This window comes from Chryseobacterium lathyri, from assembly GCF_030812195.1.
Taxonomy (GTDB): domain Bacteria; phylum Bacteroidota; class Bacteroidia; order Flavobacteriales; family Weeksellaceae; genus Chryseobacterium; species Chryseobacterium lathyri_A.
In genome coordinates this window covers 1,441,786-1,557,128 of record NZ_JAUSSF010000001.1, presented here as the reverse complement: position 1 = coordinate 1,557,128, position 115,343 = coordinate 1,441,786, and the positions used below count along the sequence as shown (strand labels likewise).

Sequence of the window (115,343 nt, the reverse complement as noted above, 5' to 3'; positions counted from 1 at the left end):
GAGGTTTTGATACCTATGAGGTTTTCGAATCATCAACGATGCATCCCGACCTTCAGAACAGATATTCTGAAATCCGGTCTTATACTGGCTTCAAAAAAGGTGACAAATCAGCAATTTTAAAGTTTACCATTGATCCTTATTTTGGATTTAATGGTATGATCAGAAATAATCAGGGAATTTATTATATCGATTCTTATACAAAAGATAATAAGGTTTATAAACTTTATGATAGGAAAAATGCTTCGTCTCCTGGTCAGTTTGAATGTCATTTTGATGGAGACAGCGAACAGAATGAATCGGCCTTAAATGTCCAGAAAACAGTTATTGATGCATTAAATAGAAAATACAGGCTGGCTATTACAACAACCACAGAATATACTGCTTATATTGCAGGGCAAGCCGGAGTAGGTTCAGGAACGGATGCTCAGAAAAAAGCGGCAGTTCTTGCGGCTGTTAATCTGGCTGTAACAAGATTAAATGAAGTTTTTGAAAAAGATATCTCAGTAAGGCTGCAGCTTATTCCAAATACAGATGCTTTATTCTTTATCAGTACAGATACTTTTAATACTCTGAACGCAAGCCAGATGCTAAGTGAAAATATCACAGTTACCAATAATATTATTGGTGCTGCTAACTACGATATTGGGCACCTGTTCTTTCAGGCCAATGCAGGAAATGATAATGGCTTAGCAGCTACTCCTTCAATTTGTGGAAACAGTAAAGCGGGTGGAGTTACAGGGTCTGCAGTTCCCGTAGGAGATCCTTTTGTAATAGATTATGTGGCCCATGAAATGGGGCATCAATTTGGTGCAAACCATACGCAAAATAATAATTGTAACAGAAATACACCTACATCAATAGAGCCGGGAAGTGCAAGCTCTATTATGGGATATGCCGGCATATGTCCTCCAAATGTACAAGCCCACAGTGATGCTTATTTCCATGCAGTAAGTATTGCAGAAATGTATACCAGGTTAACTTCTGGTTCTACTTCTAACTGCGGCGTTAAAACGCCAATTGCAAACGCAGAGCCAATTGTAAATGCTGGCACAGATAGAAGCATACCGAAAAGTACACCATTTATGCTGACAGCAGCTGCAACGGATGCGGATAATGATGCTCTTACGTATACCTGGGAACAAATTGATTTTGGGGCTGCAGCTATGCCACCCCAGCCGGTAAATGGAGTGGGGCCTCTTTTCAGATCTGTAGTGCCTACAGCATCACCTTCAAGATACTTTCCCAGACTGTCAACCATTGTTTCCGGCTATGACCCTGCAATTGTAACTCCTACAGACGTAAAAGCATGGGAGAAACTTGCTTCCAGAGGTAGAGATCTTAATTTTTCAGTTCTTGTAAGGGATAATAATTCTCTGGGAGGGCAGACAGGACGTGATGATGTGAAACTTACCGTTGTGGATACTGCGGGGCCTTTTGTGGTTACCTCACAAAACACAGCAGGGGTTGTTTGGAGTGAAGGTCAGTCCTATGCAATTACATGGGATGTTGCCAATACAACAGCTGCACCGGTTAGCACTTCTAATGTAACGATCCTGTTGTCAAAAGACGGAGGTCTTACTTTCCCAACTGTTTTGGTTGCAAATACCCCTAATAACGGTTCTTATAATTATACGGTTCCGGGTGGCCTTGGAACAATTTCTAATAATGCCAGAATAATGGTGAAAGCTGTGAATAATGTATTTTTAAATGTCAATTCGCAAAATTTTACAATTAATTCATCAGCGGTAGTAAATCCCGGAGGTGTTACCCCAGGAACAGCCCCTATAAGAATATACAAGGGTCTGATGATATATCCGGTACCTTCAAATGATGGTTATGTTTACATTAAAGCAGATTTTCCTAGACAGATTCCGCTGCGTCCTTACGTGATTACTTACGAATTATTTTCAATGGATGGAAAACTGATTGTTCCTAAAAAGACCAAATATATATTTGACGAACTTTTGGAACAGATTAACCTGAAACATTTGCCTACTGAATCCTATATGATTCATGTTACTGTAGATGGAGAAAAGATTGTTAAGAAATTAATGATGATACCTAAGTAAATCATTTAAATAGATTCTATAAAAAAACCGTTCAGATGAACGGTTTTTTGCTTTTTTATTCAATTTAGTCTTGTTGAAATTCACTGATGAAATGCAGTTTTACATTCGGGAATTTTTCCTGGGTCATATGGATAGTGAATGAAGAATCCGCTAAAAATACAAGCTGATTATATTTGTCTCTTGCAAGGAAACGTTGCTTTAACCTGGCAAACTCCTTAAATTCCTCAGACTTTTCATCTGCTTCCACCCAACATGCTTTATGCATAGAAAGAGGTTCATAAGTACATTTTGCCCCATATTCATGTTCCAGACGGTATTGGATAACCTCATACTGAAGTGCTCCCACTGTTCCAATGATCTTTCTGCCGTTCATTTCAAGAGTAAATAGCTGGGCAACCCCCTCATCCATCAGCTGATCAATACCTTTTGCCAATTGTTTAGCTTTAAGCGGATCATTGTTGTTGATATAACGGAAATGTTCCGGAGAGAAGCTTGGGACTCCTTTGAAGCTCAGTTTTTCACCTCCTGTCAATGTATCACCTATTCTGAAGCTTCCTGTATCATGAAGACCTACAATATCTCCGGGAAAGCTTTCATCCACAACCTCTTTTTTGTCTGCGAAGAATGCATTCGGGGAAGAGAATTTCATTTTTTTGCCTTCTCTTACCAACAGGTAATTCTCATTTCTTTTGAATGTTCCCGAAACAATTTTCACAAAGGCAAGCCTGTCTCTGTGTTTCGGATCCATATTCGCGTGGATCTTGAAAACAAACCCTGTAAAATTATTTTCTTCCGGCTTTACAAGACGTACATCACTTTCTTTCGGCTGGGGCATAGGAGCAATTTCAATAAATGCATCCAGTAATTCACGCACTCCAAAGTTATTCAAAGCTGAACCAAAGAAAACCGGCTGCAAATCACCGTTCATATAATCCTCCCGGCTAAATTCAGGATAGACAGACTGGACAAGCTCAAGCTCATCTCTCAGGTTTTGAGCTGCTTTTTCACCAATCACCTCATCTATTGAAGGATCATTGATATCATCAAACTTAACCGCTTCACCTACTCTCTGTTTCTTTTCTTCCAGGAACAGCTGAATATTATTTTCCCATATATTATAAATTCCCTGGAAATCACTTCCCATACCAATCGGAATAGATAAGGGAACCACTCTTAATCCTAATTTCTGCTCAACCTCATCCAAAAGATCAAATGCATCTTTACCCTCACGGTCAAGCTTATTAATGAAAACAAGCATTGGAATGTTTCTCATCCTACAGACTTTCACCAGTTTTTCAGTCTGTTCCTCAACCCCTTTTGCAACGTCAATTACGACGATCACAGAGTCTACAGCAGTTAAAGTTCTGTAAGTATCTTCTGCAAAATCTTTGTGACCCGGTGTATCCAGGATGTTGATTTTGTGATTTTTATATTCAAAAGCCAATACGGAAGTCGCTACAGAGATCCCTCTTTGCCTTTCGATTTCCATAAAGTCGGAGGTAGCTCCTTTTTTTATTTTGTTGGATTTTACCGCACCCGCTTCCTGGATAGCGCCCCCGAAAAGAAGTAATTTTTCCGTAAGGGTTGTTTTTCCTGCATCCGGGTGAGAAATGATTCCGAAAGTCTTTCTTTTTTGTATTTCTTTGATTAAGTCTGACATAGTGTATTTTGAAGTTGCAAAAATCGGTATTTTTTACGAGGTTTCAAATATTTTCGGGGAATAAATAGCTGATTGCCGTTTCTAATCTTTTTTGATATCTAATGCCCGATATTGAAATCTGATTTTTCTAATCCGGCGCCTAAGTATTTTCCTTTTTAGTTGTTTAAGGCTTTCAAAAAAATTATCTTTGTTTTTACAAACTTACAGAGAAAAGTATGGAGAATAGCAGGTATCCGAAGTTTACCTTTACATGGATCGGCGGTCTTATTTTAGTGGCAGGATTATTTACAGGAACAATGGCTGTTTCTTTTTTCGGCAGTTTCTGGAAAATTGCTTTTAAGGAAAACCTCGAACTGAAAGACTGGTTTATGATGGTAACCAATGCAGCAGGTTTTTTAACTGCTATTGCTTTTTTCGATTTTTTCATCGTCAGACCCTCAACCGGGAAAAAACTGAACTTCAATTTTTCTACCACGAATTTCTCTACCTATCTCCTGATATTTCCTATGATGATGGGAATGATGTTGATCTCAGAATTTATCACGTCTCTTATTCCTACCACAGGTCCGTTTTGGGGAAAATACTATGAGTTTTTCTCGCAGCTTATGGAGCAGCTCACCTTTGAGCCGGTTATTATGATTATCATGACGGTGATCATGGCTCCTATTTTTGAAGAAATTATTTTCAGAGGAATTATCCAGAAAGGACTTATCAATAAAGGGGTGAATCCACAGAGGGCTATTTTTTATGCATCCGTTATCTTTGGGCTGGTTCACGCAAATCCATGGCAGTTTGTAGGAGCAGTATTGCTGGGATGCGTATTGGGACTGGTCTATTATAAAACAAAATCCCTACTGCTGCCAATGCTGTTGCATGGATTCAATAACCTGTGCTCTTCATTGCTGGTTACTTATACCAAAAGTGAGAGCTTTGCAGATGCCTTCAAAATTTCCGAATGGGTTATACTGGCTGTTGGTATTGTGCTTTTTTCTCTGTTCTATTATCTTTTTACAAAAAAGTATAAAGTGCATTATGCTGAAATATAATAGTAAGCAGGGATAATAATCAGCCGAATGATATACGGACAAAAATGAATTGAGTAAAAATGAATATAAATATGGAATTATTGGTTGCCACGCACAACGAACACAAGAAAGAAGAGATCCAGCAGATCCTGGAAAATAGTTTTACAGTAAAAAGCCTTACCGATTATAATATTCATGAAGAAATTGTAGAAGATGGTGATTCCTTCAATGCCAATGCCCTGATCAAAGCGAAATATTGTTTTGAAAAAACAGGAATTCCCAGTTTAGGGGACGACAGCGGTCTTGCTGTTGAAGCTTTGGATGGCAGACCTGGAATTTTTTCCGCACGCTATGCAGGAGATCATGATTTTGCTAAAAATATCGAAAAGGTTTTAAGCGAGCTGGAAGGTCAGGAAAATAGAAAAGCTTACTTCATTACAGTTCTGTGCTACTATGACGAAAATGGAGCCCGTTATTTTGAAGGAAGAGTGCACGGAAATTTACTTACAGAAAATAAAGGACACAAAGGCTTTGGATATGATCCGGTTTTCGTTCCCGAAGGATATGACAGGACTTTTGCAGAAATGAATCCGGAAGATAAAAACAGGATAAGCCACCGTAAACAGGCATTGGATCTGTTTCTGGATTTCTTGAAAGTAAAAGAATAATTAATTCCATGCTAGTTCAGTATTTAAACTTATGTCTAAAAGATATGTTTAAATTTTCTGTCGTACATTTGTTACAATAAACTATTGATTTGAGTACTTATTTAACGATATTAGGCTTTAATTCAGCTATTCCAACCATTAATTCTTCACCCACGGCACAGCTGCTGGAAATGGAAGAAAGACATTTTCTGATCGATTGTGGAGAAGGAACCCAGGTACAGCTGAGAAAAGCAAAAGCGAGATTTTCAAAGATCAATCATATCTTTATATCGCATCTTCACGGTGATCACTGTTTCGGTCTTCCCGGTCTCATTGCCTCTTTCCGCTTGCTGGGAAGGGATACTCCTCTTCATGTTTACGGCCCGAAAGGAATCAAGAAAATGCTCGAAACCATCTTTACAATTACGGAAACACATCGTGGTTTTGATGTGGTTTACCACGAGCTTGATAAAGACTATTCCGAAAAGATCTATGAAGACAGCAGGGTAGAAGTATATACCATTCCTTTAGATCACAGAATATACTGCAACGGTTATCTTTTTAAAGAAAAGCCGAAAGACAGGCATCTGAATATGAAGGAAATTGCCAAATACAACGAAATAGAAACCTGTGATTACCATAATATAAAAGCAGGAAAAGATGTCGTACTCAGTGATGGTTATGTCCTCAAAAACGAAGTGCTGACCCTGGATCCGACACCTCCTGTTTCCTATGCTTTCTGCAGCGATACCCGGTATCTTGAAACAGTGCTTCCGATCATTAAGAATGTAACGGTTCTGTATCACGAATCCACTTTCCTTCATGACCTGAAAGAAATGGCAGACTATACCGGACATTCAACAGCTTTGGAAGCGGCAATGATTGCCCAAAAAGCAGAAGTGGGGAAACTGATTCTGGGACACTTTTCGAACAGATATGCAGACCTTACCGTATTTACTGATGAAGCCAGGAATGTTTTTCCCAATACCTTCCTTCCAAAGGCGCTGGAAAGCGTGAAAATTTAAAAACTGTATGCTTAATTTTGAAGAATTGAAAAGCTTTTTGAATGAAAAGGCAGACCAATACAACAGCCCTGATTTTATAGAAGATGATCCTATACAGATTCCGCACCGTTTCACTTTAAAACAGGATGTGGAAATCGCAGGCTTTTTAGCTGCAACTATTTCCTGGGGAAACCGGAAGTCAATCATCAGATCTGCAGATAAAATGCTTGATATCATGGGGAATTCTCCGTATGATTTTATATTGAATTATTCTGAAAAAGATTTGGAGATCCTTCAGGATAAAAGTATTCACAGAACTTTTAACGGTCAGGATTTTGCTTATTTCATCAGGCAGTTTAATAAAGTTTATAAAAAACATGAAAGCCTGGAACATTTATTCACGGTAAAAGATCAGGAAACTAATTTTCAGCATGCTATTGAAAGATTCAGAAACTGTTTTCTAGAGCCGGAAAAGCACAGGAGCCATAAACATATAAGTTCACCTTATAAAAACTCTTCTTCCAAAAGAATCATTATGTTTCTGCGATGGATGGTGCGTAAGGATAAGCGTGGCGTAGATTTTGGTATTTGGGAAGATATAGATCAGAAATACCTTTCAATTCCGTTAGATGTACATACTGGAAATATTTCTAGAAAACTAGGTTTGGTTTCCAGAATACAGAATGATTGGAAAACAGTGGAAGAACTGGATGTGGCCATTAGAAAATTTGATGAAACTGATCCTGCTAAGTATGATTTTGCACTATTTGGACTTGGAGTGACTAAAGAACTCTTATAATAAAGGAAAGGATGAAAAAAGAAAAAGAAAAAACAGAGATTTTAGAAAAAATTGCGAATGGCATTACGTGGTGGGTGGGCTCTATCCCGTCACTCATTGTTCATACTTTATTCTTCACCACCTCATTTCTTTTGCCGATGCTCAATATTGTTGAGTTTGATAAGATGCTTCTGATCCTTACAACGGTAGTTTCTCTGGAAGCAATTTATCTGGCTATTTTTATTCAGATGTCTGTCAATAAGAGCCACGAAAAGATTGAAGACATTCAGGAAGATATTGAAGAGATCAGCGAAGATATTGAAGACATCCAGGAAGATATAGAAGAAATCAGTGAAGACATTGAAGAGATCAGCGAGGATATCGAGGAAATTAATGAAGATATTGAAGATATTCAGGAAGATATTGAAGAGATCAACGAAGATGAAGATGATGAAGACCATAATGAAAGAGCAAAAAATGTCATTCTGAAAAGCAATGTCAATTCCAATAAAAATGAGATCAAAGCGCTAAAAGATATTATCAGCCAGCTTCAGACAGAGATAGAACAGTTGAAAAAGGAATGATAAATTTCTTTGAGAATAATTATCAAGAAAAAAGCAGACTATCCGTAAGGTTGATCTGCTTTTTTACGCTCATTCTTAAGTTTAACATTAAATCCTACTAATTTTGTGGAATATATAATTATAAAATAAATTTATTGTTAATATAGATGTTAAATTTATTGAATTGACTGAAGAAGGGTGGTTTTTATTGATATTTTTGCTACATTTGAACAAACAATAATAAAATGTTCAATTATAGACTGAATAATTACTTTTTAGTTACGATGTTTCTATTGGCTTCTGTTTCTGCATTTTCGCAAAAAACGAACAGAAAGCCGCAGCCTGAAAAGTTTAGCATGCAGAGTAAAAAAGCAGGTGCGTTTATAGATGTAAATGTGCCCACTTATGCACCTTCCGCGTTTACCATAGATCAGTTAGTGAAAAATGTACTGATTTCCGGAGGATCTGTTTGTGCGGCTCCCAATGTGAGCAATGTAACCATATCTCCAAATCAGCTGCCAACAGATACAGAAAGGGCGTGGGGATATTTTCATAAAGGAACTACTAATTTTCCTTTTACTGACGGAGTTGTGCTTGTTTCCGGTAAAGCAAGAAGAGCAGGAAATGGGCTGGAAGGATCCACATTAAGCGATATTGTTCCGGGAGCCGGTATGAATGATCCGGATCTGGTAGCAGCTATTAATCCGCCGGATGACCTTAAAGATGTTGTATCCTTGGAATTTGATTTCGTTCCGAACAGCAACCAGGTAAAATTTAATTACCTGTTTGCTTCAGAAGAATATACAAGCGGGTTTCCCTGCGGTGACTTTGCAGATGGTTTTGCGCTCCTTCTTAAAAAAGTGGGTGATCCTACCTATGAAAATTTAGCAGTTTTGCCCAACGGAGCAGGACCGGTAAGCGTGCTTAATATTGTGCCGCTTGGAGTAGGATGTGATGGAGAAACCATTAATGAGCAGTACTTTGGCGGATTGAATACCTCGAATATTGAAACGAATTTCATAGGAAGAACTATTCCTCTTACAGCAGTTGCTACGGTTGTTCCCGGACAAGCCTATCATTTTAAGATGGTTATGGCAGATGCCGTTGATAATAGTTATGATTCTGCCGTATTTCTTCAGGGAGGATCGTTTGATATCGGGATGACTATCGTGGATGGTAACGGAAACCCGTTGGGTGAAACCCTGAATATGTGTGATAATACACCGCAAACTTTAAAAGCACAGGTGACAACTGTACCGGGAATGACCTACAAATGGTACAAAAACGGTGTAGTAATTCCTAATGCAACCAGTGCTGTATATATAGCTACTTCACCGGGAGTATATGAAGTAAAAACTTTTGTGAATGGAACGGAATGTCAGAAAGCTAGCATTACGATTATAGGCGGAACGTCGCCAACGGCTCAAAATGCAACACTGAAACTCTGCGCTACTCCTACTCTGAGCACTTTTAATTTAGAAGATGCAAAACCACAGATAAGTACAACACAGGGGGCCGTATTTCGTTTTTATGCCAGCCAGGCAGATGCGCAGGCTCAAAATAATAATTTTATTACCAATCTCACAAACTACAATGGTACCGATGGACAGATTATATATGTAGTCGTTTCCAATGGTGCATTTTGTAGCAAAATTGTGACCCTGACGTTAAGAAGAGAAGAAACACCTATTGCCCAGATTACTGCTCCGAGAATGAGGATCTGCGAAGGAGAATCGCTGATATTAACAGCTGCAGGCGGTGTAACCTACGAATGGGGAGATACTTCTTCCACCGGAGGAGTAAGAACGGTAAGCCCGACCCAGACTACAACATATACTGTATATGCTATTGGTGCACAGGGATGTAAATCTTTACAACCCGCATCCATTACCATTGATGTAGTTCCGGCTATCGTTTCTACTCTGAAAGGAGGGCAAATCTGCGAAGGAGATATGATCCTTTTGGATGCCGGATCCGGCCCGGGTTATACCTATGAATGGAATACAGGGGAAACCACTCAGGGTATTACTGTATCAACTCCGGGCGAATATACCGTAATAATCAGTAACGGAGTTTGTTCCAAAGAATTTAAGACCCAGGTGATACGTGCTGTAGTTCCCGAAATAATAAAAGTTGAATATAGCGACAACGGAACAATGGTTCTTACAGCAAGTAATCCGAGTAACGGGGTATTGGAATATTCTGTGGATAACGGCTCTACTTGGCAGGCGTCCAATGTGTTTACCAATGTTCCTAAAAATAAAGTAATATCTATCCGTGTCAAAGTAAAGAATACCAGCTGTGTAGGATTCCTGGAATACTTTACATTTGTCATAAAAAATGTCATTACGCCAAACGGAGACAACGTGAACGATATCATTGATTTTAGCGGGGTAAGCAGCTACAAAGACTTTCAAGGTTTCGTTTTTGACCGTTACGGAAGAGAGGTGTTCAAAGCCGGAAAAACCAGACCATATTGGGATGGCTATTTCCAGGGAAAACGTCTGCCTACCGCATCTTATTGGTATCAGGTGACCTATCAGGATCCAGCCAGTAAACAAACTGCAGTGAAAACAGGATGGATTCTTCTTAAAAACTTAGAATAATCTTTTATATAATTTATAGAAAGGCTGGCATTTTTGTCAGCCTTTCTTATTATTTTCAAACAAAGCAAATTTATATTGCAGAATAAATAAACTTGTATTAGTGATAATGTAAATTGTGTTAAATTAAGTTTCAATCAAAAAAAATAGTATTTTTGTTTAAAATACTATAAAATGTTAAATAGGAGGATTGGAAATTTATTTTTGGCGTTATTTTTTGCATTCATCGGCAGTTTTGTTTTTGCTCAAAACACAGACAGAGCAGCGATACCTGCAAAAAAGGCTAATGCCACCTCTATGAAAGCAGGTGTTTTTATAGATGTAAATACACCCAATTATCCAGAGTCCGGGTACAGCATTACACAGCTTGTAAAAGATGTATTGATTTCTGGAGGGGCCTGTTCTACATCTAATGTAAGCAATGTCACGGTTTCTCCCAATTTATCAATAAATGATCCTGGCCGAAGCTGGGGATTTTTTAATAAGGGAACCACAGCTTTTCCTTTTGCAAAAGGAATTGTTCTTTCAACCGGTTACGCTGCAAAAGCAGGCAATACCTATCAGGGAGTTTTAAATGACGGTCTGAATACTTTTGGAGATACAGATCTGGCTACAGCTTTGGCAATTAATAATGGGGAACTGAGAGATGCTACCTATATAGAATTTGATTTTGTACCGGCTTCTACAGAGATTACATTCAGATACCTGTTTGCATCCAAAGAATATGCTCCCGGGTTCCAATTTGCATGTACCAAATCAGACGGATTTGCTTTATTATTAAAGAAAGCTACTGATCCTACTTACACCAATCTGGCAGTACTTCCCGGTGGCGCAGGTCCTGTGAGTGTAACTAATATCCACCCGACAATTCCCAATGGCTGTGCAGCTATTAATGCCTCTTATTTTGCAGGGATAAATAACCCAATTGTTGAAACTAATTTTGACGGACGTACCATCCCTTTGACCGCAAAAGCTACTGTAATTCCAGGCCAGACCTATCACTTCAAAATGGTTTTGGCAGACTTTAGTGACAGAAATTATGACTCAGCAGTATTTCTGGAAGCGGGATCATTTGATATTGGTGTGAAAATTCTGGATCCTGCCGGAGTGCAGCTTCCTGATACGATCTATATGTGCGATAATGCACCTCAGACATTTACCGCCTCTGTTCAGGTTCCTAACGTTACTTATCAGTGGTTTTTAAATAATATTCCTATTCCTGGACAAACCGGACCTAGTTATACTGCCACGCAACCGGGAGTATACAGTGTTCAGGTATTTATTCAGGGAAACACTTGCCCGGGAACAGGAACCATTACCGTAGTAGGAGGGACTTCCCCCACAGTACAGAATGCTACTCTAACAGCCTGTTACACTACGGGAAATGCAATCTTTAATTTACCTTCTGCAGAGGCTTCTATAAGTACAACGCCTGGAGCAGCATTTACATATTACTTAAACCAGGCAGATGCACTTGCCGGAAATGCAAATACCATTCCCGGTCCTACAACATACTCAAGTCCGGGAGGACAAACAGTATATGTTCGTGTTAAAAATGGCTTTTGTTTCAAAGTAGCTGAATTGCAGCTGGTAAAAGCGCCTCAGATGACTGCATCAATTTTGCCGCCAGCGGTATTAACCTGTGTCAGCTCGCAGACCACTTTGGACGCATCAGCTTCTGTTTATCCTGCAGGATCTACTTTTAACTGGACTACAACTGGAGGAAATATCGTTTCAGGGGGAAATACATTAACTCCAGTGATCAATGCTCCTGGAACTTATACTTTAACAATATCAAAAACTTATCAACCGGGACCTGTTACCTGTACTGCTGTTGCCAATGTTACAGTTACAGGAGACAGCGCTCCACCTGTTACAGGACTTACAGCAAGTAAAATACAAATATGTAGTGGTGAATCGGTCACTTTAACAGCATCAGGAGGTGCCACCTATAATTGGACGGGACTTCCCGGGACAGGTAATACTCAGACAGTATCACCTACAACTACTACTACGTATACAGTAACTGCTGTAGGAGCCAATGGATGTGTGTCGCAAAACCCAGCAACAATTACTATTGAAGTTTCTCAGCCAATCACAGTACAGGATGCTATATTGCATAAATGTTATGCTCCTGGACTTACCTATGACCTGACAACCGCTCAGAGCCAGATTACTTCTGCAGGAGCAGGTGTTACTTTTACTTATTATATCAATCAGGCGGATGCTCTTGCAGGAAATGCTAACTTTATTGCAGCGCCTACAACCTATTCGCCTCCGGGAAATCAGACTATATATGTATTGGTGAAAAACGGAGGATGTCATTATGTGGTTTCCCTTCAATTACTGAGAACAGCCGAAACAACACTTACGATAGCAGCACCGCAGGAAATAACCTGCACGACACCTCAGACTACATTAAATGCTTCGGCGTCTGTAGTACCGGCAGGATCTACCATTGCTTGGACAGCAGCGGGAGGCGGAAATATAGTATCAGGTGCTAGTACGCTTACTCCTGTAGTCAATGCAGGAGGAACTTATACACTTACAGTTACCAATGTATCCCAGCCGGGAAATTTAACCTGTACTTATACAGCAACGGTTACCGTTACACAAAATACATCATTGCCAACAGCTACTGTTGTTTCCTCTCAACCTAGAATATGTGTTGGAGAGTCAGTAACATTAACTGCTTCAGGAGGTACAACCTATAACTGGACAGGCCTTCCCGGAAACGGAAATACCCAGGTGGTTTCTCCAACTGTTACTACAGTATATGAAGTATTTGCAGTAGCAGCTAACGGATGTGTTTCTGCAACTCCGGCAACAGTTACTGTAATAGTTGGGCCGCCAACAGCAGGTATATCTGCATCCAAATCAAAGATATGTGTCGGAGAGTCCGTTACCCTTACGGCTACCGGAGGAATTACTTATAACTGGGTAGGCCTTCCTGGAAACGGAAATACTCAGGTGGTTTCGCCAACAGTTACTACAGAATACTCAGTGTATGCATTGGGAGGTAATGGCTGTAGCTCTGTACTGCCTGCAAAAGTAACCATCGAAGTGGTGCCGGCTATTGTATCTACATTAGAAGATGTATATGTGTGCGCCGGAGATACAGGGGTTCTAGATGCAGGCGCCGGTACTAACTATACTTATTTATGGAGTACAGGCGCAACTACGCAGACTATATCTACCAATGTTCCCGGAACGTATACTGTTACCATCAGTAATGGAGTATGTTCTAAAACTTTCACTGGAAAATTATTAAATCCGGATCTTCCTCAGTTTACGAATATAGTATATGATAATCATGTGCTTACCCTTACAGCAAGCAATCCTACCGGAGGCGAACTGGAATATTCAATAGATGGAGGTGTGGTATGGCAGTCATCCAATATATTTTATAATGTCCTGAATAATACAAACTATCATGTGATGGTAAGGGTAAAAGATGCAAATTGTAGTACTTCATTGGATTACTTCACATTTGTAATCAGTAATGCAATAACTCCTAATATGGATGGAGTAAATGACAAAATAGATTTCTCAGGGATCAGAGGATATAATAATTTTGCGGCATCAGTTTTTGACCGGTATGGTGCTGAACTTTTCCGGGCGACCAAAACCGATGCTGTCTGGACAGGTTCTCTGAAAGGAATGAATCTGCCTACAGGCACTTACTGGTATAAAGTACAGTGGGAAAATCCTGCCAGTAAAAAACTGGAGCAGCGCTCAGGCTGGATATTGCTAAAAAATAGAAACTAATAGATAAACCTTCCATATTTGGGAGGTTTGTTTTTTTTATATTAAAAATTTTATAAAAAATATAGGATATATTTAGAAATAAATTAAATTTGTTGAAACAAAAGTATTATGCGAAGAAATCTACTATTCCTTTTATTTTTCTTAGTCGTTTCGACATTTTTATTTTCACAAACAGGCGGGCCCCGAAAACCTCCTAAAGATAAGCCTACCGGATCGGTAACTCAAAAAGCAGGTAGTTTTATAGATGTGAATACTCCCGGATATGCAGAATCCAGCTATTCCGTTACACAGCTGGTAAAAGATGTCCTGATCTCTTCAGGAACAAACACTTGTGTAACACCCACTGTATCCAATGTGAAAATTACACCTAACCATGCTGTGACAGATGCTGACAGGTCTTGGGGATATTTCAATAAAGGAACTACCAATTTTCCTTTCAAAGACGGAATTGTACTTTCTACGGGAAAAGCCAGACGGGCAGGAAATGGACCTGAAGGAAACCTAAGTGATAATAATGGTGGTGGTACAGATTCAGATCTTGCACAGGCTATTGGATCTACCGGAACGCTGACTGATGGTGTTCTTTTGGAATTTGACTTTGTCCCTACAACATCACAGATTAAATTTAATTATATTTTGGCTTCTGAGGAGTACTCCGGCTCATTCCCATGCCAGTATGCAGATGCTTTTGCCATTTTGCTTCGACCGACATCAGGAGGCCCCTATCAGAATATGGCAGTGCTTCCGGGCGGTGCCGGTCCTGTAAGTATTACCAATATCCACCCATTAATTCCTGGCGGTGGAGGCTGTGCTGCAATTAATGAAATGTATTTTGGAGGATACAATACAGCCAATATTGAAACAAATTTTGAAGGAAGAACAATCCCTCTTACTGCAACTGCAACTGTAATCGCAGGACAGGAGTACCACTTTAAAATGGTTGTTGCCGATTATGCACCGGGAAGCTATGAGGACCATGGTTGGGATTCTGCTGTATTTCTGGAAGGAGGATCATTTAATATAGGGGTGGAGCTTCTGGATCCTAGCGGTGCTACATTGCCTTCCGAAATCAATGTATGCGACAATGTACCACAGGTGATTACAGCATCAGTAAGCGATCCTAATTTATTATACCAATGGTACCTGAACGGAGCTCCGGTAACTGGTGCCACTACAAATACAATTACGGCTGTACAGCCCGGAATATACACCATTGAAGTAAGTGTTCCCGGAAATCCTTGTCCGGGTAAAGCAACCATAGAAATTCACGGAGGAACCACTCCGCAGGCGCAGGATGCCACACTCTTACTGTGTTCCACACCGGATATTACCACTTTTGACCTCTCTAATGCTATGCCGTCAATAAGCCCGACACCGGGAGCGGTATTCAAATTCTATGTAAATCAGGCTGATGCTGTAGCTCAGAATGATAACTATATTCAGAATGTTTTAAATTATAACGGTACAGACGGGCAGATTCTTTATGTAGTAGTGTCAAACGGAGGTTTCTGCAGCAAGATGATAGAATTGACTTTGCAAAAGGAAACTACACCTAAGGCAGGTATAAAATCTTCCAGAATTAAAATATGTCCGGGAGAAACGGTAACTCTGACGGCTGAAGGGGGTGTAACATATCAGTGGGTTAATTTCCCGGGTACAGGTAATACACAAACCGTGACTTTGCATCAGACTACAACATTCTCTGTGTATGCAGTTGGAACAAAAGGATGCCGTTCTTTAAATCCTGCTACCATAAAAGTAGAGGTTACACCAGAGATCACTTCACCTTTGAAAGATGTGGAAATGTGTCTTGGTGACCGTATTACTTTAGATGCAGGGGCAGGACCTAATTATAAATATTTATGGAGTACAGGAGCTACAACGCAAACCATTACCGCAGACAGCTGGGGTATTTATACAGTAGAGGTGGATAACGGATTCTGTAAAAAGATTTTCACCGCGAAAGTAGGGGGAGCAGCTACTCCTTATGTGACAGCAGTGAACTATGAAAGTGCTAAAAAAACAGTGACGATTATTGCCGAGAATCCTATGATGAACAATACTCCAAGTACTTTAGAATACTCTATTGACAACGGAATTACTTGGCAGGAGTCTAATATTTTCACAAGCCTTTTAGACAATACGAATTATACCGTATTGGTGAGAAGGGTGGGAACCCATTGTGTAGGAACTTTTGATTTCTATACCCTGCAGATTAATAATATCATTACGCCTAATGATGATGGAGTAAATGATGTTCTGGACCTTAAAGCCCTGGTAGGATTCAAAAACTTCACAGGATCTGTTTTTGACAGATATGGTGTGGAAATGTTCAGGTTCTCTAAAGAAAAACCGGTATGGGATGGAACAGTGGGAGGAAAAAAACTTCCTACAGCAACTTACTGGTATAAATTTAATTTCGAATATCCTAAATCAAAAATTCAGATGAACTGGTCCGGATGGATCATGCTTAAGAATCGTGAGTAAGATATAGAATCATGCATAAAAAGCCTTTCAAATTCACTTGAAAGGCTTTTTATTTTTTTTGAATAGACTTATTGATTTTGTTTCCAGAGATTGGCAAAGCCGATAAAATCCAGAACGCTGAGCTCTTCCGCTCTTTTGTCTAAAAATTCGTGGGTTTTTAATGCTTCAGGAATAGTCAAAACTTTCAATGAGTTTGAAAGTTTTTTTCTTCTCTGATTAAATCCTGCTTTTACGATCTGCTTAAAAAGAACCTCATTTCCGGCCAGGCCCTCTTTCGGATTTCTGGTCAGTCTGATAACCCCTGACTTTACTTTCGGAGGCGGATTAAATACATTTTCATGAACGGTGAACAGGTAAGACACATCGTAATATGCCTGGATCAGAACAGAGAGAATACCGTAATCTTTAGTTCTGGGTACGGCGGCCGTTCTTTCTGCAACTTCTTTCTGGAACATTCCCACCATTTCAGGGATCTGTTGATAATAATCAACGATCTTAAAAAGGATCTGTGAAGAAATATTATAAGGAAAATTACCAATAATGGCAAGCTGCTCTCCATTAATAAACTGAAAGTCCTGTTTCAGGAAATCCCCTACAAAAGTACTTTCTGTGATCTTTGAATAATTCTTTTTCAGGTATTCAATAGATTCGGTATCTATCTCTGCCAGATAGATGGTCTGCTCTTTTTCAAGCAGATATTTGGTAAGGACGCCCATTCCGGGACCTACTTCCATGACATTTTTATAGTCTTCAAAACTAAGACCTTCCACGATTTTTCTCGCGATATTTTCATCTGTCAGAAAGTGCTGTCCAAGATGTTTTTTTGCTTTTACACTCAAAGTTTTTTATGATTTTATTAACAATGATTTTCTTTATTTCGTCCCAAATTTCGGAAGTTTTTTTCTAATTTAGCCAAAAATTTTAATATTAATGGCTAAATCTGTAGATGAGTTTAATAAGAAAAGGCTTCGGTCAAGCAATATTACAGTCGTAATAAGTATCGCATTAGTGTTATTTTTGTTAGGATTAATGGGGCTTATTTTAATCAATGCCCAAAAGTATTCTGACTATATCAAAGAGCAGCTGGTCGTGAATGCTTATTTTGATGAGAACTATGATGCGAAAGATTCTGTAAAGATTGCAAAACTGGAGGAAGAAACTTTTAAAAAAGTACAGACCTTAGCTCCTGTAAAAAAAGCAACCTATATCTCAAGGGACATGGCGGCTATAGAAGCCAAGAAAACAATGGGAATAGACAGCGACGCGCTTTTTGAAGAAAATATTTTCCCTTCATCTATCGAAGTGGCATTAAAACCTGAATATGTGGATCCTGCTAAAATTGACGGAGCCATCAAAATCATCAAAGCTGTTCCCGGTATTGTAGATGTTAAAAACGACAGTACTTTGATGGTGGATGTTTATAATAATCTCAGCAGAATTCTGAAGTGGATTTTGGGATTCTCCATTCTGTTTCTTGTCCTGGCAGTAGTGCTGATCAACAACTCGATCAGGCTTAAAATATTCTCCAAAAGATTTATCATTAAAACCATGCAGCTCGTTGGGGCAAAAAGAAGATTCATTCTTAAGCCGTTTATCATCGAAGCAATTATTTTAGGTGCTATCGGATCTGTAATCGGGCTTTTGGCACTGGGAGGAGTTTGGTATTATTTTACGAGCCAGATTGGTTCAGCTTTCGTACAGGATAACAACCAATACTTCTGGCTGATTGTATTAGTGCTTGGTGTAGGAATTTTTATTTCTGTTTTAAGTACCATTTTCGCTACATGGAGATTCTTAAAATCAAACGTTGACGACTTATATTACTCTTAATAATGAGCAAAAAAACAAATAAATTTGCCGCTTCAGAGTTTGGCAAGGAAACCGAAGTACCACAGGAAAATACCTTTTACTTCGGACAGCAGAACTTCAAGTGGATGCTGATAGGGCTGGCTTTTATCATAGTAGGCTTCCTGCTGATGATGGGGCCGGATGCTAATACGGTAGACGGTAAATTTGATCCTAATTCATGGAATGACGGTATTTTTTCCATCCGCAGGATCAGAATTGCACCACTGTTTATAGTGATAGGCTTTGGAATAGAAGTTTATGCTATTTTAAAAAGAAAATAAATCAATACATCCTTTATTTAGAGATTAAAAGGTTAAGGAATTTAGAAAGACTTTCTACATTTCAGAATCTTTTAATCTTTAAATTTTTTTATATACACAAAATATGGATTTAATTAAAGCAATCATTATTGCTATTATTGAAGGGCTTACAGAGTATCTTCCTATTTCTTCTACGGCACACATGGGATTTGCAGCGAGCATTTTGGGGCTGCAGGATGATGAATTTCTGAAAATGTTTCAGGTGTCCATTCAGTTCGGTGCTATTCTATCTGTTGTAGTGGCGTACTGGAAAAAGTTCTTTGATCTGAAAAATCTTCAGTTTTATTATAAGCTTGCTTTTGCAGTGGTTCCGGCCTTGGTTCTGGGGTATTTATTTGATGATAAAATTGAATCCGTCCTTGGAAACCAGATCGCCATTTCTTCAGTACTCGTATTGGGAGGTGTGGTTTTACTTTTCGCCGACAAATGGTTTAAGAATCCTACGATTGATGATGAAAAAGGAATTACCATAAGAAAAGCAATCACAATAGGCTTCTGGCAGTGTCTTGCCATGATGCCGGGAACCAGCCGCAGCGCAGCCTCTATCATTGGAGGAATGTCGCAGGGGCTTACCAGAAAAGCCGCTGCAGAATTTTCTTTCTTCCTGGCTGTTCCAACAATGCTGGCTGTAACGGTATATTCCGTCTTCCTTAAAACATGGGGAAAAGAAACCGGAAATCCTCAGAAAGGATATGAAATGATTATGTCATCTCAGGATCACATTATGATCTTTGTAGTAGGAAATATTGTTGCATTTATTGTTGCATTGATCGCTATTAAAGCATTCATCGGAGTACTCAATAAATATGGTTTCAAGCCTTGGGGCTGGTACCGTATCTTTGTGGGAATTGCTTTGTTGATCTATTTCTATTTCTTTAAATAAGCCTATGAAGATTAATATTTTAAAGATATTGGCTTTTTCCGGCCTCATTGTTTCCTGTACTCCGGCACATACGCTATTCGTGAAAAATAACACCGGAGAAAGGATAGAGTTTTTCGTTGAGCTCAAAGAAAAAAATCTTGCTGAAGATATACTGATCTGTAAAGAGCTTGTTCCGGACGAAAAACTGGATCACAAACCTTTTATGGAATATTCCAAAGAAGGAAAATGTTACCGTCAGAAAATTACATCTGTTAGCAAAACCAGTTATAAATTTAATTTACCTGAAAATTATACAGTGAACATTGCTCCGAATAATTCAGTATACCCTTTTCAGAATATTTACTATTTCATTGGCGATAAAAAATGCTTTGTCAATGTAGAAAACGGACCTGATTGCAAGCAGAAGGTCAATAAGCTGCCTAGTTTAGTAAGTATCACCGAAATTTTAGAATAATGACAGCTGAAGAACTGCAATCAGGATATGTATTTTTATTGGATAAACCTTTAGACTGGACCTCTTTCCAGGCTGTCAATAAAATGAAATATAAGCTCAAAAGAGAATTCAATCTTCCCAAGAAATTTAAAATAGGCCACGCCGGAACGCTTGACCCAAGAGCTACCGGACTTTTAATTGTCTGCTGCGGAAAATTCACAAAGAAAATTCCTGAGATCCAGGATGCTCCCAAAGAATATTGGACCGAGATCAAAATAGGGGTTCAGACCGAATCTTATGATACGGAAAAGCCTGAAATTCTTCATCAGGATATCATGCATATTACTGAAGAACAGATCAAGGAAGCTCTTGAAAAATTCGTTGGGGAAATAGAGCAGAAACCTCCTGTGTATTCAGCAATAAAAATTGACGGACAGAGAGCCTATAATCTAGCCAGAGCAGGAGAAGAAGTTGAAATGAAATCCAGGAAAACAACAATCTTCTATCTCAAGGATATTAAAATTGATCTTCCTTTAGTCAGTTTTACAGTGGGATGTTCCAAAGGAACCTACATTAGAAGCCTGGCTCATGATATTGGACAGGAGCTGGGAGTGGGAGCTTACCTTACACAGCTTAGACGTACAAAGATCGGTGAGTATACCATTGAAAATGCGACAACAGATTTCTTAGAGAACGAATACAGATTTGAAAATTTATAAGTAAAATCGTATTTTTACTGATACTGAAAGTAAAATTATACAGGGTACGGAGAAGATTAATGGAAAAAACACGCATCAATAAATATTTGTCAGAAGTGGGCTTTTGTTCAAGAAGAGCCGCAGATAAACTTTTGGAAGAAGGAAGGATCACAATTAATGGCAAGGTCCCGGAAATGGGGACGAAAGTTTCTGATGAAGATCTTGTGGAAGTAGATGGAAAACCAATCCGTGAACCTCAGGATAATCCCATTTACATCGCTTTTAATAAGCCTGTGGGCATTGTCTGTACTACAGATACCAAACGTGAGAAAAACAATATCATTGACTATATCAATCACCCGAAAAGGATTTTCCCGATCGGAAGGCTGGATAAGCCCAGTGAAGGCCTTATTCTTTTGACCAGCGATGGTGATATTGTAAACAAAATCCTCAGAGCAAGAAATAACCACGAAAAAGAATATATCGTGCGTGTAGACAGGCCCATTTCTCCTAAATTTCTTGAAAAAATGAGAAACGGAGTCCCGATTCTTGACACAGTCACTAAAAAGTGCGAAGTGGAAAAGATCGATGACATGACTTTCCGGATTATCCTTACCCAAGGTCTGAACAGGCAGATTAGGAGAATGTGCGAATTCCTCGGCTATGAAGTGAAAAAGCTCAAGCGTATCCGTATCATGAACATTAAACTGGATCTTCCGGTAGGAAAATGGCGTGATCTTACAGAAGAAGAATTTAATACACTCAACAACCTCCTTTCTGATTCTATCAAAACAATCGATTAAGATGATGTCATTAATCATAAAAAATTAAGCAGGAAGTACTTTCCTGCTTAATTTTTATCTCTTATTTTGTCGAACACATTAGAACTTCTATCCCTGAGTAATCTATCCGAAGAAAAGTAATAGAAAATACTTAAATGTTATTATTTAATAATATTCACTCATTAGTGTAATATTTTTAGTTTGTTAGTGAAAATATATTATATTTATAATAATAACTATTAAAACTAAAAACCATGAAATTAAAATTTAATCTACTTTATCTTATTATTTTAATAACATTTTCCAATTGTCAAAATGATAACCATAATTCGGATCTTCCGCACGATTCTTCTTTTTACATTGACTATAGAAGCTTGAAAGGATTACCAGATGGAATAGCTGTAATTGAACTTGATCCTGAAGCCCCAAATTTTGGACATATTAGCAGCAAACTTGAATTAGGCATTGGTGTCCTGCCTCATCATCTTTATTATAATCAGAGTGCCAATAAATTATTTACCACTGCTTTAGGCGGGAGTTATCTCTACCAGATAAAAACGGAAAAAGATAAAAATGGACAGCCAAAATTAGTTAATGCAACACCTATTGATACAGGTGAGAATACAGTAGGAGAAAATTTGTTTTTTACCAATGATGGAAGATATTTTATGACTTTTATGGGAGGGGAAGGAGGACCAAAAGATGGTAGTATAGGTGTTTTTAACGCAAATAACAACCAGCTTATCAAAACTATTAAAGCACCTATCCAAACTAATCCAAATCAATTTATTATGTATCCGCATGGTATTTCTGTTAATGAGGAAAAAGGATTAATGATGGTCACTTCAACCATTCACCCGGATCTTACTACTGGAATGGGAAATACCTGTACATTATTAGATCTGAATACCTATGAATTAAAAGAGACCTATCTGGTAGCAGACTCACAAACAGATATGTCCAGTCCTGTCGAGGTTCTGTTGCTACGTGGAAAATTTCCACAATATGCCCTTGCAACGACAATGCTGGGTGGTGATATTTGGATTGCTCCATACAATGCTGCCACCAAGAAGTATGATGCTTTTAGTAAAATATTTGACGGAAGTACACAAGGATTAGGCTGGACACTTGAAATGTACATCGATGATAACAGCAAGCTTTATGTAAGTTTTGCAGATCCCGGAAAAGTTTTGGTCTTTGATATAAGTAATCTTCCCCAGCTAAAGCTTTTAAAGACCCTTACTGCAGATAAAGGAGCACATCATATGGTTTTCTTTAAAACCAAAAAAGGAAAAGAAGTTGTAGCAGTACAAAATAACCTGTTGAATATTCCCAACTTAAATTCCGGCACCATTAGTGTCATTGAAATCGAGACAGGGAAAACATTAGGTACCGTCGATTTACGAACCAAATATGGAATACTACCTGAATCAATTGAAGGAACCAATGGTCCTGGCAGTTACATGCATCACTAAAACTTAAAATAATGGGTCAGATTAGAAACTATCCAAAACAGCAGGTATTGTCTTGGATAGTTTTTACGATATGGTTTCCGGTTATTTTAAATATAATTTCATTCTTTCTTCATATTCAGGCTTTAATTTTAAAAGCTTCAGAATCTTCTTATCATCCGTGTAGGTAGTCCGGTAGAATATGATCTTATCAGCAGAATATTTGAAGTAAGGATGATCTTTCAGCCATTCTTCAGGGGCTTCTGTTAAAGTATATTTAGGAACATTTGAAACATCGAGCGGAGCAATAGAAATTAATTTTTGAACCAAATTTTTATCAATATTATAGGTATCTAAAATTTGTTGTTTATTGACAAAACCTCTCAGTTTTTTTCTAAAGCCGATCATCGACCCGGCACTTTTTTCATCCAAACCAAATTCCAGCAACTGCTTGAATGTGATCATATTTAAATCAACTTTTGAAAAATCAGTTTCCTGTTTTTGGATAAGGTTTCTATTTGTATTGAGCTTAATATAAGGACTTAATTCCTGGAACTTTTCCGGAGAAATAACAAAGCATTTCTTTATATCTTCAAGAGATTTGAAGCTTCCTCTGAGATTTCTGTCACGGTAATTGATAATTGTATTCGCCTGTTTTTCAGAAAACCCTAAACCTTTCCATCCATCCAGATCTAAAGTATTGGGATCAAATGAATGATACTGAATATTGGATTTTATAGCGTACTGATTACCGGATTTTCTAAAACTATCAGGTGTTTTTACCGGCAGCAGTAAGTAAGGTTCAAGCTTGCTGTAATTTTCTGAAGAGATGATAAAACATTCTTTGAATTTTTCCTTGCTTACGAAACTTCCTCCCAGGTAATTCCTGTATTTTAAGATAGCTTCAGCCTGTTTTTCACTGAAACCCATATTCATCCATTCTGAAACGGAAAGTCCATCCGGATTGAATTTTTTAGAAACAGAAATTTCTTTCTTTGCATTAGTTTTAAACCTTTCGAAGCGATGATCTTTGCCGTTTTCAGGAAGCAGGATGAAAGATTCCAGTGCAGTGAATTTTTCCTCAGAAATTGCATAGCATTTTTTGAGCTGTTCTTTTGAAGTAAATTCACCTCCTACAATTTTTTTGTAATTCAGAATCATAGAGACCTGTTTTTCAGAAAACCCTAAATGCATCCATTGTTTTGCATCCAGATCATTAGGATCAAAATCGGCCAGGTTGAGAGCAGCAGAACTTTCCGTAATGAATTTTACCTCAGGAAAATCTTCTTTTTCCCGGCTGGTATATTTTTGAAAAGCCAGCAGGACGATCAGCAGCATTCCCATGAATGCCAGTTTCTGGTAATAGTTTTTTCTCATCATACAGTAAACTTATCAATAAAAACAAGCCGAAGCAATGATGAAAAGCAGAAACGATCGTTTTATCAAGTAAATTCAATACAATTACTTGATAAAATAATTGAAATTTATTGTATGCTAAAATAATTTTAAGGATACTTAAAATCAATAAGTTACATTGTTGTAAAAAGAAAGACAATGAAATGACAAAACAGGAACAGAAGCTACTCCAGAATAGAATTCTAAAAAAATAAAATTATTCAGAATCTCTGTCTGCCAGAGAAGCCTTCAGTTTCTGAAGCTCGGCTTTTATAAATTCAAGACGGTCAATGATGGTAACTGTTTCAGAAATTTTACTGTTGGTCGTCAGAGCAATCCTTGCTCCATCCAGCGTATAGCCCTTTTCCTTTACCAGATGGTAAATCATCTGCAGGTTCTTGATGTCTTCAGGAGTAAAGTACCGGTTGCCTTTCTTGTTCTTTTTAGGTTTGATAATAGGGAATTCCTGCTCCCAATAACGTATTAATGAAGTATTTACATCGAAAGCTTTTGCAACCTCTCCAATTGAATAATACAGTTTGTCAGGTAAATTTATTTTCATTGTTACGAATCCTAAAAGCCAAAGATAAAAATTTTTTAACCTCGGATGCAAATTATACAGCTTCTATTCATGTATTCCAAGTAATATCAAAAATTTCCGGATAAAGATTTAATAGAAACCTGTCTTTTTATGAAGCTTGTTTTTTCTCTCTTTTTACAGTACTTTTATACAATAACTACGCCTGCATATTATCAGTAATGAATTCTATCTCCGTTCTTCATATTGACCTTTTCCAATCCGGCAGAAATACTTCCCATTTTTATTTCAATACGATGAAAGAACATCTGGTGGTAGGGCACCGGCATATTGAAAAGCCGCACCGGCATGACTTCTATGCTGCTGTTCTTTTTACCCAGGGACAAGGAGTTCATGAGATCGATTTTCAGAAATACGATGTTTCTGGAGGGAGCCTTTTCTTTCTCTCTCCCGGACAGATCCACAGCTGGGAACTTTCAGACGATATTGACGGGTATATTTTCTTTTGTTCACAGGAGTTTTACGAAATGCATTATGTGAATCAGAAATTAAAAAACTTTCCTTTTTTCGGCTCCGTATCTTTTCCCAGAAAATTGCAACTGGATACTGATGAGTGGTTAAAAAACAAAACCTTATTTCAGGAACTGGGTAGAGAACATCAGTCTCAGAATGTTATGAAAGAAGGTTTCATTCTTTCATTAATGTCCCAGGTTTTTATTAATGCCACAAGGCTTTTTTCAAAAGAAATTGATATCCATGCTTCTTCTGCCAGTCTTTCTTATTTCAAACATTATCAGGATTTTGAAAACCTGGTGGAACAGCATTTTACTGCCCAGAAATCCATCTCCTATTATGCCTCTTTATTAGGGATTACCCCCAAGCACCTGAACAGAATTGCACAAACCGTTGTTCATAAAACGGCAACCGATGTCATTACAGAAAGAGTGGTGCTGGAAGCTAAGAGGATGCTGATGTACCTTGATGAAAGCCTTGTGGAAATCGCTTTCAGGCTTGGCTATGAAGAGTATTCCTACTTTGTAAGAGTATTCCGGAAAAGTTCCGGAATGACTCCTACTCAGTTTATGAGAAAATACAAGGTTTAAAATTTAAATTTAAAAGAACGGGGGGAGATGAAGACTGGGGCTGAAAGTTAATAATGTCCATAATATCAATTTCACATCGCCTATCTCCAGTCTGAAATCTGATTCTCCTACAACAAAAGCTTAAACGGTCCCTCAAACGTCGTTTCAAAAGAATCCAGCATTTCTCCTTTTTCATCAAAGACACCGATCACCATATTCTGCTTGGAAAACTTAATATCTTCTTCGGGGAACGTAATATTGATATTCCCTTTCAGGATCTCGTCTCCTTTCAGAATGATCTTTTCAGAACCAAAATAAGTGATTTCTGCATGGGCAGGAGTCATTACTTTAATGGTGAGGATTTTTTTCTCGTTGGATTTATTTAAAAGCGTATAAATAAAAGTATTCGTGATCTTACCGTCTTTAATAAAGAATGTGGAACCTGCCGGCTTGATGAATTTGGCTTCCATGGATCCGCGATCGTACATCAGGAACCCCAAAAACCCGATCAGTAAGGCTAGAAATACCGTAGTTGCTTTCATTCTTGATGTAAATTTGAAAGTTTCCTGGTTTTCAATTTCTGCTTCTGTAGCATAGCGGATCAGTCCTTTTGGAAGCCCTACCTTATCCATTACCTCATCACAGGCATCGATGCAGGCTGTACAGTTTACACATTCCAGTTGCTGCCCGTTTCTGATGTCAATACCTGTAGGACACACCACAACACACTGATGGCAGTCGATGCAGTCTCCTTTTCCTGTGGCTTTACGGTCTTCATTGTTCCTCCATTTCGAACGGTTTTCACCTCTTTTGAAATCATAGTAAACATTAATGGTCTGCTTGTCGATCAATACGCCCTGTAGCCTTCCGTACGGGCATACCAGAGTGCAAACCTGCTCGCGGAGCCATGCGAAGACAAAGTAAAATGTCATGGTGAAAAATATCATGACAAGGAATTTCATGGAATGGGCTTCAGGGCCTTCCTTCATAATCCGGAATACTTCTTCATAGCCTACAATGTACATAAACATGCAATGGGCAATAATTAACGATGCCAATGCAAAAACAGACCACTTCAGAACCCTTTTTCTGATCTTTTCAGCATTCCATTCCTGCCTGTCCAGTTTCATCTGCTTATTTCTGTCACCTTCTATCCAGTATTCTATTTTTCGGAACACCATTTCCATGAAAAGTGTCTGCGGGCATAGCCATCCACAGAATATTCGTCCGAAAACTACCGTAAAAAGCATGACGAAGATTACCGAGGTTACTGCTCCCAATGCCAGAATAAAGAAATCCTGTAGATAAAAAGGCTGCCCTATGATAAAAAATCTCCTGTCTATTACATTGATCAGAAGAAAAGGATTGCCGTTGATCTTTACAAATGGCAGCCCGAAAAATATAGCCAGCATGAGAAAACTTGCGTAGTTCCTGTAGTTGGTATACTTTCCTTTTGGTTTTCGTGGAAAGACCCATTTTCTTTTTCCTGTTTCATCCATGGTTCCCACCGAATTCCTAAACGTATCATTTTCAAATTCTAGAAATTTATCGCTGCTTGATTCTGCACTCATTGCGGTACTTTTGTTAAGTTAAAAAAGTATTATGGTGATATTTTAAGGGTGGATCAAGCTGTTTTTCAGTCAGTTTTAAAAGAAAAAAGGAGTGTTGATCTTACCTGTAGCAAAGGTCCGGATAAAACTGTTCTTCAACTAATACCATCTGCTTCAAAAATAGGACAATTGGGACATTTTCTATTTTAAACTTTATTATATCAAAGTGAGTGAATGTGTTCGAATCTTATGCCTGATATTGTAACTTGCAGTTTTTAAATCTATGAGGAATGAAAAAGATAGGTAGTATAAGTATAATTGGTTTGGTTTTCGCATTGATAAACTGTCAATCAGTAAATTATAACAAAATGTTTTATGAAGGTGTACAGCCTGAGAAGGTTTCGGATCAATTCAGTTTTACAGAAGGCCCGTCTTCGGATCAACATGGAAATGTTTATTTCACTGATCAGCCCAACGACAAGATCTACTATTGGGACTGGAAAACCAATAAGATCATAGAGTTTTTAGGAAAAACAGGCCGAGCAAACGGGACTCATTTCGATAAGGATGGAAACCTTATAACATGTTCAGATGATCAGGGTGAAATCTGGAAAATCTCAAAAGATAAAAAAGTAGAGGTGATCCTGAAAGGTTTTCAGGGAAAAAGACTGAACGGACCTAACGATGTCTGGAATGATTCATCTGGTGGAATGTATTTTACGGATCCTTTGTATGAAAGGGATTACTGGGTAGATTTTAAACAGGAAATTCCTCATAAAAGCCTTTATTACCGGACCAAAGACGGGCAAACTATTAAGCTGGAAACCTTTGTGCAGCCCAACGGGATTGTAGGAAGTGAAATGTTTAAAAAGCTTTATGTTTCAGATATTGATGCCGGGAAAACCTACGTTTATGACATTCTTGGTGAAGGAAAGCTATCTGAAAAAAAGCTGTTCTGCGAAATGGGCTCAGACGGGATGACACTGGATAAGCATGGAAACCTTTATTTAACCGGTAAAGGAGTTCATATTTTCAATCGTCACGGGAAGAAACTTTATCATATTCCTATTGAAGAAGACTGGACTTCCAATGTAACTTTTGGAGGTGAAAATAATGATATCTTGTTTATCACGGCTTCAAAATCTGTTTATACGCTGCCAATTAAAGTCAAGGGAGTGAAATAGTGTCATTGCAAGGAGCATGGTGACAAATCTCTAATCATATCTGTACGGTTTGTAGGAGTTTTAAAGAAAGAATCCATTTCTGTAACTCTTTTTTGAGATTGCTTCACCTACGGTTCGCAATGACAGTGTAAAAAAATAAGAGAAGCCCAAATCAGGCTTCTCTTACTATATTTCTTAAGGCTTTATAATAGCTGAATGGCTAATACGCAACCTCCATTTTTACTTTTTTACCTTTCAGTTTTTCGGTGCTTAGTTTTCTCAGGACAGCAGCCACTTTATTTCTGGAAACCGCGACATAAGAAGTGGTGTCTTTTACTTCAATGATGCCAATATCCTCTTTCTGCAGTTCTCCTTTTTTAATAAGATAGCCTACGATATCCACTTTATTCACTTTATCCTTTTTTCCGGCACTGATATAAATGGTCTGGAAAGGAGTTTTCTCCGGAACTTTATTAAAACCGTTTACACTCTCTTCCGGTGTATTGTTTTTAATGAACGGGAAATTCTCATCTTCGGTCATGATCAGGTAAGCAAAACCTTTGGCATTCATTCTTGCTGTACGGCCGTTTCTGTGAATAAAAGCATCTTCCTTCGGAGGAAGCTGGTAATGTACAATAGATTCCACTTCCGGAACATCAAGGCCACGGGAAGCCAGGTCTGTAGTGATTAAAATCCTTGCAGAATCATTCCGGAATTTCAAAAGGGCACGCTCTCTTTCATCCTGCTCCATACCGCCATGGAAAGTTTCCCTGTCGATTCCTTTTTCCCTTAAAAGCTCTGAAATACGGTCTACAGCTTCACGGTGATTACAGAAGATCAGTGTTCTTTTATTTCCTATTTTGCATATCAGATTAAAAAGAGTATCCAGTTTTTCTTCGGAAATGGTCATTACTTTTCGTAACTGGATATCCGGCTTTACTTCGTTTAACTTAAGAAAGTCAATGATCTTTTCATTTTTTAATCCTGTAAACTTCGGAATTTCATCCATTGCCGTTGCTGAGGTTAAAATTCTTTGTGAAAGGCCTTTCAGTGAACCTGAAATATATTCCATATCTTCATGAAAGCCCAGTTCCAAAGCTTTGTCAAATTCATCCAGAACTAAAGTCTTGATTGTTTTAGGATCAAAATTGTTATTCCTTAAATGATAAGCGATCCTTCCCGGAGTGCCGATGAGAACTGCCGGAGCTTCAATTAAATTATTGACCTCAATTTTTTTATCATGCCCGCCGTAGCACACAGAAACTTTAAAATCTGTTCCCATTGATTTAAAAACCTGCTCAATCTGCAATGCCAGTTCTCTTGCCGGAACTAAAATCAATGCCTGAATTCCTGAAACATCCTTTTTAAGGTTTCGTAGGACAGGAAACAAAAAAGCAAGTGTTTTCCCTGAACCTGTAGGAGACAGTAACACAACATCCGTATTGTTTTCAGTAGTTTTATATGTAGATTTCTGCATCTGATTCATGTCCTGAATCTGCAGTTTTTGATAAATTGATTCTAATTCCATTCTGCAAAGATAATGAATTTAGAGGGCAAGTTTGAGTGGGGGAGTTTTGAGTTTCGGGATACGAGTATGAGAGTGAAAAGAGTTTTTAAAGTTAACTGCAGTGAGAGTTTAAAGAAATGGCTCAATAGCTTTCTAAGTCTAAACTTAAGCCCAGTCTAAATATGATATCCAGCATCTTGGTTCTTGAATCTATCTGGGCAACCTGCGCAACATCTCTTTCCCCCTTAATAAAGTCACGGGATAAGTTTCTTCAGCATTAGCTATGGACTTCTCATAAAACTCTTTCGCCAGACTTTTATTTCCTTGGGTGAAATTAATAAAACCAGATATTTCGTACATGAAATTACGGAGTTTGAGATCCTTTTCTTCTTTGGCTGACAGATATTTTAAAAGTTTTTCAGCGGAAGTGAGCCGGGTATCTTTATACTGTCTGATGTCATATCCGTTAGGCTTGCTGAACCAATAATACCACATGGCCCCATTATTATGTTCATTCCAGGAATATTTAATGAGCTGCAAAGCCACCTCTAACAAAGCCGGATCCAGGTTTTTATTTTTCGGATCTGCTTTCTGGCTTTCTGCAATATAACGGTCGATTGTGGTTTCTATACCTTTATCCTGTATTTCCTGAAAAATGGATTCTTTAAGATACAAGGAATGGTTTTTGGAAAAGTTTTCGTAGGCAAATGAAGATGGAAAATGATCAGCAAGATTTTCTATGCGGTGCCCTTTTTTAAGTTCAGATTTTAAGTCAATTTTATATGCATTAGTGTAATCATGAAAAAGATAGACATAAATAATTCCTTTTTTGAGATCACAGATAGTAGAATACAAAGTGTTTAATTCTCCTTCCTGATGGGTTTTGTCTAAGATATTTTTTAAAAAATCTATGTTATTTTCCTTAGAGCCGGAAAGCATTTCGTTGGCAATGTCGGGTCTTCTGCATGAAAGTTTTCCATTGATCATATTACAGTTTGAGTTGACCTGAAAATCGCCGGTTTTTTCTATGATACCTGTGGGAGTGATCACGATAGAATTACCGTCCCTGTCTGCTAATAAAGCTTTAGCAGATATTGCATAATCATATTGCTTAAGGATGACCATAGCCTCCTTTACCGTTTTGCATTTTCCTAATATTTCCCACATCAGATCACCTTTATGGGGGTTCTTAGGGATCAGTTTACTCAGGTCATAATTCGCTGCCGCAAAATCATAAAACAGGCCGTACTCATTCATCGCGGCGGCGGCCTGCATATCCGGAGCTCCGAAGCTGACGGACCCATAGCGGTCTTTTGTGGCAGGAGTATACCAGATTCTTGTAAAAGGGGTCGTATCATCTTCATTAGCTGCAGCAAAGGTTTCTCCGCCTCTCGAACAGGAAAAAATAGTACATGCTTTTACAGTATTGATACTGTATGAAAGTAAAGCGATTAAAACTAAAAGAAATGTTTTTTGCATAGCTTGTTTATTGGTTAACGACTTTGAGGTATACAAAGCCCTTCTATTAAAACACTTCAGAAAATGAATGTATTACATTTGATTTAAATTCCTCCTGATTTCTAATAACAAAGAGAAAAGAAGACATTGTTAATGTTAAAAAATTTTGTATCTTTGCACCCACTTTTTGTGTGAAAGGTTTGAAAGGTAAATTATTAAAAATTAATTACTTCCGTATTTTTTAGATCCACATTTATTCAAACCATTAAAAAAGAAGGAATACAAATTTTATTAGAAAATGTCAAAAGAGACAAATTCAGCAGAGGTTTTATTAAACCAAAACGTAGCACCGGAACAATTTGATTGGGATTCATTCGAATCAGGTCTAGACGCAGATGCGAGAAAAGAAAAAAGCGATTTAGAAGAAATCTATAACGGATCTCTTAGCAGCTTGAATGATAACGACGTTATCACTGGTAAAGTTGTGAGATTAACGGATAAAGAAGCTATCGTTGATATCGATTTCAAATCTGAAGGTGTTATTTCTCTTAACGAATTCCGTTACAACCCAGGCCTTAAAGTAGGTGATGATGTTGAAGTAATGGTAGACAGAAGAGAAGACAAAACTGGACAGTTACAGTTATCTCACAGAAAAGCAAGAACGCTTAAAGCTTGGGATAGAGTAAACGAGCTTCACGAAACTGGAGAAATCGTTAACGGTTTTGTTAAGTCTAGAACTAAAGGAGGTATGATCGTTGACGTACACGGAATCGAAGCATTCTTACCAGGTTCTCAGATTGATGTTAAGCCAATCAAAGATTACGATCAGTTCGTAGGTAAAACTATGGAGTTCAAAGTTGTGAAAATCAACCCTGAGTTCAAAAACGTAGTTGTATCTCACAAAGCATTGATCGAAGCAGATATCGAAGGTCAGAAAAAAGAAATCATCGCTCAGCTTGAAAAAGGTCAGGTTCTTGAAGGTACTGTTAAGAATATTACTTCTTACGGTGTATTCATCGACTTAGGAGGTGTTGATGGATTGATCCACATTACAGACCTTTCTTGGTCTAGAGTGAACCACCCATCTGAAATCCTAGAAGACGGACAGACTGTAAAAGTTGTTATCCTTGATTTTGATGACGAGAAAACAAGAATCCAGTTAGGTATGAAGCAATTAGAAGCTCATCCTTGGGATGCTCTTTCTGCTGACATGAAAGTTGGTGATAAAGTAAAAGGAAAAGTAGTAGTTCTTGCTGACTATGGTGCATTCGTAGAAATTGCTCCAGGTGTAGAAGGATTAATCCACGTTTCTGAAATGTCTTGGTCTACTCACTTAAGATCTGCAGGAGACTTCGTGAAGGTAGGTGATGAAGTAGAAGCTGAAGTATTAACACTAGACAGAGAAGAAAGAAAAATTTCTCTTGGTATCAAGCAGTTATCTAAAGATCCATGGGAAAATATCGAAGCTAAGTATCCGGTAGGATCTCAGCATGTAGGAACTGTAAGAAACTTTACTAACTTTGGTGTATTCGTAGAGTTAGAAGAAGGTATCGACGGATTAATCTATATCTCTGATCTTTCTTGGACTAAGAAAATCAAGCACCCATCTGAATTCTGTGCAGTTGGTGATAAATTAAACGTTATCGTTCTTGAATTAGACATCCAGGCTAGAAGATTATCTTTAGGTCACAAGCAGTTAACTGAAAACCCTTGGGATAAATTCGAAACTAAATATGCTGAAGGTACTATCCACGCTGGTAAAGCTGTAGAAGTTCACGATAAAGGAGCTTCTGTACAGTTCGAAGATGTTGAAGTAGAAGCTTTCTGCCCGTCAAGATTATTAGAGAAAGAAGATGGATCTAAAATCAAGAAAGGTGAAGATGCTCAGTTCAAAGTAATCGAATTCAACAAGGAATTCAAAAGAGTAGTAGTTTCTCATACTGGAATCTTCAGAGACGAAGAGAAGAAAAATATGAAAGACTCTGCTTCTAGAAACGTATCTTCTTCTTCAAACAACGAAGAAAGATCAACTCTTGGAGATATCGATGCATTAGCAGAATTGAAAAGAAAAATGGAAGAAGGTAAATAATCCTTGAACCCCATTGATAATATGAAGCCGCTCATTTGAGCGGCTTTTTTGTTATAATTTAGATTTTTTTTCTCCCAATTTAATTTGAATCTCTGATAAGTGCAGCTTTTATAAGAAGGTTTACTATAGCTAATTGTGAAAATGATAAAAGCTTGTTGTTGATAAGTTTTTTTGATATAATATTTATTTTTTTTGAAATAGTTTGTAAAAAATATATTAATTGTGAATTATTTGTAAATTAGCGGCTTTATTAGTAAAAATGAAAAAAATAACTCTACCTCTTTTGTTTGCTGCATTCGCAGTGTTTCCTTCTACTTTATTTTCGCAAGATAACGAGAAGCTGGTTAAAGATTATATTTCTCAAAATAAGATCAGGGAATATAAAAAGAATGACCTTACCAATTTCATCATTGATAATATTGATCATTCAAAATCAATGAATGGAGAAGTTGTGAAATTCTTACAGACCTATCATGGCCTTCCGGTATACAATTCTGTGGGAACAGCTCTGGTTCAGAATAATAAGATTGTTTATTATACAGATAATTTTGTAAAGGATTATACTTCATCTGCATCAGTCAATGCTGTAATCAATAAGAATACAGCACTTCACAAAATTGCTGAAGAATTAAAGAATCCTGACATTGCCAATTTTACAATCCTTGAATATCTTGAGAAAAGTAATAAACGGGCAACATCAGCAAATCAGAGATTGGTTTATACAAATGACGAAAATGGTAACTTACGTCTGGCCTACGAGTATACTCTGGCAGAACCTAAATCTTCAAATTATTGGAACATTTTAGTGGATGCAAATGATGGAAAGATATTATTGAAAAATAATCTGACTTTATCATGTAATTTCCACCCTGAAACATTTGCATCTGATACAAATCATAACCATGCTGATCATTTTGAGAATATGCTTATCGGTCCTCAGAATAATATAGCACAAAACAACGCTCCTTTATTTGCTCCTGATAATGCATCATATAATGTATTTCCTATGCCGATAGAAGCACCTACTTTTGGGACGAGATCAGTCATCAGTAATCCCTGGATACTGAATGCCTCTCCTGAAGGATGGCATTCTGATGGAACTACACATTATACGGTTACAAGAGGAAATAATGTTTTTGCATATGAAGATGTTGCAGGAACTGCACTAACGATAGCTCCCGATTATTTACCGGGAACTCCGGCAGAAGGTGGGGCAACAAGAAATTTTAATTTCTCTTTTAATATTAATGATCTGCCCGTAAACAACAGGAATACTTCAATTACTAATTTATTTTATCTAAACAATAGAATTCATGATATTTTCTATCAGTTTGGATTTACAGAATCTGCAAGAAACTTTCAGCAGAATAATTTTGGAAAAGGAGGAGAAGATGATGACTCTGTGTATGCTGAAGCACAGGATGGAGGAGGTACAAACAATGCCAACTTCTCTTCACCTCAGGATGGGTATAACCCAAGAATGCAGATGTATCTTTGGTCACCTGTAGGAAGAGTATTTTTTTACAATGCACCGGGAGCAGCTGTTTCCCGTACACCAGGAGCGGGAACCGCACAGTTTGGTAATCCGCTTACTGTAAACGGAACAACTGGAAATGTTAAACTCTCACCGGTTTTGGACGGTTGTACAGCCTTACCAGCGGGATCACTAGCAGGAAATATAGGCTTGGTGGAAAGAGGAACATGTGCTTTTGCCATTAAGACAAAAAACCTTCAGGATGCCGGTGCCATTGCTGCTGTGATCTATAATAATCAGGCTAATGGTGCTACTTTGAGCAATATGTCAGGAACAGATGCAACGATTACTATTCCATCTGTACTTATTACTTATTCAGAAGGAGAATACATTAAAACTCAGCTTTCCGCAAATACAACGGTAAATGTTACATTAAAAGCGAACATGACACCGGATGGAAGTTTTGATAACGGAATTGTTACTCATGAATACGGTCATGGAATTTCCAACAGAATGACAGGTACAGGGTATGGATGCTTAAATTCAAATGTAAGTAAAGAGCAAATGGGAGAAGGCTGGTCGGATTTCTTTGCATTGATGCTGACAAACAAGGCTGGTGATAATGCAGGTGTGGCCAGAGGTATGGGAACCTATGTAGGTGGCCAGGCAATTACGGGTTCTGGAATCAGGCCTGCTAAATATTCACCGGATTTTGCGGTCAACAATTATACCTACGGAAGAACAAATGGTATGGAATATACGAACCAAAATGGCAATATCGTACCGGATGTACATTCTATTGGGTTTATCTGGGCAACGATGCTTTGGGATCTTCATTGGAAATATGTTGCAAAATATGGCTATTCTTCAGACGTACTGGCCAATACAACAAACGGAAGCTCAAGAGTCTTACAGCTCGTTACGAATGCGCTGAAACTCCAGGCGTGTAATCCTAGCTTCATTGAAGGTAGAGATGCTCTGTTAGCAGCAGAACAAGTAGCCACCCAGGGACAGGATAAATGTATGATCTGGCAGGTTTTTGCAAAAAGAGGTTTAGGTACCGGAGCATCAGCAGGGCTTAAGGCCAACATCAATGATCAGGTGGAAAGTTTTGCCCTGCCGGCTGAGTGTGCTGTGTTGGGTACCGATGAGGTAAAATCGGCAAAGGAAAACAAGATTTCTATCTATCCAAATCCTGCTAAAGACGAATTTTATATCAGTTTCCCAAGCAGTACTATTGGGAAAGTAAGTCTGGAAATTTATGATATGTCCGGAAAATTGGTGTCTTCAGAAGATAAAATTTCACCGGATGCCAAAAAGGCGGTTTCTACAAATAACTTAGCCAATGGAACTTATATGATAAAAGTTAAAGGTCTTGGTTTCGAAGCATCTTCTAAAGTAATCGTTAAGAAATAATTTATATTTTAGTTATAAGGATCGCCGCAAGCTCTGCTTGCGGCGATTTTATTTATCTATCATCCTGACGTTCCCGGTAATTTCCATTATTATATTGTAACTTTGCGGGCTGTTAAAAAAATTATGAAGAAGAAAAATATACTCAAGGGAGTTTTGTTTGTAGGTATTGGGGCTAGTATATACGGAATGCTGGCAACATTTGTTAAAATGGCTTATCATGATGGCTATACCACTTCAGAAGTCACTACTTCCCAGTTCTTGTTGGGTTTGATCGGGCTTTTGATCCTGAATTTTATACAAACCATCACATCAAAACAGAAGCTTTCATCGCCAAGTTCCAAAGAAGTGAAGATGCTGATGATTGCAGGAACATCTTTAGGATGTACAAGTTTATTCTATTATATTGCAGTTCAGTATATTAATGTTTCCATAGCAATTGTGCTGCTTATGCAGTCAGTCTGGTTCAGTGTTGTTGTGGAAAGTATCATAGCAAAGAAATTGCCCAATGCCAGAAAAGTAATTTCTGTAATCATTGTCCTGGCAGGTACTATACTGGCTACCAATCTGATTAATATGGATATTGAGCTCGACTGGCACGGGATCTTCTGGGGCTTAATGGCGGCTGCCTCTTATACAATGACCATGTTTACATCCAATACGCTGGCTACACATCTTCCTGTATTCAGGAAAAGCATCATTATGCTTTGCGGAGGGGCAGTCGTAGTGATTGCATTCCTGTTTTTGGCTCAGATCGGGCCTATGTATTTTGACGGATTAAAATCATTATACCTTAATTTCACGGAAAATACAGAACACATCCATTCATTTAATTATTCCATATTCTGGACATACGGATTTGTACTCGCTTTATTTGGCACCATTGTTCCGCCAATCTTATTCAACATTGGTTTTCCAAATGCAGGCCTTGGGCTGGGAAGCATTGTTTCGTCACTTGAGCTACCGGTTTCAGTAACTATGGCTTTCGTTCTACTGGGTGAAAAAGTCTTACTGATACAATGGGTGGGAATTACCCTTATCCTTTTTGCTATTGTACTGATGAACCTTCCTTCCAGAAATGAAGTAAAGTCTGTAGAGTTCTCTTAAAAATTAAATAAAAAAATAATAGTCAGAAACCGTTTCTTTTGAAGCGGTTTTTTTAATTTTAATACTTTAAATAAAGTTTCCTATGAAATATTTCAGAAAGGTAGCGGCGGTTATCATGTTGTCTGCAGTACCGGTTTTTATGTTTTCGCAGATAAAACCCTTAGATGCGATGCTGTCTGAGTATCAATATCCTTACGAGGTTCATTTTATAGATTTAAAGTCTCAGAATAATAATCTTAAAATGGCTTATATGGATGTACAGCCCAAGAAGCCTAATGGAAAAACGATCTTGCTTCTCCATGGAAAGAATTTTAACGGAGCTTATTGGGAAAAGACGGCTAAAGATCTTTCAGATAAAGGCTTCAGAGTGGTTATTCCGGACCAGATAGGATTCGGGAAATCTTCTAAGCCTCAAAGTTATCAGTTTTCTTTTTCACAGCTGGCCGAAAATACAAAAGCCATATTGGATAAACTGGAGATCGATAAAACAATAGTGCTGGGACACTCCATGGGAGGAATGGTTGCGGTAAGATTCACCCTGCTTTATCCTGAAAAGGTTCAGAAGCTGATTCTGGAAAATCCCATAGGTTTGGAAGATTATAAGACCTTCGCAGCTTACCAAACCATAGATCAGGCATACCAGTCCGAACTTAAAAATACGGCTGAAACTTATAAGGCTTATCAATTGAAATTCTATTACGATAATAAATGGAAGGATGAATACCAACCGTGGCTTGACCTGATAGCCGGCTGGACATTACACAAAGATTATCCGCAGGTAGCCTGGGATGCTGCTCTGACTTCTGATATGATTTACAATCAGCCCGTTTGTTATGAATTTAAAAATATCAAAACACCTACATTGCTTATTATCGGAACAAGGGATAGAACGGCAATAGGAAAAGACAGGGCGCCTAAAGATCTTCAGCCCAAAATGGGACAGTATCAGGAACTGGGTAAAAAGACACAACAGGAAATTGCTGGCTCAAAATTAGTGGAACTTGAAAATGTAGGACATCTTCCGCATATAGAAGTTTATCCTAAGTTTTTTAGTGCTTTATATGAGTTTATTAAGTGAGGTTGAAGTAAAGTGATTAATATTAAGTTGTGCTTTATTGATTATTAGGTAACTTATAACTGACATAGAAAGCTGTGGCGTTAAAAAATTCCCACTGTCTGGGTGCGGACGAAATATTGAACCGAAAAAACAATGCTAAAATCCGCACGAGTTTTGGGAATTTTAGGAGTAAGTTTTAATTTTTAGCGAAAGATTCCAGTCTTGAATTTTTGGTTCATTTTGTTTCAAGACAAAAGAACTAATTGAACAATAATTTAATTGTAAAAAGGCTTTTAAAGTAGCAAAATAAAAAGAGACTACCTGAATAGATAGTCTCTTTTTGTATGTATTGTTGTCTGAATTACTTTTTCTTGTAAGCAGCATCCTTGATTCTAGCTTTTTTACCTCTAAGGTCTCTGAAGTAATAAATTCTAGATCTTCTAACTCTACCTCTTCTATCAACTTCAATTTTCTGAAGTGCAGGCATGTTGATAGGGAATACTCTTTCTACACCTACATCACCACTCATTTTTCTGATTGTGAATGTTTTTGTAGCGCCAGTACCTCTTAATTGGATAACGGTACCTTTGAAGAACTGAGTTCTTGTCTTTTGTCCTTCTTTAATTTCGTAATACACAGTAATTGTGTCTCCTGCTTTGAATTCAGGGAAATCTTTTTTAGTAATGTACTGGTCTTGTACGTACTTTAATAAATCCATTATTAATAAAATAAAATGTTAAAGCTAAGCAACTTACACGTTCTTCGTCAGAGGTTGAATAACAGGTCGCAAAGATACAAAATACTTTTTGATTCTACCAAATAATTAATGTATTAAAAACTATAATTTTTTCACTCCCAATATGCCTTAAAATTAACAGTTCCTTTAAATTCCCAACAGGCACAGTTTATATAAGAAACCTACTTTTGCCCGAAATTAAAAAATCAGCTCATTATTTTTTTAATGAACTGGTTTACAAATCGAAATAAATCCATACAAAAGTAAACTATCTATGAAACATTATTTCTTCTTTTTCTGTTTTGCCGTCCAGATGGCATTCGGACAGACGCTGTTTCCTTATCTTCAGAATCCGGCACCGAATTCTATGATCGTCAACTGGAAAACGGCTTCCAATAACGAAACAACTGTGATCTACGGAACGTCACCCACCAGCCTGAATGTGACGGTTACCGGAACAACCAATATTTTTTCTGATACAGGCTATAACAACAACTATTATTATCACACGGCAAAGATCGCCGGACTGCAGCCCAATACCAAATACTATTATAAAATAAAGACCGGGACCACAGAATCTGCGGTTTATAATTTCAGAACGCTTCCTCTACCGGGACAGGCTGCTACTGCCGACGGGAAAATACGCTTCCTTATCATGGGGGACAATCAGATCAAGGCGGAACCGAGGTATGATACCCTTACCCTGAATGCCTTCAAAAAACTAAAACAGAAATTTGGGGCCAATTCCGACCCTTCTGACAATATTGCGCTTACGTTTATGGTGGGGGACCAGGTGGATGTAGGAACGCTGGATCATTATGAAAATGTACATTTTAAAAAGAATATTAAATTATCTCCCTATCTTCCTATTCAAACAACGGTAGGAAACCATGAGACTTACGGAACTCTTGGGATGAATTCTTATTATGCCCATTTCTACATCGACGAAATTAAATATAAAAATATTTCATCAGGAAACGAGAACTATTATGCACAACAGGCTGGAAACGTTCTGTTTGTAAGTTTAAGTTCTGAACATACAGGGACCGCACAGCAGACCTGGCTTTCCCAGATCCTGAATGAAGCAAACGGTGATCCTACGGTAGACTGGATCATTTCTTTAAGCCATAGGCCTTATCAAGCCGAGCAGTATGTAGGGGATATTTCTACATGGGTGAGAAATAATGCAGTGCCGTTGCTGACGACTTCCAGTAAATATTTAATGCACGTTGGAGCCCACCATCATTTATATCACAGAGGGCAGCTGAAAGATACCCCGAATTACCAGATTATTTCAGGAGGTACTGCGTGGGATCAGTATTGGGGAATGTCTAATGAGCAGGATTTTGATGATGTACAGAAAACACTGACAGACTGGACTTACCAGATCGTGGAAGTAGATGTAGTGACCGGAAAAGTAGATATAGAATGCTACTCAATTGGGGGTGTCTACAACAAGAAGCAAAACGAATTGGTAGATACTTTCCATAGATATAAAAATCAGCCGAAACCTTCAAAACCATCTATTACAAATACTTTTTCGACATCAGTTATGCTACCTTTGACTCTTAACGGAAGCGCTTTTGCATCATCTAATGGAGAATTACTGAATACCACACAGTTTCTAATCAGTAAAGCATCAAATTTCTCAGTGATTGAAAAAGAATTTTACCGTGATTATGAGAACTGGTTCGGAAAAGACGGCAACGGAACACCGGATAAAACGAAAAACTTAAATGCCGGACTTGATATTACAAAAGCAACCATTCCTGCCAACTCTATTTCAAACGGAATATATTATGTAAAAGTCCGTTACAGGGACAGAAACCTGGAATGGAGCGACTGGAGTGAGGTGAAACAGTTTGAGGTGACCGGAAGCGTGGTTTCCAACCCTACATTTACATTAGATAAAACCGAATATGCACAGAATGAGCCTATTACAGCTACTTATACTGGAGGGCCTGGAAACCAGCAGGACTGGGTGGGAATTTATAAGAAAGGACAAACTCCGGCAACAACGACTTCCCAGAGTTTTCTTTATACAAACGGACAGACGGCAGGCACAGCTGTTTTCCCTAATGGTCTTGCCAACAAAGGACAGTATTTCGCTGGCTTCTTTGCCAATGGAGGTTATACTGAAATCACTGGTAGGAAAAGCTTTTATGTAGGCCCGAAAGTACAGCTTCAGGCTACAGCGGATACCTATCCTGTAGGTGGAACGGTTGTTATTAATTACAGCAACGGACCGAATCTGGTGAAAGACTGGATCGGGATTTATAAGATGGGACAGACACCGGGAACGAATACGTCTATTAAATGGAGCTATGTATCAACCCCCGCCGGAACATTGAACTTTACAGGCCTTCCGAAAGGATATTATTATGCCCAGTATCTGCTTGAAGACGGGTATACGGGAATCGGAGATAAAGTATTCTTTAAAGTAGGGGATATTGTTACAGAATTATGGATCAACAAACCTGTTTATACATTAGGTGAAAATATTACAGCTTCATGGACGGATTCTCCGGGAATTATCAAAGACTGGCTGGGAATCTACCCTCAGAGTGTTCAGACTCCGGATGATAATTTTGTTTCTTATACTTACTTTGATGGAATTACCCAGGGAACAAAAACCATTCAGGGAACGGCACTTCCTACAACACCCGGGAATTACTATATGGTGATGTTTACAAATGACTCTTATACAGAAGTTTCAAACAGAAAACAATTCCAGGTGACCTCCGGAACACTGGGAACCGATGAAGTGAAAAGCACAGAGAAAAATGTAGTTATATATCCAAATCCAACGAAACCGGGTGAGCCTACATTCATCAAGAGTGATTATCCGATTGAGAAAATTGAGCTGTTATCGGCATCAGGACAGTTATTGTATGAATCCAAAAACATCAACAACCAACGTTTCTCTCTGGTGAATGAAAATCTTCCGAAAGGCGTATACTTCGTAAAAGTTCACACTAGAAAATTATTTACTTTAAAACTTGTAATACAGTAATATGTTAACAATATATTAGAAAGAAGCGGGAAATAACTTTCCCGCTTCTTTATGATACAAACTGAAACAGTAAAATAAAATGACAATGAGCATCTCTTTTACTTTTAATTAAGATCAATAAAAATAAAAACCGGCCATTTCAAACAGTCGGTTTTTTCATTAAAATTTGGAGAATATTTTTTAAAAATTATACAGAAGATCATCTTCCTGAATGGTTGTACTCAAAACGTTATAAATATTCTGATCTTCAACCTCTGCAAGGATTTTTGAGTCCTGGATAAGCTTTCCTTCAGGATTATAAACTTTTAATAGGATCCACTTTCCGCTGCGCTCCATTTCTTTTAATCCGGATTCTGTCTTATATTTAATTTTTCCACTCTGAAGTATCCCGTCTTTTACAGCAGCTTTATTGCCTGCTTTCCCCTTTACGTACTGTATGATCTGAGCAGTGAAGCCTTCCGTTTTTTCCAAAGGCTGTGCATAGGTGTAAACTAAACTGCCATTATCATCATAAACCGTGGCATCATATCCGTTCTGCTTTGCATTCAGTTTTTTCTCATATCTTATCTTTTCATCTTCCCTGAAAGACTTTGAAAGAACCAGAGCACCGTCTTTATACTGCTGTTCACTAAGTTCTTCATACAAAGTACCGCTGTAAGGTATATCATCTTTATAGGTTAAAATACCTTTCTGTCTTCCGTCCGGATGATAGTATCTGATTTCCTGTACCAGGTCATCCTTTAGCGTTTTTTCAGATGATAACTTTCCATTGTCATCAAAATATTTACTCAGAATAATAGAACCGTTTTTATAAACATCGATGGCAGAAAATCCTGTAAATTCATAATTGAACTGATAATCTTCACCGTCCTGAGGCTTGTAGTAATCAGATTCCTTATCGTAAGAATAGATTAGATTTCCTATTTTCTTACCGGTTTCATCATAGGTAATCTTATAGCCGTCTTTTTTATTTTTTTTCTCTTCCTGCAGGATCTTTCCGTTTTTGGAATATATAATGCCTTCTTTTACCGTTCCGTCACTTTTATATTTCTCAATTTTGGATACCCTCATGGGATTATAATAATATTCCACCAAGACATTGTCGTCAGAGCTGCCTCCTTTATTTATACCAATTTGTTTTCCTTTGTCACCGTAATACTTAGTTTCGTATTTTCCGTTACTGTCGACAGTTGTCTCATAGCGGATTCCTTTGATATCTTCATCATAAATAACAGTCTTAAAGTTGTCAGCGCTTTCATAGGTCGTAATGCTGTTATAGAAAAGTGCATTCTCAGGATCTTTATAGATATAGACTTTTCCTTTAAACGTGCCGTCTTCCTTATAAACCAGATCGTCCAAAGGTCTTCCCTTCTCATCAAATGTCTGGGATGGCCCTGTCTGCTTTCCACCCGAAAATGTTCCTGTATTTAATACTTTACCTTCCGGGGTGTACCAGGTCACTTTGCCCTCATAAACTTCGCTGCCTGGTGTGGCATCCGAAGCAAGACCTTCCATCTGAAGTTTTCCGTTTTTATAAAAATCTTTGATTAAAATAAGCTTTCCTTTATTCTCTGTTTCCCTGTAAAATTCCATTTTATCCTGAGTGGTTTTCTCCCAGTTTTCGTCAAAATAGATCTTCTCCTGCGCACCTACACTGATGCTGAGAATCAAAGCAAGAATGGCTGACGTAAATAATTTTTTCATGTTTTTTATTAAAGTTTAAATGATGTTTTGTGATTGAAATATAATAAGAATCGGAATGTTCATAATACTCGAAAATACGGAACAAGAAGTCCGCTTCAGAAAATTTTTATTTTAACGAATTTATTTTAGGGTATCTTTTAGTAGAATGAATGATATTCTATATTGTCAGTTTTACCATGTCAAATATAAATTAATTTACTGAAAAATAAAGAAAATTTAAAATATAATGCCTCCGTGAAATCACGGAAATTTTCCTTCCTTTGCTTTGAGTGTTCTTTGAAAACAAGATTAATTTCTGCCTTAGGATATATGATAAAATTTATTAAATTTAACGGACAGAAAATCTAGTATTTCATGATAGATAAAAGAGTAAAAAATGCAAAAGAAGCCATCAGCGGAATTGAGGATGGAATGACCTTGATGTTGGGCGGGTTTGGTCTGTGCGGGATCCCTGAAAACTCCATAAGTGCCTTGGTAGAGAGCGATGTAAAAGACTTAACCTGTATTTCAAACAATGCCGGTGTGGATGATTTCGGATTAGGACTGCTGCTGCACAAAAGACAGATTACCAAAATGGTCTCTTCTTATGTAGGAGAAAATGCAGAGTTCGAAAGACAGATGCTTTCAGGAGAATTGGAGGTTGAGCTTACACCTCAGGGAACTTTGGCAGAAAAATGCAGAGCGGCCCAGGCTGGAATTCCTGCTTTTTATACCCCTGCAGGTTACGGAACGGAGATTGCAGAAGGTAAAGAAGTCAAAGATTTTGACGGAAAGCCTCACATTCTGGAACACGCATACAAAGCAGACTATTCCATCGTAAAAGCCTGGAAAGGAGACCATGTCGGAAACCTTATCTTTAAAGGCTCTGCAAGGAATTTTAACCATCCTATGGCTGGGGCAGCAAAAATTACCATCGCAGAAGTAGAAGAGCTGGTAGAACCGGGAACATTAGATCCTAATGAGATCCATATTCCGGGGATTATGATCCAGAGAATCTTCCAGGGTGAAAAATTTGAAAAGAGAATAGAGCAGAGAACAGTCCGAACAAAGGAATAAGGCATCTTATTTTTTTGTGGTTACAATATTAATAAAACAAAAGCGCTGGAAATATTCTCAGCGCTTTGTTTATGTTATGCTTCCGGTGAAATGAGCATTTTTCTTTCCCCGATCTGCTGTCGCCACATAGCATAATACAATCCCTTTTCAGCAATTAAATTATCGTGAGATCCCATTTCAATTACCTGTCCGCGTTCCAGTACGTAGATTCGGTCTGCATGCATAATCGTGCTTAAACGGTGGGCGATAAGAACCGTAATTTGTTCCTTTTCTTTTGAAATGTCTTTTATGGTAGACGTAATTTCTTCTTCCGTAATACTGTCCAAAGCAGAAGTTGCTTCATCAAAGATCAATAAATGAGGTTTTCTTAAAAGCGCTCTTGCAATCGCAATTCTTTGTTTTTCTCCGCCGCTCAGCTTCAGTCCGCCTTCACCGATAACGGTTTCGATGCCCTTTTCTGCTCTTTCCAATAATGCTGTACAGCTCGATTTCTGCAAAGCAACCTCCAGCTCAGATTCTGTAGCGTTAGGATTTACAAAAAGAAGGTTTTCTTTAATGGTTCCTGCAAAAAGCTGCGTATCCTGAGTAACAAAACCAATCTGATTTCTCAGCTCATCAAAATCAAATTCTTTTCCATTGATGCTGTTGTAAAAAATATTTCCTTCCTGAGGTCTGTACAGTCCAACCAGCAATTTTACCAATGTACTTTTCCCTGAACCGCTCGGCCCCACAAAAGCAATGGTCTCTCCATTTTTAACATCAAAAGATATATTATTTAAAGCTTTATACTGAGCCGACTGATGTTTAAAAGAGACATGTTTAAATTCCAGCTCTTCAATAGCACCGATCTGTTTCGGATGGAGTGGCTTTTCTTCCACCTCTTTTTTCATTAAATTATCAAAATTGAAAAGAGAAGCCTCAGCCTCACGGTAAGAAATAATGATGTTCCCGATCTCCTGCATCGGTCCGAAAATAAAGAAACCATAAAACATGAGAGATAAATACTGTCCCGGAGTCACAATATTCTTAAAAATTAATAACAGAAGAGTCATGGTGATCAGCTGCTGAAGAAAATTGACCATTGTTCCCTGAATGAAGCTTAAAGAACGGATGCTTTTCACCTTTCTGAGCTCAAGTCCAAGAATCTTGTAGGTATTGTTATTTAAACGGATCACTTCCTGGTTCGTTAAGCCTAAACTTTTAACAATTTCTATATTTCTTAAGCTTTCTGTAGTACTTCCCGCTAAAGCAGTGGTTTCCGAAACAATATTCTTCTGAATGCTTTTAATTCTTTTACTCAGTAAATTAGTAATGAATGCAATCAGGAAAATTCCGCAAATGTAAACAGGCATGATCGACCAGTGCAAACGGATCGCATATACAGAAACGAAAATGATACTCACTAAAATTCCAAAGAAAATATTAATAAAGCTGGTGATGAACTTTACAGTATCTTCCCTTACTTTCGTTAAAATAGACAGGGTTTCACCACTTCTCTGATCCTCAAATTCCTGATAAGGCAGTGCCATTGAGTGCTTTAAACCGTCTGTAAAGATTTTTGCGCCAAACTTTTGAGTAATCACGCTTACTGCATAATCCTGAAAAGCTTTGGCAATTCTACTGACCATCGCTGTTCCGATGAGTAGCCCTAAAAAATAGAACACACCATGATAAATTCCGTCTCCGTATAAATATTGGTTCAGATTTCTGGGTAAAAGTTTTTCCTTATCAAAAAAATTGGGATGTGTTACCAGCTGATCCAGGATATTCCCTGTAATGGCCGGAGCAAATAAAGAAAAAACCTGATTAATGGTTGCCAATAGCAAAGAAAGGACAATCAACCACTGGTAAGGCTTGAGGTATCTTAAAAGTATTTTCATTTTAATAAATAATGTTGCAAAATTAGAGATATTATTTTGACTTATGATATTAATAATTTTGAATAACAAAGACCTTTTGTATTCAAGTGAAAAGAATTAAATTGCAGTCTAAGTTTTTATTATGCTTACAAAAGAACAAATTGCTAAAAGGATTTCAAAAGAACTGAAAGACCGTTATTATGTAAACCTGGGAATCGGAATCCCTACATTGGTGGCTAACTATGTTCCGAATGGTATTTCCGTAGAATTTCAGAGTGAAAACGGAGTTCTAGGAATGGGGCCTTTCCCCTTCGAAGGCGAAGAAGATGCTGATATCATCAATGCCGGAAAACAGACCATCACCATTCTTCCCGGAGGTTCATTTTTTGATTCAGCCTTTAGTTTTGGGATGATTCGGGGCCAGAAAGTAGATCTTACTATCCTCGGAGCGATGGAGGTTTCAGAAAACGGAGATATTGCCAACTGGAAAATCCCCGGAAAAATGGTAAAAGGAATGGGGGGAGCAATGGACCTTGTTGCTTCTGCAGAAAATATTATCGTTGCTATGATGCATGTGAACAAAGCAGGAGAAAGCAAAATCCTGAAAAAATGCAGTCTTCCGCTCACAGGCGTTAACTGTGTAAAAAGAGTAGTGACCGAACTGGCTGTACTGGACGTGACTCCAGCCGGATTCAAACTGGTGGAAAGGGCTCCGGGTGTTTCTGTGGAGCACATCGTAAAATCTACAGAAGCAGATCTGATCATTGAAGGTGAAATTCCTGAAATGCAATTCTAAATAAAACAAAAACCTTGTCAACAACAAGGTTTTTTTATTCATTTACCCGGCGATTTTTCTCACTTTAAATTTAAAGAATTGTAAATGTTCTCAAAAAATGTTTATGGAAATGCTACTCAATTGACATAGGAAAATGTAGTGTTAAAAAAATAAATCCTGTGAACGTTAAGAAAATTCTATTGTTTGAAGCGCGAGACAAATTTTGAACTGAAGAACAAATAATGATTCGCGCAAGTTTTAGAATTTTTAGAGATCAGGATTTATTTTTAGCGGAAGTTTCCAGGTCTTGAACTTTTGTTTCTTTTGTTTCAAGACAAAAGAAAGAATATAAATTATCAGAAGATTTTTTCTCTCGTAGATTTAGCAGATAGCGTAGATTTTTTGTTTTATGACAAAAGAAAAACTGCTTCAAATGAAACAGTTTTTATGCTTTAAAATTATCTTAGAATAAAATTCAACAACCAGATTATAAAACTAAGTTCTAACTTCTAGCCTCTAATTTCTAAATTATTTCCCATCCTGCGCCCCAAAAACTTTCTGTAAAATAGAAGTTGTTCTCATCGCCGGTGTATTTCTGATCCCGCTTTCTTTGTCTGCCACCATTTTAAATACTCCATTAATTGTTTCTGTCGTCACATATTCGTTAAGGTCAGTCGTTACAGATTGTCCTGTAAAAGTATTGTACTTTGAAATCAGGTTTTTCCATACCGTATCTGCGCCCACTTTACCCAGTGAAGCCTTTACCTTTGGCTGGAAAGCTGTGAATAACTGACTTTGGGTTTTGGTCTGTAAATAATTGGTTGCCGCATTATCACTGCTTAATAAAATATTTTTAGCATCCGTGATCGTCATTGATGTAATGGCTTTGGTGAAAATAGGAGCGGCTTCGGTTACCGCATCCTCAGCGGCCCTGTTTAATAATTTTACCCCTTCATCTGCAAGGCTTCCCATTCCCAGGGAGCGCAGCGTGGTATCAATCTTTCTTAATTTTTCAGGCATTAAAATCTTTACCGCTTCATTCTTTAAGAATCCGTCTGTTAAAGCTAGTTTTTTTACACCGTCAGTTACTCCAAGGCTTAATGCTTCTTTTAATCCTGAAGAAATCTGCGTTGAGGTTAAATTTCCCAGATTAACAGGAGAAGCTTGAGTTGTAGCAGTTGTTGTGGTATTAGTTGTAGCAGTGGTTGTAGAACTTTTAGGTTTTGAGGGATTATCAAGATCAACGCCTGTTTTGTTTTTAACGGTAGATTTAATGATATCTAAGAGCTGTGCCTGTGAAGAAACTGAAAATAATAAGGCAGCCGCGAATAAAATGTTTTTTCTCATTGTATCTTTTTTTGCAAATTTAGATGTTTTATTATTTAATAAGTTAAATAGCCAAAGAGTTTTGGAAAATAATTATATTAGCTAAAACCTTAATCATACCTAAATGCGACGTTTTCTTTTTATGTTTTCTGCTATTTTTTCCACAGTTTTTCATGCTCAAAAGAAGCCTGATTTGATCCCTTACCCTCAAAGTGTTATCATGCAGAAAGGTAAGTTTGTTATTCCTGAAACGCTGATACTGAATGACAAACTTCCAAAAGAAGAAACTGAGTATTTCAAAAAACGTCTTGGTTCCCAGGTTAAATTTCAAAACAGCAATAAAATAGAGGGAACTCATCTGGTATATGTTCCAATGCCACAGCCCAAAAATCCTGAAGGAAATAAAGAAAAATATCTTATTGACATTTCCCCAAAAGAGATTTTTATAACTGCTTATACAGATCAGGGCTATTTTCTGGCACTTCAGACCCTGATACAATTATTTGAAGAATATAAAGAATACAAAGCTATTCCTGCTATGGAAATCAATGACTATCCCAAATTTGCATGGAGGGGAATGCATCTGGATGTCTGCCGCCATTTCTTCAATGTTGATGAGGTAAAACAGTATATTGATTATTTAGCCATGTACAAGCTGAATACCTTCCACTGGCACCTTACAGACGATCAGGGCTGGAGAATTGAAATTAAAAAATATCCGAAACTGACAGACATCGGTTCAAAACGTAAAGAATCAATGGTTGGAGCTTATGTAGACAATACATTTGATGGAAAACCTTACGGACCTTATTTCTATACACAGGAGCAGATTAAAGAGGTCGTTAAATATGCCGAACAGAGACATATTACCGTAGTGCCGGAAATTGAAATGCCGGGCCACGCCCTAGCGGCCTTATCAGCATATCCGGAACTTGCCTGCACAAAAGGACCGTTTGAATCTGCAACAAAGTGGGGTGTTTTTGACGATGTTTTCTGTCCAAAAGAAGAAACGTTTATGTTCCTGGAAAATGTTCTTGACGAAGTCATTGCATTATTTCCGTCCAAGTACATTCACATCGGAGGTGATGAATGCCCGAAAACAAGATGGAAAGAATGTGCCCACTGCCAGGAATTGATAAAAAAGAACAACCTGAAAGACGAACATGGCCTGCAAAGCTATTTCATCCGCAGAATTGAAAAATATGTGAACAGCAAAGGCAGAAAGATTATCGGCTGGGATGAAATTCTCGAAGGAGGTTTAGCCCCAAACGCCGCTGTTATGAGCTGGACAGGTGTAAATGGTGGGATAGAAGCTGCAAAATCCGGCCATTTTGCAGTGATGACACCAGGTGCTTATTGCTATTTCGATCACTACCAGGGAGATCCGCAATCAGAGCCTAATGCTTTCGGAGGATTTACCCCTTTGGATAAAGTCTATTCCTATAATCCCATTCCTGCAGAGCTGAATACAGAGCAGGCTAAATATATTTTAGGTGTTCAGGCTAATTTATGGACAGAATATATTACCGATTTTAAGCAGGTGCAGTACATGATATTTCCAAGACTGATGGCTCTTTCCGAAGTGGGATGGGGAACAGCAGACCCTAAGAACTATAAAGAATTTGAAAACAGGGTGATCAGCCAGTTCAAAGTTCTCGACAAAATGAAGGTTAATTATGCAAAAAGTATTTACAATATCTCCGGAAAAGTGCTTCCTGCCAATAATGGTATTTCTTACGAACTTACAGTGTCACAAAATCCAAAAGGAATCCGGTATACTACAGACGGAACAGAACCCTCTATCAATTCACAGGTTTATCAGGCACCTATTGCCGTTTCAAAATCTCTAACCGTTAAATCTGCTTATTTTGAGGATGGAAAACTGAAAAGCGCAGTTTCTACACAGGAATTTATAATTTCTAAAACAACAGGAAAAAAAATTATACTGGAACAGCAGCCAAGCGAAAACTATTCTTTTGGCGGAGCTTTTACCCTCGTAGACGGCATTATCGGAAATACAAGACAGCTGGGAAAAACATGGCTGGGCTTCCAGGGAAAAGATGTCGTTGCAACCATCGATCTTGGCCAGAAAACTGCGTTTTCAGAAATTTATTTTAATACCCTGGACAATAAAGGAAGCTGGATCCATCTTGCAAAATCTGCACAGATCTTTGTTTCCGATGACGGTAAGAATTTTGAAATAATCAAAGAAATAGGAAAAGACGAAATCCAAAGCTCAAAAGGAAAAATAAAGCTCAAGGTTGGAAATCAGAGCTCAAGATATATCAAACTTAAAATAGAAAATGCTGGAATTATTCCTGCTGGAAATCCCGGAGCAGATTCAAAAGCGTGGCTGTTTGTTGATGAAATTGGAGCAAATTAGCCCAAAGCCCAGATCTATATGAAATAATATCCGATGCTGTTTTGATACATCAATGATAACATTGATCCTGAAAAAAAATAAAAGGCCATAGTGTATATTCTATGGTCTTTTTCCTTTTCTGCTAGCGGGAAAATTGCTAATTTGGAGGGCAAATATATCTGAACATGCAAAGTAGACGAAACTTCATTAAAAAAACGGCTGCTGCTTCCCTGGCACTTGCTGTAAATCCACTGGACCTGATTGCCGGGGAACTTCCTGATAATCCGAAAACTGCTGGTAAACCTATTGTTCTTTCCACCTGGGATTTTGGGCTGAAAGCCAATGAAGAAGCCTGGACCATTTTGGGAAAAGGCGGAAAAGCCCTGGATGCCGTGGAAAAAGGAGTTCGTCTGGTAGAACTGGATCCCAATGAAAGAAGTGTCGGCTATGGCGGACGTCCGGACAGGGATGGCAGAGTGACCCTTGACGCCTGTATTATGGATGAAAACTATAATATTGGTTCGGTAGCCTGTTTAGAGTATGTTAAAAACCCTATTTCCGTGGCCAGAGCCGTTATGGAAAAAACTCCGCATGTTATGCTGGTTGGAGATGGGGCGCTGCAGTTTGCATTGTCGCAAGGTTTTAAAAAAGAAAACCTTCTCACCCCCGATTCCGAAAAAGAATGGAAAGAATGGCTGAAAACCAGCGAATACAAACCAGTTGCCAATATTGAAAACCATGATACTATTGGGATGATCGCTCTTGATGCACAGGGAAATCTTTCCGGTGCCTGTACCACCAGTGGAATGGCTTTTAAAATGCATGGCAGGGTAGGAGATTCTCCCATCATTGGGGCCGGCTTATTTGTAGACAATGAAGTGGGGGCCGCTACGGCTACAGGCCATGGCGAAGAAGTGATCCGTACAGTCGGGACACATCTGGTAGTTGAGTTGATGCGGCAGGGAAGAAATCCTCAACAGGCCTGTAAAGAAGCCGTTGAAAGAATTGTGAAAATTGCTCAAAGAAGAAATAAAAACCTGAAAGATATCCAGGTTGGTTTTATTGCCTTAAATAAAAAAGGAGAATATGGTTCTTACTGCATTCAGGATGGATTTAATTTTGCGGTCTATGACCAGAGAGGAAACCGTTTGGAAAAGCCAGAATTTGCATTAAAATAAAAGCTTTATTAAAATTCAAAAAGACATATCAAGGCTTTAACCAAAATTTAAAATATTAATAGGAATATGAAAAACCTAATCATTGTATCTTTATTTTTAATGGCAGCGTGTAAAGAGGAAAAGAAGAAAGAGGCTGTTATAAGGCAGGAATCTCTTCCCAAAGAAATTGTACCAGCTGAAAATAAGCCCAATGAATCTGAAGAAGCAAAAGAATGGCTCGAAAAAAGCATCAAAAATTACTTTAAAGAAGACCTGAGAAGTTTGGATAAAGAAATGCAGGAAATAACCACCAAAGAATATTACGAATATAAAACAGATGCAATGAATGTTGATATGGATGTTGACGGAAGCCTTACCTTAAAAGAATTCCAGGACAAATGGAAAGGTAAATTTGATACAGATAAAGCTGGAATAAATTCAGGATTCCTTATTTCCGGACAGGATTGGATTAATATTGAAGTTAGAAATTGTGACTTAAAGTCTTCGTCAGAAAACAGTTATGTTTTTCATGCAGTTTTAGCAGATGATGGTTTCAAAGCTAAATATTCTCGTCAAATAAAAGTCATAAAGTCAAAAGATAGATTTCTGATAGCGGATGTTATCGAAGAAGAGTAAAATTTAAATAAACAAAATGTCAAAAATAGAAATAGCATGTTTCAATCCCGAATCGGCAATGACTGCATTTGAAAACAGAGCCGACAGAATAGAATTATGTGACGGATTGAATGAAGGAGGAACAACGCCTGATTTTGAAACAACAAAAGCGCTAAGAGAAAAAATAAATATACCGATTTTTGTGATGATCAGGCCCAGAGGTGGCGATTTTACTTATTCAGATGCTGAATTTGAACAGATGAAAAAAGACCTGACACAGTTGAAATCTCTAAAAGTAGATGGTTTTGTTTTTGGTATTTTAAATGAAAATGATGAGGTCAATGTAGAACAAAACAGAATATTGATTGAAATGGCAGATCCACTTCCCTGTACTTTTCACCGTGCTTTTGACAGAGCAAAAAACCTTGAAGGTTCCCTGGAAAAAGTTATTGACTGCGGCTTTAAAACCATCCTCACCTCAGGTCAGAAGCCAAATGTTTCTGAAGGTAAAGAAAACCTGAAAAAACTGGTTGAGCTTTCCAATGGAAGAATAGAAATTCTGGTTGGAGGCGGACTTCGTTCAACCAATATTGAAGAGATCAGGCAATTTACAAATGCCGCTTATTTCCATTCCTCAGCAATTACAGACGGCGGGGCTTTTGCCAACCCAGATGAGGTCCTGAGTTTGAAAAATAGTTAAATTTTAGAAGTGATATGAATAGCGTTGTCATTCTGAACGAAACAAAATGGAGTGGAAGAATCTTAATAATTAATAACAGATTCCTTTGTTCCTCGAATGACAAAGTGAGTATTTAAAGCTTAAATTTATAAATTTTTAAACCAGTTTCTTAATGAATAGATCAATCCTTTTTGCTTTCCTTTTTATTCAGAGTATGGTGAATGCCCAGATAACAGAACGAAGCCTGACTTCCGAAAAATGGGAGTTCAAAAATATGCAGGAGCAAAACTGGCTGCCTGCAAAAATTCCGGGTACTGTTCATCTTGATCTGATGGATAATAAGATCATTCCCGATCCTTTTAAAGATGATAATGAGAAGAAAGTACAGTGGATAGAAAATGAAGACTGGGAATATAAAACCAGTTTTAAAATATCATCAAAAGAGCTGGTAAATGATCTTGCTGATCTTATTTTTAACGGACTTGATACCTTCTCAGAAATTTATCTGAATGGAAAACTGCTGAAAAAAACAGACAATATGTTCAGGAAATGGGAAATTTCTGTAAAAGAATTTCTGAAAGAAGGAGATAACGAACTGAAAATTAAATTCAGGTCGGCTGTGAAGGAAGGAAAAGAACTGGCTGGGAAAGTTCCGTTTACCATGCCGGAGTCACCCAGGAGTTTTGTAAGGAAAGCTCAGTATCAGTTTGGATGGGATTGGGGCCCGAGACTGGTTACTGCCGGAATCTGGAAAGATGTAGAACTGCATTTCTGGAATCTTGCTCAATTAAAAAATATAAAAATTGAGCAAAAAAGCCTGACAAAACAACAAGCAGAACTTAATATTCAAACAGAAATTTTTGCAGATAAAGAAGGTGAATACTCTATTTTAATTAATAATCACTCAAATAAATTTCAATTAAAAAAAGGTGGAAATAAGATCCAGATTCCTCTTAAAATTAGCAATCCAAAACTTTGGCAGCCCAATGGATGGGGCGATCCTAATTTATATGACATAAAAATTTCTCTGCAAAAAGATTCAAAAATCCTTTCTGAAAAAACCGAAAGAATTGGGCTAAGAACCATTGATTTAATTCAGGAGAAAGATCCAGCCGGAAAATCTTTCTATTTTAAAGTCAATGGAAAACCGTTATATGCAAAAGGAACCAATTGGATTCCTTCCGACAGCTTTTCACCCAGAATAACCAAAGAAAAATACCGGAAGCTCATCAAAGACGCCAAAAATGCCAATATGAATATGATCCGTGTCTGGGGTGGCGGCATCTATGAAGATGATGAATTCTACAAAGCCTGTGACGAAAACGGTATTTTGGTTTGGCAGGATTTCATGTTTGCAGGAAGCTTTTATCCTGCTGATGAAGATTTTTTAAATAACGTAAAAGAAGAGGTAAAAGATCAGATCAGCAGGCTTCAGAATCATCCTTCTATTGCTTTGTGGTGTGGAAATAATGAAATTGATGAAGCTATTGTCAACTGGGGCTATCAGAAACAATTCAAATACTCAAAAAATGATTCCCTTCAGGTTTGGAAAGACTATAAAAAGTTGTTTCATGAAGTGATTCCTCATACAATGAAAGAAATTCTTACTCCGGATAAAAATATCTATTGGCCGAGCTCACCGTCTATTGGATGGGGACATCAGGAAAGCCTTACAGAAGGAGATTCCCATTATTGGGGTGTTTGGTGGGGTGAGCAGCCGTTTGAGATTTATAATGAGAAAGTAGGAAGATTCATGTCAGAATATGGTTTTCAGGGAATGCCAAGCCTGGAAACTATGAAATCTATGTTTGCCGGAACTCCGGATCTCAGCCTTCAGAATCCGGTTGTTAAAGCCCATGAAAAAAATACCAGAGGCTGGGATATCATCACTGAATATATGAAAAGGGACTATAAAACCCCTGCAGATTTTGTGAAGTATACTTATATTTCCCAACTGCTTCAGGCCCGTGGAATGAGAATTGCCGTAGAAGCCCACCGCCGGGCAAAACCCTATAATATGGGGACATTATATTGGCAGCTCAATGACTGCTGGCCGGTTGTTTCCTGGTCGTCCATTGATTATTCAGGAAACTGGAAAGCTTTGCATTACCAGATGAAGAAAAGCTTTGAGCAACAGGTTATTTTGGTTGACGAAAAAGAAGGTTTTTTAAGCTTTTATGCGGTTAATGACGGAATGGAACATTTCAATGATGTTAAATTAGAAATTAAGGCAATAAATTTTGATGGTAAAGTTTTAAAAGAAACAGTGGCAGATTCAAAAGGGAAAGTATTAGAGACTATTCTAAGATTTGAACCTCTTGAAATTAAAAAAATAATTCCTGAAACGGACAGAAATAAAACCTTTTTGCAGTTTACATTAAAAGATAATAATGGGAAAGCTATTGCTGTCAATCACTATTTCTTTTCCAAACCTAAAGATCTGCAGTTGACAAAACCTGCTATTAAGATTAAGAGAATCACAGCAGATGAGATCGGAATTTCTACAGATGTTCTGGCAAAAGATGTTTATCTGATAGGCGATACCCATTTCAGTGATAACTTCTTTGATCTCTTTCCCGGTACATTAAAAAAGATAAAACTTTCAAAACCTTTGGAAAATATCGAAGTGTTAAGCCTTTGGGATACTTTGCAGGATTAAGTATCAAAACACAACAAAACCTGTTTAATCAGCGAGGGCTTAAAAAATATTTTTTTGAGGTCATAACTAAAAAATCAACCGTAACTTTGTATTATATTTTTTAAATATGATGGTAAATTTTGTTCTGATTGCAGTGTGCATTATTACCGGAATGGTATTCAAAGCAACAAAATCTATCCATCCCGATGCTCACAAAGGCATTAATACCTGGATTCTGTGCCTTGCCCTGCCCGCAGTTTCTTTTAAATACCTGCCAAAAATTAAATGGACAACAGAAATGCTATTCCCCATTGTGGCTACCTTACTTGTTTCTGTTTTCTGTTTCTTCTTTATGATGTTTTACAGTAAAAGTAAGGGCTATTCAAGGCGGTCCAGAAGCACACTGGAACTGACAAGCGGTTACAGCAATACATCCTTTATCGGTTTCCCTCTCATTAGTGCATTTTATGGCGAAAGTCTTTTAAGTATTGCCATTATTTGTGACCAGACCATGTTTTTTGCCCTTTCCACATTAGGAATCATTGCGGCAGTGAAAGGAGGAAGCAGGTCCAGAAAGGTAAGTGCAAAATTTATTTTAAAGAGGCTGATTACCTTTCCGCCATTGATAGGGTGTGTTGCAGCATTGATATTATCTCAGTTTATTGATTTTACATTAGCAGAACCTTTTTTTGATAAACTTGCAGCAACCATAAGTCCATTAGCATTATTTTCAGTCGGACTTCAGCTGAAATTCAATGGATGGAAAAAACTTATCCCTCAGATGTCTGTTTCTATGCTCTATAAACTGATCTTGGCCCCGGCTATTGTTCTTGGTCTGGCCATGCTCTTCAATATAAAAGGAGATGTGGCAAAGATCACTGTATTTGAAGCTGCAATGCCTACTGTTGTTACCTCAAGTATTATTGCAGAACAGTTCAGGTTAAATACCAAGCTTACCAATCTTATTATTGGTTTCAGTATTATTGTTGGGTTTCTTACTTCGGCAGTTTGGTATCATGTCATAGAATTACTTTTCTAAAAATATTTTCTAATATAAGCTGAGAATGATCTCAGAGATTGAACAGATCAAAAATAACACAAACATCTGCCAGATCTGCTCATCTGCGAGAGTTAAAAGAGCAATCTATATAGAGATGCTTCTCCGTAATGACGTTGGCGTATCTCAACAAAAAATTGCAGTTCTCTAAAGAAAAATCTAATTTTACACTTTAAAAATTTCCCTTGCAGTACGCCCAAATCGTTTTACCACTTAATTTAAAAGGATCTTTCACCTACAAAGTTCCTGAAGAACTGATGTCTGTAATTCAGCAGGGAATGCGTGTGCTGGTACCGTTTGGAGGAAAGAAAATTTATACCGGGATCGTTTTTGAACTTCATGATAACGCACCGGAGAATTTTGTGGCGAAAGAAGTGATCAGTATTTTGGATGATAAACCCATCCTTCCCGAAGAGCAGATCAACTTCTGGAACTGGCTTTCAGCATATTATTTGTGCGGGCTTGGAGAGATTTACCGTTTTGCATTTCCATCTTCTTTGAAACTGGAAAGCGAAACCTATTTAAAATTAAAACCTAATATAACAGTTGATTTTGAAAATCTGGATGTGAATGAAATGTACCTTATCCAGGCATTGGAAGTACGCCAGCTCATCAACCTTACGGATATTGAAGCATTTATCCCTAAAAAAGATATCATCAAAACAATTAATTCCCTGATCGATCTGCAGTATATTGAAATTGATGAAAAAATTGCAGAAAAATATAAAGCTAAAGAAGTAGCCTATGTAAGGATCGATGATGCGGTTTTAAACAACCAGAATCTCACGGATATTCTTTTAAAACTGAATAAAGCTCCTAAGCAGAAAGATCTTTTTCTGGCTATTTTGGAAAAGCAAACCGAGCATCCGGAAGTTGCAATTAAAAAATCTGAACTTTTCGAAGATGGATATTTTGGAAGCTCCCATTTTAAGTCCCTTGCGGATAAGGGTCTTGTTGAAGAATATTACATGCAGAAAGACAGGCTCGAAAGTTATGAAGGTGAAATTGAAGAGCTTGAAGAACTTTCCGAACAGCAGAAGGAAGCCAAAACTGAAATTGATGAAGCCTTTAAGGAGGGGAAAAATGTATTGCTGCACGGTGTTACTTCCTCAGGAAAAACCCATATTTATTTAGAGAAAATTGAAGAATGCATTCAGGAAGGGAAAAATGTTCTGTTCCTGCTTCCCGAGATTTCTCTGACCAAGCAGATCACTCAGAGATTAGAAAAAAAATACGGAAGACAGCTCGGTTTCTATCATCAGAAATTAACGGATTTTGAACGGGTTGAAGTCTGGAGAAGAATCAAGCAGAACGATATTAAAATACTCATTGGAACACGTAATGCCCTGTTCCTGCCGTTTCAGGATCTTGGACTTATCATAGTAGATGAGGAGCATGATTCCGCATACAGGCCGAGAGAAGCTTCCCCTTATTTCAATGCAAAAGATGCTGCGCTGGTTTTAGGTAATTCTTATGGAGCCGGTGTAATTCTGGGTTCGGCAACACCTTCTGTAGAAAGCTATTATAACGCCAGAAAAGATAAAATAAAATATATTTTCCTGAATGAAAGATTCGGGAATGTGAACCTGCCGGAATATGAGCTCATCAACTTTAAGGAAGCCCAGGAATCTAAAAAAGTTTCCGGGAACTTTTCTTTACATTTAATTGATGAGATCAAGAAAACACTGGACGAAAAAAATCAGGCCATTGTGCTTCACAACCGTCGTGGTTATGCCAATGTGATTGAATGCGAAACCTGTGGCTATGTGAATTACTGCTCAAACTGTGATGTCGTAATGACCTACCATAAGGCAGCCAACGAAATGAAATGCCATTACTGCGGACAGAGAGCCTCAAAGCCGAGAACCTGCCCGAAATGCCATTCAGAAAACCTCAATGAAAGAGGAGTAGGAGTAGAACAGATTCATGAGGAAGTATCCAAAATGTTTCCTGACAATGAAGTAGACAGAATGGATGTGGATTCTATGCGTAAAAAGTTTGCATATGAAAAGCTGTACGAAAAAATAGAAGAAGGTGAAACAGATATTATTGTGGGAACCCAGATGATATCAAAAGGACTCGATTTTGATCATATTGAGCTTGTGGCTATTCCTAAAGCAGATTCCCTGCTGTATGTCCAGGATTTCAGGGCTGAGGAAAGAGCTTACCAACTGATCACCCAGGTTTCAGGAAGAGCCGGAAGAGTTTCGGGGAAAGGAAAAATTTTAATCCAGACCTATAATCCCGATCATTCTGTTTTCCAGTTGATCAAGATGAATAATCCGGCAAAGATCTATAAATATATCCTAACTGAACGCCAAAAATTCCACTATCCGCCGTTCACGAAACTGATTATGATCGAGCTGAAACACAGAAAAGAAGACAAAGTGAACAGAGCCTCTCAGTTTTTGGGATCTATTTTAAGAAAATACCTTCCCGAAGAATGTGTTTTGGGACCCGAAAGAGCACAGATTGCAAGGCTTAATAATTTATATCAGTTCCAAATTATGCTTAAACTTCCACGCGGGAAAAAGTATGATGAATTCAAAAAAATGGTTTTACTAAGTTTGAATGAATTTGATGAAATCACTGCTTATCAAAGTATTAAAAAAGATGTTTTTGTAGATTTTTAACAATTTTTAACAAACTTTACACTCTTTTATAGGATCCCTGTAACCCTTTTTATCACAATAATTTCTACTTTTGGTCGTTGATTAAGTGTTTGGCCCTTTAACCGGATGATTTAACTTATCATTTTTTAAAGTGTCAAACCATAGAACCAAAAAAAGATAGATGGTAAATTACAGAAAATATATTTCAGGCATGGCGGTATTGGCTTCTGGGTTTTTCCTTGCTCAATCTACCGTTTCTACAGTTCTTTACTCTCAGGCATACGATAATCAAAAGAATACTTTGAATCTTCCTTCTCCGGTTACCTCAATAGCCGAGAAAACGATTCTGTCGGCCAAAGAGCTTGTAGATATTAATGTAAACACAATGATGACGGATCCTGTGCTGAAAAATGCCAACTGGGGATTCGTAGTGTATGACCCTAAAACGAAGAAGGTAATTTCTTCATACAATGAAAATACTCCTTTAGTTCCGGCTTCTACTACAAAACTGCTTACCACGGAAACAGCATTGAGCCTTTTAGGCGAAAACTACCGTTGGATGACGCAGTTGGAATATTCGGGGATTATTGATGAAAATGGAGTTCTAAACGGAAATCTGTATCTTATAGGCAGCGGCGATCCTTCTTTAGGAACCAATAAAGCTGGTGCATGGTCTTACAGGGATATTATTTCAGACTTCATAGGCGGACTTTCCCGCGAAGGGATCAGAAAGGTAAACGGTGATATTATCATCCAGACAGCGCTTTTCAAAGGCAATATTACAAGGCTTCCGGAAAATGTTGTATGGCTTGAAAACAATAATTATTACTTACCTGTAGGAACTACCCGCGAGATTAATCCTGCTAACGAAAAGCTGATCATGAAAAAATCAGGATTGGTGTCTGACAAAAAGTATTTCTATATGTCTCCTTATGCGAATCAGATGGTATATGCAGATAAATATGAAGGAGATGGTATTTTAACGACAAAACTTCCCGATGCTCCGGCTTATCTTGCCAATACTTTCAGAACTACACTCGTAAAGAGCGGAATTGGCATTAGCGGAAAAGTAACCCCTAGAATGACGGATGCAGTTCCGGAAAGCAGAAAACTGGTTTCGGCCTATAAATCTCCTACATTAGGTGATATTGTATTCTATACGAACCAGCACAGCGATAACTCTCTGGCAGAAGCTTTACTGAAAACAGTAGGCTTCCAGAAAATGGGTGACCAGACCTCGGAGTCCGGGAGAATGGTAGTAACAAACCACCTGAAAGAGGAAAGTTTTGATATGATGGGACTGAATTACATGGATGGAAGCGGACTTTCAAGAAGCAATAATGTAACGCCGATTTCTCAGGTGAAGTTTTTAACATCTTTAATGGATGAGAAATATTACAAAACCTATTTCACTTCACTCCCGGTAGGCGGACAGTCCGGAACACTGAAAAGAATGTTCATCGGTACCGGAAACGGGCAGGTTTTTGCAAAAACAGGGACTTTGAATAAAGTAAAAACATTAGCCGGCTACCTGAAAACCAATTCTGGGAAAACGTTAGTGTTTTCTTTAATGGTAAACAATTATTCAGGATCTATAGATATGGTAAAGAAAAGAATGGAAAAGATTCTTGAGCCGGCTCTCGATCTTTAAGGATATTATTTTAATAATCTAAAAACCTTTTAATCAATGATTAGAAGGTTTTTTTTATCTTTGGTTAATATCTAATATTCTGAGTATGAGAAAATTTTATCTTCTAATTCTGGGGTTTCTGGTTTCCCAGCTGTTCTGTGGCCAGGATCAAAATATCGAAATGAAAGGGCTCATCGCAAAAGAAATGAATGCTTTTGCAAAGAAAATGACCGCCTACAATATTAATCCCAACACTTTAAATTATGACCTTCAGTATCAGAGAATGAATGTCACTTTAGATCCTGCAGTATACAATATTTCAGGTTCTGTGACCTCTCATTTCAAACCTAATCAGAATATGAGCAGTATTTATTTTGACCTGTCGGATATCCTGGTCGTTTCTCAGGTGCAGTATCATGGAAGCAATCTTGCTTTCCAACAGCTGCCGACAAAAGAAGTGAAAATAGATTTTCCGGCTTCAATTCCGGCAAATACCCTTGATTCGTTAACGATTCATTATTCCGGTGCTCCTTCTGCTACACAGAACGCTTTTACAACGACTACACAGGGCGGAACACCTATTGTCTGTACATTAAGTGAGCCTTATGGTGCGCAGGATTGGTTTCCAACAAAACAAAGCCTTAATGATAAGATCGAAAAATTTGATTTCAAAATTACCACACCTTCACAGTATAACGTTGCAGCCAATGGAAAACTGATGTCTGAAACAGTCCTTCCGGGAAGTCAGAAACTTACTTTCTGGCGAACAGCTTATCCCACATCGGCGTACCTGATTGCCCTTTCCATTACCAATTTCGTTAAACTGAATGACACCATGGGAAATCCGCCGTTTCCTTTCGTAAATTATGTTTATCCGTCTACCAATGCGAATCCGACAAGTATGTCTAATATTGAGTGGACAAAAACGATCATGAATACTTTCGAAACCTATTTCGGGCCTTATCCTTTCCGTAATGAAAAATACGGACATATGGAGTTTACCTATGGAGGAGGAATGGAACACCAGACCATGTCGTCCATGGGAAGCTGGAGCAAAGGGCTTATTGCCCACGAGCTTGCCCATCAGTGGTTTGGAGATAAGGTGACTTGTGGTGCCTGGAATGATATCTGGCTGAATGAAGGGTTTGCTACTTTTGGAGCTATTCTTGCGAATGAAAAACTATTGATGACCAATGCTGAGTTCAAGAACTTTCTGCTGGGTGAGATTAACAATATTACTTCTGCTCCCGGTGGTTCTACTTACGTTCCGGATTCCGGACTTTCCAGTGTAAGCAGAATATTCAGTAACAGGCTCAGTTATACAAAAGGAGCTTATATTTTAAGAATGATCAAATGGATCCTTGGTGATACAGCTTTTTACCAGGCGATAAGAGAATATCATGCAAGACCGGCTTTAGCTTATAATTATGTGAGAACTGCAGATTTTAATGCATCATTGCTACAGTCTACAGGAAAAGATTTTACAGGATTTTTTAATGACTGGTTGTATGGTGAAGGTTATCCGACCTATACGACAAAATGGAAACAGACCGGAAATCAGATTCTTTTTAAAGTTTCCCAAACCCAAAGCAGCCCTTCAGTAAGCTATTTTGAAATGCCGTTACCAATCAAAGTCAACGGAACCGGCGGACAGACTGCTTATTTTGTGCTGAATCATACTTCTGATAATCAGTATTTCCTTGAAACAATTTCTTTCCCTGTGGCCAGTGTTGAATTTAATTATGAATACCAGATTCTGGAGAAAAACTCTACGGTGGTTCAGGACAATACATTAAGTGTATCATCCGTAGAGAAAGAAGATTTTGCGCTCTATCCAAATCCTGCGAAAAATGAGCTGTATATAAAAGGAATTGATAAGGCTGTTGGGTATTCCATTCATTCTATGGATGGGAAACTGATCAGAAAAGATGTATATCAGCCAGGAAAAGCAGTTAGAATCTCAGAACTGGTTCCGGGATCCTATATTTTTACTATTAATGAAAAAAATATCAAGTTTTTAAAGCAATAGCATCATTCTTCTGTTACTGACGGAAATGAATCTGAGCTTACAGAAAATTTTTTAAATGTCCGATAAACCTTCAGCAATGAAGGTTTTATCTTTTATACTTGAAACAATTTAAAAGATTGGATAAAAGATATACAGAGGACGTTCAGCGGATAATATTATGTATATAAATTCCATTGTTACATATTTTAATGGTTAAATGATACTGAAGACTTTCAGATTAGAAAGGTTTTTTGTTTTCTGGACGCTGTTGCTGCTCTTTTTCGGGCAATTTTTACTTTGTATTGGAACCATTTTTCATTAAAGAGCTTTCGCATGATATTGTCAAAATTTCTTGTTATGACCATATTTTTGAACCCGCGCCATTTTTCCAGAAGACTGGACGGGAGGGCTCTTACAGAAACAGAATAGCCTTCAGTTTCATATTGTATATAATGCCACCAGCCGGAAGGAATATAGAGCGTCTCACCAGGTTCTAATACAGCTTCATAGCCGTCCAGGTAGAGCAGAGCCGGAAATTCTCTGTAGTCCGGATCTTTAATATTCGGTAAGCTGTGAAAGTTATAAGGCAGTTTGTACATGAGATCTGACTGCTCCCATGGAAAAAGCCATATCCTTTTGATCCCATGAAACTGGGTAATAAAAACATGGGACATATCTATGTCAATATGATTTCTGGTAACAGAACCTTCACCCCCGAAGAACATAAAAGGAAGCCATTTCAATATTTTCCCGTTTGTAACATCATTATAATGAATGTCATCCTTAAGTTCCGGCCTGATAGAAAGCAGATTAAATAAAAATAATCTGTGTTCTGTAGGGGCGCTGCTGATCAGATCAAGATATTCAGCAAATGTAGTCTGACCGATTGGGCTGCTTGCCACTTTATCCAGAGATTCCAGCTCGCTTCCATAAATATTGACTTTGTGGTCGCCGGCTATTTCCTTGAAGTATTCATAGCTCCATTTCCTGAAAGCAGGACTTTTAGGATCAATAAAATCCTCCATAATAACAGGGAAACGGGACTTCATGTGATTGTTTATAAAGCTGCCGGAACGTATTTTCTTTACTTTTTGTATTGGAGTCAATCTCATATTCCTCAATTTGTAGACAAATATAATTATTATCCTACTAAATTAGTAGACTAATTATGTTAAAACTGAAAATGAATCCTATTTTTAGAATTAAACTTATAAAAGCTGATATTTAACGCCTTTTTATTAAATTAGCACATCTAAAAAATTACTAAAAATGATCTCTGAAAAATATCTTCAGCATTTACAGAACGAGCTGCAAAACATTGAAAATGATGGTCTTTATAAAAGAGAAAGAATCATCACTTCACAGCAGAGTGCAGAAATTGAAGCCAACGGAAAGAAGCTTTTAAACTTCTGTGCGAATAACTACCTGGGTTTATCAAACAATCCGGAAGTAATGAAAGCTTCCCAGGACATGATAGAATCTCACGGTTATGGAATGTCTTCTGTACGTTTTATCTGCGGAACACAGGATATCCACAAACAGCTGGAGAAGAAAATTGCAGACTTCTTAGGGCTTGAAGATACTATTCTGTATGCAGCATGCTTTGATGCGAACGGTGGTGTTTTTGAACCATTGTTTACTGAAGAAGATGCTATTATTTCGGATGAACTGAACCATGCATCAATCATTGATGGGGTACGCCTTTGTAAATCGGCAAGATACCGTTATAAAAACAATAATATGGCTGATCTGGAAGCACAGTTGATCGCTGCTTCCGAAAAAGAGCACCGTTTTAAAATCATCGTTACAGACGGAGTTTTCTCTATGGACGGTATTGTAGCAGACCTGAAAGGAGTATGTGATCTTGCTGATAAATACAACGCATTGGTAATGGTTGATGATTCCCATGCTACAGGTTTCATCGGGAAAACCGGCCGCGGAACTCATGAAGCCAATGAAGTGATGGGAAGAGTAGACATTATTACTTCTACCCTGGGGAAAGCTTTGGGAGGAGCTCTTGGAGGATTTACTTCCGGTAAAAAAGAGATCATCGATATGCTGAGACAACGTTCACGTCCATATTTATTTTCGAATTCATTAGCGCCTGGTATTGTAGGAGCTGCACTGAAAGTTTTGGATATGATCTCTGAAGATACTTCACTTCGTGATCAGGTAATGGAAAACGCAGAATATTTCAGAAAAGAGATGGTTACCAAAGGATTTGATATTCCGGAAGGTGATGCTGCAATTGTCCCGGTTATGCTATACGATGCGCCTCTTGCCCAGAAAATGGCTGAAAAGCTGATGGACGAAGGCATCTACGTAATCGGTTTCTTCTATCCTGTGGTTCCGAAAGGAAAAGCAAGAATCAGGGTACAGCTTTCTGCTGCCCACACAAGAGCACATCTTGATAAAGCGATTGCTGCTTTTGAAAAAGTAGGAAAGGAGCTTGGTGTTATTTCTTAACTAAAAAATTCAGGATATAGATGCTTCGGCTTTGCTTAGCATGACAATGTTCATTATTACGTTTGATTTTAGATTAAAATTAAAACAGTTAGTATAAGCCATGTCATGCTGGGTGAAGCCGAGGCATTTTTATTAATATTTCTATCAAATATTTTTGTTATTAACATTATATTTGCCATTATTTTAAAAAATGCTTTATACCATAATCAAAGCACTGCATATTATCTTCATGGTAAGCTATTTTGCGGGAATTTTTTATCTCGTAAGAATTTTTGTTTACTATAAGGATACGGATGAGTTTGCTGAAGAGAAAAAGAAGATCCTGAGAGAACAGTACACATTCATGGCCAGAAGGCTGTGGAATATCATCACCGTTCCGGCAGGTATTATTATGGCAGTCTGTGGAATTGTCATGATCTTTCTGAATACCGGGCTGATGAAAATGCCTTGGTTTCATTTGAAACTGACCTTCCTGATCGGTCTTGCCGCTTATCATTACTGGTGCTGGAAAAAAGTACTGAAACTGAAAGAACTGAACGGAGAGACTATGGAAACCCCTAATATCAAGCTGAGACAGGCCAATGAAATTGCAACGTTCATTCTGTTCCTGGTGGTGTTTACAGTAATCCTGAAATCTTCAGTTATTGAGTACTGGTGGCAATTAATTGCAGGATTTTTCGTTCTTGTATTTCTGATCATGATGACCGTTAAACTCGTTAATAAGAATAAAAAAAACAAATAATTGTTTAAGCAGAATGTATGAATGAATACATTTTAGCTTTTACATTTTACAAAAAAACTATGATTGCAATTTTAAAGAAGGAACTTTGGAGTTACTTTGGAAACTGGAGCGCATGGGTGATCATCGCTGCATTCAGTCTCATAACCGCTCTTTTCCTGTTTTTCTTCGAGAATGATTCTAATATTTTTGACATCGGGATGGCCTCCCTGCAGAGCTATTTTGTACTGGTTCCATGGCTGCTGATGTTTATTATTCCTGCACTTTCTATGAAAACCTTTGCAGAAGAGCAGCAGACGGGAACGCTGAACTGGCTGTTTTCCCAGCCATTAAAAGTTTCAGACCTGGTCGCAGGAAAATTCCTTTCGGTGTGGATTGTTGGAGTTTTATGTCTTATTCCGTCACTGATTTATCTTTATACCGTATACGTTTTAGGGGTTCCGGCAGGAAATATTGACCTTGGAATGACTTTCGGAAGCTATATTGGATTAATCGTTTTAATTGCCGCTTTCTCTGGAGTCGGAATTCTTGCTTCTTCACTTTCTCAGAACCAGATCATGGCCTATCTCTTAGGAGTTTTTATGTGCTTTATCATGTATTTCGGAATAGAACAGCTTGCAAGCTATAAACTGTTGGGCGGTGCAGATTTCATCCTTCAGAATATAGGATTTTATCAGCATTTTCTTGGTTTTACCAGAGGCCTTATTGATCTTAAAGATGTGGCTTATTTTATTCTGATCATTGGTGCTACGTTATTATTGTCCAACCATTTTATCACTAAAAAGAAGTAGCATTATGAAGAAGTTCAATATTAAATCTCCGTTAGGAATTTTCTTAATTGCAGTGGTCCCTTTGGTTATCCTGCTTACGTATTCAGGAATCAGATTAGATTTAACCAAAGAAAAAAGATATACACTTTCAGATAATACGGTAAAGGTGCTGGAATCGGTGAAAAAGCCGCTTATGGTAGATGTTTATCTTGAGGGTGATTTTCCGGCAAGCTTTAAACAGCTTCAGAGCGAGACCAGATTTATGCTGGAAGAGTTCAGAAAGATCAATCCGAAGATCGATTTCAGATTTATTGATCCTATTAAAACAAAAATGTCCCAGGATACGCTGATGGCGATGGGAATGCAGCCTTCTGTCCTTCCGGATGTTAAAGACGGAAAGATTTCCCAGATTACCCTTTTTCCTTATGCTGTCATAAAATATGATAAAAGGGGAGTTTCTATTCCGCTGGTTGTACAGCAGGCTGGAATAGATGCTGATCAGCAGCTGACAAGATCTATAGAAGGTCTGGAATACAGCCTTGTTTCCAATATCAAGAATATTGCAGCCAATAAGAGAAAAAAGGTAGGAATTCTTGTGAATCATGACGAGCTAGGGCCTGAAGAGTTCCATGGCTTTATGCAGCTGGCACTGGAAAATTACGATGCAGGACCGGTTATACCCAAGAACCAGACAGAACTTACCCAGGAAGATCTTCCTTTGCTGAAACAGATGAGTGCCCTGGTCATTGCAAAACCGAGAAAAGCATTTACAGATAATGAAAAAGTGATCCTTGACCAGTTCATTATGAATGGAGGTAAAACGCTTTGGATGATCGATGCCGTAAATGCTGAAATGGATACGCTGCCAAGGTCTCAAAAGGTAATGCCTTTCCCAGTGGATATCAATATGACGGATTTCTTTTTCAATTACGGAATCAGGATCAATCCTGCGCTGGTGAAGGATGTAAAGAAATTTGCACTTCTGAAGCTGGTTACGGGCGAAGTAGGAGGGAACCCTCAGTATACAAGCCTGCCGTGGCCTTATTTTCCATTGGGAATTGCTGAGAACGATAATCCGATCACGAAAAATATCAATCCGGTAAAGTTTGAATTTCCAACTTCCATTGATACTTTGGGAGGAAGAAAAAATATTAAGACAAAAGTGCTTTTTGAATCTAGCGAAAGAACGCTACTGAAGCAGGTTCCCAACTATGTGGACCTGAAAGAAATTGCCAGTGTAGACAGTCTGGGTCAGATGGAAAAACCAAGCACCCCGAAAATCTTTGCCGTTGCACTGGAAGGGAAGTTTAATTCTGCTTATGCCTCAAGAATTGAAAGGAAAGGTTATCCCGGATTTAAAAGTCAGAGCCCTGAAAACAAAATGATCATCATCGCGGACGGAGACGTAGGAAGAAATAAAATGCACAAAGGCGAGCCGCTTCCGATGGGAATTGACCGTCTCACCAATCAAGAGTTTGGAAACGAACAGTTTCTTAGAAATGCGCTCGATTATCTTTTGGATGATAGTAATCTGATGGCTCTCCGAAATAGAAACATTGAAGAAAGGCTTCTGGACCGAAACCGTATCACGGAAGAAAAAACAAACTGGCAGTGGCTGAATTTATTACTGCCTTTGGTGGTGATTGGCCTGTTGGGAGGCCTGTTCTTTTGGCTGAGGAAGAGGAAGTTTGGGTAATATAAAAAAGAGAGACTGGGAGGTTTCTCTTTTTTATTATGAATCTTCTAATTAGTAGTGTTTATCCTTTCAAAACTGTGAGAATATGTTCCCACTTCAGCGGTTTCACATAGTCCAGAGCGGTTTTTCGATTATTAGATTTACATTTTTATCTGCTCCGGCCTCCAGATTACTTTAGATCCTGGCCATGTTTATTTTGAGTAAGCATGAAATATAAGAAACGTTTAATTTTTATTGAAATAGAATTCTCTTATTACTCTTGCTCTACAGTCTCAGGAAGCAGCCTGGCGGTCTTGTAGTAGCTTATATCAGTTGGAATTTTACTTTGTAGATCCTTAAAAGTGGAATATTCATAGTGTTCCCATTCCAGATCATTATCAGGGTTGGGTGTTTTATCGATAGCAAGTTCAAGTTTTCCGTCTTCTTGATAACTGAACTCTATAGCAGCATATTTTTCGCCATTTTCATCAGAAGTGTACCAGCATTTTGTTGTTCTTTCCGGGATAGGTTCCAGTGTTTCAGAGTTCAGGATCTGGGAACATATAAAATTTTCAGGATCATCATGATAAAAAACCGTTTTTGATATCAGAGGCTTTTCATCTACGGTTAATGAGTATATTTTGTTGGTGGCAATAATGAAGTCTCCGGCAGATTCCTTCTTTTCAATATCGAAAAGATCAGATTTCTCCTTCAGATAATTGATAATCTGCTCTTCATCCTCATCGTGGCTCATAAAATAATTAATATTGTATATTTCATCTTCAGCGAGAAACTCGATTTCTTTCAGTGCTTCGGAATCTTTTTCATAATAATATAAATGATAATCGTCCAGTTTCTCTGCTTTTGCTTTTGAAATCACTTCTCCAAAAATGTTTTTATATACTTTTTTCATGGTTAGTAGTTAATGTATGTTGTGTTATCAGTGTATTGATTTCTTTCCTTAGTGTAGATTTATGATACTTTTATGTTGATAATAAAGAATTTGATGCATTTTTTATACAGATTATAGTACTGCATTTTCAGGGCCATTTTTTATATTTTGTAATATTTCTATAATTACGGCAGAAATTCCTTATTTACATGTCAGGAAGGCACAAGGAAGCAGTCAGAATGACATTGCTTATTTTTAAGATTTTGGTAAGATATAAAATGTCCATACCATCTGAATTTTTTTTCAAAGCATGCGGACTGTCTTTGAGCTTAAAATTCTCATCTCTGTATTCTGTTTTCATGGATTAGTTTTTGTAAGTGCAAATATATTTAAAATCAAAGAATTACAGAATTATATCTGGGCTTTTATAATAAGAATTTTTTGTTAAGAAATTGCCGACGGCAGATTGGTTTCAGAAGCAAAAATTTATTAAGCTATAGCAAATATTCTTGTCCGTAAAATTTAAAACTATCCATGTGAGGATATTTAATATGGTTGTTCAGTCTGAGCTTAAACATCCTTTATAAAATCTTCATATTCATAGTAAAACCTCTCAAAACCATCCATTTTCTCCCGGAAAAATTCGAAAGTTTCCTGCCATGAATTTTTATTGAATATGGAAACATGATGTTTTTCAACCCAGATCCTGCTGATTACTTTTCCGTTATCAAGGGTAAAATGCTCTTCCTTTTGGAAATCGCCTATAAAATCTTTCAGAATGTCTTCCAAAGACCATATCTTTTCATAATAAGCATTCCGGAAGATCTCATCTTTCATTTCTATATCCAATGAGACTGCTGCTTTTTTATTGTCAGCATAAAATTTAAATGACAGATCCTTGATCTTGGTATCATACAGGATCCATTTTCTCGGAAAAGACTTTCCAAAAGCCGTCCAAAATTCTTTTTTTAGCTGCTGTGCTTCTTGTTTACTGAACATATGAGCAAACTTAAGAATTTAATAGGAAAAGGGCAAAGTATAGGGTAGGCAAAGAGATCAGGAAGAGTTAAAATCTTTACTCTTTTGTGATGTATTCTTTTTTCAGATCATTATTTCTCCATTTATCTAATTCAAACTATTTTCTTATTTTTGCTGTAATGCTTTCAAAAAAATCCCAATATGCTTTTAAAGCGCTTTCATACCTTGTAGAAAAAAGGAATGATGGCCCGGTCCTTATTTCCGAAATTGCGGAACATAAGAAGATTCCTTTGAAGTTTTTAGAAAATATTCTGCTGGAACTGAAAAAAGCAGATATCCTTGACAGTAAAAAAGGAAAAGGAGGAGGGTACTTTTTAAAAGGAAATCCTGAAAATGTAAAACTGGCAAGAATCATCCGTCTCGTAAACGGCCCTATTGCCATGTTGCCTTGTGTCAGCTTAAATTTCTATGAAAAATGTGAGGACTGCAATGAAGATCATTGCGGACTGCATGATGTGCTCATAGAAGTCCGTGATGCCTCTCTAAATATTCTTGAGAAAAAAACTTTGATGGATCTGGTTGACTAACCCGATCCTTTTTTTGAATAATTAGTCTACTTTTTTGGTAGGGTAATATTTTTATTTGATATTTGCAATACTCCAAATGAAACGGTAGACCTGGAGCTATAATGATATTGTAATATGATAATTTCAAGAAAAATCCAGATAAGACTCAATGTATTCTTTATCACGGCCGCGGTATTGCTGATTGCTGTTTTATCCATGTATGAAATGGGCTATCTGGATGAGCTGCTGAATATTCTTGCCAAAGACAATTATATTTTTTACTGGATGATGCTGGTTGGCGTTTTCGCAGAGATTGTAGCCGGATCCATGGGCATGGGCTATGGAGTGATCTGCACAACAACGCTTTTATTCCTGAATATTCCCCCTCATATTGTAAGCGCCAGTATTCATTCTGCTGAAAGCTTTACTACAGCTGCAGGAAGTTTAAGTCATATAAAACTTAAAAATGTAAGTAAGGGTCTGGTTAAAAAACTTGCTGTTCCTGCAGTTATAGGAGCTATTATTGGGGCGGTAAGTTTGACCTATTTAGGAGAATATTATGCCAAGATCACAAAAACGCTTATCGCTTTCTACACGCTTTATCTGGGAATTCAGATTCTGTCCAATGCTTTTAAAAATAAGCAGAACAAGGCAATGAAAAGAAAAACCAATCTTACAAGACTTGGCGTGATCGGAGGTTTTATAGACTCGTTTGCAGGAGGCGGCTGGGGGCCACTGGTTACCGGGACCCTTATTAAAAACGCTTTCACTCCCAGGTTTGCAGTCGGCAGTTCTACGGTTGCCAAATTTATCCTGACCATCACCGCTGCTGTGACCTTCTTTTTTACTCTTGGGATCCAGCATTGGAATATTATTCTTGGTCTTTTGATAGGAGGGATCATTACTGCTCCTTTTTCTGCCATGCTTACAGCAAAACTTCCTGTTAAAAAAATGTTCATTGTTATAGGAACCCTTGTAATTGTGATGAGTTTCATAACTATTTATAAATCAGTTTTCAAGTAAAATTTATGGGCTTTATAAAAAAATAAATGCATCGAAAACATTTTTAGCTTTGAAAATATTCTACTTTTACACCTTAAATAATAGAACATGAATTTGCATATAGTAGCACTTTTTAAGTTTAACGAAAACTATCTGATGGATGCTGTGGAACTGTTTCAGAACCTTGTAAAAGAGACCAGAAAAGAGGAAGGATGCCTTCAGTATGATCTTATTGAAGATAAAGACAACAAAGGAACTTTCTTTCTGATTGAGTTGTGGGAAAGTGTTGAGCACCATAACAGGCACAACGGGCAGGATCATCTTCTGGATTTCCGTAAAGATGCCTCAAAAATTATGGAAAGCTCTGCAGAAATTTATAAAGGGTTTAAAATTTATTGATTTAAGACATTTAAAAATTCAGAGATTTCAAAAAAGAATATAAAAGTCGGTTTCAGAATATTGAAACCGACTTTTGATTAGAAAAAATAGAAAGTATTAAAATTTTGAGTTTACTTTACAATAAGTTTTTTCGTTTCCGTACTGCCTCCAAAATTGATTTTTACTAAATAATTTCCTGCAGTAAGATGTGATAAGTTCAGGTCATGCTTGTAAAAGCCTGTCTGGTTGGTCAGTTCAGCAGTGTGTACTTTTTTCCCTGTTAGGTCATAAATCTCGACGCTTCCCTTGTTGTTGGCTTTTTCCTTTACATCAAAAAGTACAGTCACTTTTTTGTCCGCTGTTGTGGGGTTTGGATAGATCCCAAAAGATGCTTTTTTGCTCACTTCCGTTATTCCCAAAGTAGCCGTGATCTTTTTGTATTTAAAATACATATCTCCGGTAGAGGCACCTCCGTTGGTCGTGAAGTACATTCTGTAGTAGTCATTACCTTTTTTCACGTAATACACGACATTATTATAGACGTTTCCGATCCCTTTCCATGAATGGCCGATTGTAGTAATGTTGGAAGAGAAATTAGCATCAGCGGGTGTAGAGAATGTAGCTGTTTCCTGTGTCTCAGGCTGCACTTTTGCTACTTTTACACTAGGTCCCTGGATAGCTCCTGTAAGAGGATACATCATCATATTATTATAGAAAGTGTAATATTTCGTAAACATAAAGTCCCATGCACTTTTAGACGGTTCCATATTGGGAACTTTTGCTCCTGTAGTAAACGAGAAATAGTTGAAATAGGCGTCATCTGATCCGTTAGCAATGGTTCTTGTTTCAGTAGGGCCCCATGCTGTTCCGTTCCATTTGGAATATTTAAAGGTATAGCCGCCAAAAGCATCTTCAATGGCAAATTTCACATACGTATTGGAAGTGGTATATTTTAAAACAAAAATTGCTTTTCCTTCAATGTGATGAGTTAAAGAATTGTAAACACCCCAGCCTGTTGATGGAATATTAGGGTTGGGTGATGTAACAGGTCCCTGCTCGAAAGCCCCCTGGCTAATATCAGTTGTTTGGTCAGGGTTGTATAACGGCTCGCCCCAGCTGGCGATATTACTTATGTTAATATTGTCCCAGTCTGACAGGGTAGTGGATGCTGTATATACTTCAATATTCATAGCATCATTAACTCTTGATCCAAATGCAAAATTTGAGTTTCTGTAAAAAGCTACATCCCAGGTATTTGCTGGCTGGGAAACCATATTGCCGTCGGCCAGGTTAAAAAACACACGATTCTGGTAGGAGGGTCCCATCGTCATATTTGCCTGTGTATACCCTAATGCATCAGTTTGAGCCAGGACAGTCTGCTGAACAGAAAGAGCCAATACTGAAGCCAATAATAGTTTTGTTTTCATAACTGATTTTTAAATTCTTATTTAGAATGATTCCACAAAAGTATATAATTATTTTTAATCATTCTAAATAAAAACATGATTTATGTCGTGTTTCCTGATATTATTTTGAAATAAAACAAAAGAGCCGGCTGGAAATATTTCCGGCCGGCTTTAAAAAGGCATAATACTAGTCTAATAAACCTTATTTTTTGATAAATTTAGATTTTACTACCGAACCTTCAGCAGTTTCTACCAACATATAGTAAGTCCCTGTCTGAAGTCCGCTGATATCAAATTGGTGTCCTTTTAATTTTCCTTCTGCTGCTTTTTGTCCTGCAGCCGAATAAATTTGTACTTTTTTAGGTTCTTGCTTAAAGATGAATTCTAAAGCTGTATTATCTGAACTTACAGCAAAGCGAACTTCCTGTTTGGATTTTACGTGATCTGAAACAGCAAGTGTTGAAGACGAACCATAGATAACATCATCTATCTGTAGCGCAGCATGTTGTACAGACCCAATAAATTTAAAGGCAATATATTGATTGGCAGATGCAGGTACATTAATTGTCACTGTTTGCTCAGTCGCAGAATTTAATGCATACACCGGGCTGATTGAAGTAAAAGCTGCTGTACCTGCAGTAGTGGCTGCAGAGACTAAACCTATTTCCAAAGTTCCGGTTCCTGCCGAACCAGTGGTCATTGAATAAGTAAATTTCAGAGATTTCGTGCCATCGGGAGCGACAATATGAGGTGTGATAAGATAACCGGGAGTGTTTGGAGCCATGAGGGTATAAAACTGTGCATATTTATCTGTGGTTCCGTCGGCATAAATAAAAGGACCCGCTCCCGGAGGAACCACTTTTGACCATCCGTTCTGAGGCCAGGCCGCACCCGTACCTGTTGTAAATCCATCAAAATTTTCATTAAGCGTTGCTACTTGTGCATTCGCTGTAAAAGCCGTAAACATTAATGTTCCTAAAAGTAGTTTTAATTTCATAACGTTATTTTTATTTAGAATTGTTCTACAAAAATAAGTATTTATTTTTAACTATTCTAAATAAAGCATTATATTTGCCAAAATTTTTGCTTTATGAAGAAGAAAGTGCTTTCCGTTCTATCATTATCCATTGCCTTTTGGATAAATGCACAAGAAAAAGATTCTCTTAATAAAAATAAAATAGAGGAAGTTGTTATTACAGGGCAGTACACACAGCAGTCCATCAATAAATCAATATATAAAGTTGAAGTTATAGATGCCCAGCAGATAAAGAATATGGCAGCAACGAATGTTGCAGATGTTTTAAATCAAAGCCTTAATATCCAGATTACCCCGGACACCCGATCGGGAAACTCTACGGCCAATATGATGGGTCTTGATGGCAATTATGTAAAAGTACTGATAGATAATATCCCCGTAGTAGGTGATACAGGATTGGGAAGCAATATTGACCTTACCAAACTTTCATTGAATAATGTAGAAAGGATAGAGATTGTAAAGGGAAGCATGGGGGTAGAATACGGTAATGGAGCAGTGGCAGGAGTCATTAATATCATTACCAAAAAAAGCAATACAAAAAAAGTAAACGTAAGAGCTTCCCTGCAGGAAGAAACCGTAAGGGATAATTACGACCTGAAGAAAAAAGGAAACGGAAGGCATATTCAGAATCTTAATGTAGACTATAATATTGATAATAACTGGTTTGCCAACATTAGTTTTAATCACAACCAGTTTATGGGGTATGAAGGGGAGAGTAAGGGCTATAAATATTTTGAAAGGGACAATCAGAGAGGCTTTGAATGGAACCCGAAAGACCAGTACGATGCCTCTGCATTAATACGGTATTCAAAAAATAAAACTTCTTTCTACTACAAACTGTCTTATCTGTACGAAAAATTCAATTTCTACAATCCGGAGGTTAACAGGATTCCTCTGAACGATGGAATGGGTGGCGCACTTTATGAAAGTATAGACCGGGAATATAACACCAAACGATGGGGCCATCAGTTTAATATTCAGACCAATATTGGGAATATCCGGTATATGGGAGATTTTTCTTACCAGAACCAGGACAGAAAATACAAGGATTACAATTATGATATTCCAAACAGAACTGTCAGAATCAGCAGGGAAGACAGATCATATTATAAGACAGATGTGATCTATTCAAGAGGAATGTTCAGTAATTTTCTCAATAATAAAACGTTCGATTTTCAGCTTGGCTACGAATTGGATTATACGAATGGATATGCAGCCCTTATTGCCGGAGATTTCTTTGGTGAAGCGGTGAAGAGAAAAATCTTTACTTATTCCAACTTCCTTTCTGCAGAATGGAATATCTCAGACCGATTTTCAGTAAGACCAGGTGCAAGACTATCCGTAAGTGAAAATTTTGATAATCAATTTAATTACTCCCTTTCGGCAAGATATAAAACTTCTGAAAATTCCAATTTAAGAGCTGTAGCTGGTACTGCAAATCGTTTTCCTACCTATGATGAGCTTTATACCTATTTCGTCAATATCAATCATGATGTACAAGGGAATCCTGATCTGAACCCTGAAAAAGGTTTTTCAGCAGGCGCTTTCTGGGATCAGAACTTTATGGCAAATGACTGGAAAATTGGATACAGCATTAACGCATTATATTTGGATGTACGGGACAGAATAGAAATGGTACTTGTGAAAGATCCCTCTACCTACAAGTATATGAATATGGACAAGTACAGAAATATGCTGTTCTCTGCCAATGTAGACTTTAAAAAAGAGCAGCTGGCATTATCCTTAAGAGGTTCTGTAAGCGGAACTTCAGTTGCCCTGAACGGACTCTATCATACATCCCCTACAGACTATCAGTACCTTGTTCAGGCAGGAGCATCGGCTAATTATAAATTAAAAAATACCAAAACCGCTTTTGCTCTTTACTATAAATATACAGGTCCGGGAAGAAATTATGTGCTGGAAACTGAAGCAACCGGTTTCAGACTTGGAAAAACAGATGACTTTCATATGATGGACTTTATCGTAAGCCAGCCGTTCTGGAAAGATCACATGGAACTTTCTGTGGGAGTGAAAAATATATTTGATGTAACGACTATTAACACAACCGCTACTGCTGGGACTGCGCATACCGGAGCTGCAGACCGTCTTAATCTGTATTACGGAAGAAGCTATTTCGCGAGATTAATCTATCAATTCTAAACAAAAAGCTACCCTTATGAACTATTTAAAAATATTTGCACTTTTTTCAGCTATCGCTTTACATTCATGTGTTTCAGCTGATGAAGATCCCGTTCCGGCACCACCTATTACCGGATCTGTAGTAGAAGTAAAAGTAGGAGGCGCTACCGAACCGAACCAGGTTTGGATAGATTTAAGTGATTATGAAAAACCTTCTGTCAATAAAAGGACAGATTGGGATCTTGGTTTCTATACCGGAGATGGATTTCATGTAGTAATCAACAGTTCCCTTGCCATGACAGTAGCAAAAATCCCCAATAAAACGGATATCAAAGCGGTCACTGAAACAGATGTTGCAGCCCTTAAAGGAAGTATAATGGTTGGTACATTTGATCCTGCGAATATGCAGTATATTGATCATCCGAACGGTAATTTCCTTACCCAGACTTCAGGAATCGAGCCTATCAAAGAAAATGATGCGGAAAACCCTGTGTATCTGTTAAACCTTGGAAGAGATATTCCGTCTTCTGATAATATCGGGCCAGGTTCAGTTAGCTTATCAGGTACTGCCAGAGGCTGGAAGAAAATTCAGATTTTCAGAGCATTAAACGGATATAAAATACGTTACGCTGATGTAGGAAATACAACAAGTTATAGTGAATATTTCGTACCAAAAGATACAGACTACAATTTCACTTTTTTCAGTTTTAATGTTGGAGCACCGGTAAAAATTCAGCCGAAGAAAAAAAGTTGGGATCTTGGCTTTACAACGTTTACCAATGAAGTCTTCACAGCACCGGGAGTAAGTGCCGGAAGCTATTTCTTTGCGGATTTTGTGGTGACAAATACCCTTAACGGAGTAGGAGTATACCAGGTAACTGCGGCTGGAAACCTTGATCAGGCTTACAATTCATTCAAATTAGGAGATGTAGATCAGTCAAAATTTGTGTTTAGTGATCAGAGAGCTCTTGGTGATAAATGGAGAACCACTACGGGAACAACAGATAACCCGCAACCCCACGTATACGCAGACCGTTTTTTTGTTGTGAAAGATACTGAAGGCTTTTACTTTAAGCTAAGGTTCAATACCATGAAGAGTGAAGACGGACACCGCGGCACTACCAATTTCGAATTTGACCCTTTATAATAATCAAATAATAGTATATCATGAAAAAATTAATCCTTGCAGCTTCCATTCTGATGGCAGTATATTCATGCAAAAAAGCAGAAGGTGCTAAAAAAGAGAATACAACAGAAACCTCTTCCGAAGCTCCAAAAACCAATAACAAGATCGTTACGCTAAGCGGCGGAATTACAGAAATTGTAAGCGCACTGGGCCACGAGAAGGAAATTGTGGGAACAGATGTTACCAGTACATATCCTTCAACACTAAAAGCTACGGCAAAAGACCTTGGACACGTAAGATCCATGACGATCGAGCCGATTATGGCGGTAAGTCCAACGTTGATTTTAGGTTCAGAAAAAGATATCAACCCTGAATTGATGACGAAGATCAGGTCTTCAGGAATCCAGGCGGAGATTTTCAAGCAGGAATATACCGTAGAAGGGACTAAAAAGCTTATTGCTGACGTAGCTAAAGCAGTAGGAAATACAGATTATCAGAAATTAAATGATAAAATCGATGCTGATCTGAAGCAGATCCAGCCTATTGCTAAAAAACCAAAAGTATTGTTCATCTACGCAAGAGGAAACATGCTGATGGTTGCAGGTAAAAATACACCTATGGCCTCTCTGATCAGTCTTGCTGGCGGAGAAAATGCAGTGAACGATTTTGAAGATTTCAAACCATTAACACCGGAAGCTGTTGTAAAAGCTAACCCTGATATTTTATTCTTCTTTGAAACAGGACTTCAGGGTGCCGGTGGAAACGAAGGAGCTCTTAAAATGCCGGGCGTAGCACAAACCAACGCAGGTAAAAACAAAAAGATCATTGCAATGGACGGAGGATTGGTTTCAGGTTTCGGACCTAGACTGGGAGAAGCAGCAGTAGGATTAAACAAACTTCTAATTGAGAACACAAAGTAAATTATACTTTTATCTGACTATAGGTGCCGTACTGCTTGTTATTATAGCAGTACTGGCGCTTAATACAGGAGTTTATGAATTTGGGGGAACATCAGCCTTCAAAGTTTTATGGCAATATATAAAAGGCGATCCGGGCTTATCTTTAAGTGATAAATATGTGATTTGGGATGTAAGAGCATCCAGAATTATCATGGCCATTCTGATAGGAAGCATGCTTGCCGTTTCAGGGACAAGTTTGCAGGGTTTGTTCAAAAACCCTTTAGCGACAGGGGAAGCAATAGGATTAACTTCCGGAGCAACGTTACTGGCTGCCATTGCCATTGTTTTAGGAGGACATTTCAAACCATATCTTCCTGAAGTAGTCCAGTTTTCACTGGTGGGTATTTCAGCTTTTTTAGGGGCTTTATTGGCCATGATGCTTGTATACAGAATTTCTACAAGCGCCGGGAAAACCAATGTTGTCATGATGCTGTTAAGCGGTGTGGCCATCACATCTATCGGCTTTTCCATTACAGGATTCCTTATTTATATATCAAAAGATGAACAGTTAAGAGATCTTACGTTCTGGAATATGGGAAGTCTGGCCGCTGCTACCTGGACAAAGAATATTGTTCTGGCTGTAGTGATCGTTATTTCTTACTCAATTTTGCTTCCAAAAGGAAAAGCGCTGAATGCGATGATGTTAGGAGAAAGAGATGCACAGCATTTAGGAATAAACGTTGAAAAACTGAAAAAGCAGATTGTGATCATCACCTCATTAATGGTGGGAACCTGTGTGGCATTTTCAGGAACGATTGGTTTTGTAGGTCTTATCGTACCTTATATTTTAAGACTTTTATTTAAATCAAATTATGTTTTCATTTTACCATTGTCAGCGGTTTTGGGAAGTATTTTACTGTTGATAGCCGATACATTCAGCCGCAGTATTGTGGCACCATCAGAATTGCCGATCGGTATTTTGACCTCCCTGATCGGAGGGCCTATTTTTATCGCTATTTTAATTAAATTTAAAAAATCACTCTAATGATAAAAGCGCATCAGATCAATTACCTTCACAAGGATTTTCATATTCTTGAGGACGTTGATGTTTCTTTAGGTTATGGCGAATTTTTAGCGATTGTAGGACCCAACGGAGCCGGGAAGTCAAGCCTACTCAGTGTTTTGGCTAATGAAATAAAACAGGGAAAGCAGGAAATTTTATTTAAGGAAAAATCCATTTCAGACTGGGAATTGAAAATATTATCTCAGCATAAGTCCAAATTTTCACAGCATAATTCCAATGAGATCCCTCTGGATGTAAAAGATGTGGTCATGATGGGACGCTATCCGTATTTTGATTCGCAGCCCCATAAGGAAGATCTTGAAGCGACCAATAAAATGATGTACGAAACGGATGTTTATCACCTGAAGGACAGAGAATACAATACACTCTCCGGAGGAGAAAAACAGCGGGTCCATCTTTCAAGAGTAATGGCCCAGCTGGAAAATGAGATTGCCCACAAACTGGTATTTCTGGATGAGCCGCTGAATAATTTAGATATAAAACATCAGTACAAAGCTTTAGAGATTATTAAAAATTTCACCAAAAAAGCCAACAGCGCTATTGTTGTACTCCACGATCTGAATCTAGCCGCACAGTTTGCCGACAAAATTTTATTAATGAAATCAGGAAAGGTCTTCGCATACGGATCACCACAGGAAGTATTTACCGCCGAAACGATTAGCCAGGCGTACAATTTTCCGTGCACCATCTGCGGACACCCCATTACAAATAACCCAATGATCATTTTTGGATAACCATGGAAAAAGATGAATTAAAAATCCTTGCACAGAATCTTGCCAATCCACAGGGAGAAAAAGGCATAGAGATCGGTGAGATGATGAACGCTACCAACATCAGCATGACAATGGAAAGCATCAAGACGCTTTTAATAGAAGATGATGAGCATATCCTTGAAATAGGGCACGGCAATGCCGGACACCTTAAAAATATTTTAAGCAGAGCCCGGAATCTGAAATATACAGGAGTAGATATTTCTGAAACCATGTACAATGAAGCCAGAAAACTGAATAAAGGCTTTGAAAGCCAGGCAGATTTTGTACTGTATGAAGGAAAAAAACTTCCCTTTGAAGACAAAATTTTTGACAAGATATTCACAGTCAATACAGTATATTTCTGGGAAAATCCGGTTGACTTTCTCAATGAGATCTATAGAGTTTTAAAGAAGGACGGGACTTTCGTTCTTACGTTCGGACAGAAAAAATTCATGCAGACGCTGCCGTTTACAGAATACAATTTCACCATGTACAGCAACAGTGAAATGGAACAGCTTGTTTCCGGAAGCCACTTCAAAAGAATGAAGATTTCTGAAAAAGAAGAAGATATACAAAGTAAATCAGGAAACGAAACCATTCATAGAATTTATACAGTTTTAACCATAAAAAAATAAAATAATGAGCACATTAGTTAATGATTTAAAGGAAAAATGGGAAGCTCTGAGAGCAGAAAATCCACATATAAGAATAAGAAATGCTGCAGCTCAGCTGAACGTAAGCGAAGCTGAATTATTGGCAACAAGCATAGGGGAAGGAGTAACAGTCCTGAAACCTGAATTTCCTGCCATCCTTACCGAAGCAGAACAGTTAGGTAAAGTAATGGCTCTTACCCGTAATGACGAATGTGTGCACGAACGAAAAGGAATCTACCAGAACGGTGATTTCAGCAGCCCTCATGCACAGCTTTTTGTTGGAGAGGATATTGACCTTAGAATATTCCTTAACCATTGGAAATCTGCATTTGCAGTAGTGGAAGGAGACAAAAAAAGCCTTCAGTTCTTCGGAAAAGACGGTCTTGCCCTTCATAAAATCTATCTTACAAAAAATAGTGATGAAACAGCCTTTGATGCCATTGTAGAAAAATTCAGAGCAGAAGACCAAAGCCAGGCTTTCATTATTGAAGCCGTAGCTCCAAAAGCTCCTGAAAAGGCTGACTCTGAAATTGATGCTGAAGGATTCAAAAAGGCATGGACAGAATTGAAAGATACCCACGATTTCTTTATGATGACAAGAAAATTCGGGGTAAGCAGAACTCAGGCGCTAAGACTGGCTCCGGAAGGATTTGCTAAAAAAATAGATAATTCTAAAGTGGTGAATGTTCTGGAAGACGCTTCAGAAAAGAATATTCCTATCATGGTATTCGTTGGAAACAGAGGAATTATTCAGATCCATACAGGAAACGTGAAGAAAACACTTTGGCACCAGCAGTGGTTCAATGTAATGGACCCGGATTTCAACTTACACCTGGATGTTACGAAAATTGCAGAAGCATGGATCGTTAAGAAACCTACTGAAGATGGTGAAGTAACGGCTATTGAAGTATTCAACAAAGAAGGAGACTTCATCGTTCAGTTCTTCGGAAAAAGAAAGCCTGGAATTCCTGAACTGCAGGAATGGAAAGATCTTGTTGCAGAGTTAGAGAAATAATAATTAGATGATTTTGAACGGACCGTTTTGTTTTTTTAAATTCAAGGCGGTCTTTTTTATGAAACAGATTAAGCATGAAAAATTGTGATATTTGTGAAAAAACATTTGTATTAAAAAAATAGTAAAATGAAAAATATTTTCATCGCCATTTTGCTGGCCGGTTTCTGTTCTATTAGCGGACAGGATTTTAAAGCCTACCAGTTTTATGATAAGAAGGGAAAGGAAGTAAAAACAGAGAAGCTGATTAAAGAGCTGGCTGAATATGATGTTGTTTTCTTTGGAGAGAATCACAATAGTTCCATTAACCACTGGCTTCAGCTAAAAGTGACGGAAGGTTTATTCCAAAAGAAAAACGGACAGATTATTCTTGGGGCAGAAATGTTCGAAAGAGATAATCAGGCTCAGCTGAACAAGTATCTGAGTGGAATTTTTGATGCCAAAACATTAAAAGATTCCGCCAGATTATGGAACAATTATGCAACAGATTACAAACCGTTGGTCGATTTTGCCAAAACTAAAAAGCTGAGCTTTATAGCGACGAATATTCCAAGAAGATATGCTTCTCAAACGGCAAAAGAAGGGCTGGAGTCTCTGAATAAATTAAGCGAAAAAGAGAAAACATACATTGCCCAGCTTCCTATTAAAGTAACGCTGGATACCCCAGGTTATCAGGAAATGAAAGCAATGATGGGCGACCATGCCGAAGGAACTAAGGTCATGAACTTCATTTCGGCCCAGGCCACAAAAGATGCCACCATGGCTGAATCTATCCTGAAAAGCATGCAGGCCGGAAAAACTTTTATCCATTACAACGGAAACTACCACAGTAAGGAATTCGGAGGCATTTACTGGTATATCAAGCAGAAGAATCCTAATCTTAAAATGGCAGTGATCTCTGTTTTTGAATCCGAAGACCCGGAATTGAAAGTACCCTCGAAAGAGTATATCCCAACAGATTTCAATCTGATCATTCCGGCTGATATGACGAAAACGTTTTAACTTTCTTAACGGATTTATAGTGTAAAGAAAGGCTTTGACTCCACTCAGCCTGACAGTTAATACTGCTGTGGATACATTAGTGTTGTCAGGCCGAGCGGAGTCGAAGCTTTTAAATTTCCATATATAATGAATCCTTTTAAATTCAATAGGAACGGGCTTTAGCCCGGTCATTATAAAAATAGCCAAGCAGGGCTTCAGCCCAATTATATGTTGAAACACATTAGCTATCTTTGTATCACAAATAATAAAAAATGAAAAAAATACCTTTTCTGTTCATCTTCTTTATCGGCTTCATTAATGCTCAAAAACTGGCATCAAACGAAATTTCGCTTATTAATCAGGGAGATATTACTACAGCATTACCAATTTACCAGACTACAGATTCTCATCAGCATAAAACTTTATTAAACCTTTCAACAGAAATTGATCCGGTTGATGTCAATACAGCAACTTTGGTGAAAAGAATGAAAGAATCTCTTCTTTCAACAGACGGTGGAGTAGGAATTGCTGCACCTCAGGTCGGAATCAACAGAAAAGTGATCTGGGTACAGCGTTTCGATAAAGAAGGAAATCCTCTGGAATATTTCATCAACCCTGTGATTGTCTGGAGATCTGAATTACAGAATCTGGGTCCGGAAGGAGATTTATCCATTCCTGAATTCAGAGATCAGTTTTACAGAAGTAAAGTAATCCAGTTAGAGTATGTAGATCTGAAAGGGCAGAAATATTCAGAAATTGTTGAAGGTTTTACAGCTGTTATTTTCCAACATGAAATCGACCATCTTTTCGGAATCCTGATTTCGGATAAAAAAGAAAAGGAGAAAAATGATTCTTATCAAAAGGTGGATGCTTTTAAAAAGAGTGATTCAACGACGAGATAATGTTTAATAAAAGAATTGGTTTTCATTTCTTGTGTATTTACATTTCGGAAAATTAACACAACCCCAAAAAAATCCATGTTTACCATTTCTTTTAATAAGATTTCCACCACAGTTTGGGCATGAACCATTTTTGTAGATGTTAGCATTGGCTATTATTTTTTTATCTTGATTCCGGTTATTTGTTCTTGCCGTGAGAATTGTTGCGACAATTTCGTTCTTGGTTTGTTGGTTAATATAAGCTGAATCATATTTTTTAATTGTTTTGACCAATTTATTGGTATAAACAACATCCGTATATGTTTTGGTCTTAATGGTTGCTCTTTTTGTAAAAGCAACTATCGAATAATATCTCAGATATTTATAATTTTTCAGTACATGTTTTAAAGCATAGATATGACCCTGGTTCTGCAAAACAGGATTGTAAAACTTACGTCTGTATTTATAAATCACCTGAAACCAGTACCTGTCTTTCTCATAGCCTAAAATCCAGCCTTTATAGTTTTTGGTTTCAATAACGAATATCCCGTAATCTGAAACAATGATGTGATCTATTTGTGAGGTGGAACCTTTGATATTTAATTCAATATTATTCAGGACAGTATATTTCTCATTACTCAGCCTTTTCAGGGTTTCAGAAACTCTGCGCTCGCCGATATATCCCTTTATTTTTGGAGTATAATATTTAATGAGCAGGAATAGGATGCCTAGAAGAAAAATAATTAAAAAGCTAATGTCCATGCTGTTTGTATATATTTATCTTCTCCCATAAGAAGCTGATTTCCGAAATTGAAGACTTTACAGCTGTTATTTTCCATGAGATTGAGCATCTTTTCGGGAGCTTGATTTTAGATAAAAAAGAGAGGGAGAAAAATAATTCTTGCAAAAAAGTGAATGCTTTTAAAAAGAGTGATTCAGCAACGAGATAATCGGTCATTTTGTAATATCTTATCCTATATAATAAGCCACAAATTCTCTCAGTAACGAATATAGGTCTCTCAATTCAAAATATCGAGGACCTACACTGCTTACGTTTTTAAAACCTTGCTTCCTAAATAACATTTTAGTTCTTGTCAAGTGAAAATATTGAGAAACAACAATTAAACTTTGAAAATTTAAACTGTCTTTTAATTGAAGTGTGTTATTCACGGTTGCAAGGGTGTTGTTGCCAGAATTGTCGACGATTATGATGCTGTCAGGTACTTTGTTTTTAATTAAATACTCTTTCATTTTGTCTCCTTCGTAAAATCCTTCTTTTCCCAGTCCGCCACTGACCAATATTTTTTTTACGCGTCCATGACGATAAAGATTAAGTCCACATTCCATACGCTTTTCAAGCCTTTTTGAAAGTGTTCCATCTTCATTTACTGTATTGCCTAAAATGACAGCGATATCTGCATGCATATTTTTGTCTGTCAAACCGTCAATAGTTATATAAATCAAATGTCCACACAGCCATAAAAACAGAATGATAATAAATATTTTGAATTTTCGTTTACGGTTTTTCATAAAATGATTGCAGTAAATAAATAATTTTAGCTTGAAAACAATTTTTAATTCTAAGCCATTGAAGATAATTTATTAAACAAAAAAATCTGTCTCCAAAGAAACAGATTTTTTTATTAAAAAGGAATTAAACTTAGTTATTCGTAACCGAAAGTTTCACTTCCATATTATTTCTCGTCGCATTAGAATATGGACAAATCTGGTGCGCTTTTTCAGTTAATTCCTGTGCTTCTTCAACAGAAACCCCCGGAATATTTACATCCAGTTCTGCTGCTAAACCAAACCCTCCGTTTTCCAATTGCCCGATGCTGATCTTTGCTGTAACTGTCGTTTCACCGGTTTTTACTTTAGAAAGGCTGATCACCCTGTTAAGCGCACTGTCAAAACAAGCTGAATATCCGGCTGCAAAAAGCATTTCAGGATTAGCAAAGTCGTCATTACCGCCACCTAAGCTTTTAGGCATTCTTACATCCAGTTCCAAAACTCCGTTTTCACTTTTCACATGGCCGTTTCTTCCACCTTGTGCTGTAACTTTTGTTGTATATAATGTTTTCATTTATTTTTCTATTTTGCTTAATATTTTTAAGATCGTTTCTTTGAGATGAAGCAAATCTTCCGTCTCTATACCAATCTTGTTCTGTATCTTTCCGGGAATTTCGCAGGCTTTCTGTTGCAGCTGTCTTCCCGACTCCGTTAAAAAGACTTCAACCACTCTTTCATCCTCTTTTTTTCTCTTTCTGGAAATAATTCCCTTACGCTCAAGTCTTTTCAGAAGAGGCGTTAAAGTTCCGCTGTCCAGAAACAGCTTTTCACCGATATGGCTCACCCCAAGACCATCATTTTCCCATAATACCATCATCACGAGATACTGCGGATACGTAATATCGATCTCGTCGAGGAATGGCCGGTAGAGTCCTGTGATCTCCTTGGCAATAACATAAAGCGGAAAGCAGATCTGGTTTTCCAATTGTAATGATTTTGAATTTTCCATAAAGCTGAACTTGAAAGAGGTAATATATTACTTTTTTATGGTGAATTCCTCCATAGGAACTCTTACTTTTTTCATTGCAGACAGCCAGTCCTTTTCTTCATCCCTGTAGCCAAGGTATAAAAGGCTGACACTTTTTAGCCCCAATTCTTTTAATCCAAGAACTTCATCCACTATTTCATTGCTGAATCCTTCCGCAGGTGTGCTGTCGATCTTCAATTCTGCAGCCTGTGCCATAGCCAAGCCTAATGCAATATAAGTCTGACGGGCAGTGTGAGCAAAATGCTGTTCAGGAGTCTGAGCTCCATATATTTCTTTGATTTTATCGGTATAACTGCTGAAACGGCCTCTTGGAAGATCTCTTACATCGGTATGATGATCGTACACTTTATCTATTTTTTCGTCAGAATAACTGTCCCAGGCAGCAAATACTAAAACATGGGAGCTGTCTCTCATTACTTCGGGATTTAATGCTCCCATTACCATCTTTTCTTTTAATTCTTGGTTTTCTACCACAATAACACGGAATGGCTGAAGCCCTGATGAAGTGGGAGCGAGTCTGGCTGCTTCTAAAATGGTGTTAAGATCTTCCTGTGATACTTTTTTTGAAGGATCGTATGCTTTTACTGCATGTCTCCATTGTAAGTCTTCTATTAATGACATTTCTATTATTTTAAATTTATACTTTTTGTGTTTGTCATGCCTCAAAATATCGGCGATGAATTCTGATACAAAGGTATACTTAATTAAATTGTGCGCAATTTAATTTTGATAGATTTAATTGATGCTGATTGTAGAAAAAACAAATTAAAGCAACCAATCAATTTTAGTTTCTTTATTTTCAGCAAGAACCGGATTTTTTGTGAAGCTCTTTATTTGAAGCTTTGCAGTATAATTTTATAATAAAAAAACAATGTACAGATTTAAAGACAAAACAGCCCTGATCACAGGAGGAACTAATGGTATGGGATTCGCAACAGCACAGAAGTTCATCAATGAAGGGGGCAAGGTAATTATCACAGGCCGAAGTGAAGAAACGGTAAGTAAGGCATTAGAAAAACTGGATGGTAAAGCTTTCGGAATTGTTTCTGATGCAGGAAGTATGAAAGACCTTATGAATCTGCAGCATGAGGTGAGAAAATATACAAATACTATCGAAGTGCTCTTCGCGAATGCGGGTTACGGGAAATTTTTTCCTATCGAACATGTGAACGAAGATCATTTTGATGAGCTTTTCAACATGCTTGTTAAAGGCTCTTTCTTTACTGTGCAACAAATATTGCCTTTAATGGGAAAAGGAAGTTCTGTTATTTTCAATACTTCTGTGGCAACTGAGATTGCAATGCCTAATTTTTCAATTTATTCTGCTGCAAAATCAGCGGTGCAGTCTTTTATCAAAACTTTTGCTTTAGAACTTACAGAACGTGGAATTCGAGTTAATGGAATAAGTCCCGGACATATTAAAACCAATATATTTAATAACACAGGTTTGAACGCTGAGCAGATTGACAGTGCTGTTCATGATATTATTCCTACTATTCCTTTGAAAAGATTGGGAGAGCCGGAGGAAGTTGCCAATGCAGTATTGTTTTTAGCTTCTGAAGAGTCTTCTTACATCCACGGGGTAGAAATCAAAGTAGATGCCGGTATCTCTGTAATCAGGTAAATTAAAAATCCCCATCATGAGATGATGGGGACTTTTTGAAGAAATCGTCTGATTTTCTTTCATCAGTCAGTTTTAAGTACAGTATTTTTGACCACAAAGATTGTTATGTTAATGGATTTCATTGATCTGCCTAATAATATTAGTATTGTTTTCTATACCAATATTAAATGGTTTCCCATTTTTGTGGCTCAGTCTTGTCTTTTTCAGAAGAGCTTTATAGTCATCTGATTTTTTAGCCAGATAAAAAATCTGCGGGCTTATTCCTATGGATACACGGGTGAACTCTTCCGGTTTTTCCGGGTCTTCAGATACATTAGTAATAACGGAATTATTATACCAGGTCAGGTTCTGTGAACTTGAACTGCCGGAACAGGATGCGATCATAAACAGTATGAATAAGAGATAAGGCCAGATTTTCATAAAAAAATATTTAGTAAAAAGCTTCTGCCATTAAGTTATGAAAAATTCGGCAGAAGCTGTTTATGTTAATTAGAATCCACAGCTTGCAACGCTTGGAGCCGGTGATGGTGAGCATCCGGAATATGGTGAGAATATAGTCAGGACACAGTTGGTATTCACTAAATTATTGTCATACAGATAAGAATTGGTAGGGCTTCTGTAATATACATTTCCTGCTGTATTGGCATAGGAAGATACAGATGCAGATCCACAGCTGGTATTGATACATGCATTTCTCCATGCCGTATCTGTAACAGGTCCGCTAGGGAAAAGGGAAGGATCTATGATTCTTTTTTCTGTAACACCTGATGCATTTTTATAGCTTACAAGGATCGCAACATGGTAACTCCATGCTACACAACAAGTACCTGTAGAGGCTTTTAGGTTTCCATATACAAACTGTTTTTCACAGTCGTAGCCATTATTGATAAGAATTTGTCTCATTTTGTGTGCTCTTGCATAGCATCCGTCTACAGGATATCTGAATGTGATGCATGGTGAAGATGCTGTAGAAGTACCGCAAGCCTGGTTTTTGATCAGAGCAAACATACTGTTTAATGTAGCTACATTAGGAAGAACGCTTATTAACTTGTTGGTTTCACTTTTAACCTCTTTGGTATAGGCAGATTTAAAAAAGCGGATATCCTCTTCACTTCCTTTTTCTACTTTCGCAATTTCGTGCGTGTTAGGCTTGATAAAAACCTGGATCGGAGATTCGTTGTTTACCGCTTCTCTGATCAGGCTGATGTACTTTTCATTTTCTTTAGTTGGCGTTATCGTATAAAATTGGGCCGTAACAATGAATGATACTTTCAATGTTCCGTTATCATCTTCTATCCCTACCGGTACTGTTTTTCCAAGATCCGTCAGAGTTTTATTGCTGGTTTCGTTCTGACTCATCTGCTGTTCTGCACTGGAGTCTGTACAGGAATTAAATGACAAAGCTGTCACAAATACCATCATTGATAACAAAAAATTTCTCATAATTCTCATAATTTGGTGGTTAGTAATAAATATATTGCTCTAAGTTTTTGGTGTGTCATCTTTTAAGCTGAATCTATTAGAAAATAGTTCACTTTATTGTGATATTAAAAGTAAATAAAATTTAGATACCAGCAAATTAATTTGGGATTTTAAATTAAATTATTTTTATTCATATTGAATAAAACCTTTGTTTTAGGTAATTTATATGATCTTTCAATGACAATATATCAATATATTTCAGTAATCATAAAGCAAAAAAATCCCGCTCAACAGAGTGGCGGGAATATATTATTATCTTAAAATAATTATGGCTTGCTCTTCATAAGGCTGCTTTGCAAGACAATATCTCTGATAAGCGCTTCCTGATAATAATATAAATTACTGTCTTCGCTCATTTGATTTTCCATAACAATAATGCTTATATCGGAACCAGGAACATAGACATTCAGAGAAGCGAAACCATCACCTAAGCCTGTATGTCCTAAGTAGGGAATGCCTTTATACTTCACGATACGCATATTATAACCGTAACCGGATTTTTCTTTTCCAAATACATCGTGCTGTGACAATGTAGATGATGTCGTCATGAGTTTATAACTTTTAGAGCTCAGAATTTTCTTTTTATGAAGGAGTGAATTCCAGAGTGCCATATCTTCTGCTGTAGTAATCACACCGTCTGCAGGCATATTTTCATCAGTGATGAATGAATTTTCAACAGGAGTAAAATTATTGTCCTTATTTATGTGTCCCGAGACGAGATTTCTGCGGTTATCTTTTGAATAACAGAATGTGTTTTTCAGATGAAGTTCCTTGAACAGATCAGTAGCCGATTGAATATATGATTTACCTGAAGCCTTTTCAATGATCTTTCCTAAAAGGATATTCGACAAATTTCCATACTTAAATTCTGTACCGGGTTTAAACAGTAAAGGTTTCTCTGTGTCAATAATTCCGTGGGTATGATTCAAGAGTTGATGAACTGTTACAGAATCGGCCCAGGGCTGTGTAAGGGAAGGTAAATATTTTTTGATGGGAGCCTGTAGATCGATTTTTCCTTTTTCATATTGTTTTAATAATAATACAGAAGTGATCTGCTTGGTGTTGGACATGATCTCAAACTGGTCATCCATTTTCAACAGGATTTTTGTCCGGCTGTCCTTAAAACCATAAGCTTTTGAGTATTTCGTTTTTCCGTTTTGTGTGATGAGAACAACTCCGTTGAAAGGTCTGGGAGAAGTGGGAGATTGTATTAAACTGTCGATCCGGCTGGCATAATTTTCTTTGCTTTGTCCATAAGATGAGGATGCTGAAAAAAGCAATGCTACAGTGTAAAAGATTCCGATAACTGGTTTCATTGGGCTTAAAAGTTTAGAGTTGGGGTGATAGAATTATAGAAAACCAAAAATAAGTTTTAAAATAATACGGGATCAGAAAACTTGAAATTAAAACTTTTAGAATTTAGAACCATGATTCATCTGTAAATAAAGAAAACCGGCTGTAGAGCTACGGCCGGTCTTTATTTTCTGATAAAATTTTTATTATTTATGAACAAGTTCAGCTCCGAAAACATCCGCAAAATGCTTTCTGATATTTCCTTTGAGGTCTTCCATTTCTTCAGGAGAAAGTTCTCTTTCAAGCTCTCTTTTTACAGAAGTCACCTGTTTATCTTTGATACCGCATGGAATAATGTATTCAAAATAACGCATATCCGTATTCACATTCAAAGCGAAACCGTGAAGGGTAACCCATCGCGAGGCTTTTACACCCATTGCGCAGATCTTTCTGGCATAAGGTTTTCCCACATCCAGCCATACACCCGTTTCTCCCGGGGAACGTTCGCCTTTAATACCAAATTCACCAATGGCCCGGATGATCACTTCTTCCAGATTTCTCATATACAAATGGATATCCGTAAAGAAGTTTTCAAGATCCAAAATAGGGTAGCCAACGATCTGTCCGTATCCATGATAAGTAATATCTCCGCCACGGTTCACTTTCACGAAAGTAGCGTCTATTTCTTTCAGTTTGTCGATCCCTGCAAGCATATTTTCTTCATGACCGCTTTTCCCCAATGTATAAACGTGAGGATGCTCTACCAATAACAGGTGATTCGGAGTCATGATGTGCTGCTCAGCGGGTAAATCGCGGTTTTTAATCTTGGTATCAATAATATTTTTCATCAGGCTTTCCTGATAATCCCAGGCGGGCTGATATTCTTTTATACCCAGATCTTCAAATTCTACCGATTTATTTTGATTTGTATTCATACGTTGATGTCTGTTTTCTTTCAATGGCTATATGAAATTGTAATCTCACACCATTTTTGACATACAAATTTAGTGAATTTTACCCTTTTACAGCATGGATAAAATCTATGGCAGCATTCTTCCAGTCTTTATGGTTCAATAAAGTGTTAACGAAGGCAGTTCCTATAATTCCGCCGGCAGCCTTTTCTGTGACATTCCCGAAATCTTCCTTTGATTTAATTCCAAAACCTATCATCACCGGGTTTTTAATCGGAAGCGATGCCAGCCTTGACAGATAATTTTCATTTTTCAGAACAGCGTTATCATTTCCTGTGGTTGATGAGGAGCTTACCGCATACAGAAATCCGGAACTTAAAGAATCCAAATACAGAATTCTTTCATCGGAAGTTTCGGGAGTAACCAGAAACGTAAAATTAAGGTTGTATTTTTTTAAGATCTGCTGATAATTATTTTCAAATTCAATAGGGGGCAGGTCAGGAATGATCAGTCCTGAAACTCCGCTTTCAGCACATTCACGACAGAACTCTTCAAATCCAAAACTCAATACCGGATTGATATATCCCATCAGGATAATGGGAATATGAATGTCATTCTTTACTGTTCTCAGCTGCGAAAACAGTTTTTCAATGGTCATTCCGTTCTTTAATGCCAGTTCATGTGCCTGCTGGATCACCGGGCCGTCTGCTACAGGATCGGAATACGGCATCCCGATCTCCATCATATCAGCACCGGAATTTTGGATCAGTTTTATAATGTCAGCAGTATCTTCCAGTTGCGGAATTCCTGCTGTGAAATATATGTTTAGTTTTTTCATTTTTATAATAGATGTTAGATGTTAGATGTTAGAAATTAGAGATTAGAAGTTAGAAGGATACTATAATTGAAGTTGTCAAAGGACTAATTTCTAATCTCTAACTTCTCATTTCTCTTAAATAAGTTTCCATATCCTTATCTCCGCGTCCGCTCAGGCAGATTACAACAATATCATCTTCACCGAATTTCTTTTTGTCTAAGACAGCCAGCGCATGTGAGCTTTCCAGTGCAGGAATGATTCCTTCCAGTTTTGTCAGTTCAAAAGCGGACCTTAATGCTTCCTCATCATTGATGCTGAAGAATTCTGCCCGTTTTTCCTTAAACAGATGAGCATGGAAAGGCCCGATTCCCGGATAATCAAGCCCTGCAGAGATAGAGTGGGGCTCAATTACCTGTCCATCCTCAGTTTGCATCACAAGACTTTTGCTTCCATGAAGAACACCTAAAGTTCCCAAAAAAGTTGTGGCTGCAGATTTTCCAGAGTCTACGCCCAATCCACCAGCTTCTGCGGCAATGATCTTCACCTCTTTTTCTTCTACGAAATGATAAAAAGTTCCCGCTGCATTGCTTCCTCCGCCTACGCAGGCAATCACGTAGTCGGGATTTTCTCTTCCAATTTTCTCTTGCAGCTGTTCTCTGATCTCTTTTGAAATAATACTTTGAAATCTGGCGACCAGATCCGGAAAAGGATGAGGTCCTACCACGCTTCCGATCACGTAATGTGTTGTCACGGGATTATTGATCCAGTCTCTAAGAGCTTCATTTACTGCGTCTTTTAGGGTTTTTGAACCTGATGTTGCCGGAATCACTTCTGCGCCTAGCATTTTCATTCTTGCTACATTCGGAGCCTGTCGCTGGATGTCGATCTCGCCCATATAAACAATGCATTCCAGGCCAAGCAGTGCGCAGGCTGTAGCTGTGGCCACACCGTGCTGTCCGGCCCCTGTTTCTGCAATAATCCTTGTTTTTCCGAGACGTTTTGCCAATAGAACCTGCCCCAGAGCATTATTAATTTTATGCGCTCCGGTATGGTTGAGGTCTTCTCTTTTCAGATAAATCTGAGTATGATATTTCTGACTTAAATTCTTAGCAAAATAGAGTGGTGTAGCACGCCCGACATAATTTTTAAGCAGGTCCTGGTATTCATTCTGAAACTCTTCAGACTCTATGATCTTCAAATAGTTTTTTTGTAGTTCCTCTACATTCGGATAAAGCATTTCAGGGATGAAAGCACCTCCAAATTCGCCATAATATCCGTGTTCATCAGGGTTTTTATAATTCATTGTATTATTTTTAGTCATTAAATAAGCATTTTCTGAGTATCATCCTTAGCTTGATATTCCATCGATCAGCGTATTGATAAATTGTATGTTGTAATTCCTCTGCTGTCTGGTGATCAGTTTTTTATGATGAAGAAGTTCAATTTTACTGATCAGGTCTATCAAAGTGGCAGTATCTATTTTTGAATCATACATCGTAATGGCAATTTCCAGATTGTCAATTAAGAAATAAGGATCGGAATCTTCATAGAGCAGAAAAATTTTAGCATAAATCTTTCCCAGATCGTATTTAACATTTGTTTTTACATGGCTGTCTAAAAACTTGTCAGAAATAATCACCAGATAATAGCTATTCCATAAACCGATTCTTTCAAAGAAATACTGGATATCATCACCATCAAAAATCTTAATAATATCTATAAATTCCTGCAGCTGTTTATCAATGGCCCAGTTCTCTGCGTCGCTGTCATTCTGTGAAACAAAATTGTACAGAGCCTGAATTTTTTCATTCCCGAATTTGGGCGGGAATAAGGTTTTATAAAATGTTTTTTTTAGCAGATGGATGTTCATCATCTTGTGTATTTTTTGTTGTTCTTTTCAGAACGCTTTCGAAATGAATTTTTTTATTTTTTCCAGGTCTTTAATTCCCGGTTCCAGTTCAAACTTTGAATTAATATCTATGGCAAAAGGCTTCTTTTCCAAAAGGCTGATATTTTCAATGTTCTCCTCTGAAATTCCACCACTCAGAAAGTAGGGAAGTGGAATTTTCAGTGTATTCAAGATCGTCCAGTTGAATTGTTTTCCAGTTCCCCCGAATGCTTTGCTGTCCGTATCGAAGAGAAAATAATCGACAATCAAAACGTGAGAATTGAGTGCTTTTTCTGTTTTTTCCTCTGTTTCCTGATTATTATCTCCGATCCTGATGACTTTTATAATTTTAATTTCTGATCTGATATTTTGTTTTAATTTGATCACAAAATCTTCATTTTCGTCACCATGAAGCTGAATGAAATTCAATCCAGCTTTTTTTGCAATATCTGTAATGATATCAATTTCTTCATTAACAAAAACTCCTGTTTTCCCCGGATGGTTGATTTTCAAAATATCTTCCAGATTCAAATGATTCAAGACATACCTTGGTGATTTTTCATAGAAAATAAAACCAAGAAAATCTGTTTTCATGGAAATCAATTCATGAATTTGATTTAACTGGGTCAAACCGCAGACTTTAAGTTGAGGTTGCTGATTTTTACTCATTGCTAGATTGATAAGTGTTATATTCCTACATGGGAAATAAATTCAGCGAATTGGTGTGCCGGATCTTCATTCTTCATAAAATACTCTCCCATCAGAAAACCGTCAAATCCTTTTTCCTTTAAATATTTAAAATCTTCTATACTGTAAATGCCGCTTTCTGCGACAGACAGAGCATCTTTCGGAAGCTGGTCTTTTAAAAGGACGGAATGCTGGAGATCAACCTTAAAATCCTTTAAGTTTCTGTTGTTGATGCCCACAAGCTCAATTTTAGAATTGAAATGTCCTAGCTCGTCTTCTGTGTGAATCTCCAAGAGGACTTCAAGATCCAGCTGATGGGCCAGCTCTGTAAATTCCAACACCTGATTGGGCGACAGGCAGGCGGCGATCAGTAGAACAGCATCAGCTCCGATGCTTTTGGCTTCATAAAACTGGTATTCATCCACCATAAAATCTTTCCTGAGAATAGGGATACTGATATGGTTTCTTACATTCAAAATATCATCAAAGCTTCCTCCAAAAAAATCAGTGTCAGTCAGAATAGAAATTCCGGATGCTCCAAAATTTTCATAGGCAGAAGCTACCTCCAGAGGTTGAACCTGATTATTGATAATTCCTTTTGAAGGAGATTTTCTTTTAAATTCAGCGATAATTCCGCTTTTATTTTTGACAGATTCTTTCAGGGAAAAGCTTTTTCTTCCAAAAAATTCTGAATTTTTCAGATGGTCAATTGAAATTTTTGTTTTTGAAACTGCAATTTCTTCTTTTTTTCTCTCAATAATTTTATCCAGTATTGTCATTTTTTTAAACTAGAAGTTAGAAGTTAGGTTTAGAGGAGGAGAATAGTTTGAATTAATTATTAGCCATTTATTAATAATTCAAGGCTTCTTAGTGCCTTTCCACTTTCCAGACTTTCTTTTGCCAGTGCAAGGCAATCTTCATAGGTTCCGAATTTCTTAGTGTGAAAAAGAGCGGTTGATGCATTGGCAAGCACTACAGCGTTTTGTTGTATTGAACCTTTCCCTTCCAGGATATTCCTGAAAATCTTAGCTGATTCCTGAGGGGTTTCTCCTGCTTTAATACTTTCCGGACTTACAGAATCAAATCCCAGATCTTGGGCAGAATAAATTTCTTCACCACTTTTTGTAATGATCTTGCTGTCCTGGGTAAGGCTTATTTCATCATATCCATCCAGGCCATGTACAAGGATAAACTCGCGTTCTTCTTTCTGCAGAAGATATTGGTAGATCCTGGCAATTTCAAGATTATATACCCCGATCACTGAATATTTCGGTTTGGCAGGATTGACCAGCGGACCTAAAAGATTAAAAAACGTTCTTAATCCTAAAGCTTTTCGTAAAGCACCGACAGACTGAAGTGCAGGATGGAAATAGGGAGCATGAAGAAAACAGATATTGGCTTTTTCAAGATCTTCATTCAGCTGGTCTGAATTGTTTTTGAACTGATAACCAAGTTCTTCCATCACATTGGATGATCCGGTAGTGGCAGAAGCTCCATAGTTTCCGTGTTTGGCAACTTTCTGGCCTGTTCCGGCTACCACAAAGCTTGCCAACGTTGATATATTGATCGTGTTTTTTCCATCACCTCCGGTCCCTACAATATCTATGGTATCTTCAGTATTAAGATGTACGGGAACTGCCATCTGCAACAGGGCTTCTCTGAAGCCTTCGAGTTCTTTCAATGTAATATTCCGCATCAGGAATACACTGATGAATGCAGTTACTTCTGCAGAATTAAATTTATTCTGGGCGATCTCGGTCATCGTAGCCTTTGCCTCAGATTTGGACAGGGTTTGATGATTGAACAGGTATTGGAGAATCTCTTTCATCTGAGGTGTTTTTATAGGGTTGGGTATTTCTGTAGTTTTCAATGTAAAAGGAAGTTTTTGATAATGACTTCTCCATCGGGAGTTAAAATGCTTTCAGGATGGAACTGTACACCGTGAACATCATAGGTTTTATGCTGTAGCGCCATGATCATTCCGTCTTTATCTATGGCGGTAATTTCCAGTTCTTCCGGAAAACCTTCAGGATTGACTGCCCAGCTGTGGTATCTTCCCACTTCTATTCCTGAAGCCAGGTTTTTGAAAATTTTAGTGTTTTCTTTAATCAGTTCGGCAGAAGTGGCCACCCCATGGAAAATTTCAGAAAGATTGATCAGGTTTCCTCCGAATGCTTCAGCAATAGCCTGCTGTCCGAGACATACGCCTAAAATACTTTTTGTAGGAGCATATTCTCTGATCAGGTCCAGCAAAATTCCTGCTTCTTCAGGAATGCCTGGGCCTGGAGAAAGGATAATTTTATCATATTTCCCGATCTCTTCCAATGTGATCTGATCATTCCTTACGACATCCACTTTCTGATCCAGAATTCTTTCAATAATCTGAACGAGGTTGTAGGTAAAGCTGTCGTAGTTATCAAAAACCAGAACTTTAAGTGGAGTATTGGTTATAGGTTGGTTGATATTATTGTTCATTTTTTTGTTCTTTTAACTGTTTGATGATGAATGGTTTTTGGTTGCGGTTGCTGTTTTAAATTGTCACTCATCATTTTAGCTCATCACTAATTTACCTGCTTTATCAACTGCTTTTTTCAGGGCATTTAATTTATTGTTCACCTCCTGTAGTTCACTTTCAGGGACAGATTTTGCGACCAATCCGGCTCCCGCCTGATAATAAAGGGTATTGTTTCTGCTTAAAAAAGTACGGATCATGATTGCCTGGTTGCAGGTTCCGTTTAATCCGATCATACCGATACAGCCTCCATAATAACCGCGGGAATCTTTTTCATACTGATCAATAAGCTGAAGGGCTTTATGTTTTGGAGCCCCGCTTAAAGTTCCCTGAGGAAAGGTTGCTGAAACCATATCAAGAGGATTGAGGTTTTCAGAAAGGTCTGCTGTAACTTCGCTTACCATATGAATAACATGGGAAAACAGCTGGATCTCTTTCAGTTTGGTAACGGTTACATTTTTGCCGAGTTTACCAAGGTCGTTTCTTGCTAAATCTACCAGCATGGTGTGCTCTGCATTTTCTTTCGGATCATTTTTTAAGGCTTCAATAGACTGAAGATCAGTTTCCAGGTGCCCGGTTCTTTTAAAAGTTCCTGCAATAGGGTGAATGATAGCTTTATTGTCTTTGATAATCAGCTGGCTTTCGGGACTGGAACCGAATAATTTATAGTTTCCATAGTCGAAAAAGAAAAGATAGGGAGAAGGGTTGATATTCCTGAGCGCGCGGTATACGTTGAATTCATCCCCTTTGAATTTCTGTTCAAACCTCCTGCTTAAAACCAGTTGGAAAACATCGCCTCTCATACAATGCTTCTGTGCAATTTTTACCAGTTCGATATATTCTTCATCTGTAAGATTAGAGGTTTCGCTATCAATTTTTTCGAAAGGGTAGACCGGAGTATTCTGATTTCTGATCAGGTTTTCCATCAGATAAATCTCAGATTTTAACCCGGGGATTTGATTTTCGATAATGTGCATCTCATCATTGTAATGATTGATAGCAATCACATACTGGTATAATCTGTAGCGGAGAATCGGGATTTCTACTTCTGGGCTTTGTGGCTTTAGGCTGATGTCTTCAAAAAACTGAACAGCTTCAAAACTGGTATATCCAAAAAGACTCTGAGCGGTCTGTTCAATAGGATCATGGGTAATTTCACACTCGAAAACGCTTTGAAATTCATCAAAAATATCAGTGATATTCCGTTCCCCGATCAGCTGTTTCACAGGATCTGAACCCGGTAGCTTGATTTCATATTCTGTAAGGTTTTTAACCTCAATTCCTGCCACAGCATTGACTGCGATAAAAGAGAAATTGTTATCAATATTCTTAGAATCTGAGCTTTCCAGAAGAATAGTGTCCCGAAATCTGTCTCTGATCTGAAGATAGATATTCATAGGAGTATAAAGATCTCCCAGCGTTTTTTTGGAATCGGTTTTTATTTTTATTTTCTGAGTGGTCATCTGACTTGTATTTTTTTGTTTGGATGAAATAAAAAAAGCTTCAACGGAATCCGTCAAAGCCTATATATTGTATATTTATTATTTTGCTATCTCGTTAGCAACATGACAATACCTTCAGACCCGACGAAGAGTTTGAAAGCCACCACCAAATATTGTTGCTCATATTAAACATGGGACAAATGTAGAATTTTTTTAATATAAAAACAAAAAAATGGCAGAAAATAAAAAAACTTAATTTTGAGATTCTCTACTTAAGCTGTTGCAGTTCTTGTTTTAATTCTTCAATTTTTATTCTGTATTCTTCACTTTTATAGTGTTTTACATAATCTTCCAAAGCAGAAATATATTCTTCAATGAATTCCTTATTGGTTCTGTCTGCCTCGTATTTAATCTTTGCAGAGTTCACCGGAGCCATTTTTTCATATTGCAGCAAAGCATTTCCTTCTTCAGACTGATAATAAAGAATCACAATGTTTTTCTCATATCCCGGAATATATTTTACCGGAAAATGCTGTTCCATTCTTGGAATCCTGATTGCATTTTCAATAGGATAGATCGTTGCACTTGTTGTTGAAAAATAGGTTGAGATATATTTTCCGTCCTGTTTTTTTACAATAGCTTCATAATCATGGATGTACATGTCGTTCAGTGTGGAGTTGGTTTCCACATCAGAAGTAATGATAGCTGTACTTTCTACACCATATTTGTTTAAAAACCAGGCGTTAAGGTACTGTCCGGCAAAACCATTCAGAATAGCAAGAGGAAGGATTGGTGCCAGGAACCAGGCCTTTTTTGTCACGAATGAAAGCAGGCCAAAGAACACCAGAAGTATGATCACCGTGTAAAAACCATGATGACTGGTGAAAAACAGAATTTTGGAAATGAAAATCATAGCTTAAATTTAAAATTATCTAAGCATATAAACATTATCTAATCATTAATTTTATGGAGAAATGTAAGCAATGTGGAGATAAGTCATGAGTTTAGAAGCTTATTTTTTATATTTTTGTCTAAATTTTATAGAAAAAATAATGAGAAAAGTATTAGCACTTGCATTTATCGGAAGTTTATTCGTTGTAAACTGTTCTAAGAAACCAGATAATAATTTACAGGACAGCAACACTATGCTTGAAGAGCCTGAGGCTACAACTGTGGTAGATTCTACAGCTCAGAAAGTAACTCCGGCTGCATCCACAACACCTGCACCAGCTACTCCTGAAGCTGCTAAAACAGATTCTACTGCAGCAAAAAAATAATGAAGAAATTCCTTTTGGCAGGAACTATGGGATTGTTGATCCTTTCCTGTTCTAAAAAAGAAAATACGGAGGTGCCGAGTATGCCTTCCGAAACAACGGATGTTTCGGAACCGGCTAAGTCTAATCTTTCAGGTGACCAGATCATCGAAACATTAGACTGTTCAGGATGCCATGCCGTAAATGAGAGAATGATAGGACCTTCTTACAAAGAGATCGCAGAAAAATATTCTGATAAAGATATTGAAATGCTAGCCTCGAAAATTATAGAAGGAGGAAGCGGAGTTTGGGGAGGCGTTCCAATGGCTCCTCATCCACAGGTGTCTAAAGAAGATGCCAAAAAAATGGTAGAATATATTCTGAGTCAGAAAAAATAATATGGCTACCGAGAAATCCAGTCTGCACACAAGAAATCTGCATCGCAATCCCTATGATTTTGATCAGCTTATTTCTTGTGTGCCAGAACTGAAACATTATGTCTTCGTTAATGCTTACGAAACAAGGACTATTAATTTTAGTCTTCCCAAAGCGGTAAAACTGCTTAATCAGGCATTACTTTTACACTTTTACCATATCAAAAACTGGGATATTCCCGAGACCAATCTGTGTCCTCCTATTCCCGGACGTGTTGATTATATCCACTATATCGCCGATCTTATCGCCGAACAGCAGCCTGAAACCCCGACAGGAACTTCTGTATCAGGTTTAGATATCGGAACAGGGGCGAATCTTGTTTATCCTTTACTGGCCCACAGATCTTATGGATGGAAAATGCTTGGAACGGATATCAATCAGGGTTCTTTGGAAAATGCACAGCTCATTTTGGATCACAATCCGGATTTGTCACTGGCTATTCAATTAAAGAAGCAGCCTGATCCCAACCATATCTTCAAAAATATCATCGAATCTGGAGACCGCTTTACGTTTTCCATGTGTAATCCTCCATTTCATGATTCTGAAGAATCTGCAATGAAAGGAAATCTCCGGAAGACAAAGAATATCAATAAGTCAAAGCCTAAAAAACCTCTCCTTAATTTTGGCGGACAGCAATCAGAATTGTGGTGTGAAGGTGGAGAGATTGCTTTTATCTCAAAAATGATTGAAGAAAGTGTTCAGTATTCATCACAAGTCCTTTGGTTCACATGTTTAGTGTCTAAAAAGGACAATCTGTATAAGCTCAACACCCTTTTAAAGAAGGTCAAAGCATTAGATATTAAAACCATTGATATGGCCCAAGGACAGAAAGTAAGCAGGATGCTGGCATGGACATTTGTTCCTCAGAAGGAGAGGAAAGGATGGATATAAAATGTCAATAGTCAATTTTGCTGCGCAAGTCAAAGGTAAATGATAACCTTCACTAATCAATTCAATGTGAAGCAAATTCACGATTCACAATTAAAGCCAACAGACAATTGCTGTGCAAGCCAAAGGTAAATGATCTCCCTCACTAATAAATTCACTGCGAAGCAAATTCACGATTCACTTTTCACAATTAAAGCCAACAGACAATTGCTGCGCAAGCCAAAGGTAAATGATCTCCTTCACTAATAAATTCACTGCGAAGCAGATTCACGATTCACAATTAAAGCCAACAGACAATTGTTGCGCAAACCAAAGGTAAATGATAACCTTCACTAATCAATTCAATGTGAAGCAAATTCACGATTCACAATTAAAGTCAACAGACAATTGCTGCGCAAGCCAAAGGTAAATGATGACCTTTTCACTAATCAATTCAATGTGAAGCAAATTCACGATTCACTTTTCACAATTAAAGTCAACAGACAATTGCTGCGCAAGCCAAAGGTAAATGATCTCCTTCACTAATAAATTCACTGCGAAGCAGATTCACCATTGACCATTCACGCCTAAGCCGCTAATAACCAATGATAATCTCCGTTGACAAGCAAATTCACAATTCATAATTGACAAATCACCAAAAATGCCTAAATTTGTACGCTTTTAGAAAAATAAGAAATGCAATTATCAGAACAAGAAATCATTAGAAGAGAAAAGCTGAACAAGCTTACTGAAATGGGAATTAATGCATTCCCTGCGGAGGAGTATACGATTACAGATACTACAGAATCTATAAAACAGGATTTTTCTGAGAATAAACAGGTGAAGATCGCTGGTAGATTGATGTCCCGCAGAATTCAGGGGAAGGCTTCTTTTGCTGAATTGCAGGATTCTAAGGGTAAGATCCAGGTTTATTTTAACAGAGACGAGATCTGTCCAGGTGAAGATAAAGAGCTTTACAATGAAGTGTATAAGCATTTGTTGGATATCGGTGATATTATCGGTATCGAAGGAACCTTATTTACTACTCAGGTGGGCGAAATGACAATTTTGGTTAAGAATTTTACGCTTCTTACCAAAGCTTTACGGCCGCTTCCTCAGGCTAAAACTGATGAAAATGGAGTAGTGCACGACGGATTTACAGATCCTGAACTGAGATACAGACAGCGTTATGTAGATTTAACGGTTAATCCGCAGGTGAAAGAGATCTTCGTAAAAAGGACAAAAATGTTCAATGCGATGAGGACTTTCTTCAATGATGCCGGATATTTTGAGGTGGAGACCCCTATTTTGCAGTCGATTCCCGGAGGAGCTGCTGCAAAACCGTTTATTACTCATCACAATGCTTTGGATATTCCGCTATATTTAAGAATTGCCAATGAATTATACCTGAAAAGACTGATCGTCGGAGGTTTTGACGGGGTATATGAGTTCTCTAAAAACTTCAGAAATGAAGGGATGGACAGAACGCACAATCCTGAATTTACGGCCATGGAGATCTATGTAGCCTATAAAGATTACAACTGGATGATGGATTTCACGGAAAAACTTCTGGAATTCTGCGCCACTCAGGTGAACGGAAGTGCGGAATCTACTTTCGGAGAACATACCATTAACTGGAAAGCGCCTTATCCAAGAGTTTCCATGACGGAAGCGATTCAAAAATATACAGGTTTCGATATCACGGGGAAAACTGAACAGGAACTGTTTGATTTTGCTAAATCTATCGGAATTGATGTAAACGAAACGATGGGGAAAGGAAAACTGATTGATGAGATTTTCGGTGAAAAATGTGAAGGAAACTTTATACAGCCAACTTTCATCACAGATTATCCAATCGAAATGTCTCCATTAACAAAGAAACACAGAAGCAAAGAAGGGCTAACAGAGCGTTTTGAATTAATGGTTTGCGGAAAAGAGATTGCCAATGCTTATTCCGAGTTAAATGACCCGATTGATCAGAGAGAGCGTTTCGAATCCCAAATGGCTCTGTCAGAAAGAGGGGATGATGAAGCTATGTTCATCGATCAGGATTTCTTAAGAGCTTTGGAATACGGTATGCCTCCAACTTCCGGATTAGGAATCGGTATGGACAGGCTGATCATGTTCCTTACAAACAATGCATCCATCCAGGAAGTGTTATTCTTCCCTCAGATGAGACCTGAAAAAACAGTTCCTCAGATTGAATTGGGTGAGGATGAAAAGGTGATCCTTGAGATCCTTAATTCCCAGGAAGAACCGTTTACTTTGGCTGAAGTGAAAGAAAGAAGCCAGCTATCCGGTAAAAAGTGGGATAAAGCTTCTAAAACTTTGACTAAAAATAATTTGGTGAAAGTGGATAAGATTGATGACGTTCTTTTGATGAAACTGGCGTAAGTTTTAAATATAAAACAACTATAAACCGGTACAGAATCATTCTGTACCGGTTTCTTTTTTCCATTTCCTCAGCTGTGCCCTGAAATTCTTAAAAGGGGCTACAGTATTGATATGTATCCATTTCCAGACAGGCCATTTCGCAGGCGTGGTAGCCCACTTTCTCCGTTCAGGAACAAATAAAGTTTCGTGATCAAGGGTTTCAATCCATTCTACAATTTCATTGACCTGATTCTTCAGAAGCTCTCTTTGTTGGTGAAGGCTTAAAGCTTCATATTTTTCATAAAAAGCTTCATATAATCCTCTTAAATTATTCCACTTATAACCAGGTGCAGGAGTCTGTACTTCTATCCCTTTCTTTTCATCTGCTTCCCATTGTAAAAGAAGGTTGGTCCAACCCAATTGATACGATATATTCTGTGAAGGGCTTTTATCAACACCAGGTTTCAGGATGTCTTTTCTGTCTTCAAAAATATCATCAAACTCTTTGTCATAAAGCAGATAATTCTTTTTTAATGCTTCAATAAGCTCAGTTTTGTCCTTATACTGTACCATATTTATTTTCTCTGTCTGCTGAACGAAGCCATCAGATAAAACAAAAACGGAAGAATAAACAGTGAACCAAGCATCAAAGCCCAACCCAAAGCTGCAATTGTTTTTGGTGGCGCCATATGTTCCAGTAATGAAAGATGCTGTCCATTTCCCAGTAAAATAATATCAGGATTATGCTGATAAGTAGCGGCAACCAGAATCATCACCATCTGGAACCCTGCCAGCGCGCGTACAGGAAGCAGTTTCCGTTGATGCAGGGCACGGAGGATCAGTCCTAAGGCCACTGTAGCAAAAGAAATCGCCATGACACCCAATGGTTTTGAAAATACCCACATTACAAGAGGAATATCAGAAATATAAGCTGTTAGAAACACCAGCATCCCTGTGAACACGACAAAAACCATGGTCTGTCTGGATTTTTTGATCATCAGGGTAAGATCAGCTTTATCCCGGGTTTCTCTTAATGAAAATATAGAGGCCAGATAAGCACAAAGAGCTACGGTAAACAATCCTACAGAAACACCAAACCAGTTCAGCCAGCTGAAAATATATAAATCTAAAAATCCTACTGCATCAGGATTGATAGAATGTGAAACGGTAGCTGCTGCAATTAACCCTAAGAAGAAAGGTGTCAAGAGGCTCGCATAATAGAAAATCTGGGTATATAAAACCTGCCAGTTGTCTTTCACGGCATCATAATGTCTGAACGTAAAGGCTGTTCCTCTTGCAATAATTCCCAAAAGCATCAGTACCAGTGGGATATGAAGATAGGTTGACATTGTCGTGTAAATCTCAGGAAATCCCACAAAAAGAATAACAATTGCGATGATCAGCCACATATGGTTGGCTTCCCATACAGGTGCAATGGATTGATACATGATCTCCTCTGTTTTGTGACGGGCTTTTTTATGGGTGAAAAGCTCAACAATTCCAGCTCCGAAATCAGCACCGCCCAGAATGATATAAAGGCAGATGGAAAGCCACAGAAATCCTATAACAACGTAGATCATGATTTTTTATTTTTACCGTTAAACTGAGCGTCTGTAGGGTCATAAAGTTTAGGAACCATCTGGATTTGTCTCCTCAAAAGGAAGATAATAATCAGTGATAATGATACAAAGATGGCTGTAAAGAAGTAAAATGAATACTGTATTCCCGGCATGGGTGTTACGGCATCTGCCGTTTTCATAATTCCATAGATAATCCATGGCTGTCTGCCGACCTCTGTTACTGTCCATCCCGCTTCCAGAGCGATATATCCGAAAGGTGTTGCAATCAGGAATGTTTTTAAAAGCCAGTGTTTGTTCAGCCATTCCTTTTTGAAGAAGAAAGCGTACAGATAAATACTTCCGATGATGATCATCACAACCCCGAAAAAGATCATGATTTGGAAGGCATAATGAACTACTGCAACCGGCGGCCATTCATCTCTTGGGAAATCATTTAATCCTTTCACTTCATGGTTGAAATCATTGCTTACCAGAAAGCTTAAAACTTTTGGAATTTTTACTGCATATTTCACTTCTCCTTTTTCTTCATCTGGAATTCCGCCAATAACGAATGGTGCTCCTTTTTCAGTTTCAAAGTGAGCTTCCATTGTGGCAAGCTTAATAGGCTGTCTTTCCGCAACAGACTTGGCGGCTACATCACCACTTAAAGGCGCTCCAAATGCTCCTATCAACGCAAATCCAGCGGCTATCCTGAATGCCTTTGTATGGAATTCCACATTCTTTTTCTTCATTATTAAAAAGGCATGAACGCCTGCCACTGCAAATCCTGTTGCGCAGAAAGCGGCAACCGTCATGTGAAGAGCCTGAGGAAACCATGCATCATTAAACATGGCTTTAATAGGATCTATATTGACATATTGCCCGTTGATATAATCAAAACCTGTAGGAGAATTCATCCAGGCATTGGCTGCAACTACAAGAATACCAGAAGCCAAACCACTTAAGCCTACCAAAAATCCACAGAACCAGTGGAACCATTTATTGAATTTTTCCCAGCCATATAAAAAGAATCCGATTGCAATTGCTTCAATAAAAAATGCTGTTCCTTCAAGAGAAAACGGCATTCCGAAGATAGGTCCGGCATGTTTCATAAACCCGGGCCATAAAAGTCCAAGCTCAAAAGAAAGCATGGTTCCTGAAACGGCACCCGTTGCAAAAAGAATGGCAACTCCCTTGCTCCAGGCCTTTGTAAGGCCTTTATATACTTCATTATTGGTCTTGAGATATTTCCAGTGAGCAAAGGCCATCAGAAAGGGCATTACCATTCCTACACAGGCAAAAATGATATGAAAACCCAGTGATAAAGCCATCTGCGCGCGGGCTGCAATAAAATCATCCATAATAATCAACTTTTGAGTAAATAAATTTAAGCATAAAATACGGATGTGTAATATGATTTAATGCAGTTGAAATTTGAGAAATAGATGATAACTTTAAACTTTTTTAGTCTAAGGATGATCTCTTTTTCTGTTAAAAACTCTGCTCTTTTTTGACACATTTTAACTTTCATAAGTCGAAAAAAATCACGATATTTGTAGGTCTTTGCATTACGCAAAATTTATTAATTTTATATGAGTCAAAAACAATATACAGCTAGCAGTATCCAGGCCTTAGAAGGTATGGAACACGTACGATTAAGACCATCAATGTACATTGGAGATGTAGGAGTAAGAGGTCTTCATCATTTGGTTTATGAAGTAGTAGATAACTCTATTGATGAGGCTTTGGCAGGGCATTGTGATACTATTTTAGTAAGAATTCATAAAGGAGAAGCAATCTCTGTAAAAGATAATGGTAGAGGTATTCCTGTAGATTTCCACGAAAAAGAACAGAAATCTGCCCTTGAGGTTGTAATGACCAAAATTGGAGCAGGAGGAAAATTTGATAAAGATTCTTACAAAGTATCCGGAGGTCTGCATGGAGTAGGGGTTTCTTGTGTGAATGCACTTTCAACTCTATTGATCGCTACGGTAAGCCTTGATGGCAAATTATATCAGCAAAAATATTCAGAAGGTAAAGCTCTTACAGAGGTTGACGTAATCGGAACAACAACTGAAAGAGGAACAGAAGTCTTCTTCCAGCCGGACGGTACAATCTTTCAGGAGCTTGTATACAATTATGACACCCTTGCTACAAGGCTGCGTGAACTGGCTTTCCTTAACAAAGGAATTACAATAACTCTTGTTGATGAAAGAACAGAAAATGAAGACGGATCATTCCCAACGGAAGTTTTCCATTCAGAAGGAGGTTTAAGGGAATTTGTAGAGTTTATCGACGGAAACAGAGAATCTATCATGGAGAATGTGATCTTCATGGAAGCAGAAAGAGATGATATTCCTGTAGAAGTTGCTATGCGTTATAATACGTCATTCAGTGAAAACCTTCACTCTTACGTTAATAATATCAATACGCATGAAGGGGGAACTCACCTTGCAGGTTTCAGACGTGCTTTAACAAGAACGTTGAAGAAATATGCCGATGATCTGGGAATTCCTGCTAAAGAAAAAGTAGAAATTACAGGAGACGATTTCCGTGAAGGGCTGACGGCTGTAATTTCTGTAAAAGTAATGGAACCTCAATTTGAAGGGCAGACCAAAACAAAACTAGGAAACTCCGAAGTTTCGGGGGCTGTAGATAAAATAGTAGGGGAAATGCTTACTAATTTCTTAGAAGAAAACCCTAATGAAGCGAAAATTATTGTTCAGAAGGTAGTTTTAGCAGCGAAAGCAAGACAGGCGGCGAAGAAAGCCCGTGAAATGGTTCAGAGAAAATCTCCGATGGGAGGTTCAGGACTTCCGGGGAAATTATCAGACTGTTCATCCAAAGACCCAGCAGAATCTGAACTATTCTTAGTGGAGGGAGATTCCGCAGGTGGAACGGCTAAGCAAGGTAGAGACAGACATTTCCAGGCTATTTTACCATTAAGAGGTAAAATTCTGAACGTTGAAAAGTCAATGCTTCATAAAGTATATGATAACGAGGAGATCAAAAACATTTATACTGCTCTTGGCGTTTCTGTAGGAACAGAAGAAGACAGCAAGGCCTTAAATATGGCTAAGCTGAGATATCATAAAGTAGTGATCATGACCGATGCCGATATTGACGGATCTCACATTTCTACCCTAATTCTTACATTCTTCTTCAGATTTATGAAAGAACTTATTGAAAACGGATATATTTATATTGCTCAACCTCCTTTATACTTATTAAAGAAAGGAAATAAAAAAGTATATGCGTACAATGAGAAAGAGCGTGAAGAATTCACTTTAGAAATGGCTCCGGACGGAAAAGGCGTAGAGGTTCAGCGTTATAAAGGTCTTGGAGAAATGAACCCTGAGCAACTTTGGGAAACAACCCTTAACCCTGAACACAGAATTTTAAAGCAGGTAACGATTGATAATGCAGTAGAGGCTGACAGTATATTCTCCATGTTGATGGGAGATGAGGTTCCGCCAAGAAGAGAATTTATCGAGAAAAATGCAAAATATGCAAAGATTGACGCATAATTGTTATTAAAAATATATTAAGAAAAGCTTCTATTTATTAGAAGCTTTTTCTATATTTGGTAAAAACCAATAAAAAAATAATACTATGTTAACTCTTTTACAAACAGACCCTTATGATGGGGTTGATGCAATGTCGGGTGCAGCAGCTGCAGGACTGGGAATAGGCACTATGATTTTCAGTTTACTGATTTACATTTTTTATGGATATTGTATGTATAAAATATTTCAGAAGGCTGGAAGGGAAGATGCCTGGGCAGCTTTTATTCCCATCTATAATATTATCGTACTGCTGGATATTGTTAAAAAACCTATATGGTGGTTTATTTTGTTTTTAATTCCTTTTGTGAACTTATTTGCATCATGGGTAGTGAACGATAGATTGGCGAAGGCTTTCGGTAAAGAAACTCCGGTTTATACCATTCTTTTGTTCTTCTTTGGATTTATTTTTGTGCCGGTTCTTGCTTTTAGCAGTGATAAATATGACAGTAACAGAATTCCGAATGATTAAAAAACAATAAAAATTTTGTAAAGGCTCCAGAAATGGAGCCTTTTTTCGTATAAAATAAAAAATTACTGCTGTTTTGTCAGATGAAAAATATATAATATCCTTATGTAGAGATATAAATTGTTAAAACCATAACATAAAAGGTTTTTTGTGATAAAACTTTTTCTTTGGTATTGTTATTTATGTTAAAAATAAAAAATTAACATTTATTAAGATTTTATTATTTTTGCTCAATTTTATAACCATGATGAAAATTTTAATTTTGGCGGCCCTGTCTACAGCCTCTGTATATTTTGCCCAAACCTATCCGGTTTCTGATATTCCAGAAAACTTAAAGAAAAATGCAGATGTTGTGATTAGAAAGGATTTTACAACAGCTCACATTAATAAAATTGATGAAATAAAATACCAGCATAATACAGTAATCACAGTTTTAAACAAAGATGGCGATTCTAAAGCACAGGTTTATATTCCCTATCAAAAGGGAGACGATATTTCTGATGTGAAAGTTACCGTGTATGATGAATCCGGAAAGAAAGTAAAAAGCTTTTCAAAATCAGATTTTGGCGACTTTGCCAACAATACGCAAGGTGTATTTTATTCAGATAGCAGGATATTAGCATTGCCCTATACTTCCGCTTATTATCCGTATACAATTGATTTTTCTTATCAGATCATCAATGAGAATACTATTTTTATTCCTGATTTTATGCCGTTTTCTTCTCCCAACACAGCTTTGGAAGCAGCAGAATTCAAAGTGATTAATAAATCCGGGATTGATCTTAAAACTAAAACCTATCCTTCAAAATATAACTATGCTTCAGTGTCAGTAGCTGATAACGGTAATGAAAAGACCTATTCCTATAAAAATGTTCCGGCAATAGATGATGCCCTTATGCTGCCTCAGCCCGAAAAGATCTTGCCTAAAGTAAGTTTTACTCTGACGAAATTTAATCTGGAAGGTAACCTGGGAACATTGAGCAGCTGGGCAGATTTTGGAACATGGTATTATGCTAACCTGGTAGAACCTGTTTCTGCATCTACTCCGGCCATTAAAGCTGAAGTGGCTGCTTTGAAATTAGAGGGGTCAACGGAGGAAAAAGTGAAAAAGATTTACCAGCACATGCAGTCGAAAACCAGATACATATTTGTTGGGTTGGGAATCGGAGGATGGCTGCCAATGCTGCCGGATGAAGTTCAGAAGAAAGGATACGGAGACTGTAAAGGGCTTACCAATTACATGAAAACCTTATTGAATGAAGCTGGAATTCCTTCTCATTACTGTGTAGTCAATTCCGGCTCGTCACAGGTGTCTTTTGATCCGGACTTTCCATCCATGGGTGGGAATCATGCAATTCTGATGGTACCTACGGAAAAAGGAAATATCTGGCTGGAAAATACCTCTCAGCAGATTGCTTTTAACCATTTGAGTTACAGTACTGCAGATAGAAACGTCCTTGCTGTCACCAAAAAAGGGATCGAACTTATCAATACACCTGCATATACAGCCGAACAGAACAGAGAAAAGCAGATTTTGAAAATTAACCTTACAGAAGACAACAGCATCAACGGGGAAATCCAGTTTGCCTATACCGGAAGTCAGTATGATAATAATTTGTCTTACGCTTATTTATCGCCGAAGCAAAGAACTGATGCGATGAAAGCGAGATTTGATGTTCTGAACTTTGAAAAAGTTGAAATGAAAGACTTTGTGAATGATAAAGACAATGCAGTGATAAAATTCAATATAGATTTCAAAGCGAATAATTACTCCAAAAATACTGGAACGAACCTGATTTTCAGAGCTGTGCCTATTTTTACCAACAATTATTATAAATCAGATGAGAACCGTGAACTTCCATTTGAGATAGGGCAGTCTTTCCAGGATGAATACGAAATTGATTTTATCATTCCTAAAAATTATAAAATTGACGAAGTTCCGGAAAATATGGCCATCAATTCTGAATTCGGAACCTATAAACTGAATATTGTAAAAAACGGTGAGTCGCTGAAAGTAACACGATTTATTAAAATTAACAAAGGAATATTTCCGAAAGAAAAATACAACGACTATGTGAGTTTCCGAAAAAAGACTCTAAATATGGATAATTCCAAAATCTTACTAACTAAAATCTAACCATGAAAAAAATAATACTAACAGCGTTTTGCTTCGGAACTTTGATTCACATAAACGGGCAGAAGCATGAGTTTCTTAATCCTCCGAAATTCGACAATGCCGATCTGTCCAAAACAAAATCAACGCTGGATGAAAATGCACCGGCAGAAATTTTATATAAATCAGTACATTTTGATATTGATACCTCTACAGGAGATCTTAGGAAAAAGGTTTTTTACAGAGTGAAGATCTATGATAAAGATAAAGCCGAAGATTGGTTGAACCTTGAAATTCCGCTACACAAAAGTACTGGTGGCTATGAAGAGATTTTAAACAAAATGAAAGCTTTTGTATATAACCTGGAAAACGGAACTGCAGCTGCTACGAAAGTAGATAAAAGTTCAAAATACAAGAGCAAGGAAAGCAAATATACAACCATTACGAAATTTGCTTTTCCCAATGTGAAAAACGGATCGGTTATAGAATATCAGTATGAAGTTTTGTCACCATTTTTATATTCAGTTCCGCAGATTGTAATAGAGTCTGATGCTCCTTCTCTGTATACGGAATATATTCTGGACAGTCCTTCACATATAGCTTATAATGTAAATTATACAGGTTCATTGTCTCCAAAATATAGAATAGTGGAAGAAAAGACAATGTACGGAATGCCTTTTAAAACCTATAGATTCGGGTATGAAAATCTGAAAGGATTCAAAACTGAGAAGTTTGTTAAAAATGACAGGAATTACCGTACAAAAGTAAGTGCGGAACTTCATTCCACTAATTTTAGAGAACTGAAAATGCACTCCTCGTCGTGGGAAGAAATCAAAGAGAAGCTGTATAAAGACGAAGATTTTGGTGAAGAGCTGAAAAAAACGAAACTGGTTAAAGAAAATGTGGCCTCAATTATTTCAGGTCTAAATTCCGATACTGAAAAAGCCGATGCTATTTTTAATTATGTAAAAAATACATTCACCTGGAATAAAGACAGAGGAATTTATACGGAAGACGGAATAAAGAAACTGATAGAAACCAAAACCGGAAATGCTGCAGAAATAAACCTTTTGCTTGTCATGATGCTTAGAGAAGCAGGACTGAAAGCAGATCCTCTTGTTATTTCCACCGTAGACAACGGTTTGATCAATCTGACTTCCCCCAGCATAGTCGGGATGAATTTTGTTATTGCAACTGTTAAAATAAAAGACGGTCTTAATCTCTATGATGCCACTTCAAAACAGTCGTCTATGAATAATCTTCCTCCAAGAGACTGGAATCAGTATGGGGTTCTCATGGCGAAAGATAAAGCACTGCTGATGCAGATGGGAAATACCACTACAAGCTTCAATTACCTTACTGCAGAAGCAAAAATAAATGAAGACGGCAGTATTTCCGGGACATATTCCGACAAGGATACCGGTTCATATGCTATGTTTGCCAAGGAAAGCTATGACGAAAATGCTGAAAAATATAAAAAGCAGTATAAAGAAAACTTCTCAATAGATTTTGTTGGAATTGATACCAAAACTCTCGAAAACGGGGATTTTGAAAGCACAATGAAATTCTCCTCAGACAACCTGATCGATAAGATAGGGAAGAAGATGATCATCAATCCAATGCTTTTTTTGAGCAAAAATTCTAATGAATTTGACCAGGCCGAGGAAAGAAAATATCCAATTGATTTTATCTCTTCAATTACTAAAGTGAAGAAAGTAATCCTGGAAATACCGGAAGGCTATGTCATAGAAGCAATGCCTAAAAGTAAAAAGATAGTTACAGAAGATAAAGAAATTGAATACAGCTATATTGCAGAGCAGAAGGGTAATAAGCTTGAAATAATCTCCACTACAAAAATTGCAAGTCCGGATTATCCTAAAGAATATTATCCTGCATTCAAACAGATTTGGGGAACCGCCTCAAAAAGTGAGAACCAAGTGATAAGCCTGATCAAAAAATCATAGAAGAACATTTCTTCAGACCGATT

97 protein-coding genes (1 of these 97 running past the window's edge) are annotated in these 115,343 nt (G+C 37.7%); 59 read left to right on the top strand and 38 right to left on the bottom strand.

Annotated features, from left to right (window positions below):
* A protein-coding gene (locus tag J2T03_RS06970) for a reprolysin-like metallopeptidase (RefSeq protein ID WP_307210252.1) crosses the window boundary here: on the top strand, window positions 1-2,069 show its 3' portion. 250 nt of this gene lie to the left of the window's left edge; the window shows 2,069 of its 2,319 coding nt (coding positions 251-2,319); its start codon lies beyond the left edge, outside the window; its stop codon occupies window positions 2,067-2,069.
* A gap of 64 nt (window positions 2,070-2,133) precedes the next feature.
* On the opposite strand, the gene J2T03_RS06965 is transcribed toward J2T03_RS06970, so the two are convergent.
* Window positions 2,134-3,729: a peptide chain release factor 3 gene (locus J2T03_RS06965; RefSeq protein ID WP_307210250.1), complete on the bottom strand. Its 1,596-nt coding sequence runs from the start codon at window positions 3,727-3,729 to the stop codon at window positions 2,134-2,136.
* Window positions 3,730-3,944: 215 nt separating this feature from the next.
* Here J2T03_RS06965 and J2T03_RS06960 point away from each other — a divergent pair, with 215 nt between their 5' ends.
* The 8 genes from J2T03_RS06960 to J2T03_RS06925 all read left to right on the top strand — a co-directional run bounded on the left by J2T03_RS06960 (window position 3,945) and on the right by J2T03_RS06925 (window position 16,604).
* Window positions 3,945-4,775 carry a CPBP family intramembrane glutamic endopeptidase gene (locus J2T03_RS06960; protein WP_307210248.1) on the top strand — a complete coding sequence of 277 codons (831 nt, stop codon included), beginning with the start codon at window positions 3,945-3,947 and terminating at the stop codon, window positions 4,773-4,775.
* Window positions 4,776-4,834: 59 nt separating this feature from the next.
* Window positions 4,835-5,422 (top strand): RdgB/HAM1 family non-canonical purine NTP pyrophosphatase, encoded by a 588-nt coding sequence (rdgB, locus tag J2T03_RS06955; RefSeq protein WP_373426885.1) that lies wholly within the window; start codon window positions 4,835-4,837, stop codon window positions 5,420-5,422.
* Between the two features lie 89 nt (window positions 5,423-5,511).
* On the top strand, window positions 5,512-6,426 hold the full coding sequence (locus J2T03_RS06950) for a ribonuclease Z (RefSeq protein ID WP_307210247.1): 915 nt from the start codon (window positions 5,512-5,514) through the stop codon (window positions 6,424-6,426).
* 7 nt (window positions 6,427-6,433) lie between these two features.
* Window positions 6,434-7,204 (top strand): TIGR02757 family protein, encoded by a 771-nt coding sequence (locus tag J2T03_RS06945; protein WP_307210245.1) that lies wholly within the window; start codon window positions 6,434-6,436, stop codon window positions 7,202-7,204.
* Window positions 7,205-7,215: 11 nt separating this feature from the next.
* Window positions 7,216-7,767: a DUF1003 domain-containing protein gene (locus J2T03_RS06940; RefSeq protein WP_307210244.1), complete on the top strand. Its 552-nt coding sequence runs from the start codon at window positions 7,216-7,218 to the stop codon at window positions 7,765-7,767.
* Between the two features lie 224 nt (window positions 7,768-7,991).
* Entirely contained in the window at window positions 7,992-10,352 is a 2,361-nt protein-coding gene (locus tag J2T03_RS06935) for a choice-of-anchor L domain-containing protein (RefSeq protein WP_306844647.1), read from the top strand.
* A 171-nt stretch (window positions 10,353-10,523) separates the two neighbouring features.
* Window positions 10,524-14,117, top strand: coding sequence for a choice-of-anchor L domain-containing protein (locus J2T03_RS06930; protein WP_307210242.1), 3,594 nt, complete (start codon window positions 10,524-10,526; stop codon window positions 14,115-14,117).
* Window positions 14,118-14,225: 108 nt separating this feature from the next.
* Entirely contained in the window at window positions 14,226-16,604 is a 2,379-nt protein-coding gene (locus J2T03_RS06925; RefSeq protein ID WP_306844652.1) for a choice-of-anchor L domain-containing protein, read from the top strand.
* A gap of 68 nt (window positions 16,605-16,672) precedes the next feature.
* Here J2T03_RS06925 and rsmA read toward each other — a convergent pair whose 3' ends face one another.
* Window positions 16,673-17,443, bottom strand: a complete 771-nt coding sequence (gene rsmA / locus J2T03_RS06920) for a 16S rRNA (adenine(1518)-N(6)/adenine(1519)-N(6))-dimethyltransferase RsmA (protein ID WP_306844655.1) — start codon at window positions 17,441-17,443, stop codon at window positions 16,673-16,675.
* 91 nt (window positions 17,444-17,534) lie between these two features.
* On the opposite strand from rsmA, the gene J2T03_RS06915 reads away from it, so the two are divergent.
* The 7 genes from J2T03_RS06915 (at window position 17,535) to J2T03_RS06885 (ending at window position 23,043) form a co-directional block, all read left to right on the top strand.
* Complete coding sequence (locus J2T03_RS06915) at window positions 17,535-18,434, top strand: cell division protein FtsX (protein WP_306844657.1); 900 nt, start codon at window positions 17,535-17,537, stop codon at window positions 18,432-18,434.
* A gap of 2 nt (window positions 18,435-18,436) precedes the next feature.
* A complete protein-coding gene (locus tag J2T03_RS06910; RefSeq protein WP_111960369.1) occupies window positions 18,437-18,733 on the top strand; it encodes a DUF3098 domain-containing protein in 297 nt (98 codons plus the stop codon).
* A gap of 103 nt (window positions 18,734-18,836) precedes the next feature.
* Complete coding sequence (locus J2T03_RS06905; protein WP_307210239.1) at window positions 18,837-19,655, top strand: undecaprenyl-diphosphate phosphatase; 819 nt, start codon at window positions 18,837-18,839, stop codon at window positions 19,653-19,655.
* A gap of 4 nt (window positions 19,656-19,659) precedes the next feature.
* Entirely contained in the window at window positions 19,660-20,109 is a 450-nt protein-coding gene (locus J2T03_RS06900; RefSeq protein ID WP_307210237.1) for a hypothetical protein, read from the top strand.
* On the top strand, window positions 20,109-20,807 hold the full coding sequence (gene truB, locus J2T03_RS06895) for a tRNA pseudouridine(55) synthase TruB (protein ID WP_306844665.1): 699 nt from the start codon (window positions 20,109-20,111) through the stop codon (window positions 20,805-20,807). The genes J2T03_RS06900 and truB overlap by 1 nt, the downstream gene beginning before the upstream one ends.
* A 59-nt stretch (window positions 20,808-20,866) precedes the next feature.
* Entirely contained in the window at window positions 20,867-21,589 is a 723-nt protein-coding gene (gene rluF / locus J2T03_RS06890) for a 23S rRNA pseudouridine(2604) synthase RluF (protein ID WP_306844667.1), read from the top strand.
* Between the two features lie 233 nt (window positions 21,590-21,822).
* Window positions 21,823-23,043, top strand: a complete 1,221-nt coding sequence (locus J2T03_RS06885; RefSeq protein WP_307210235.1) for a hypothetical protein — start codon at window positions 21,823-21,825, stop codon at window positions 23,041-23,043.
* An 81-nt stretch (window positions 23,044-23,124) separates the two neighbouring features.
* Here J2T03_RS06885 and J2T03_RS06880 read toward each other — a convergent pair whose 3' ends face one another.
* Both J2T03_RS06880 and J2T03_RS06875 read right to left on the bottom strand, forming a co-directional pair.
* Entirely contained in the window at window positions 23,125-24,399 is a 1,275-nt protein-coding gene (locus J2T03_RS06880; RefSeq protein WP_307210233.1) for a helix-hairpin-helix domain-containing protein, read from the bottom strand.
* A 232-nt stretch (window positions 24,400-24,631) separates the two neighbouring features.
* Window positions 24,632-24,976, bottom strand: a complete 345-nt coding sequence (locus J2T03_RS06875; protein WP_034704939.1) for a MerR family transcriptional regulator — start codon at window positions 24,974-24,976, stop codon at window positions 24,632-24,634.
* 197 nt (window positions 24,977-25,173) lie between these two features.
* Between J2T03_RS06875 and J2T03_RS06870 the strand changes: the two genes are divergently transcribed.
* The gene (locus tag J2T03_RS06870) at window positions 25,174-26,055 is read left to right on the top strand and encodes an AraC family transcriptional regulator (protein WP_306844674.1); all 882 of its coding nucleotides are present in this window, start codon (window positions 25,174-25,176) and stop codon (window positions 26,053-26,055) included.
* A 107-nt stretch (window positions 26,056-26,162) separates the two neighbouring features.
* Here the strand turns inward: J2T03_RS06870 and ccoG are convergent, their stop codons facing one another.
* On the bottom strand, window positions 26,163-27,605 hold the full coding sequence (ccoG, locus tag J2T03_RS06865; protein WP_306844676.1) for a cytochrome c oxidase accessory protein CcoG: 1,443 nt from the start codon (window positions 27,603-27,605) through the stop codon (window positions 26,163-26,165).
* A gap of 269 nt (window positions 27,606-27,874) precedes the next feature.
* On the opposite strand from ccoG, the gene J2T03_RS06860 reads away from it, so the two are divergent.
* Complete coding sequence (locus tag J2T03_RS06860; protein ID WP_306844678.1) at window positions 27,875-28,768, top strand: SMP-30/gluconolactonase/LRE family protein; 894 nt, start codon at window positions 27,875-27,877, stop codon at window positions 28,766-28,768.
* A gap of 199 nt (window positions 28,769-28,967) precedes the next feature.
* Here the strand turns inward: J2T03_RS06860 and J2T03_RS06855 are convergent, their stop codons facing one another.
* Window positions 28,968-30,275, bottom strand: a complete 1,308-nt coding sequence (locus J2T03_RS06855) for a DEAD/DEAH box helicase (protein ID WP_307210231.1) — start codon at window positions 30,273-30,275, stop codon at window positions 28,968-28,970.
* Between the two features lie 189 nt (window positions 30,276-30,464).
* Complete coding sequence (locus J2T03_RS06850; protein WP_307210229.1) at window positions 30,465-31,733, bottom strand: hypothetical protein; 1,269 nt, start codon at window positions 31,731-31,733, stop codon at window positions 30,465-30,467.
* 277 nt (window positions 31,734-32,010) lie between these two features.
* Between J2T03_RS06850 and rpsA the strand changes: the two genes are divergently transcribed.
* From rpsA to J2T03_RS06830, 4 genes are all read left to right on the top strand, one after another.
* Complete coding sequence (gene rpsA, locus J2T03_RS06845) at window positions 32,011-33,801, top strand: 30S ribosomal protein S1 (RefSeq protein ID WP_116012919.1); 1,791 nt, start codon at window positions 32,011-32,013, stop codon at window positions 33,799-33,801.
* A gap of 259 nt (window positions 33,802-34,060) precedes the next feature.
* The gene (locus J2T03_RS06840; RefSeq protein ID WP_307210227.1) at window positions 34,061-36,691 is read left to right on the top strand and encodes a T9SS-dependent M36 family metallopeptidase; all 2,631 of its coding nucleotides are present in this window, start codon (window positions 34,061-34,063) and stop codon (window positions 36,689-36,691) included.
* 123 nt (window positions 36,692-36,814) lie between these two features.
* The gene (locus J2T03_RS06835) at window positions 36,815-37,795 is read left to right on the top strand and encodes an EamA family transporter (protein ID WP_306844687.1); all 981 of its coding nucleotides are present in this window, start codon (window positions 36,815-36,817) and stop codon (window positions 37,793-37,795) included.
* A gap of 82 nt (window positions 37,796-37,877) precedes the next feature.
* Window positions 37,878-38,873: an alpha/beta fold hydrolase gene (locus J2T03_RS06830; protein WP_307210225.1), complete on the top strand. Its 996-nt coding sequence runs from the start codon at window positions 37,878-37,880 to the stop codon at window positions 38,871-38,873.
* A gap of 340 nt (window positions 38,874-39,213) precedes the next feature.
* On the opposite strand, the gene rplS is transcribed toward J2T03_RS06830, so the two are convergent.
* Complete coding sequence (rplS, locus tag J2T03_RS06825; RefSeq protein WP_034704964.1) at window positions 39,214-39,570, bottom strand: 50S ribosomal protein L19; 357 nt, start codon at window positions 39,568-39,570, stop codon at window positions 39,214-39,216.
* A gap of 292 nt (window positions 39,571-39,862) precedes the next feature.
* On the opposite strand from rplS, the gene J2T03_RS06820 reads away from it, so the two are divergent.
* Complete coding sequence (locus J2T03_RS06820; protein ID WP_307210223.1) at window positions 39,863-42,601, top strand: fibronectin type III domain-containing protein; 2,739 nt, start codon at window positions 39,863-39,865, stop codon at window positions 42,599-42,601.
* Between the two features lie 180 nt (window positions 42,602-42,781).
* On the opposite strand, the gene J2T03_RS06815 is transcribed toward J2T03_RS06820, so the two are convergent.
* Entirely contained in the window at window positions 42,782-44,305 is a 1,524-nt protein-coding gene (locus tag J2T03_RS06815; protein WP_307210221.1) for a membrane-binding protein, read from the bottom strand.
* Window positions 44,306-44,659: 354 nt separating this feature from the next.
* Between J2T03_RS06815 and J2T03_RS06810 the strand changes: the two genes are divergently transcribed.
* The gene (locus tag J2T03_RS06810) at window positions 44,660-45,361 is read left to right on the top strand and encodes a CoA transferase subunit A (RefSeq protein WP_306844698.1); all 702 of its coding nucleotides are present in this window, start codon (window positions 44,660-44,662) and stop codon (window positions 45,359-45,361) included.
* A 74-nt stretch (window positions 45,362-45,435) separates the two neighbouring features.
* Here J2T03_RS06810 and J2T03_RS06805 read toward each other — a convergent pair whose 3' ends face one another.
* A complete protein-coding gene (locus J2T03_RS06805; RefSeq protein WP_306844699.1) occupies window positions 45,436-47,241 on the bottom strand; it encodes an ABC transporter ATP-binding protein in 1,806 nt (601 codons plus the stop codon).
* Window positions 47,242-47,362: 121 nt separating this feature from the next.
* Between J2T03_RS06805 and J2T03_RS06800 the strand changes: the two genes are divergently transcribed.
* Window positions 47,363-48,016 carry a CoA transferase subunit B gene (locus J2T03_RS06800; protein ID WP_307210219.1) on the top strand — a complete coding sequence of 218 codons (654 nt, stop codon included), beginning with the start codon at window positions 47,363-47,365 and terminating at the stop codon, window positions 48,014-48,016.
* Window positions 48,017-48,523: 507 nt separating this feature from the next.
* Here J2T03_RS06800 and J2T03_RS06795 read toward each other — a convergent pair.
* On the bottom strand, window positions 48,524-49,342 hold the full coding sequence (locus J2T03_RS06795; RefSeq protein WP_306844703.1) for a DUF4197 domain-containing protein: 819 nt from the start codon (window positions 49,340-49,342) through the stop codon (window positions 48,524-48,526).
* Window positions 49,343-49,445: 103 nt separating this feature from the next.
* On the opposite strand from J2T03_RS06795, the gene J2T03_RS06790 reads away from it, so the two are divergent.
* The 9 genes from J2T03_RS06790 (at window position 49,446) to J2T03_RS06750 (ending at window position 64,100) form a co-directional block, all read left to right on the top strand.
* On the top strand, window positions 49,446-51,704 hold the full coding sequence (locus J2T03_RS06790; protein WP_307210218.1) for a glycoside hydrolase family 20 protein: 2,259 nt from the start codon (window positions 49,446-49,448) through the stop codon (window positions 51,702-51,704).
* A 164-nt stretch (window positions 51,705-51,868) separates the two neighbouring features.
* Window positions 51,869-52,861, top strand: a complete 993-nt coding sequence (locus J2T03_RS06785; RefSeq protein ID WP_307210216.1) for an isoaspartyl peptidase/L-asparaginase family protein — start codon at window positions 51,869-51,871, stop codon at window positions 52,859-52,861.
* A gap of 66 nt (window positions 52,862-52,927) precedes the next feature.
* Entirely contained in the window at window positions 52,928-53,476 is a 549-nt protein-coding gene (locus J2T03_RS06780) for a hypothetical protein (RefSeq protein WP_307210215.1), read from the top strand.
* Between the two features lie 16 nt (window positions 53,477-53,492).
* Window positions 53,493-54,155: a copper homeostasis protein CutC gene (locus J2T03_RS06775; RefSeq protein WP_307210213.1), complete on the top strand. Its 663-nt coding sequence runs from the start codon at window positions 53,493-53,495 to the stop codon at window positions 54,153-54,155.
* 151 nt (window positions 54,156-54,306) lie between these two features.
* A complete protein-coding gene (locus J2T03_RS06770) occupies window positions 54,307-56,793 on the top strand; it encodes a beta-mannosidase (RefSeq protein ID WP_307210211.1) in 2,487 nt (828 codons plus the stop codon).
* Window positions 56,794-56,899: 106 nt separating this feature from the next.
* Complete coding sequence (locus J2T03_RS06765) at window positions 56,900-57,811, top strand: AEC family transporter (protein WP_307210209.1); 912 nt, start codon at window positions 56,900-56,902, stop codon at window positions 57,809-57,811.
* Between the two features lie 203 nt (window positions 57,812-58,014).
* The gene (priA, locus tag J2T03_RS06760) at window positions 58,015-60,462 is read left to right on the top strand and encodes a replication restart helicase PriA (protein ID WP_307210207.1); all 2,448 of its coding nucleotides are present in this window, start codon (window positions 58,015-58,017) and stop codon (window positions 60,460-60,462) included.
* A gap of 160 nt (window positions 60,463-60,622) precedes the next feature.
* On the top strand, window positions 60,623-62,092 hold the full coding sequence (dacB, locus tag J2T03_RS06755; RefSeq protein WP_307210205.1) for a D-alanyl-D-alanine carboxypeptidase/D-alanyl-D-alanine endopeptidase: 1,470 nt from the start codon (window positions 60,623-60,625) through the stop codon (window positions 62,090-62,092).
* Between the two features lie 85 nt (window positions 62,093-62,177).
* Entirely contained in the window at window positions 62,178-64,100 is a 1,923-nt protein-coding gene (locus tag J2T03_RS06750) for a M1 family metallopeptidase (protein ID WP_307210203.1), read from the top strand.
* A gap of 212 nt (window positions 64,101-64,312) precedes the next feature.
* Here the strand turns inward: J2T03_RS06750 and J2T03_RS06745 are convergent, their stop codons facing one another.
* A complete protein-coding gene (locus tag J2T03_RS06745) occupies window positions 64,313-65,191 on the bottom strand; it encodes a cupin-like domain-containing protein (RefSeq protein WP_307210201.1) in 879 nt (292 codons plus the stop codon).
* A 157-nt stretch (window positions 65,192-65,348) separates the two neighbouring features.
* Here J2T03_RS06745 and kbl point away from each other — a divergent pair, with 157 nt between their 5' ends.
* The 4 genes from kbl to gldG all read left to right on the top strand — a co-directional run bounded on the left by kbl (window position 65,349) and on the right by gldG (window position 69,750).
* Window positions 65,349-66,545 (top strand): glycine C-acetyltransferase, encoded by a 1,197-nt coding sequence (gene kbl / locus J2T03_RS06740; RefSeq protein ID WP_307210199.1) that lies wholly within the window; start codon window positions 65,349-65,351, stop codon window positions 66,543-66,545.
* Window positions 66,546-66,735: 190 nt separating this feature from the next.
* Window positions 66,736-67,287, top strand: a complete 552-nt coding sequence (locus J2T03_RS06735) for a CopD family protein (RefSeq protein ID WP_307210197.1) — start codon at window positions 66,736-66,738, stop codon at window positions 67,285-67,287.
* 59 nt (window positions 67,288-67,346) lie between these two features.
* On the top strand, window positions 67,347-68,075 hold the full coding sequence (locus J2T03_RS06730; protein WP_111960437.1) for an ABC transporter permease: 729 nt from the start codon (window positions 67,347-67,349) through the stop codon (window positions 68,073-68,075).
* Between the two features lie 4 nt (window positions 68,076-68,079).
* Window positions 68,080-69,750, top strand: coding sequence for a gliding motility-associated ABC transporter substrate-binding protein GldG (gene gldG, locus J2T03_RS06725; RefSeq protein ID WP_307210196.1), 1,671 nt, complete (start codon window positions 68,080-68,082; stop codon window positions 69,748-69,750).
* A gap of 253 nt (window positions 69,751-70,003) precedes the next feature.
* Here gldG and J2T03_RS06720 read toward each other — a convergent pair whose 3' ends face one another.
* The 3 genes from J2T03_RS06720 to J2T03_RS06710 all read right to left on the bottom strand — a co-directional run bounded on the left by J2T03_RS06720 (window position 70,004) and on the right by J2T03_RS06710 (window position 71,620).
* On the bottom strand, window positions 70,004-70,642 hold the full coding sequence (locus tag J2T03_RS06720; RefSeq protein WP_307210194.1) for a hypothetical protein: 639 nt from the start codon (window positions 70,640-70,642) through the stop codon (window positions 70,004-70,006).
* Between the two features lie 184 nt (window positions 70,643-70,826).
* Window positions 70,827-70,982: a hypothetical protein gene (locus tag J2T03_RS06715; protein WP_307210192.1), complete on the bottom strand. Its 156-nt coding sequence runs from the start codon at window positions 70,980-70,982 to the stop codon at window positions 70,827-70,829.
* Window positions 70,983-71,191: 209 nt separating this feature from the next.
* Window positions 71,192-71,620: a DUF4268 domain-containing protein gene (locus J2T03_RS06710; RefSeq protein WP_307210191.1), complete on the bottom strand. Its 429-nt coding sequence runs from the start codon at window positions 71,618-71,620 to the stop codon at window positions 71,192-71,194.
* Between the two features lie 158 nt (window positions 71,621-71,778).
* Here J2T03_RS06710 and J2T03_RS06705 point away from each other — a divergent pair, with 158 nt between their 5' ends.
* The 3 genes from J2T03_RS06705 to J2T03_RS06695 all read left to right on the top strand — a co-directional run bounded on the left by J2T03_RS06705 (window position 71,779) and on the right by J2T03_RS06695 (window position 73,566).
* Window positions 71,779-72,186: an RrF2 family transcriptional regulator gene (locus J2T03_RS06705; RefSeq protein ID WP_306845570.1), complete on the top strand. Its 408-nt coding sequence runs from the start codon at window positions 71,779-71,781 to the stop codon at window positions 72,184-72,186.
* A gap of 114 nt (window positions 72,187-72,300) precedes the next feature.
* Complete coding sequence (locus J2T03_RS06700; RefSeq protein ID WP_306845572.1) at window positions 72,301-73,188, top strand: sulfite exporter TauE/SafE family protein; 888 nt, start codon at window positions 72,301-72,303, stop codon at window positions 73,186-73,188.
* Window positions 73,189-73,275: 87 nt separating this feature from the next.
* Window positions 73,276-73,566, top strand: coding sequence for a putative quinol monooxygenase (locus tag J2T03_RS06695; RefSeq protein WP_306845574.1), 291 nt, complete (start codon window positions 73,276-73,278; stop codon window positions 73,564-73,566).
* Between the two features lie 110 nt (window positions 73,567-73,676).
* Here J2T03_RS06695 and J2T03_RS06690 read toward each other — a convergent pair whose 3' ends face one another.
* Both J2T03_RS06690 and J2T03_RS06685 read right to left on the bottom strand, forming a co-directional pair.
* Window positions 73,677-74,972 (bottom strand): T9SS type A sorting domain-containing protein, encoded by a 1,296-nt coding sequence (locus J2T03_RS06690; protein ID WP_307210189.1) that lies wholly within the window; start codon window positions 74,970-74,972, stop codon window positions 73,677-73,679.
* A 181-nt stretch (window positions 74,973-75,153) separates the two neighbouring features.
* Window positions 75,154-75,948: a T9SS-dependent choice-of-anchor J family protein gene (locus J2T03_RS06685; protein WP_306845577.1), complete on the bottom strand. Its 795-nt coding sequence runs from the start codon at window positions 75,946-75,948 to the stop codon at window positions 75,154-75,156.
* Window positions 75,949-76,041: 93 nt separating this feature from the next.
* On the opposite strand from J2T03_RS06685, the gene J2T03_RS06680 reads away from it, so the two are divergent.
* From J2T03_RS06680 to def, 9 genes are all read left to right on the top strand, one after another.
* Window positions 76,042-78,147 (top strand): TonB-dependent receptor plug domain-containing protein, encoded by a 2,106-nt coding sequence (locus J2T03_RS06680; protein WP_307210188.1) that lies wholly within the window; start codon window positions 76,042-76,044, stop codon window positions 78,145-78,147.
* A gap of 16 nt (window positions 78,148-78,163) precedes the next feature.
* Window positions 78,164-79,273 carry an HmuY family protein gene (locus tag J2T03_RS06675; protein ID WP_306845580.1) on the top strand — a complete coding sequence of 370 codons (1,110 nt, stop codon included), beginning with the start codon at window positions 78,164-78,166 and terminating at the stop codon, window positions 79,271-79,273.
* 20 nt (window positions 79,274-79,293) lie between these two features.
* Entirely contained in the window at window positions 79,294-80,172 is an 879-nt protein-coding gene (locus J2T03_RS06670) for a heme/hemin ABC transporter substrate-binding protein (RefSeq protein ID WP_306845582.1), read from the top strand.
* Window positions 80,156-81,196 carry a FecCD family ABC transporter permease gene (locus J2T03_RS06665; RefSeq protein WP_307210187.1) on the top strand — a complete coding sequence of 347 codons (1,041 nt, stop codon included), beginning with the start codon at window positions 80,156-80,158 and terminating at the stop codon, window positions 81,194-81,196. The genes J2T03_RS06670 and J2T03_RS06665 overlap by 17 nt, the downstream gene beginning before the upstream one ends.
* Window positions 81,196-81,969, top strand: coding sequence for a heme ABC transporter ATP-binding protein (locus tag J2T03_RS06660; protein ID WP_307210185.1), 774 nt, complete (start codon window positions 81,196-81,198; stop codon window positions 81,967-81,969). Before J2T03_RS06665 ends, J2T03_RS06660 begins: the two co-directional genes overlap by 1 nt.
* Before the next feature lie 2 nt (window positions 81,970-81,971).
* Entirely contained in the window at window positions 81,972-82,622 is a 651-nt protein-coding gene (locus J2T03_RS06655) for a class I SAM-dependent methyltransferase (protein WP_307210183.1), read from the top strand.
* Between the two features lie 4 nt (window positions 82,623-82,626).
* Window positions 82,627-83,655, top strand: a complete 1,029-nt coding sequence (locus J2T03_RS06650; RefSeq protein ID WP_307210181.1) for a hemin-degrading factor — start codon at window positions 82,627-82,629, stop codon at window positions 83,653-83,655.
* A 126-nt stretch (window positions 83,656-83,781) separates the two neighbouring features.
* Complete coding sequence (locus tag J2T03_RS06645; protein WP_307210179.1) at window positions 83,782-84,654, top strand: ChaN family lipoprotein; 873 nt, start codon at window positions 83,782-83,784, stop codon at window positions 84,652-84,654.
* A 251-nt stretch (window positions 84,655-84,905) separates the two neighbouring features.
* Window positions 84,906-85,535 (top strand): peptide deformylase, encoded by a 630-nt coding sequence (gene def, locus J2T03_RS06640; protein WP_307210178.1) that lies wholly within the window; start codon window positions 84,906-84,908, stop codon window positions 85,533-85,535.
* A gap of 3 nt (window positions 85,536-85,538) precedes the next feature.
* Here def and J2T03_RS06635 read toward each other — a convergent pair whose 3' ends face one another.
* From J2T03_RS06635 to J2T03_RS06615, 5 genes are all read right to left on the bottom strand, one after another.
* Window positions 85,539-86,273, bottom strand: a complete 735-nt coding sequence (locus J2T03_RS06635) for an NERD domain-containing protein (RefSeq protein ID WP_307210176.1) — start codon at window positions 86,271-86,273, stop codon at window positions 85,539-85,541.
* Window positions 86,274-86,480: 207 nt separating this feature from the next.
* Entirely contained in the window at window positions 86,481-87,041 is a 561-nt protein-coding gene (locus J2T03_RS06630) for a YdcF family protein (protein WP_307210174.1), read from the bottom strand.
* 130 nt (window positions 87,042-87,171) lie between these two features.
* A complete protein-coding gene (locus J2T03_RS06625) occupies window positions 87,172-87,594 on the bottom strand; it encodes an organic hydroperoxide resistance protein (RefSeq protein WP_307210173.1) in 423 nt (140 codons plus the stop codon).
* The gene (locus J2T03_RS06620) at window positions 87,595-88,029 is read right to left on the bottom strand and encodes a MarR family winged helix-turn-helix transcriptional regulator (RefSeq protein ID WP_307210171.1); all 435 of its coding nucleotides are present in this window, start codon (window positions 88,027-88,029) and stop codon (window positions 87,595-87,597) included.
* 27 nt (window positions 88,030-88,056) lie between these two features.
* Window positions 88,057-88,689: an NAD(P)H-dependent oxidoreductase gene (locus J2T03_RS06615; RefSeq protein WP_306845603.1), complete on the bottom strand. Its 633-nt coding sequence runs from the start codon at window positions 88,687-88,689 to the stop codon at window positions 88,057-88,059.
* A gap of 250 nt (window positions 88,690-88,939) precedes the next feature.
* Between J2T03_RS06615 and J2T03_RS06610 the strand changes: the two genes are divergently transcribed.
* The gene (locus J2T03_RS06610; RefSeq protein ID WP_307210170.1) at window positions 88,940-89,692 is read left to right on the top strand and encodes an SDR family oxidoreductase; all 753 of its coding nucleotides are present in this window, start codon (window positions 88,940-88,942) and stop codon (window positions 89,690-89,692) included.
* A 108-nt stretch (window positions 89,693-89,800) separates the two neighbouring features.
* Here J2T03_RS06610 and J2T03_RS06605 read toward each other — a convergent pair whose 3' ends face one another.
* From J2T03_RS06605 to J2T03_RS06545, 13 genes are all read right to left on the bottom strand, one after another.
* The gene (locus tag J2T03_RS06605; protein WP_307210169.1) at window positions 89,801-90,112 is read right to left on the bottom strand and encodes a hypothetical protein; all 312 of its coding nucleotides are present in this window, start codon (window positions 90,110-90,112) and stop codon (window positions 89,801-89,803) included.
* Between the two features lie 69 nt (window positions 90,113-90,181).
* Window positions 90,182-91,135 carry a protein-glutamine glutaminase gene (locus J2T03_RS06600; RefSeq protein ID WP_307210167.1) on the bottom strand — a complete coding sequence of 318 codons (954 nt, stop codon included), beginning with the start codon at window positions 91,133-91,135 and terminating at the stop codon, window positions 90,182-90,184.
* A 305-nt stretch (window positions 91,136-91,440) separates the two neighbouring features.
* A complete protein-coding gene (locus J2T03_RS06595) occupies window positions 91,441-92,490 on the bottom strand; it encodes a serine hydrolase domain-containing protein (protein ID WP_307210166.1) in 1,050 nt (349 codons plus the stop codon).
* Window positions 92,491-92,673: 183 nt separating this feature from the next.
* Window positions 92,674-93,402 (bottom strand): lipoyl(octanoyl) transferase LipB, encoded by a 729-nt coding sequence (gene lipB / locus J2T03_RS06590; RefSeq protein WP_306845611.1) that lies wholly within the window; start codon window positions 93,400-93,402, stop codon window positions 92,674-92,676.
* A gap of 79 nt (window positions 93,403-93,481) precedes the next feature.
* Window positions 93,482-94,216 (bottom strand): tryptophan synthase subunit alpha, encoded by a 735-nt coding sequence (gene trpA, locus J2T03_RS06585; RefSeq protein WP_307210165.1) that lies wholly within the window; start codon window positions 94,214-94,216, stop codon window positions 93,482-93,484.
* A 97-nt stretch (window positions 94,217-94,313) separates the two neighbouring features.
* Window positions 94,314-95,498 (bottom strand): tryptophan synthase subunit beta, encoded by a 1,185-nt coding sequence (trpB, locus tag J2T03_RS06580; protein ID WP_307210163.1) that lies wholly within the window; start codon window positions 95,496-95,498, stop codon window positions 94,314-94,316.
* Between the two features lie 45 nt (window positions 95,499-95,543).
* Window positions 95,544-96,068, bottom strand: coding sequence for a hypothetical protein (locus tag J2T03_RS06575; RefSeq protein WP_307210161.1), 525 nt, complete (start codon window positions 96,066-96,068; stop codon window positions 95,544-95,546).
* A 24-nt stretch (window positions 96,069-96,092) separates the two neighbouring features.
* Entirely contained in the window at window positions 96,093-96,752 is a 660-nt protein-coding gene (locus J2T03_RS06570; RefSeq protein ID WP_307210159.1) for a phosphoribosylanthranilate isomerase, read from the bottom strand.
* Window positions 96,753-96,769: 17 nt separating this feature from the next.
* Complete coding sequence (gene trpC, locus J2T03_RS06565; RefSeq protein ID WP_307210158.1) at window positions 96,770-97,549, bottom strand: indole-3-glycerol phosphate synthase TrpC; 780 nt, start codon at window positions 97,547-97,549, stop codon at window positions 96,770-96,772.
* Window positions 97,550-97,608: 59 nt separating this feature from the next.
* A complete protein-coding gene (gene trpD, locus J2T03_RS06560) occupies window positions 97,609-98,598 on the bottom strand; it encodes an anthranilate phosphoribosyltransferase (protein ID WP_307210156.1) in 990 nt (329 codons plus the stop codon).
* A gap of 38 nt (window positions 98,599-98,636) precedes the next feature.
* The gene (locus tag J2T03_RS06555) at window positions 98,637-99,245 is read right to left on the bottom strand and encodes an anthranilate synthase component II (RefSeq protein WP_307210154.1); all 609 of its coding nucleotides are present in this window, start codon (window positions 99,243-99,245) and stop codon (window positions 98,637-98,639) included.
* A 75-nt stretch (window positions 99,246-99,320) separates the two neighbouring features.
* Window positions 99,321-100,745 carry an anthranilate synthase component I family protein gene (locus tag J2T03_RS06550; protein ID WP_307210152.1) on the bottom strand — a complete coding sequence of 475 codons (1,425 nt, stop codon included), beginning with the start codon at window positions 100,743-100,745 and terminating at the stop codon, window positions 99,321-99,323.
* 247 nt (window positions 100,746-100,992) lie between these two features.
* Entirely contained in the window at window positions 100,993-101,637 is a 645-nt protein-coding gene (locus J2T03_RS06545) for a hypothetical protein (protein ID WP_307210150.1), read from the bottom strand.
* Between the two features lie 139 nt (window positions 101,638-101,776).
* Here J2T03_RS06545 and J2T03_RS06540 point away from each other — a divergent pair, with 139 nt between their 5' ends.
* The 4 genes from J2T03_RS06540 to lysS all read left to right on the top strand — a co-directional run bounded on the left by J2T03_RS06540 (window position 101,777) and on the right by lysS (window position 105,673).
* Window positions 101,777-102,001: a hypothetical protein gene (locus J2T03_RS06540; protein WP_306845626.1), complete on the top strand. Its 225-nt coding sequence runs from the start codon at window positions 101,777-101,779 to the stop codon at window positions 101,999-102,001.
* Window positions 102,001-102,375, top strand: a complete 375-nt coding sequence (locus J2T03_RS06535; protein ID WP_306845627.1) for a c-type cytochrome — start codon at window positions 102,001-102,003, stop codon at window positions 102,373-102,375. The genes J2T03_RS06540 and J2T03_RS06535 overlap by 1 nt, the downstream gene beginning before the upstream one ends.
* Before the next feature lies 1 nt (window position 102,376).
* Window positions 102,377-103,303: a 23S rRNA (adenine(1618)-N(6))-methyltransferase RlmF gene (gene rlmF / locus J2T03_RS06530; protein ID WP_307210148.1), complete on the top strand. Its 927-nt coding sequence runs from the start codon at window positions 102,377-102,379 to the stop codon at window positions 103,301-103,303.
* Between the two features lie 672 nt (window positions 103,304-103,975).
* Entirely contained in the window at window positions 103,976-105,673 is a 1,698-nt protein-coding gene (lysS, locus tag J2T03_RS06525) for a lysine--tRNA ligase (protein ID WP_307210146.1), read from the top strand.
* Window positions 105,674-105,709: 36 nt separating this feature from the next.
* Here the strand turns inward: lysS and J2T03_RS06520 are convergent, their stop codons facing one another.
* The 3 genes from J2T03_RS06520 to J2T03_RS06510 are packed head-to-tail and all read right to left on the bottom strand — an operon-like array spanning window position 105,710 to window position 108,572.
* Window positions 105,710-106,225, bottom strand: coding sequence for a ClbS/DfsB family four-helix bundle protein (locus tag J2T03_RS06520; protein WP_307210144.1), 516 nt, complete (start codon window positions 106,223-106,225; stop codon window positions 105,710-105,712).
* A 2-nt stretch (window positions 106,226-106,227) separates the two neighbouring features.
* On the bottom strand, window positions 106,228-107,232 hold the full coding sequence (locus J2T03_RS06515; protein WP_306845634.1) for a cytochrome d ubiquinol oxidase subunit II: 1,005 nt from the start codon (window positions 107,230-107,232) through the stop codon (window positions 106,228-106,230).
* Window positions 107,229-108,572, bottom strand: a complete 1,344-nt coding sequence (locus J2T03_RS06510) for a cytochrome ubiquinol oxidase subunit I (protein WP_307210142.1) — start codon at window positions 108,570-108,572, stop codon at window positions 107,229-107,231. The genes J2T03_RS06515 and J2T03_RS06510 overlap by 4 nt, the downstream gene beginning before the upstream one ends.
* A 231-nt stretch (window positions 108,573-108,803) precedes the next feature.
* On the opposite strand from J2T03_RS06510, the gene gyrB reads away from it, so the two are divergent.
* The 4 genes from gyrB to J2T03_RS06490 all read left to right on the top strand — a co-directional run bounded on the left by gyrB (window position 108,804) and on the right by J2T03_RS06490 (window position 115,320).
* Complete coding sequence (gene gyrB, locus J2T03_RS06505) at window positions 108,804-110,738, top strand: DNA topoisomerase (ATP-hydrolyzing) subunit B (protein ID WP_307210141.1); 1,935 nt, start codon at window positions 108,804-108,806, stop codon at window positions 110,736-110,738.
* Window positions 110,739-110,823: 85 nt separating this feature from the next.
* The gene (locus J2T03_RS06500) at window positions 110,824-111,246 is read left to right on the top strand and encodes a DUF5684 domain-containing protein (RefSeq protein ID WP_306845639.1); all 423 of its coding nucleotides are present in this window, start codon (window positions 110,824-110,826) and stop codon (window positions 111,244-111,246) included.
* Between the two features lie 241 nt (window positions 111,247-111,487).
* A complete protein-coding gene (locus tag J2T03_RS06495; RefSeq protein WP_307210138.1) occupies window positions 111,488-113,380 on the top strand; it encodes a DUF3857 domain-containing protein in 1,893 nt (630 codons plus the stop codon).
* Between the two features lie 2 nt (window positions 113,381-113,382).
* Window positions 113,383-115,320 (top strand): transglutaminase-like domain-containing protein, encoded by a 1,938-nt coding sequence (locus tag J2T03_RS06490; protein WP_307210136.1) that lies wholly within the window; start codon window positions 113,383-113,385, stop codon window positions 115,318-115,320.
* Window positions 115,321-115,343 lie beyond the last annotated feature (23 nt).

What these genes read in the sequence shown, in the direction of transcription:
- trpD (WP_307210156.1), bottom strand. Translation starts at nt 98,598, where the DNA reads ATGAAAGAGATTCTCCAATACCTGTTCAATCATCAAACCCTGTCCAAA.
- J2T03_RS06635 (WP_307210176.1), bottom strand. Translation starts at nt 86,273, where the DNA reads ATGGACATTAGCTTTTTAATTATTTTTCTTCTAGGCATCCTATTCCTG.
- trpA (WP_307210165.1), bottom strand. Translation starts at nt 94,216, where the DNA reads ATGAAAAAACTAAACATATATTTCACAGCAGGAATTCCGCAACTGGAA.
- J2T03_RS06810 (WP_306844698.1), top strand. Translation starts at nt 44,660, where the DNA reads ATGATAGATAAAAGAGTAAAAAATGCAAAAGAAGCCATCAGCGGAATT.
- J2T03_RS06965 (WP_307210250.1), bottom strand. Translation starts at nt 3,729, where the DNA reads ATGTCAGACTTAATCAAAGAAATACAAAAAAGAAAGACTTTCGGAATC.
- J2T03_RS06700 (WP_306845572.1), top strand. Translation starts at nt 72,301, where the DNA reads ATGATAATTTCAAGAAAAATCCAGATAAGACTCAATGTATTCTTTATC.
- J2T03_RS06835 (WP_306844687.1), top strand. Translation starts at nt 36,815, where the DNA reads ATGAAGAAGAAAAATATACTCAAGGGAGTTTTGTTTGTAGGTATTGGG.
- lipB (WP_306845611.1), bottom strand. Translation starts at nt 93,402, where the DNA reads ATGAATACAAATCAAAATAAATCGGTAGAATTTGAAGATCTGGGTATA.
- J2T03_RS06960 (WP_307210248.1), top strand. Translation starts at nt 3,945, where the DNA reads ATGGAGAATAGCAGGTATCCGAAGTTTACCTTTACATGGATCGGCGGT.
- J2T03_RS06910 (WP_111960369.1), top strand. Translation starts at nt 18,437, where the DNA reads ATGAGCAAAAAAACAAATAAATTTGCCGCTTCAGAGTTTGGCAAGGAA.
- kbl (WP_307210199.1), top strand. Translation starts at nt 65,349, where the DNA reads ATGATCTCTGAAAAATATCTTCAGCATTTACAGAACGAGCTGCAAAAC.
- J2T03_RS06675 (WP_306845580.1), top strand. Translation starts at nt 78,164, where the DNA reads ATGAACTATTTAAAAATATTTGCACTTTTTTCAGCTATCGCTTTACAT.
- J2T03_RS06595 (WP_307210166.1), bottom strand. Translation starts at nt 92,490, where the DNA reads ATGAAACCAGTTATCGGAATCTTTTACACTGTAGCATTGCTTTTTTCA.
- dacB (WP_307210205.1), top strand. Translation starts at nt 60,623, where the DNA reads ATGGTAAATTACAGAAAATATATTTCAGGCATGGCGGTATTGGCTTCT.
- J2T03_RS06600 (WP_307210167.1), bottom strand. Translation starts at nt 91,135, where the DNA reads ATGAGAAATTTTTTGTTATCAATGATGGTATTTGTGACAGCTTTGTCA.
- J2T03_RS06790 (WP_307210218.1), top strand. Translation starts at nt 49,446, where the DNA reads ATGCGACGTTTTCTTTTTATGTTTTCTGCTATTTTTTCCACAGTTTTT.
- J2T03_RS06680 (WP_307210188.1), top strand. Translation starts at nt 76,042, where the DNA reads ATGAAGAAGAAAGTGCTTTCCGTTCTATCATTATCCATTGCCTTTTGG.
- J2T03_RS06620 (WP_307210171.1), bottom strand. Translation starts at nt 88,029, where the DNA reads ATGGAAAATTCAAAATCATTACAATTGGAAAACCAGATCTGCTTTCCG.
- J2T03_RS06735 (WP_307210197.1), top strand. Translation starts at nt 66,736, where the DNA reads ATGCTTTATACCATAATCAAAGCACTGCATATTATCTTCATGGTAAGC.
- J2T03_RS06940 (WP_307210244.1), top strand. Translation starts at nt 7,216, where the DNA reads ATGAAAAAAGAAAAAGAAAAAACAGAGATTTTAGAAAAAATTGCGAAT.
- J2T03_RS06860 (WP_306844678.1), top strand. Translation starts at nt 27,875, where the DNA reads ATGAAAAAGATAGGTAGTATAAGTATAATTGGTTTGGTTTTCGCATTG.
- rluF (WP_306844667.1), top strand. Translation starts at nt 20,867, where the DNA reads ATGGAAAAAACACGCATCAATAAATATTTGTCAGAAGTGGGCTTTTGT.
- J2T03_RS06765 (WP_307210209.1), top strand. Translation starts at nt 56,900, where the DNA reads ATGATGGTAAATTTTGTTCTGATTGCAGTGTGCATTATTACCGGAATG.
- J2T03_RS06495 (WP_307210138.1), top strand. Translation starts at nt 111,488, where the DNA reads ATGATGAAAATTTTAATTTTGGCGGCCCTGTCTACAGCCTCTGTATAT.
- trpC (WP_307210158.1), bottom strand. Translation starts at nt 97,549, where the DNA reads ATGACAATACTGGATAAAATTATTGAGAGAAAAAAAGAAGAAATTGCA.
- J2T03_RS06715 (WP_307210192.1), bottom strand. Translation starts at nt 70,982, where the DNA reads ATGAAAACAGAATACAGAGATGAGAATTTTAAGCTCAAAGACAGTCCG.
- gldG (WP_307210196.1), top strand. Translation starts at nt 68,080, where the DNA reads ATGAAGAAGTTCAATATTAAATCTCCGTTAGGAATTTTCTTAATTGCA.
- J2T03_RS06670 (WP_306845582.1), top strand. Translation starts at nt 79,294, where the DNA reads ATGAAAAAATTAATCCTTGCAGCTTCCATTCTGATGGCAGTATATTCA.
- J2T03_RS06545 (WP_307210150.1), bottom strand. Translation starts at nt 101,637, where the DNA reads ATGATTTTCATTTCCAAAATTCTGTTTTTCACCAGTCATCATGGTTTT.
- J2T03_RS06775 (WP_307210213.1), top strand. Translation starts at nt 53,493, where the DNA reads ATGTCAAAAATAGAAATAGCATGTTTCAATCCCGAATCGGCAATGACT.
- rlmF (WP_307210148.1), top strand. Translation starts at nt 102,377, where the DNA reads ATGGCTACCGAGAAATCCAGTCTGCACACAAGAAATCTGCATCGCAAT.
- J2T03_RS06885 (WP_307210235.1), top strand. Translation starts at nt 21,823, where the DNA reads ATGAAATTAAAATTTAATCTACTTTATCTTATTATTTTAATAACATTT.
- J2T03_RS06510 (WP_307210142.1), bottom strand. Translation starts at nt 108,572, where the DNA reads ATGGATGATTTTATTGCAGCCCGCGCGCAGATGGCTTTATCACTGGGT.
- J2T03_RS06905 (WP_307210239.1), top strand. Translation starts at nt 18,837, where the DNA reads ATGGATTTAATTAAAGCAATCATTATTGCTATTATTGAAGGGCTTACA.
- J2T03_RS06720 (WP_307210194.1), bottom strand. Translation starts at nt 70,642, where the DNA reads ATGAAAAAAGTATATAAAAACATTTTTGGAGAAGTGATTTCAAAAGCA.
- J2T03_RS06630 (WP_307210174.1), bottom strand. Translation starts at nt 87,041, where the DNA reads ATGAAAAACCGTAAACGAAAATTCAAAATATTTATTATCATTCTGTTT.
- J2T03_RS06650 (WP_307210181.1), top strand. Translation starts at nt 82,627, where the DNA reads ATGAGCACATTAGTTAATGATTTAAAGGAAAAATGGGAAGCTCTGAGA.
- J2T03_RS06840 (WP_307210227.1), top strand. Translation starts at nt 34,061, where the DNA reads ATGAAAAAAATAACTCTACCTCTTTTGTTTGCTGCATTCGCAGTGTTT.
- rplS (WP_034704964.1), bottom strand. Translation starts at nt 39,570, where the DNA reads ATGGATTTATTAAAGTACGTACAAGACCAGTACATTACTAAAAAAGAT.
- J2T03_RS06945 (WP_307210245.1), top strand. Translation starts at nt 6,434, where the DNA reads ATGCTTAATTTTGAAGAATTGAAAAGCTTTTTGAATGAAAAGGCAGAC.
- J2T03_RS06685 (WP_306845577.1), bottom strand. Translation starts at nt 75,948, where the DNA reads ATGAAATTAAAACTACTTTTAGGAACATTAATGTTTACGGCTTTTACA.
- J2T03_RS06745 (WP_307210201.1), bottom strand. Translation starts at nt 65,191, where the DNA reads ATGAGATTGACTCCAATACAAAAAGTAAAGAAAATACGTTCCGGCAGC.
- J2T03_RS06695 (WP_306845574.1), top strand. Translation starts at nt 73,276, where the DNA reads ATGAATTTGCATATAGTAGCACTTTTTAAGTTTAACGAAAACTATCTG.
- lysS (WP_307210146.1), top strand. Translation starts at nt 103,976, where the DNA reads ATGCAATTATCAGAACAAGAAATCATTAGAAGAGAAAAGCTGAACAAG.
- trpB (WP_307210163.1), bottom strand. Translation starts at nt 95,498, where the DNA reads ATGAATTATAAAAACCCTGATGAACACGGATATTATGGCGAATTTGGA.
- J2T03_RS06655 (WP_307210183.1), top strand. Translation starts at nt 81,972, where the DNA reads ATGGAAAAAGATGAATTAAAAATCCTTGCACAGAATCTTGCCAATCCA.
- J2T03_RS06830 (WP_307210225.1), top strand. Translation starts at nt 37,878, where the DNA reads ATGAAATATTTCAGAAAGGTAGCGGCGGTTATCATGTTGTCTGCAGTA.
- J2T03_RS06800 (WP_307210219.1), top strand. Translation starts at nt 47,363, where the DNA reads ATGCTTACAAAAGAACAAATTGCTAAAAGGATTTCAAAAGAACTGAAA.
- gyrB (WP_307210141.1), top strand. Translation starts at nt 108,804, where the DNA reads ATGAGTCAAAAACAATATACAGCTAGCAGTATCCAGGCCTTAGAAGGT.
- J2T03_RS06785 (WP_307210216.1), top strand. Translation starts at nt 51,869, where the DNA reads ATGCAAAGTAGACGAAACTTCATTAAAAAAACGGCTGCTGCTTCCCTG.
- rdgB (WP_373426885.1), top strand. Translation starts at nt 4,835, where the DNA reads ATGAATATAAATATGGAATTATTGGTTGCCACGCACAACGAACACAAG.
- J2T03_RS06515 (WP_306845634.1), bottom strand. Translation starts at nt 107,232, where the DNA reads ATGATCTACGTTGTTATAGGATTTCTGTGGCTTTCCATCTGCCTTTAT.
- J2T03_RS06570 (WP_307210159.1), bottom strand. Translation starts at nt 96,752, where the DNA reads ATGAGTAAAAATCAGCAACCTCAACTTAAAGTCTGCGGTTTGACCCAG.
- J2T03_RS06575 (WP_307210161.1), bottom strand. Translation starts at nt 96,068, where the DNA reads ATGATGAACATCCATCTGCTAAAAAAAACATTTTATAAAACCTTATTC.
- J2T03_RS06710 (WP_307210191.1), bottom strand. Translation starts at nt 71,620, where the DNA reads ATGTTCAGTAAACAAGAAGCACAGCAGCTAAAAAAAGAATTTTGGACG.
- J2T03_RS06550 (WP_307210152.1), bottom strand. Translation starts at nt 100,745, where the DNA reads ATGACCACTCAGAAAATAAAAATAAAAACCGATTCCAAAAAAACGCTG.
- J2T03_RS06900 (WP_307210237.1), top strand. Translation starts at nt 19,660, where the DNA reads ATGAAGATTAATATTTTAAAGATATTGGCTTTTTCCGGCCTCATTGTT.
- J2T03_RS06750 (WP_307210203.1), top strand. Translation starts at nt 62,178, where the DNA reads ATGAGAAAATTTTATCTTCTAATTCTGGGGTTTCTGGTTTCCCAGCTG.
- J2T03_RS06915 (WP_306844657.1), top strand. Translation starts at nt 17,535, where the DNA reads ATGGCTAAATCTGTAGATGAGTTTAATAAGAAAAGGCTTCGGTCAAGC.
- J2T03_RS06730 (WP_111960437.1), top strand. Translation starts at nt 67,347, where the DNA reads ATGATTGCAATTTTAAAGAAGGAACTTTGGAGTTACTTTGGAAACTGG.
- J2T03_RS06610 (WP_307210170.1), top strand. Translation starts at nt 88,940, where the DNA reads ATGTACAGATTTAAAGACAAAACAGCCCTGATCACAGGAGGAACTAAT.
- J2T03_RS06815 (WP_307210221.1), bottom strand. Translation starts at nt 44,305, where the DNA reads ATGAAAAAATTATTTACGTCAGCCATTCTTGCTTTGATTCTCAGCATC.
- J2T03_RS06875 (WP_034704939.1), bottom strand. Translation starts at nt 24,976, where the DNA reads ATGAAAATAAATTTACCTGACAAACTGTATTATTCAATTGGAGAGGTT.
- J2T03_RS06555 (WP_307210154.1), bottom strand. Translation starts at nt 99,245, where the DNA reads ATGAACAATAATATCAACCAACCTATAACCAATACTCCACTTAAAGTT.
- J2T03_RS06490 (WP_307210136.1), top strand. Translation starts at nt 113,383, where the DNA reads ATGAAAAAAATAATACTAACAGCGTTTTGCTTCGGAACTTTGATTCAC.
- J2T03_RS06870 (WP_306844674.1), top strand. Translation starts at nt 25,174, where the DNA reads ATGAATTCTATCTCCGTTCTTCATATTGACCTTTTCCAATCCGGCAGA.
- J2T03_RS06930 (WP_307210242.1), top strand. Translation starts at nt 10,524, where the DNA reads ATGTTAAATAGGAGGATTGGAAATTTATTTTTGGCGTTATTTTTTGCA.
- truB (WP_306844665.1), top strand. Translation starts at nt 20,109, where the DNA reads ATGACAGCTGAAGAACTGCAATCAGGATATGTATTTTTATTGGATAAA.
- J2T03_RS06705 (WP_306845570.1), top strand. Translation starts at nt 71,779, where the DNA reads ATGCTTTCAAAAAAATCCCAATATGCTTTTAAAGCGCTTTCATACCTT.
- J2T03_RS06770 (WP_307210211.1), top strand. Translation starts at nt 54,307, where the DNA reads ATGAATAGATCAATCCTTTTTGCTTTCCTTTTTATTCAGAGTATGGTG.
- J2T03_RS06935 (WP_306844647.1), top strand. Translation starts at nt 7,992, where the DNA reads ATGTTCAATTATAGACTGAATAATTACTTTTTAGTTACGATGTTTCTA.
- J2T03_RS06820 (WP_307210223.1), top strand. Translation starts at nt 39,863, where the DNA reads ATGAAACATTATTTCTTCTTTTTCTGTTTTGCCGTCCAGATGGCATTC.
- J2T03_RS06540 (WP_306845626.1), top strand. Translation starts at nt 101,777, where the DNA reads ATGAGAAAAGTATTAGCACTTGCATTTATCGGAAGTTTATTCGTTGTA.
- J2T03_RS06500 (WP_306845639.1), top strand. Translation starts at nt 110,824, where the DNA reads ATGTTAACTCTTTTACAAACAGACCCTTATGATGGGGTTGATGCAATG.
- J2T03_RS06605 (WP_307210169.1), bottom strand. Translation starts at nt 90,112, where the DNA reads ATGAAAATCTGGCCTTATCTCTTATTCATACTGTTTATGATCGCATCC.
- J2T03_RS06850 (WP_307210229.1), bottom strand. Translation starts at nt 31,733, where the DNA reads ATGCAAAAAACATTTCTTTTAGTTTTAATCGCTTTACTTTCATACAGT.
- J2T03_RS06660 (WP_307210185.1), top strand. Translation starts at nt 81,196, where the DNA reads ATGATAAAAGCGCATCAGATCAATTACCTTCACAAGGATTTTCATATT.
- J2T03_RS06690 (WP_307210189.1), bottom strand. Translation starts at nt 74,972, where the DNA reads ATGAAAACAAAACTATTATTGGCTTCAGTATTGGCTCTTTCTGTTCAG.
- def (WP_307210178.1), top strand. Translation starts at nt 84,906, where the DNA reads ATGAAAAAAATACCTTTTCTGTTCATCTTCTTTATCGGCTTCATTAAT.
- J2T03_RS06805 (WP_306844699.1), bottom strand. Translation starts at nt 47,241, where the DNA reads ATGAAAATACTTTTAAGATACCTCAAGCCTTACCAGTGGTTGATTGTC.
- J2T03_RS06795 (WP_306844703.1), bottom strand. Translation starts at nt 49,342, where the DNA reads ATGAGAAAAAACATTTTATTCGCGGCTGCCTTATTATTTTCAGTTTCT.
- rpsA (WP_116012919.1), top strand. Translation starts at nt 32,011, where the DNA reads ATGTCAAAAGAGACAAATTCAGCAGAGGTTTTATTAAACCAAAACGTA.
- J2T03_RS06645 (WP_307210179.1), top strand. Translation starts at nt 83,782, where the DNA reads ATGAAAAATATTTTCATCGCCATTTTGCTGGCCGGTTTCTGTTCTATT.
- J2T03_RS06855 (WP_307210231.1), bottom strand. Translation starts at nt 30,275, where the DNA reads ATGGAATTAGAATCAATTTATCAAAAACTGCAGATTCAGGACATGAAT.
- J2T03_RS06880 (WP_307210233.1), bottom strand. Translation starts at nt 24,399, where the DNA reads ATGATGAGAAAAAACTATTACCAGAAACTGGCATTCATGGGAATGCTG.
- ccoG (WP_306844676.1), bottom strand. Translation starts at nt 27,605, where the DNA reads ATGAGTGCAGAATCAAGCAGCGATAAATTTCTAGAATTTGAAAATGAT.
- J2T03_RS06535 (WP_306845627.1), top strand. Translation starts at nt 102,001, where the DNA reads ATGAAGAAATTCCTTTTGGCAGGAACTATGGGATTGTTGATCCTTTCC.
- J2T03_RS06615 (WP_306845603.1), bottom strand. Translation starts at nt 88,689, where the DNA reads ATGTCATTAATAGAAGACTTACAATGGAGACATGCAGTAAAAGCATAC.
- J2T03_RS06625 (WP_307210173.1), bottom strand. Translation starts at nt 87,594, where the DNA reads ATGAAAACATTATATACAACAAAAGTTACAGCACAAGGTGGAAGAAAC.
- J2T03_RS06925 (WP_306844652.1), top strand. Translation starts at nt 14,226, where the DNA reads ATGCGAAGAAATCTACTATTCCTTTTATTTTTCTTAGTCGTTTCGACA.
- J2T03_RS06520 (WP_307210144.1), bottom strand. Translation starts at nt 106,225, where the DNA reads ATGGTACAGTATAAGGACAAAACTGAGCTTATTGAAGCATTAAAAAAG.
- J2T03_RS06780 (WP_307210215.1), top strand. Translation starts at nt 52,928, where the DNA reads ATGAAAAACCTAATCATTGTATCTTTATTTTTAATGGCAGCGTGTAAA.